The sequence below is a fragment of the Parasediminibacterium paludis genome, from assembly GCF_042651445.1.
GTDB classification, from domain to species: domain Bacteria; phylum Bacteroidota; class Bacteroidia; order Chitinophagales; family Chitinophagaceae; genus Parasediminibacterium; species Parasediminibacterium paludis.
Genome location: NZ_JBHSDC010000012.1, coordinates 1 through 115,343 on the forward strand (window position 1 = coordinate 1; position 115,343 = coordinate 115,343).

The 115,343-nt window shown below is 37.1% G+C and carries 110 protein-coding genes (1 of these 110 running past the window's edge); 43 read left to right on the plus strand and 67 right to left on the minus strand.

From position 1 onward, the window contains the following. Positions 1 to 262: 262 nt before the first annotated feature. Both ACFOW1_RS06790 and ACFOW1_RS06795 read right to left on the minus strand, forming a co-directional pair. Complete coding sequence (locus ACFOW1_RS06790) at positions 263 to 1,213, minus strand: NAD-dependent epimerase/dehydratase family protein (RefSeq protein WP_379013121.1); 951 nt, start codon at positions 1,211 to 1,213, stop codon at positions 263 to 265. A gap of 91 nt (positions 1,214 to 1,304) precedes the next feature. Further along, positions 1,305 to 2,279, minus strand: a complete 975-nt coding sequence (locus ACFOW1_RS06795; RefSeq protein ID WP_379013122.1) for an MBL fold metallo-hydrolase — start codon at positions 2,277 to 2,279, stop codon at positions 1,305 to 1,307. A gap of 127 nt (positions 2,280 to 2,406) precedes the next feature. Between ACFOW1_RS06795 and kdsA the strand changes: the two genes are divergently transcribed. Next, positions 2,407 to 3,231: a 3-deoxy-8-phosphooctulonate synthase gene (gene kdsA / locus ACFOW1_RS06800; RefSeq protein WP_379013124.1), complete on the plus strand. Its 825-nt coding sequence runs from the start codon at positions 2,407 to 2,409 to the stop codon at positions 3,229 to 3,231. 54 nt (positions 3,232 to 3,285) lie between these two features. On the opposite strand, the gene map is transcribed toward kdsA, so the two are convergent. The 23 genes from map to rpsJ all read right to left on the minus strand — a co-directional run bounded on the left by map (position 3,286) and on the right by rpsJ (position 15,828). Beyond that, the gene (gene map, locus ACFOW1_RS06805) at positions 3,286 to 4,116 is read right to left on the minus strand and encodes a type I methionyl aminopeptidase (protein WP_379013126.1); all 831 of its coding nucleotides are present in this window, start codon (positions 4,114 to 4,116) and stop codon (positions 3,286 to 3,288) included. Between the two features lie 123 nt (positions 4,117 to 4,239). Continuing rightward, complete coding sequence (gene secY, locus ACFOW1_RS06810; RefSeq protein ID WP_379013127.1) at positions 4,240 to 5,595, minus strand: preprotein translocase subunit SecY; 1,356 nt, start codon at positions 5,593 to 5,595, stop codon at positions 4,240 to 4,242. Positions 5,596 to 5,677: 82 nt separating this feature from the next. Next, positions 5,678 to 6,127 (minus strand): 50S ribosomal protein L15, encoded by a 450-nt coding sequence (gene rplO, locus ACFOW1_RS06815; protein WP_379013129.1) that lies wholly within the window; start codon positions 6,125 to 6,127, stop codon positions 5,678 to 5,680. Positions 6,128 to 6,176: 49 nt separating this feature from the next. Next, the gene (gene rpmD, locus ACFOW1_RS06820; protein ID WP_379013130.1) at positions 6,177 to 6,359 is read right to left on the minus strand and encodes a 50S ribosomal protein L30; all 183 of its coding nucleotides are present in this window, start codon (positions 6,357 to 6,359) and stop codon (positions 6,177 to 6,179) included. Positions 6,360 to 6,430: 71 nt separating this feature from the next. Next, positions 6,431 to 6,952, minus strand: a complete 522-nt coding sequence (gene rpsE, locus ACFOW1_RS06825; protein WP_379013131.1) for a 30S ribosomal protein S5 — start codon at positions 6,950 to 6,952, stop codon at positions 6,431 to 6,433. Between the two features lie 30 nt (positions 6,953 to 6,982). Further along, positions 6,983 to 7,336, minus strand: coding sequence for a 50S ribosomal protein L18 (gene rplR / locus ACFOW1_RS06830; protein ID WP_379013133.1), 354 nt, complete (start codon positions 7,334 to 7,336; stop codon positions 6,983 to 6,985). A gap of 49 nt (positions 7,337 to 7,385) precedes the next feature. Further along, positions 7,386 to 7,940 carry a 50S ribosomal protein L6 gene (rplF, locus tag ACFOW1_RS06835; protein WP_379013135.1) on the minus strand — a complete coding sequence of 185 codons (555 nt, stop codon included), beginning with the start codon at positions 7,938 to 7,940 and terminating at the stop codon, positions 7,386 to 7,388. A gap of 78 nt (positions 7,941 to 8,018) precedes the next feature. After that, entirely contained in the window at positions 8,019 to 8,417 is a 399-nt protein-coding gene (gene rpsH / locus ACFOW1_RS06840) for a 30S ribosomal protein S8 (RefSeq protein WP_379013136.1), read from the minus strand. A gap of 64 nt (positions 8,418 to 8,481) precedes the next feature. Further along, positions 8,482 to 8,751: a 30S ribosomal protein S14 gene (rpsN, locus tag ACFOW1_RS06845; RefSeq protein WP_379013137.1), complete on the minus strand. Its 270-nt coding sequence runs from the start codon at positions 8,749 to 8,751 to the stop codon at positions 8,482 to 8,484. A gap of 6 nt (positions 8,752 to 8,757) precedes the next feature. After that, entirely contained in the window at positions 8,758 to 9,330 is a 573-nt protein-coding gene (gene rplE / locus ACFOW1_RS06850) for a 50S ribosomal protein L5 (RefSeq protein WP_379013138.1), read from the minus strand. Then, on the minus strand, positions 9,330 to 9,668 hold the full coding sequence (rplX, locus tag ACFOW1_RS06855) for a 50S ribosomal protein L24 (RefSeq protein WP_379013139.1): 339 nt from the start codon (positions 9,666 to 9,668) through the stop codon (positions 9,330 to 9,332). Before rplX ends, rplE begins: the two co-directional genes overlap by 1 nt. Positions 9,669 to 9,784: 116 nt before the next feature. After that, on the minus strand, positions 9,785 to 10,153 hold the full coding sequence (rplN, locus tag ACFOW1_RS06860) for a 50S ribosomal protein L14 (protein WP_379013141.1): 369 nt from the start codon (positions 10,151 to 10,153) through the stop codon (positions 9,785 to 9,787). A gap of 100 nt (positions 10,154 to 10,253) precedes the next feature. Next, on the minus strand, positions 10,254 to 10,520 hold the full coding sequence (gene rpsQ / locus ACFOW1_RS06865; RefSeq protein WP_379013142.1) for a 30S ribosomal protein S17: 267 nt from the start codon (positions 10,518 to 10,520) through the stop codon (positions 10,254 to 10,256). A gap of 13 nt (positions 10,521 to 10,533) precedes the next feature. Further along, complete coding sequence (rpmC, locus tag ACFOW1_RS06870) at positions 10,534 to 10,740, minus strand: 50S ribosomal protein L29 (RefSeq protein WP_379013144.1); 207 nt, start codon at positions 10,738 to 10,740, stop codon at positions 10,534 to 10,536. Positions 10,741 to 10,759: 19 nt separating this feature from the next. Beyond that, positions 10,760 to 11,179: a 50S ribosomal protein L16 gene (gene rplP / locus ACFOW1_RS06875; RefSeq protein WP_379013145.1), complete on the minus strand. Its 420-nt coding sequence runs from the start codon at positions 11,177 to 11,179 to the stop codon at positions 10,760 to 10,762. A gap of 45 nt (positions 11,180 to 11,224) precedes the next feature. Continuing rightward, positions 11,225 to 12,019, minus strand: a complete 795-nt coding sequence (rpsC, locus tag ACFOW1_RS06880; RefSeq protein ID WP_379013146.1) for a 30S ribosomal protein S3 — start codon at positions 12,017 to 12,019, stop codon at positions 11,225 to 11,227. A gap of 13 nt (positions 12,020 to 12,032) precedes the next feature. Continuing rightward, complete coding sequence (rplV, locus tag ACFOW1_RS06885) at positions 12,033 to 12,377, minus strand: 50S ribosomal protein L22 (protein ID WP_379013147.1); 345 nt, start codon at positions 12,375 to 12,377, stop codon at positions 12,033 to 12,035. A gap of 50 nt (positions 12,378 to 12,427) precedes the next feature. After that, positions 12,428 to 12,697: a 30S ribosomal protein S19 gene (gene rpsS, locus ACFOW1_RS06890; protein ID WP_379013148.1), complete on the minus strand. Its 270-nt coding sequence runs from the start codon at positions 12,695 to 12,697 to the stop codon at positions 12,428 to 12,430. A gap of 56 nt (positions 12,698 to 12,753) precedes the next feature. After that, a complete protein-coding gene (gene rplB, locus ACFOW1_RS06895) occupies positions 12,754 to 13,593 on the minus strand; it encodes a 50S ribosomal protein L2 (protein ID WP_379013150.1) in 840 nt (279 codons plus the stop codon). A 46-nt stretch (positions 13,594 to 13,639) separates the two neighbouring features. Continuing rightward, a complete protein-coding gene (gene rplW, locus ACFOW1_RS06900) occupies positions 13,640 to 13,939 on the minus strand; it encodes a 50S ribosomal protein L23 (protein ID WP_379013151.1) in 300 nt (99 codons plus the stop codon). A gap of 25 nt (positions 13,940 to 13,964) precedes the next feature. Continuing rightward, on the minus strand, positions 13,965 to 14,603 hold the full coding sequence (gene rplD, locus ACFOW1_RS06905; protein WP_379013152.1) for a 50S ribosomal protein L4: 639 nt from the start codon (positions 14,601 to 14,603) through the stop codon (positions 13,965 to 13,967). A gap of 22 nt (positions 14,604 to 14,625) precedes the next feature. Beyond that, positions 14,626 to 15,243: a 50S ribosomal protein L3 gene (gene rplC, locus ACFOW1_RS06910; RefSeq protein WP_379013154.1), complete on the minus strand. Its 618-nt coding sequence runs from the start codon at positions 15,241 to 15,243 to the stop codon at positions 14,626 to 14,628. 279 nt (positions 15,244 to 15,522) lie between these two features. After that, positions 15,523 to 15,828, minus strand: coding sequence for a 30S ribosomal protein S10 (gene rpsJ / locus ACFOW1_RS06915; protein WP_026770720.1), 306 nt, complete (start codon positions 15,826 to 15,828; stop codon positions 15,523 to 15,525). Between the two features lie 166 nt (positions 15,829 to 15,994). Here rpsJ and ACFOW1_RS06920 point away from each other — a divergent pair, with 166 nt between their 5' ends. The 13 genes from ACFOW1_RS06920 to ACFOW1_RS06980 all read left to right on the plus strand — a co-directional run bounded on the left by ACFOW1_RS06920 (position 15,995) and on the right by ACFOW1_RS06980 (position 30,503). Further along, the gene (locus ACFOW1_RS06920; protein WP_379013156.1) at positions 15,995 to 17,005 is read left to right on the plus strand and encodes a glycoside hydrolase family 5 protein; all 1,011 of its coding nucleotides are present in this window, start codon (positions 15,995 to 15,997) and stop codon (positions 17,003 to 17,005) included. A 148-nt stretch (positions 17,006 to 17,153) separates the two neighbouring features. After that, positions 17,154 to 18,656, plus strand: a complete 1,503-nt coding sequence (locus ACFOW1_RS06925; RefSeq protein WP_379013158.1) for a tetratricopeptide repeat protein — start codon at positions 17,154 to 17,156, stop codon at positions 18,654 to 18,656. 234 nt (positions 18,657 to 18,890) lie between these two features. Next, entirely contained in the window at positions 18,891 to 19,577 is a 687-nt protein-coding gene (locus ACFOW1_RS06930; protein WP_379013159.1) for a hypothetical protein, read from the plus strand. After that, positions 19,567 to 20,337 carry a DUF3307 domain-containing protein gene (locus ACFOW1_RS06935; RefSeq protein WP_379013161.1) on the plus strand — a complete coding sequence of 257 codons (771 nt, stop codon included), beginning with the start codon at positions 19,567 to 19,569 and terminating at the stop codon, positions 20,335 to 20,337. Before ACFOW1_RS06930 ends, ACFOW1_RS06935 begins: the two co-directional genes overlap by 11 nt. A 170-nt stretch (positions 20,338 to 20,507) precedes the next feature. Next, complete coding sequence (gene hsdR / locus ACFOW1_RS06940; RefSeq protein WP_379013162.1) at positions 20,508 to 22,880, plus strand: EcoAI/FtnUII family type I restriction enzme subunit R; 2,373 nt, start codon at positions 20,508 to 20,510, stop codon at positions 22,878 to 22,880. Positions 22,881 to 22,903: 23 nt separating this feature from the next. Beyond that, on the plus strand, positions 22,904 to 23,683 hold the full coding sequence (locus tag ACFOW1_RS06945; protein ID WP_379013163.1) for a Fic family protein: 780 nt from the start codon (positions 22,904 to 22,906) through the stop codon (positions 23,681 to 23,683). 13 nt (positions 23,684 to 23,696) lie between these two features. After that, entirely contained in the window at positions 23,697 to 25,166 is a 1,470-nt protein-coding gene (locus ACFOW1_RS06950) for a class I SAM-dependent DNA methyltransferase (protein ID WP_379013165.1), read from the plus strand. Positions 25,167 to 25,169: 3 nt separating this feature from the next. Further along, a complete protein-coding gene (locus ACFOW1_RS06955; RefSeq protein WP_379013167.1) occupies positions 25,170 to 26,696 on the plus strand; it encodes a restriction endonuclease subunit S in 1,527 nt (508 codons plus the stop codon). Between the two features lie 773 nt (positions 26,697 to 27,469). After that, the gene (locus ACFOW1_RS06960) at positions 27,470 to 27,694 is read left to right on the plus strand and encodes a DUF2188 domain-containing protein (protein ID WP_379013168.1); all 225 of its coding nucleotides are present in this window, start codon (positions 27,470 to 27,472) and stop codon (positions 27,692 to 27,694) included. A gap of 191 nt (positions 27,695 to 27,885) precedes the next feature. Next, positions 27,886 to 28,800, plus strand: coding sequence for a hypothetical protein (locus ACFOW1_RS06965; protein ID WP_379013169.1), 915 nt, complete (start codon positions 27,886 to 27,888; stop codon positions 28,798 to 28,800). Between the two features lie 628 nt (positions 28,801 to 29,428). Next, positions 29,429 to 29,731: a hypothetical protein gene (locus ACFOW1_RS06970; protein ID WP_379013170.1), complete on the plus strand. Its 303-nt coding sequence runs from the start codon at positions 29,429 to 29,431 to the stop codon at positions 29,729 to 29,731. Further along, the gene (locus tag ACFOW1_RS06975; RefSeq protein WP_379013172.1) at positions 29,731 to 29,832 is read left to right on the plus strand and encodes an ATP-binding protein; all 102 of its coding nucleotides are present in this window, start codon (positions 29,731 to 29,733) and stop codon (positions 29,830 to 29,832) included. Before ACFOW1_RS06970 ends, ACFOW1_RS06975 begins: the two co-directional genes overlap by 1 nt. 2 nt (positions 29,833 to 29,834) lie before the next feature. Then, positions 29,835 to 30,503, plus strand: a complete 669-nt coding sequence (locus ACFOW1_RS06980) for a hypothetical protein (protein WP_379013174.1) — start codon at positions 29,835 to 29,837, stop codon at positions 30,501 to 30,503. A 500-nt stretch (positions 30,504 to 31,003) separates the two neighbouring features. Here the strand turns inward: ACFOW1_RS06980 and ACFOW1_RS06985 are convergent, their stop codons facing one another. The 10 genes from ACFOW1_RS06985 to ACFOW1_RS07030 all read right to left on the minus strand — a co-directional run bounded on the left by ACFOW1_RS06985 (position 31,004) and on the right by ACFOW1_RS07030 (position 46,235). Continuing rightward, the gene (locus tag ACFOW1_RS06985) at positions 31,004 to 32,104 is read right to left on the minus strand and encodes an efflux RND transporter periplasmic adaptor subunit (RefSeq protein ID WP_379013175.1); all 1,101 of its coding nucleotides are present in this window, start codon (positions 32,102 to 32,104) and stop codon (positions 31,004 to 31,006) included. A gap of 29 nt (positions 32,105 to 32,133) precedes the next feature. Further along, a complete protein-coding gene (locus ACFOW1_RS06990; RefSeq protein ID WP_379013176.1) occupies positions 32,134 to 35,268 on the minus strand; it encodes an efflux RND transporter permease subunit in 3,135 nt (1,044 codons plus the stop codon). Positions 35,269 to 35,275: 7 nt separating this feature from the next. Next, the gene (locus ACFOW1_RS06995; RefSeq protein ID WP_379013178.1) at positions 35,276 to 36,640 is read right to left on the minus strand and encodes a TolC family protein; all 1,365 of its coding nucleotides are present in this window, start codon (positions 36,638 to 36,640) and stop codon (positions 35,276 to 35,278) included. A gap of 126 nt (positions 36,641 to 36,766) precedes the next feature. Further along, positions 36,767 to 37,585 (minus strand): AraC family transcriptional regulator, encoded by an 819-nt coding sequence (locus ACFOW1_RS07000; RefSeq protein ID WP_379013180.1) that lies wholly within the window; start codon positions 37,583 to 37,585, stop codon positions 36,767 to 36,769. 195 nt (positions 37,586 to 37,780) lie between these two features. Further along, complete coding sequence (locus ACFOW1_RS07005; protein ID WP_379013181.1) at positions 37,781 to 39,085, minus strand: carbohydrate porin; 1,305 nt, start codon at positions 39,083 to 39,085, stop codon at positions 37,781 to 37,783. Between the two features lie 270 nt (positions 39,086 to 39,355). Continuing rightward, positions 39,356 to 40,147 carry a hypothetical protein gene (locus ACFOW1_RS07010; protein WP_379013182.1) on the minus strand — a complete coding sequence of 264 codons (792 nt, stop codon included), beginning with the start codon at positions 40,145 to 40,147 and terminating at the stop codon, positions 39,356 to 39,358. Between the two features lie 37 nt (positions 40,148 to 40,184). Further along, positions 40,185 to 42,902, minus strand: a complete 2,718-nt coding sequence (gene mgtA, locus ACFOW1_RS07015; RefSeq protein WP_379013184.1) for a magnesium-translocating P-type ATPase — start codon at positions 42,900 to 42,902, stop codon at positions 40,185 to 40,187. Positions 42,903 to 43,078: 176 nt separating this feature from the next. Further along, complete coding sequence (locus ACFOW1_RS07020; protein WP_379013185.1) at positions 43,079 to 43,792, minus strand: MgtC/SapB family protein; 714 nt, start codon at positions 43,790 to 43,792, stop codon at positions 43,079 to 43,081. Positions 43,793 to 44,181: 389 nt separating this feature from the next. After that, positions 44,182 to 45,549 (minus strand): sensor histidine kinase, encoded by a 1,368-nt coding sequence (locus ACFOW1_RS07025; RefSeq protein WP_379013186.1) that lies wholly within the window; start codon positions 45,547 to 45,549, stop codon positions 44,182 to 44,184. Continuing rightward, positions 45,540 to 46,235, minus strand: a complete 696-nt coding sequence (locus ACFOW1_RS07030) for a response regulator transcription factor (RefSeq protein WP_379013188.1) — start codon at positions 46,233 to 46,235, stop codon at positions 45,540 to 45,542. Before ACFOW1_RS07030 ends, ACFOW1_RS07025 begins: the two co-directional genes overlap by 10 nt. Before the next feature lie 537 nt (positions 46,236 to 46,772). Here ACFOW1_RS07030 and ACFOW1_RS07035 point away from each other — a divergent pair. The 9 genes from ACFOW1_RS07035 (at position 46,773) to ACFOW1_RS07075 (ending at position 58,093) form a co-directional block, all read left to right on the plus strand. Continuing rightward, complete coding sequence (locus ACFOW1_RS07035) at positions 46,773 to 49,103, plus strand: S8 family serine peptidase (RefSeq protein WP_379013189.1); 2,331 nt, start codon at positions 46,773 to 46,775, stop codon at positions 49,101 to 49,103. Between the two features lie 71 nt (positions 49,104 to 49,174). Then, positions 49,175 to 50,146, plus strand: a complete 972-nt coding sequence (locus ACFOW1_RS07040; protein ID WP_379013191.1) for a Gfo/Idh/MocA family protein — start codon at positions 49,175 to 49,177, stop codon at positions 50,144 to 50,146. Between the two features lie 375 nt (positions 50,147 to 50,521). After that, positions 50,522 to 51,025 (plus strand): GNAT family N-acetyltransferase, encoded by a 504-nt coding sequence (locus tag ACFOW1_RS07045; protein ID WP_379013192.1) that lies wholly within the window; start codon positions 50,522 to 50,524, stop codon positions 51,023 to 51,025. A 129-nt stretch (positions 51,026 to 51,154) separates the two neighbouring features. After that, a complete protein-coding gene (locus ACFOW1_RS07050; protein ID WP_379013193.1) occupies positions 51,155 to 51,397 on the plus strand; it encodes a PqqD family protein in 243 nt (80 codons plus the stop codon). Between the two features lie 31 nt (positions 51,398 to 51,428). Further along, positions 51,429 to 52,481, plus strand: a complete 1,053-nt coding sequence (locus tag ACFOW1_RS07055; RefSeq protein WP_379013195.1) for an ATP-grasp domain-containing protein — start codon at positions 51,429 to 51,431, stop codon at positions 52,479 to 52,481. A gap of 172 nt (positions 52,482 to 52,653) precedes the next feature. Further along, positions 52,654 to 54,012, plus strand: a complete 1,359-nt coding sequence (locus ACFOW1_RS07060) for a hypothetical protein (RefSeq protein WP_379013196.1) — start codon at positions 52,654 to 52,656, stop codon at positions 54,010 to 54,012. A gap of 105 nt (positions 54,013 to 54,117) precedes the next feature. Beyond that, positions 54,118 to 56,295: an urea transporter gene (locus ACFOW1_RS07065; protein WP_379013197.1), complete on the plus strand. Its 2,178-nt coding sequence runs from the start codon at positions 54,118 to 54,120 to the stop codon at positions 56,293 to 56,295. Continuing rightward, positions 56,283 to 57,482, plus strand: a complete 1,200-nt coding sequence (locus tag ACFOW1_RS07070) for a tetratricopeptide repeat protein (RefSeq protein WP_379013198.1) — start codon at positions 56,283 to 56,285, stop codon at positions 57,480 to 57,482. The genes ACFOW1_RS07065 and ACFOW1_RS07070 overlap by 13 nt, the downstream gene beginning before the upstream one ends. After that, positions 57,470 to 58,093: a tetratricopeptide repeat protein gene (locus ACFOW1_RS07075; protein ID WP_379013199.1), complete on the plus strand. Its 624-nt coding sequence runs from the start codon at positions 57,470 to 57,472 to the stop codon at positions 58,091 to 58,093. Before ACFOW1_RS07070 ends, ACFOW1_RS07075 begins: the two co-directional genes overlap by 13 nt. A gap of 171 nt (positions 58,094 to 58,264) precedes the next feature. Here ACFOW1_RS07075 and katG read toward each other — a convergent pair whose 3' ends face one another. Then, entirely contained in the window at positions 58,265 to 60,493 is a 2,229-nt protein-coding gene (katG, locus tag ACFOW1_RS07080) for a catalase/peroxidase HPI (RefSeq protein WP_379013201.1), read from the minus strand. Positions 60,494 to 60,905: 412 nt separating this feature from the next. Further along, on the minus strand, positions 60,906 to 61,394 hold the full coding sequence (locus ACFOW1_RS07085) for a hypothetical protein (protein ID WP_379013203.1): 489 nt from the start codon (positions 61,392 to 61,394) through the stop codon (positions 60,906 to 60,908). Between the two features lie 127 nt (positions 61,395 to 61,521). Here ACFOW1_RS07085 and pdeM point away from each other — a divergent pair, with 127 nt between their 5' ends. After that, the gene (pdeM, locus tag ACFOW1_RS07090; protein WP_379013205.1) at positions 61,522 to 62,253 is read left to right on the plus strand and encodes a ligase-associated DNA damage response endonuclease PdeM; all 732 of its coding nucleotides are present in this window, start codon (positions 61,522 to 61,524) and stop codon (positions 62,251 to 62,253) included. Then, a complete protein-coding gene (locus ACFOW1_RS07095; protein WP_379013206.1) occupies positions 62,253 to 63,155 on the plus strand; it encodes a histone deacetylase family protein in 903 nt (300 codons plus the stop codon). The genes pdeM and ACFOW1_RS07095 overlap by 1 nt, the downstream gene beginning before the upstream one ends. 1 nt (position 63,156) lies before the next feature. Here ACFOW1_RS07095 and ACFOW1_RS07100 read toward each other — a convergent pair whose 3' ends face one another. The 3 genes from ACFOW1_RS07100 to ACFOW1_RS07110 form a co-directional block, all read right to left on the minus strand. Next, on the minus strand, positions 63,157 to 63,963 hold the full coding sequence (locus tag ACFOW1_RS07100; protein ID WP_379013207.1) for an alpha/beta hydrolase: 807 nt from the start codon (positions 63,961 to 63,963) through the stop codon (positions 63,157 to 63,159). Between the two features lie 93 nt (positions 63,964 to 64,056). Then, entirely contained in the window at positions 64,057 to 65,400 is a 1,344-nt protein-coding gene (locus ACFOW1_RS07105) for an OmpA family protein (protein WP_379013209.1), read from the minus strand. Between the two features lie 47 nt (positions 65,401 to 65,447). Continuing rightward, on the minus strand, positions 65,448 to 65,897 hold the full coding sequence (locus tag ACFOW1_RS07110) for a septal ring lytic transglycosylase RlpA family protein (protein ID WP_379013210.1): 450 nt from the start codon (positions 65,895 to 65,897) through the stop codon (positions 65,448 to 65,450). 39 nt (positions 65,898 to 65,936) lie between these two features. Between ACFOW1_RS07110 and ACFOW1_RS07115 the strand changes: the two genes are divergently transcribed. Beyond that, positions 65,937 to 66,659: a M15 family metallopeptidase gene (locus ACFOW1_RS07115; RefSeq protein WP_379013211.1), complete on the plus strand. Its 723-nt coding sequence runs from the start codon at positions 65,937 to 65,939 to the stop codon at positions 66,657 to 66,659. Between the two features lie 35 nt (positions 66,660 to 66,694). On the opposite strand, the gene ACFOW1_RS07120 is transcribed toward ACFOW1_RS07115, so the two are convergent. The 9 genes from ACFOW1_RS07120 to ACFOW1_RS07160 form a co-directional block, all read right to left on the minus strand. Beyond that, entirely contained in the window at positions 66,695 to 66,994 is a 300-nt protein-coding gene (locus tag ACFOW1_RS07120; RefSeq protein WP_379013212.1) for a thiamine-binding protein, read from the minus strand. A 28-nt stretch (positions 66,995 to 67,022) separates the two neighbouring features. Beyond that, positions 67,023 to 68,339 carry a chorismate synthase gene (locus ACFOW1_RS07125; protein ID WP_379013213.1) on the minus strand — a complete coding sequence of 439 codons (1,317 nt, stop codon included), beginning with the start codon at positions 68,337 to 68,339 and terminating at the stop codon, positions 67,023 to 67,025. 18 nt (positions 68,340 to 68,357) lie between these two features. Beyond that, a complete protein-coding gene (gene aroA, locus ACFOW1_RS07130) occupies positions 68,358 to 69,650 on the minus strand; it encodes a 3-phosphoshikimate 1-carboxyvinyltransferase (RefSeq protein ID WP_379013214.1) in 1,293 nt (430 codons plus the stop codon). Between the two features lie 12 nt (positions 69,651 to 69,662). Then, positions 69,663 to 70,682, minus strand: coding sequence for a 3-dehydroquinate synthase (gene aroB, locus ACFOW1_RS07135; protein WP_379013215.1), 1,020 nt, complete (start codon positions 70,680 to 70,682; stop codon positions 69,663 to 69,665). Positions 70,683 to 71,088: 406 nt separating this feature from the next. Next, positions 71,089 to 72,183, minus strand: a complete 1,095-nt coding sequence (locus ACFOW1_RS07140) for a chorismate mutase (RefSeq protein ID WP_379013216.1) — start codon at positions 72,181 to 72,183, stop codon at positions 71,089 to 71,091. A gap of 83 nt (positions 72,184 to 72,266) precedes the next feature. Then, positions 72,267 to 73,970, minus strand: a complete 1,704-nt coding sequence (locus ACFOW1_RS07145) for a DEAD/DEAH box helicase (RefSeq protein ID WP_379013217.1) — start codon at positions 73,968 to 73,970, stop codon at positions 72,267 to 72,269. A 153-nt stretch (positions 73,971 to 74,123) separates the two neighbouring features. Then, positions 74,124 to 75,005: a prephenate dehydrogenase gene (locus ACFOW1_RS07150; protein ID WP_379013219.1), complete on the minus strand. Its 882-nt coding sequence runs from the start codon at positions 75,003 to 75,005 to the stop codon at positions 74,124 to 74,126. Positions 75,006 to 75,020: 15 nt separating this feature from the next. Then, positions 75,021 to 76,226, minus strand: coding sequence for a pyridoxal phosphate-dependent aminotransferase (locus tag ACFOW1_RS07155; RefSeq protein ID WP_379013221.1), 1,206 nt, complete (start codon positions 76,224 to 76,226; stop codon positions 75,021 to 75,023). A gap of 50 nt (positions 76,227 to 76,276) precedes the next feature. Then, positions 76,277 to 77,107 (minus strand): prephenate dehydratase, encoded by an 831-nt coding sequence (locus ACFOW1_RS07160; protein WP_379013222.1) that lies wholly within the window; start codon positions 77,105 to 77,107, stop codon positions 76,277 to 76,279. Between the two features lie 534 nt (positions 77,108 to 77,641). Here ACFOW1_RS07160 and ACFOW1_RS07165 point away from each other — a divergent pair. Beyond that, positions 77,642 to 79,150, plus strand: coding sequence for a Do family serine endopeptidase (locus tag ACFOW1_RS07165; protein WP_379013223.1), 1,509 nt, complete (start codon positions 77,642 to 77,644; stop codon positions 79,148 to 79,150). Positions 79,151 to 79,240: 90 nt separating this feature from the next. On the opposite strand, the gene ACFOW1_RS07170 is transcribed toward ACFOW1_RS07165, so the two are convergent. The 3 genes from ACFOW1_RS07170 to ACFOW1_RS07180 all read right to left on the minus strand — a co-directional run bounded on the left by ACFOW1_RS07170 (position 79,241) and on the right by ACFOW1_RS07180 (position 83,557). After that, positions 79,241 to 81,358, minus strand: a complete 2,118-nt coding sequence (locus ACFOW1_RS07170; protein WP_379013224.1) for a glycoside hydrolase family 97 protein — start codon at positions 81,356 to 81,358, stop codon at positions 79,241 to 79,243. Positions 81,359 to 81,440: 82 nt separating this feature from the next. Further along, the gene (gene metK, locus ACFOW1_RS07175; RefSeq protein ID WP_379013225.1) at positions 81,441 to 82,694 is read right to left on the minus strand and encodes a methionine adenosyltransferase; all 1,254 of its coding nucleotides are present in this window, start codon (positions 82,692 to 82,694) and stop codon (positions 81,441 to 81,443) included. 50 nt (positions 82,695 to 82,744) lie between these two features. Further along, on the minus strand, positions 82,745 to 83,557 hold the full coding sequence (locus ACFOW1_RS07180) for a glycogen/starch synthase (RefSeq protein ID WP_379013226.1): 813 nt from the start codon (positions 83,555 to 83,557) through the stop codon (positions 82,745 to 82,747). Between the two features lie 107 nt (positions 83,558 to 83,664). Here ACFOW1_RS07180 and panC point away from each other — a divergent pair, with 107 nt between their 5' ends. The 7 genes from panC (at position 83,665) to ACFOW1_RS07215 (ending at position 89,730) form a co-directional block, all read left to right on the plus strand. Continuing rightward, on the plus strand, positions 83,665 to 84,522 hold the full coding sequence (gene panC / locus ACFOW1_RS07185) for a pantoate--beta-alanine ligase (RefSeq protein ID WP_379013227.1): 858 nt from the start codon (positions 83,665 to 83,667) through the stop codon (positions 84,520 to 84,522). A 67-nt stretch (positions 84,523 to 84,589) separates the two neighbouring features. Continuing rightward, positions 84,590 to 84,934: an aspartate 1-decarboxylase gene (panD, locus tag ACFOW1_RS07190; protein WP_379013229.1), complete on the plus strand. Its 345-nt coding sequence runs from the start codon at positions 84,590 to 84,592 to the stop codon at positions 84,932 to 84,934. 50 nt (positions 84,935 to 84,984) lie between these two features. Next, the gene (locus ACFOW1_RS07195; RefSeq protein WP_379013230.1) at positions 84,985 to 86,013 is read left to right on the plus strand and encodes a lysylphosphatidylglycerol synthase transmembrane domain-containing protein; all 1,029 of its coding nucleotides are present in this window, start codon (positions 84,985 to 84,987) and stop codon (positions 86,011 to 86,013) included. A 45-nt stretch (positions 86,014 to 86,058) separates the two neighbouring features. Then, positions 86,059 to 86,553 carry a D-glycero-beta-D-manno-heptose 1-phosphate adenylyltransferase gene (gene rfaE2 / locus ACFOW1_RS07200; protein WP_379013232.1) on the plus strand — a complete coding sequence of 165 codons (495 nt, stop codon included), beginning with the start codon at positions 86,059 to 86,061 and terminating at the stop codon, positions 86,551 to 86,553. A gap of 22 nt (positions 86,554 to 86,575) precedes the next feature. Continuing rightward, complete coding sequence (locus ACFOW1_RS07205; RefSeq protein ID WP_379013233.1) at positions 86,576 to 87,769, plus strand: anhydro-N-acetylmuramic acid kinase; 1,194 nt, start codon at positions 86,576 to 86,578, stop codon at positions 87,767 to 87,769. Positions 87,770 to 88,027: 258 nt separating this feature from the next. Next, the gene (locus tag ACFOW1_RS07210; protein WP_379013234.1) at positions 88,028 to 88,954 is read left to right on the plus strand and encodes a DMT family transporter; all 927 of its coding nucleotides are present in this window, start codon (positions 88,028 to 88,030) and stop codon (positions 88,952 to 88,954) included. Beyond that, complete coding sequence (locus ACFOW1_RS07215) at positions 88,954 to 89,730, plus strand: sulfite exporter TauE/SafE family protein (protein ID WP_379013236.1); 777 nt, start codon at positions 88,954 to 88,956, stop codon at positions 89,728 to 89,730. The genes ACFOW1_RS07210 and ACFOW1_RS07215 overlap by 1 nt, the downstream gene beginning before the upstream one ends. A gap of 4 nt (positions 89,731 to 89,734) precedes the next feature. Here ACFOW1_RS07215 and ACFOW1_RS07220 read toward each other — a convergent pair whose 3' ends face one another. From ACFOW1_RS07220 to ACFOW1_RS07240, 5 genes are all read right to left on the minus strand, one after another. Then, positions 89,735 to 90,547 carry an oxidoreductase gene (locus tag ACFOW1_RS07220; RefSeq protein ID WP_379013237.1) on the minus strand — a complete coding sequence of 271 codons (813 nt, stop codon included), beginning with the start codon at positions 90,545 to 90,547 and terminating at the stop codon, positions 89,735 to 89,737. A 667-nt stretch (positions 90,548 to 91,214) separates the two neighbouring features. Then, the gene (locus ACFOW1_RS07225; protein ID WP_379013239.1) at positions 91,215 to 91,469 is read right to left on the minus strand and encodes a hypothetical protein; all 255 of its coding nucleotides are present in this window, start codon (positions 91,467 to 91,469) and stop codon (positions 91,215 to 91,217) included. A gap of 204 nt (positions 91,470 to 91,673) precedes the next feature. After that, entirely contained in the window at positions 91,674 to 91,949 is a 276-nt protein-coding gene (locus ACFOW1_RS07230; RefSeq protein ID WP_379013240.1) for a hypothetical protein, read from the minus strand. Between the two features lie 6 nt (positions 91,950 to 91,955). Next, positions 91,956 to 93,002 (minus strand): LIC11966 family surface protein, encoded by a 1,047-nt coding sequence (locus tag ACFOW1_RS07235; protein WP_379013241.1) that lies wholly within the window; start codon positions 93,000 to 93,002, stop codon positions 91,956 to 91,958. Between the two features lie 66 nt (positions 93,003 to 93,068). Next, positions 93,069 to 94,058 (minus strand): zinc dependent phospholipase C family protein, encoded by a 990-nt coding sequence (locus ACFOW1_RS07240; protein ID WP_379013243.1) that lies wholly within the window; start codon positions 94,056 to 94,058, stop codon positions 93,069 to 93,071. Positions 94,059 to 94,230: 172 nt separating this feature from the next. Here ACFOW1_RS07240 and ACFOW1_RS07245 point away from each other — a divergent pair, with 172 nt between their 5' ends. Both ACFOW1_RS07245 and ACFOW1_RS07250 read left to right on the plus strand, forming a co-directional pair. Next, on the plus strand, positions 94,231 to 95,169 hold the full coding sequence (locus ACFOW1_RS07245; RefSeq protein ID WP_379013245.1) for an ABC transporter ATP-binding protein: 939 nt from the start codon (positions 94,231 to 94,233) through the stop codon (positions 95,167 to 95,169). 30 nt (positions 95,170 to 95,199) lie between these two features. Then, the gene (locus tag ACFOW1_RS07250; RefSeq protein ID WP_379013247.1) at positions 95,200 to 96,516 is read left to right on the plus strand and encodes an ABC transporter permease; all 1,317 of its coding nucleotides are present in this window, start codon (positions 95,200 to 95,202) and stop codon (positions 96,514 to 96,516) included. A 106-nt stretch (positions 96,517 to 96,622) separates the two neighbouring features. Here the strand turns inward: ACFOW1_RS07250 and ACFOW1_RS07255 are convergent, their stop codons facing one another. The 3 genes from ACFOW1_RS07255 to ACFOW1_RS07265 form a co-directional block, all read right to left on the minus strand. Next, positions 96,623 to 96,973 (minus strand): HesB/IscA family protein, encoded by a 351-nt coding sequence (locus ACFOW1_RS07255; protein ID WP_379013248.1) that lies wholly within the window; start codon positions 96,971 to 96,973, stop codon positions 96,623 to 96,625. 99 nt (positions 96,974 to 97,072) lie between these two features. Next, positions 97,073 to 97,492, minus strand: a complete 420-nt coding sequence (iscU, locus tag ACFOW1_RS07260) for a Fe-S cluster assembly scaffold IscU (protein WP_379013249.1) — start codon at positions 97,490 to 97,492, stop codon at positions 97,073 to 97,075. A 118-nt stretch (positions 97,493 to 97,610) separates the two neighbouring features. Then, positions 97,611 to 98,825 (minus strand): IscS subfamily cysteine desulfurase, encoded by a 1,215-nt coding sequence (locus tag ACFOW1_RS07265; protein ID WP_379013250.1) that lies wholly within the window; start codon positions 98,823 to 98,825, stop codon positions 97,611 to 97,613. Positions 98,826 to 99,021: 196 nt separating this feature from the next. Between ACFOW1_RS07265 and mce the strand changes: the two genes are divergently transcribed. Further along, entirely contained in the window at positions 99,022 to 99,444 is a 423-nt protein-coding gene (mce, locus tag ACFOW1_RS07270) for a methylmalonyl-CoA epimerase (RefSeq protein ID WP_379013251.1), read from the plus strand. A 542-nt stretch (positions 99,445 to 99,986) separates the two neighbouring features. Here the strand turns inward: mce and ACFOW1_RS07275 are convergent. Continuing rightward, on the minus strand, positions 99,987 to 101,129 hold the full coding sequence (locus ACFOW1_RS07275) for a DEAD/DEAH box helicase (RefSeq protein ID WP_379013253.1): 1,143 nt from the start codon (positions 101,127 to 101,129) through the stop codon (positions 99,987 to 99,989). Positions 101,130 to 101,243: 114 nt separating this feature from the next. On the opposite strand from ACFOW1_RS07275, the gene ACFOW1_RS07280 reads away from it, so the two are divergent. Beyond that, complete coding sequence (locus ACFOW1_RS07280; protein ID WP_379013255.1) at positions 101,244 to 101,708, plus strand: Mpo1 family 2-hydroxy fatty acid dioxygenase; 465 nt, start codon at positions 101,244 to 101,246, stop codon at positions 101,706 to 101,708. A gap of 135 nt (positions 101,709 to 101,843) precedes the next feature. On the opposite strand, the gene prfA is transcribed toward ACFOW1_RS07280, so the two are convergent. Both prfA and ACFOW1_RS07290 read right to left on the minus strand, forming a co-directional pair. After that, the gene (gene prfA, locus ACFOW1_RS07285) at positions 101,844 to 102,905 is read right to left on the minus strand and encodes a peptide chain release factor 1 (protein ID WP_379013257.1); all 1,062 of its coding nucleotides are present in this window, start codon (positions 102,903 to 102,905) and stop codon (positions 101,844 to 101,846) included. A 200-nt stretch (positions 102,906 to 103,105) separates the two neighbouring features. After that, complete coding sequence (locus ACFOW1_RS07290; protein WP_379013259.1) at positions 103,106 to 103,744, minus strand: MBL fold metallo-hydrolase; 639 nt, start codon at positions 103,742 to 103,744, stop codon at positions 103,106 to 103,108. 316 nt (positions 103,745 to 104,060) lie between these two features. Here ACFOW1_RS07290 and ACFOW1_RS07295 point away from each other — a divergent pair, with 316 nt between their 5' ends. Together ACFOW1_RS07295 and ACFOW1_RS07300 are read left to right on the plus strand one after the other, a co-directional pair. Further along, positions 104,061 to 107,426, plus strand: coding sequence for a hypothetical protein (locus ACFOW1_RS07295; protein WP_379013260.1), 3,366 nt, complete (start codon positions 104,061 to 104,063; stop codon positions 107,424 to 107,426). 58 nt (positions 107,427 to 107,484) lie between these two features. Then, positions 107,485 to 107,874, plus strand: a complete 390-nt coding sequence (locus ACFOW1_RS07300) for an RNA-binding S4 domain-containing protein (RefSeq protein WP_379013261.1) — start codon at positions 107,485 to 107,487, stop codon at positions 107,872 to 107,874. A gap of 97 nt (positions 107,875 to 107,971) precedes the next feature. On the opposite strand, the gene ACFOW1_RS07305 is transcribed toward ACFOW1_RS07300, so the two are convergent. Next, on the minus strand, positions 107,972 to 108,913 hold the full coding sequence (locus ACFOW1_RS07305; protein WP_379013263.1) for a hypothetical protein: 942 nt from the start codon (positions 108,911 to 108,913) through the stop codon (positions 107,972 to 107,974). 93 nt (positions 108,914 to 109,006) lie between these two features. On the opposite strand from ACFOW1_RS07305, the gene trmD reads away from it, so the two are divergent. Then, positions 109,007 to 109,681, plus strand: coding sequence for a tRNA (guanosine(37)-N1)-methyltransferase TrmD (gene trmD, locus ACFOW1_RS07310; RefSeq protein ID WP_379013265.1), 675 nt, complete (start codon positions 109,007 to 109,009; stop codon positions 109,679 to 109,681). Positions 109,682 to 109,876: 195 nt separating this feature from the next. Beyond that, complete coding sequence (gene purH / locus ACFOW1_RS07315) at positions 109,877 to 111,397, plus strand: bifunctional phosphoribosylaminoimidazolecarboxamide formyltransferase/IMP cyclohydrolase (protein WP_379013267.1); 1,521 nt, start codon at positions 109,877 to 109,879, stop codon at positions 111,395 to 111,397. A 94-nt stretch (positions 111,398 to 111,491) separates the two neighbouring features. On the opposite strand, the gene ACFOW1_RS07320 is transcribed toward purH, so the two are convergent. From ACFOW1_RS07320 to ACFOW1_RS07330, 3 genes are read right to left on the minus strand one after another with little or no spacing between them, the layout of a single operon-like run. After that, positions 111,492 to 112,793, minus strand: a complete 1,302-nt coding sequence (locus ACFOW1_RS07320) for a polysaccharide deacetylase family protein (protein WP_379013268.1) — start codon at positions 112,791 to 112,793, stop codon at positions 111,492 to 111,494. Beyond that, the gene (locus tag ACFOW1_RS07325; protein ID WP_379013269.1) at positions 112,793 to 113,344 is read right to left on the minus strand and encodes a Uma2 family endonuclease; all 552 of its coding nucleotides are present in this window, start codon (positions 113,342 to 113,344) and stop codon (positions 112,793 to 112,795) included. Before ACFOW1_RS07325 ends, ACFOW1_RS07320 begins: the two co-directional genes overlap by 1 nt. A gap of 37 nt (positions 113,345 to 113,381) precedes the next feature. Further along, positions 113,382 to 114,764, minus strand: a complete 1,383-nt coding sequence (locus tag ACFOW1_RS07330; RefSeq protein ID WP_379013271.1) for a LutB/LldF family L-lactate oxidation iron-sulfur protein — start codon at positions 114,762 to 114,764, stop codon at positions 113,382 to 113,384. Positions 114,765 to 114,983: 219 nt separating this feature from the next. Here ACFOW1_RS07330 and rlmN point away from each other — a divergent pair, with 219 nt between their 5' ends. Further along, positions 114,984 to 115,343 carry the 5' portion of a 23S rRNA (adenine(2503)-C(2))-methyltransferase RlmN gene (gene rlmN / locus ACFOW1_RS07335; protein ID WP_379013272.1) on the plus strand. 681 nt of this gene lie beyond the right edge of the window, so 360 of the gene's 1,041 nt are visible here — the first part of the coding sequence; the start codon lies at positions 114,984 to 114,986; its stop codon lies beyond the right edge, outside the window.

The following is a 115,343-nucleotide window of genomic DNA, read 5'->3' on the forward strand; positions in this document are numbered from 1 at the left end:
CACATATTATCTCAACTCCTAAAGAACTTCTCACCTTTTATCCAAGCGGGGTGCAAATATAGAACGCTTTTGCAAACCAACAAATGTATTTGCGCTTTTATTGAAAAAAAAGTTACCCGATAATTAACCAATATAGCTGAGAGTATTGCTACGAGTACATTCTAAGCTTTGATAAAAGTTGAAGATAGTTCTACAGTTGCAGTGTGCGACGCCTATGCAGTACAATAGTATTACTACAGATTGTAACATTAAAGAACGAACATTAAAGCGACAGTTTTAGATTATCTAGCATTTCTATAGTTAATTTTTGCAAATTAAAAGCTGGCTGCCAGCCCCAATCATTTCTTGCAACGGTATCATCGATGCTCTGAGGCCAACTGTCTGCTATATTTTGTCTGCTATCAGGCTTGTAGCTGATGGTAAAGTCTGGAATATGTGTTTGTATTTCGGCAGCAATTTCTTTAGGTGAAAAACTTACGCCGGCAACATTGTAGGATGTACGTACTGAAATGTTATCTGCTGGTGCTTCCATTAAATTAATGGTTGCATTGATGGCGTCGGTCATATACATCATTGGCAGGTAGGTATTTTCGCTAAGGAAGCATTGGTAAGTTTTGTTTTCGATGGCTTCGTTAAAAATTTCTACAGCATAATCGGTAGTGCCGCCACCTGGTGCTGACTTATAACTTATAAGGCCCGGATAACGCAAGCTACGCACATCGAGACCAAAGCGCTGGTAATAATAATTACACCAAAATTCGCCAGCATACTTACTGATGCCGTACACCGTTATAGGCTCTATAACAGTTTGTTGTGGGCAGTTTTGCTTAGGACTTGTAGGACCAAAAACAGCGATAGAAGAGGGCCAATACACCTTTTTAAGGTTTTCTTCTCTAGCAATATCTAATACATTAAGCAATCCCTGCATATTAAGATTCCACGCTAGTGTCGGATTTTTTTCGCCCGTGGCCGAAAGTATGGCTGCTAAAAGATAAATCTGTGTGATGTTTTGACGGATGACTTGCACATGTAGCATCTCTTTATTCATCACATCAATACTTACATACGGGCCCGTGCCTTTTAGGAGTTCGTTCTCTTCACGCAAATCACTAGCAATAACATTGTTATTACCATAAATTTTTCGTAGTGCCAAGGTTAGTTCTACACCTATTTGACCACTTGCGCCAATCACCAATATTTTATCTTTTGCCATTGTGAAATGTTTCGTTTAGTAATTTACAAAGATGTTCGATGTTATTGTTACAAAAAAGAGAAATTGATGAGAGGAAGAGGTGTAATCATTATTACATCCCAATTACTAAACCTTGATCAGCAGCTTTGAAACCCTTTAGCAATAAGTCTTGACGCTCTTTTGATTTTGAATTTAATAATGGATTGGTATGGTTGAAATGAATAAAATAAATTTTAGCCTTATCCTTCTGTGGTAAGTTACTAAACAAAGCCAAACTTTCGGCAACAAAAGGATGTGGAATCTCTTTCATGTCTCTATCAGGCAATTCACCATTGGCGTAAAACGTACCATCAATTAAGGCAATATCTACTTTCGCGATTTCGGCAATAATACTTTTGTCGCATTTTTCCCATTTATCTATATCTGGAATAAACAATACTTTTTTGCGGCTAGTAGCAATAACAAAACCCACTGTTTCAGAGTATTCATCGCGGTGCGGTACTAATATTGGTGTAACAGATATAGAAGCAGTAAGAGCAATGGTTTCATCAGCTTGCATTTTTTGTAAATGAATATTATTGAGCGCTACTAACTGGCTCCAAGGACCGTTATTTTGTAAATACGTTTGCAACCTTGGCATGGTAAATACTGAAATATTTTTTGCACCCAAAGCTTCTCTGCCCAATTGCATTAGCCCTGTATAATGACCAATATGTGCATGGGTTATAAAAATACCAGCAGGCTGAAAACTTGTTGATTTAGTGGTATAATGTTGTACAAATTGCAATTCCTCAGAGATATCTGGTGTTGCTTCAAACAGCCAATATTGATTGGTTGTATTATCTACCAAAGCAAGACTAGTAACTAGTTTTTTTGTTTGTTGATGCTGCCAATAAGCTTTGCAACAATCTTTGGTACAGCCTATTTGTGGATAACCGGCATCTTGTACATTACCTAATACAACTAGAAAAATAGCTGGGCTATTGTTGGGAGTTTTTATGTTTTGTGCCAATGTTTTGTAAGTAATCATAATACTTACAAAAACAAAAAAATGGCATAACCTAAAGCGCTTTAAAGAAATAATCATGGTAATAAACTAATGATGCTAAAATACACTGGCAATACAATGAAAAGCCTTGGTGTGTTTTGTAAAATAATACCAAACAAATGCATTTGCCTAATTTCGCACCATTCTACATTTAAAAATACTAAGAATGATACCATCTTATTTGTCTAATTTATTTGAAAAACAATCATACAATCCTGATAACTTTTTTTTAATAGCAGGCCCATGTGTGGTAGAGGGTGAAGAATTGGTAATGGAAATAGCGGATAAAGTGTCTAAAATTTGCCGTAGGCTAGAAATACCTTATGTATTTAAAGCGAGTTATCGTAAAGCCAACCGCACAAATGCAGCCTCATTCACAGGTTTGGGCGATAGCGTTGGCCTTGATTTGATAAAGAAAGTAGGCGATACTTTTCAATTGCCAACCACTTCTGATATCCATGCCCATGAAGAAGCTGCCGAAGCTGCGAAATACATAGATATTTTACAAATACCTGCCTTTTTATGCAGACAAACGGACTTATTGATCGCTGCTGCTGAAACTGGCAAAATAGTAAACGTGAAAAAAGGGCAATTTTTAAATGGCCCTTCTATGAAGTTTGCGGTTGAAAAAATTCAAAAAGCTGGTAACAACAAAGTGATGCTTACAGAAAGAGGCAACTTTTTTGGTTACCAAGATTTGGTAGTTGACTATAGAAACATCCCTTGGATGAGCGAACATGGGGTGCCCGTAATCATGGATTGTACACACAGTTTACAACAACCTAATCAAACAAGTGGCGTTACTGGTGGTAATCCTAATTTGATTACAACCATTGCCAAAGCTGCTATTGCAACAGGTGCAGATGGTTTATTTATAGAAACACATCCCAACCCGGCTGTAGCCCTAAGTGATGGTGCCAATATGTTGCACTTGAGTAAACTAGAAAATCTGCTAGAACAATTAGTAAGAGTCAGAAAAGCAGTTATCTAATATGTGCCTGCTTTACTAACAAAGGACTTTCTGTAACAGAAAGTCCTTTGTTCCTTAAAATGATATAACAGCTGAAGGTGTTAAATTTGGATTAGCTTGCTCAGCGGCTTCAATAATAGTATAATCCGATAATATAAGTGCTTTGCCACGTTTCACACACACATCATGTTCAAAATGGACTGATGGCAAACCATCTTTTGTTTTAACTGTCCAGCCATCACTATCGGTGAACACATCTTTTTTACCCATATTAATCATTGGCTCTATTGCCAGTACTAAATTTTCTTTCAATTTCATACCAGTGCCACGCATACCGAAGTTTGGTACATTGGGATCTTCGTGTAAGTTTTTGCCAAGCCCATGCCCTACAAGCTCTCTTACCACACCATATTTGTGTTTTCTTTCAGTATGTTCTTGGATGGCAAAAGCAATGTCACCAATACGGTTATTAACAATAGCTTTTTCAATGCCTTTATAGAGACTTTCTTTGGTAATATTTACTAGTTTCATTGTGTCTGCACTTGCTTCGCCTATAACAAAAGTATAAGCATGATCACCATGCCAACCATTTAAAATAACGCCCATATCGATAGACACAATATCGCCATCCTTTAATGCAATATCATTAGGAAAACCATGAACCACTACATCGTTAACACTTGCACAAATATGATGTGGGTAGCCTCTGTAATTGTAAAATGAAGGAATAGCGCTATTATCTTTTACAAACTCTGCACATAGCTTATCAATTTGCAAAGTGGTAACGCCCGGCTTTAACATTTTAGCTACTTCAGTAAGTGTTTTACTCACCAATGTAGCGGCCTTTTTCATAAACTCTACTTCTGCCTCTGTTTTATAATACACCAAATTTTTAGAAAAACTCATTATATATCGCTTGAAATGATTTATAAAAACGCAGCTAATTTTAAAAAAGTAAAAAATGCGCCAAAATAAAAACCTGTCAGGATAGCCCAACAGGTTTAATACTATTTAAATAAAATATAAAAATTAGATAGTTGTTGTAGGCATACTGCTAGAAACTTGTCTACCTTGTACACGACCACTACTCATTAAACCATCATATTGACGCATCAATAAATATGTTTCAATTTGTTGTAAGGTATCTAATACCACACCTACCATGATTAGCAAACTCGTACCACCGAAAAAGGTACTAAAGCCCTGTGTTACACCTAAACGTTGTGCAAAGCCTGGTAAAATACCTACTGCTGCTAAGAAAATAGCACCTGGTAAGGTAATTTTATCCATAATCGCACCAATATAATCTGCAGTTGGTTCCCCTGGTTTTACACCAGGAACAAAACCATTATTACGTTTTAAATCTTCAGCAATTTGTTTAGGATTAAAGATTAATGCCGTGTATAAGAAGGTAAAACCAATTACCATTACTGAGTAAATAATCATGTACCAAACATTACTATGATCACTGAATATTTTCACTAAGCCTTTAGCTGAATCAAGATTAGTAAAAGACACCAAAGTTGGTAAAAACATAATCGCTTGCGCAAAAATGATTGGCATAACACCAGCACTATTCACTTTCACTGGTAAAAATTGTCTTGCACCACCAAATTGGCGATTACCAATAATTTGTTTGGCATAATTAACTGGTATTTTACGAACCCCTTGTACTAGGATAATTAATCCCATGATAATGGCTACTAAGATGGCAACCTCTATCAAGAAAATCAATAAACCACCGCCAGCTTTTTCACTCTTTGCAGTAAACTCTTGCAAAACCGATTGTGGTAAACGAGCCAAGATACCAACCATGATAATGATAGAAGTACCGTTACCTAAACCTTTATCTTGTATTTTTTCACCTAACCACATTACAAATAAAGTACCAGCAGTTAACGTGATTATTGTAGAAACAGTGAAGAAACTAGCATAAGCAGGAATCAAAGCTTCTGCATAACCCGGACTTTTCAAATAAGCAATATAGGCACCTGCTTGAAACATGGTTACAATGATGGTTAGATACCTTGTCCACTGATTGATTTTCTTACGTCCACTTTCACCTTCCTTTTGAACTTTTTGTAATTGAGGTACCAAAATAGTCATCAACTGCATAAAAATAGAAGCTGAGATATATGGCATAATACCAAGCGCCAATATAGAGGCTTGAGAAAAACCACCACCAGCAAAAGTATCAAACAGACTAAGTAAGCCATTACTCTTAGAATTTGCCTTAGCAGCTTCTAACAAAGTAGGATCAATGCCTGGCAATACAATGTGATTACCTAAACGGTAAACGAATACAAAAGCTAAGGTTACGATGATTTTACTACGCAGTTCCTCAATCGTCCAAATGTTTTTAAGCGTGTCTATGAATTTTTTCACGTTAGTTCTTGAGTTAAAAGTTAATTCCCTAAAACCAAAAAAGACGCATCGTTGATGGATGCGTCTGGCAAATTACGTTAAATTACTTTACAATTTCAACGCTGCCACCAGCAGCCTCAATGGCCTCCTTAGCTTTGGCACTTAATGCGTTTACTTTAAAAGTAAGATTTGATTTTAATTCACCTGTACCCAAAATTTTAACTTTGTCAGTTTTACCAATCAAACCGTTGATATACAACTGTTCAACAGAAAATTCAGGGAAGGCATATTTTTCTTGTAATGTTTCAATTTGACCTAAATTGAAAACTACAAATTCAATTTTATTATTGTTTTTGAAACCGCGCTTGGGGATACGACGTTGAATCGGCATCTGACCACCTTCAAAGGCATTTTTACGTTGGTAACCAGCACGTTGTTGGCTACCTTTATTACCTTGTGTTGAAGTACCACCCTTACCACTTGCCTCACCACGACCAATTCTCTTTTCTTTATGTACTGAACCTTCTGCAGGTTTTAGCGTATGTAATTTCATAATAACTGATTTTGTACTTACGGGGTATCACCCCTCGCTTGTTATATAATTATGCTAATTCTTCAACCTTAACTAGGTGGCTAACTTTATTAACCATACCTAATATTTGAGGAGTAGCTTCTACTTCTTTAGTAGCATTAATTTTTCTAAGGCCTAGAGCAATTAGTGTTTGCTTTTGGCGCTCAGATCTATCGATACCGCTTTTAACCTGTGTGATTTTAATCTTTGCCATAACCTTAGTTATTTGGTCGGTTGTCAAATATAGGATAGTTACTACACTAAACCAATTTGCGCTTGACTTATTTATCCGTTAAATACTTTACTTAATTTGATACCACGTGTTTTTGATACTTGCACTGGTTCACGTAATAATTTCAATGCTTCGATGGTTGCTTTAACCACATTATGCGGATTAGCTGACCCTAAACTCTTAGCAAGAACGTCAGTAATACCTGCACTTTCTAAAACGGCACGCATACTACCACCCGCAATTACACCCGCACCATGCGCAGCTGGTTTAATTAAAACCTTAGCAGCACCAGATTTTGCCAATTGTTCGTGAGGGATTGTACCATGCATAACAGGTACTTTCACCAAATTTTTCTTTGCATCATCAATACCTTTAGCAATTGCTTCTTGTACTTCTTTTGCCTTACCTAAACCCTGGCCAACCACACCATTGTCGTTACCAACAACTACAAGCGCAGAGAAACTGAAAGTACGACCACCTTTTGTTGTTTTAACAACACGGTTGATAGCAACTACCTTTTCTTTTAGTTCCACATCAGCACCTGCTTTTATTTTAGAATCAAGTATTTTAGACATTTATCTAAATATTATTTGTTATAATAGAAATTAAAATTGTAAACCTCCTTCTCTAGCACCGTCCGCTACAGCTTTGATACGACCATGATAAAGATTACCACCTCTATCAAATACGCAAGCAGCTATACCTAATTCTTTTGCTTTTAGGGCAATTGAAGCACCAACAAGTTTAGACTTTTCAGTCTTATTAACTTTTTGTGCCACAATATCCTTTTCTCTTGAAGAAGATGCAGCCAATGTTACAGCTTTCTCATCATCAATCAGTTGTGCATAGATTTCAGCATTACTTCTGAATACAGACAAACGTGGCTTTAAAGCCGTACCAGACACCTTTTTACGAATACGGAATCTGATTTTTTGTCTTTGTTCTAATTTAGTGTTCATTGTCTTCTATTTACATCCTCCGATTCTGCCGGAAGTTTATTAGTTATAATTATTTACCAGCTGCTTTACCCGCTTTTCTTCTTAATACTTCACCCACATATTTAACACCCTTACCTTTATATGGCTCTGGCTTACGTAAGCTTCTCAATTTAGCAGCAACTTGACCAATTAATTGTTTATCGCTACCTTCTAAAGATATAATGGGGTTTTTACCTTTTTCAGTAACAGTGTTTACTTTCAACTCTTTAGGCACTTCAAAAATGATATTGTGAGAATACCCAAGCGCTAAGTCTAATGTATTACCAGCGTTAGAAGCTTTGTAACCAACACCCACAAGTTCAAGATCTTTTTTGAAACCTTCAGTGACACCAATAACAAGATTATGCACTAAAGAACGGTACAAACCATGCATAGCACGGTGACGAATTTGATCTGTAGGACGTGTAATGATTAATTCATTACCTACAACCTCAGCCTTAATATCTCTGTCTAATGTTTCAGACAAAGTGGCTTTAGGGCCTTTAACTGTAACCACATTGTCCTTTCCCACTGTGATGGTAACACCATTTGGAATGGCTACCGGTTTTTTACCTATACGAGACATAGTCGTTTTAAATTAAGTATTAGAAAATAGTTCGTGTTCAGCCCCGACTAAAAGGCTTATATTATCGAACAAATACAATTAGCTGATATAACAAAGTACTTCACCACCAACATTCAAGGCTTTCGCTTGCTTATCGGTAATCACACCTTTTGATGTACTAATAATAGCAACCCCTAATCCGTTGATTACTCTTTTAATCTCAGCAGGTTTAGCATATTGACGCAAACCCGGGCGACTAACTCTTTCTAAAGAGCGGATAGCTGCTTGTTTGGTTGTAGGATCATATTTCAAGGCAATTTTGATTAAACCTTGCTTTGAATCATCCTCAAACTTGTATTTTAAAATGTAACCTTGCTCATATAAAATTTCAGTCAAACGCTTCTTTAGGTTAGAAGCTGGAATTTCAACTATTCTATGACCAGCCATTTGAGCATTACGAATCCTTGTTAAAAAGTCTGCTATAGGATCAGTTACCATGTTTATATAAATTAAATCTTGTTGTAAAAAATATTTGCTTAGTTCCCTAAAGGGCTTGAGCAGATTACCAACTCGCTTTCTTAACGCCAGGTATCAAACCGTTTAAAGCCATATCACGGAAGATCACACGTGAAATACCAAAGTATCTCATATAACCTTTAGGACGACCTGTCAATTGGCAACGGTTTTTTAATCTTACAGGTGAAGCGTTTTTTGGTAGTAAATCTAATGCTGCATAATCACCAGCTTCTTTTAAAGCGGCGCGTTTTTCAGCAAATTTCGCTACTATCTTTTCGCGTTTTCTTTGTCTGGCTTTTATTGACTCTTTTGCCATATTATTTTAGTTGTCTTTTTTAATATTTTTAAACGGCATACCCAATTCTTTTAGTAACTCGTAAGCTTCTTCGTTAGTAGTAGCTGTGGTTACAAAAGTGATATCTAAACCAGTAATTTTATTTACTTTATCAATATCAATTTCAGGGAAAATGATTTGTTCAGTTACACCTAATGTATAGTTACCTCTACCGTCAAAAGCTTTATCGCTAATACCTTTGAAATCACGCACACGTGGTAAAGCAACAGAAACTAATCTGTCTAAGAATTCATACATTTTCTCACCACGTAAGGTTACTCTAGCACCAATTGGCATACCTCTACGTAATTTGAAATTAGAGATATCTTTTTTAGAATATGTAGGAACAGATTTCTGACCAGTGATAGTGTTAAGTTCTTCTACAGCGATGTCCACTAATTTTTTATCAGTAACAGCACCGTTAACACCACGGTTAACACAAATTTTTTGCAACTTAGGAGCTTGCATTACAGTTTTGTAATCAAACTTCTTCATCAAAGCAGGAATAACTTCTTTAGTATATTTATCTGCTAATCTCGGAGTATATTTTACTGTGCTCATTATTTAATTACCTCCCCTGATTTTTTAGCTATACGAACTAATTTACCGTTTTCTCTTGTGCGTGTTACTTTAGTAGCAGAACCAGTTTTAGCATCCCACAACATCACATTTGAAATGCTGATAGAAGCTTCTACTTTTACAATGCCACCTTTCGTGTTTTGAGCCGTAGGCTTAGTATGTTTAGTAGCAATAGCAACACCTTCAACAACCACTCTACCTTTATCTACTATCACTTCTAAAACCTTGCGAGGCTTTTTCAAATCTTTATCATCACCAGCAATGACAACTACGTTGTCGCCTTTCTTGATGTTAAATTTGGGTTTAAATCTTGTACTCATTTTTATTACCCTTTTGTCTTTTCTGCCATTGACAGATAAATATTTTTGTTATCAGCTAAGAATCTATGCGCTACGATCGTTGCGTCGCACATTGGAACTGTTCATCTTCGGTTCTACTAAAGAACCTCTGGTGCCAGAGAAATAATTTTCATGTAACCTTTATCACGCAGTTCACGTGCAACTGGGCCAAAGATACGTGTACCACGAGGATCATCAGCATTGTTTAACAATACCACCGCATTGTCATCAAAACGGATATAAGAACCATCTTTTCTACGTAACTTATTTTTTGTACGAACGATAACTGCTTTTGACACAGTACCCTTTTTAATGCCACCTGCAGGTATCGCTGCCTTTACGGTAACAACAATTTTATCGCCAATTTTAGCATAGTCTTGACCACTATTACCAAGTACTTTAATACAAAGTACCTCTTTGGCACCACTATTATCAGCTACATTTAATCTACTTTCTTGCTGGATCATTTTCTTAAGCTTTTCACCGCTAGCACTTGCTATTGGTTATTAACACAATTTATATTCAGAGGCTAAGGCTAAATCAATCAGCACGTAGCTTGATAAAATATTATTTCGCTTTCTCAATTACTTCCACAAGTCTCCAACGCTTAGTTTTACTAAGTGGACGAGTTTCCATAATTTTTACAACGTCACCAATTGTACACTCATTTTTTTCGTCATGAGCGTGGAATTTGGTAGTTTTCTTTACGAACTTACCATAAATAGGGTGTTTCACTTTTCTTTCAACTGCAACAGTGATGGTTTTAGTCATCTTATTGCTGGTAACTGTACCAACCCTTGTTTTACGCAAATTTCTTACAACCGTAGTCTCCATGTTATCTGGTTTATTAAGCCAAAGCTCTTTTTGTTAATTCCGTTTTTAGACGGGCAATATCTCTTCTCAAACCACGAATGCTTACTGGATTTTCAAGAGGAGAAATTGCATGCGCAAATTCTAATTTCTTTAAACGTAAGCTATCTTCTTGAATGCGTGCTTTTAAATCAGCCTCACTCAGGTTTCTTAGTTCTTTATTAAATTCTACTTTCTTAACCATTATCATTAGGTTTTTAAAATTAAGCTTGCAAATCTCTTCTTACGACAAATTTGGTAGCTATTGGTAATTTTTGTGCTGCTAAACCCATTGCTTCTTTAGCAATAGCTTCGGTTACACCGTCGCACTCGAATATGATACGACCTGGTTCTACTACAGCAGCCCAATATTCTGGATTACCTTTACCTTTACCCATACGCACCTCTGCAGGCTTGTTTGTGATAATTTTATCAGGGAAAACACGTATCCAAACATTTCCTTCTCTCTTCATCGCACGTGTCATACTTTGACGGGCAGCTTCAATCTGACGACTGGTTAACCAAATTGGTTCTAATGCTTTAAGTGCAAAAGATCCAAAGGCGATATAAGTACCACGTTTAGCAACTTCACGAATGCGTCCCTTTTGTTGCTTCCTATGTTTGCTTCTTTTCGGCTGTAACATTTATTTCAATTTGAAAATTCGATAATTGATTGACTAATTGGAAAATTAGTTTCTTCTTGGACCACGGTTTTCACCACCTCTTCTATCACCACCACCTTGACGACCACCTTCTCTTCTATCACCACCTTGTCTTCTGTCACCGCCACGATCTTCTCTGCGCTCGCTCATATCATTCTTGCCTCCTACAAAGTTCGGGTTAAGTTCTCTTTTACCTAAAACCTCACCTTTACAGATCCAAACTTTGATACCAATTTTACCATAAACAGTTTGGGCGAAAACACTTGCATAATCGATATCCATACGGAAAGTATGCAATGGTGTACGACCTTGTTTAATCTCTTCGGAACGTGCAATTTCAGCACCGCCTAAACGGCCACTTACTCTTACTTTAATACCTTCTGCACCCATGCGTAAAGTAGAGGCAATAGCCATCTTGATAGCACGTTTGAAGTTGATACGATTTTCGATCTGACGAGCAATTGTATCACCTACAATTGTAGCATCTAATTCCGGGCGACGAATCTCTAAGATATTGATTTGAACATCATCTTTCTTAGTCAATTTCTTCAATTCTTCTTTAATGCGATCTACTTCGCCACCACCTTTACCGATGATGATACCTGGCTTACTTGTATGGATTGTAACAATTAGTTTACCTAAAGTACGCTCAATAACAATTCTAGCGATACCACCTTTACTGATACGAGCAGTTAAGTAAGTACGAATTTTATTATCTTCAACTAATTTAACTGAGTAATCTTTCTTGTTGGCATACCAGTTACTTTCCCATCCACGGATGATACCTAACCTGTTACCAATCGGATTTGCTTTCTGACCCATATTATGGTTTCAATTAATTTTTTGAATCTACAATTATTGTTACATGGTTGCTACGCTTGCGGATTTTATAACCACGACCTTGTGGTGCTGGACGCATACGTTTGATAACGCGACCACCATCTACAAAAATCGTTTTTAAAATCAGATTACTGTCAGCTGCACTTGTACCATTATTCTTTTGCTCCCAGTTGCTGATAGCACTCTTTAACAATTTTGCTAAAGGCACTGCATTGTGCTGAGGGTGAAATTCTAATATAGCCAAGGCTTTTTCCACTTCCATACCACGAACCACATCAGCTAACAAACGCATCTTACGTGGGCCTGTGGGATAGTTATTTAATTTAGCTATTGCTTCCATTTTATTTTGATTTGAAATTTGAGACTTTCTATCTCAAATTAGAAACTAATTTATTTTTTTGAACCAGCGTGACCTCTAAAGTTTCTTGTTGGTGAAAACTCGCCTAATTTATGACCTACCATGAACTCGGTTACATAAACTGGAATGAATTTGTTGCCATTATGAACTGCGAAAGTGTGGCCTACGAAATCTGGAGTAATAGTGCTTCTACGGCTCCAAGTTTTAATTACGCCTTTCTTTCCTTTGCCTTCATTTATGTTCAATACTTTTACCTCTAGGTTAGCATCTACATAAGGACCTTTTTTAATCGAACGACCCATATTTGTGTATTTATTTGTTTATTCTCTTGTATTACAAGATATTTTAACAATGAAAATTACTTACTTAATTTCTTACCGTCTCTACGTTGGATGATTAATTTATCACTACCCTTACCTCTTGTTCTAGTTTTCTCACCTTTAGCGTATTTACCAGTTCTGCTACGTGGGTGACCACCAGAAGCTCTACCTTCACCACCACCCATCGGGTGATCAACTGGGTTCATCGCAACACCTCTTGTTCTTGGCGTTCTACCTTTCCAGCGGTTTACACCAGCTTTACCAGCTTGTTCCAAGCTATGATCACTATTAGAAACAACACCAATAGTCGCGTAACAGTTAATCAATAATTTTCTTAACTCGCCACTAGGCATTTTAATAACCGCGTATTTTTCTTCCTTATTGGCTAACTGAGCAGAAGTACCTGCACTTCTTACCAATTTACCACCTTGACCTGGCTGCATTTCAATGTTGTGAATCATAGTACCTAAAGGCATATTCTTCATTGGTAATGCATTACCAATTTCTGGTGCAGAATCGTTACCAGAAATCACTTTTGCACCTACTTGCAAACCTTGCGGCGCCAATATGTATCTTTTCTCACCATCAGCATAATGCAATAAGGCAATAAATGCAGTACGATTTGGATCGTATTCAATAGTAGCTACTGTTGCTTCAACATCAAACTTATTACGTTTGAAATCTATAATACGATAATGTTTTTTGTGACCACCACCAATGTATCTCATTGAACGGCGACCTTGTGCATTACGACCACCTGATTTTTTTACAGGCTCTAACAAACTCTTCTCAGGTTTATTAGTAGTGATTTCAGCATAAGCATTACCAATTCTCCAGCGCGTACCGGCGGTCATTGGTTTGTATTTCTTTAATGCCATTTTCTTAAAACTTTTATTACGAACTTATCAGCTTCGTTTACTATAATTAAATGTTTGCGTATAAATCTATTGTCTCACCTTCAGCAACAGTTACAAAAGCTTTCTTGTAAGAAGGTTTTACACCTTGTACAAGACCAGTTTTGGTTTGGCGGCTTTTATTTTTACCAGGCACTACCGATGTGTTTACATCTGTTACAGTTACACCGTAAAAAGTTTCAACTGCTGTTTTAATTTCCAATTTGTTAGCCTTACGGTTTACTTTAAAAGCATATCTGCGCAACGAATCTTGCTGAGCGTTTGCTTTTTCAGTTAAAATAGGCTTTATCAATACATCTGTAAGTATCATTGTATAAATATTGAAACGTTTTCGATTAAGCTTCTGCAGCTACTTCATTGTCTACAAAAATGTTTGCTGTACTTTCAGTAATTACTAATACATCAGCATTCATAATTTCGTAAGTATTGATATCTGCTAATAAAGTACTTGTAACATTTGGTACGTTACGAGTGCTTAAATAAACATTATCATTATATTCAGGAAGAACGATGATAGATTTTTTGTCAGCAACATTTAAACCTTTCAATACGTCAACCAATTGTTTTGTTTTTGGTGTTTCCATCGCTAAATCTTCTACTACCAAGATAGCAGCATCTTTCGCTTTGTAGCTAAGTGCCGAGATTTTCGCTAGGTCTTTCACTTTACGATTCAATTTGAAATCGTATTTGTGTGGTTTTGGACCAAAAATAGTACCACCACCTTTGTACAAAGGGTTACGAATATTACCCTTACGAGCACCACCCGTACCTTTTTGTTTGTGAAGTTTACGGCTTGCACCTTGTACTTCTGCACGCGTTTTAACTTTGTGCGTACCTGCACGACGAGCAGCTAAATATTGCTTTACAGCTAAATAAATAACGTGATCGTTTGGTTCAACACCAAATACTTCATCTGGTAATTCAACCGTTCTGCCGGTTTTTTGTCCTTGTATATTTAAAACATCTACTTGCATTGTTTTTCAAAATTAAAAGTGATTACTTCTGGATTAAAACGATTGAGCCGTTGTGGCCAGGAACTGAACCACTAATAAGAATGTAATTTTTCTCAGCGAAAATCTTTACAACTTTCAAGCCTTTCATTTTAACTCTGTCTCCACCCATGCGGCCAGCCATTCTCATACCTTTAAATACACGTGAAGGATAAGAAGAACCACCTACAGAACCTGGCGCTCTTGAGCGGTCATGCTGACCGTGCGTTGCTTCACCAACACCAGAGAAACCATGACGTTTTACAACACCTTGGAAACCTTTACCTTTTGTAGTGCCTACAACTTCTACTTCGTCACCTTCTGAGAAGATGTCTAAAGTGATTGTTTCGCCCAGATTTTTTTCTATTGAGTAATTGCGAAATTCTTTTACAAATTTCTTAGGAGCAGTTTGTGCTTTTGCGTAGTGATTAAGCTCGGCTTTTGTAGTGTGTTTCTCTTTCTTGTCGCCTAGAGCTAGTTGAAGTGCAGTATAACCGTCGTTATCTACAGTTTTTACCTGTGTAACGGTGTTTGGTGCCGCTTCTATGATGGTACAGGCAATTTGCTTGCCGTCTGTACCAAAGATGCTTGTCATCCCGATTTTTTTACCAATAATACCTTTCATCGTGTTTGCGGTTTATGCCCCGCTTCGGTATATAGGACATTCTGGTGATGAAACCAAAATTCAATCCCTGTTTGCTATCGACCTTTTCCAGTGTTTTCAAATCGCTTTAGCGAATAAGAAGAGGAAGTACCGACAGTAAACAAACCTCGAAGGGCCTGTTTATATGTTAATCCAATCTTTTTAGATTAGAATTGTATCTTACTCAGAGCTCTTTTTTTCTTGTTACAGAATTGAGAGATGAAACATTTTTTAAGAACTAGTTTCCTTTTCAGGAATTTGTTAAGCTTTAATCTCAACTTCAACACCAGAAGGCAAATCCAATTTACTCAAAGCATCTACAGTTCTAGAAGAAGATGTGTAAATGTCTAATAAGCGCTTGTGAGTAGCCAACTGAAACTGCTCGCGGCTTTTTTTGTTTACGTGTGGTGAACGTAACACAGTAAAAATCCTTTTGTGTGTAGGCAAAGGAATTGGACCTGTTACAACAGCACCTGTACTGCGAACTGTTTTCACGATTTTCTCAGCAGATTTATCTACTAAGTTGTGATCGTATGATTGTAATTTAATTCTGATTCTTTGAGACATAGCCTAAATCCCATTATTTCGATTTGGGGTTGCAAAAGTAAGGGGATATTTTCAACACACAAACAATATTGTGAATTATTTTTTCTAAAATTGAAAAAAAGTCTGTTTTTCCACAAAATTGGGGTAAAACAGTCGTATTCTTCCATTGTTTTCGTTTATTTACTTTATGAAAAATTGCTTCCTATCTATCCTATTTGCAATCCTTGCTTTTGTCGCTACTTCCAAAACCGCTGCCCAAAGCCTTCCCTTTAAATTAGGTATTAATCTTTGTGGTGCCGAGTTTGGGTTTCAAAATTTACCAGGCACCATTAATAAAGATTATGTATATCCTTCCGAAAGCGATATCCAATATTTTGCAAAAAAAGGCTTTAAAGTGGTTGCCCTCCCTTTTAGATGGGAAAGAATTCAACATGAACTAAATGGTGAACTAGACGATAATGAACTGTCTGAAATGAAAAATTTTCTGGTAAAATGTAGCCGATACAACTTACAAGTATCGCTTACCATGCAAAATTTTGCTAGCTATACCAAAGGCGATAAAACACTTACGCTTGGCTCTTCTAAGTTAAAATTTGACTATTATAAAGATGTATGGAAAAAAATTGCGACTGCTTTAAGTAGCTATAACGTATATGGCTATGATATTATGAATGAACCAAGAAATATTTTTGGCAAAAACTGGTTTAAAGCGGCGCAACACGCTATTGATGGTATTAGAGAAGTAGATAACAACGCATATATCATTATAGATGGCGAAAACAGTTCGTTTAGTTACGACTGGAAATACGATAACAACAAGTTGAGAAAGCTCAACGACCCAGTCGATAAAATTGTATTTGATGCACACTGCTATTTCGATTACAACCATTCTGGCAATTACGATGGTAAACTTGAGCGTAAAATAACACCAACGATGGGCGTTGAAAAAGTAAAACCATTTGTCGATTGGCTGAAGAAATATAATAAAAAAGGTATTATTGGCGAGTTTGGCGTACCGGGCAACGATAACAGGTGGCTAGAAGTAATGGATAATTTCCTAGCCTTTATTTACCAAAATGGGATTCCTGCCAATTATTGGGCTGCGGGCGCTTGGTGGAACGATTACCCACTGTCAGTTCACCCGCAAAATGGCTACGATAAACCACAAATGGCTATATTAGAAAAATATTTGCACTAATAGTATTATTACTTTTTAGTAGCAATACTAAATAGAAGGTGTACGACGTTTTTATACAACTCCATAATGCATTTTAATCCTTTAATCATCTTATTAAGCTAGTAACTACATGAAGAGGCTAATTGTCTATTGTTTTTTCTGTATTACAATGCCACATATATATGGGCAAAATAGCAATACCATTACACAGAAAGACCATCGCTTAGACAAACATTATAAACCTACTAGCCTTGAGGAAGCCCACGCTATTTGCCTACTAAAAGCAAAAAATGGTGATGCGAAAGCCATGTATGATGCAGGCGTACATTACCGCTTTGGTATGGGTACTGCGATAGATTTAACCCGTGCATTTGAGTTTATACTTCGCGCAGCCGATAATGGCAACCAAGATGCGTTGTACATGCTTGGTGAAATGTATAAAGATGGCATTGGCATTAAACAAGATTATACCACCGCTTTTGCTATCTTCTCAAAAAAAGCGTTGCGTAGCGATTATCGCGCTAATGCAACACTTGCCTATATGCTGTACAAAGGCTTGGGTTGCAAACAAAACTATGCAGCTGCTTACAATTTATTTGTAACCGAAGCAGAAAATGGTAATACCAGCTGTATGTATTATGTAGGTTTATGCTTAAAAAATGGCTACGGTACAACTCAAAATATAAAAGAAGCGAACAAATGGCTTAAAAAAAGTGCCGACAAAGGCGATAAACAAAGCATCAGTGAGCTTGCAGAGAAAGAACCTGAAAACAAATGGCCTGCTACACATTACGATAAAAATTCGTTCATTAAAAGTTATAACAAGTACCAAACCATTGAACATCGTTTAAATCTAGATAGTCTAGATAGTATTGATGGTAACTATAGCGGTATATTATATAAATACGATTGGAGTGGTAACTACGTTATTGAGCAAAACGCTGTAAAACTGAACCTCGCACACACAGAAGCTGGCCTACAAGGCACTTTACAAGAAGATGGTGAAACATTTGCTCTAAAAGCAACAATTGGTGCCGATGGCTTACGATTTACCAATAGCATTTATAGAAAAATAGATAGATACAGTGGGGGTAAGCCTGAAGAATGGGAAATTACGGGTGCACAGTTGCAGCGCATACAAGAGCGAGATAGTATCTATATAGTAGGTAATATATCCATGTATTCTAACGATAGACGTGAACCAAGTAAGCCTTATTTGCTAAAAATAACGTATGCAATACCAAAAGACACCAGTAAACAGGTAGTAGATACTGGTAAACTAGCCAAACAACCTCAAATTACGCCCACGCAAGCCAACTTCACCAAACGACCAACAGAGAAAGTGGCGAGATATACGGTACAAGGCGATTCGGTAGAAATACGCTTATTTGATGATGGTGTAATAGATGGCGATGAAGTGAGCATCATATATAATAACGAGAAAATTGCGAGTAAGGTGGCTTTAAAAGCATCACCATACATTATTAAAATACCAATAATTAAGGGGCAAATAAATCGATTTACCATATTTGCCGACAATCTTGGTAAAATTCCACCAGCCACCGCTTTTTTAAGAATTGTGTACGATAAAAAAGAAGCCGCCCTATATATAAGCTCCGATTTTAGTAAAAGCGATAGTATAGAATTTGTAAGTAGCAGTGATCATTTGTAATCAAAGCCTACCAAAACCAATCAGTTTTTTGGTAATCTTATATTTTTAAAAATACATCTGACTTAAAAATTAAACTCTTTTTAGGCATTAACACAAATAGTCCTCGCTCTTTACCTCTTGCCTTCTTCATAATCCCCCATGCTTATAATACCCAATTATAAGTTTTCAAGGTTATAATGCTACATTATAAGTTTCAAGGCTTATATTTGCACTTATAACAATACCTTTACCACTATGTACGGCATTATTACTGGAGATATTATTAACTCAAGACGCATAGATGCAAAGGCGAGAGAATACTTGTACGCAGCGCTTCAACAGTTTTTAAAAACCTTGCAGGTAGAAGGTTGGCTGAAAAAAGTAGAGCAAACGGGTGGCGATAGCTTTCAGTGTGAAGTGGTAGATGTAAAGCAGGTGCTGCGCATCGCTTTAATGATTAAATGTTTTGTAAAAGCCAATACCATTACTGCTCCTAGTAGCAAGCAAGCCGATGCAACAAAAAAGACACTGCCTGCCACCGCTAATGCAGGTGTAAGAATAGCTGCAAGTATTGGTGGGGTAGATTTTATGAAAAAGAAACTATCCGCCTCAGATGGTGAAGCTTTTATACTAGCAAGCGAGGCTTTGGCTACCCTAAAAACCACTTATAGCGAGCTTGCGTTACTTACGAGCCAACCTTTGCTAAATGCTAGCCTTGCATCCACCATTGTACTATTAGATGCGCTTGCGCAAAAATACTTTGGCCGACAGGCTGCCGTCATTCTACAAAAACTACAATTTAAGAAAGAAGAAGAGGTAGCCACTATCATGGGTATTAGCCAGCCGGGTGTAAACCAAGCGGCTAAAAGTGCCCAATGGTATGCTGTAGAAATTGCCTTAAAATATATTGAAGACCAAATAACCCTTGCTTATGCCTGTTAAACAATGGTTTACTCAAGCCGATGGCACACTACTACTATGGCTATTGCTAGCCCATATAGTTACAGACTTTATACTACAAACCGATGCGATGGTAAAAAGCAAACAAGCACAGCAGGCCAAAGCCCCTTTGCTATACCTGCATGGTGCTATTGCTGCGCTTACGCTATGGCTAGCAAGTGGCTTGCTACTACCATGGTGGCTAGCCCTACTAGCAGGGGTGCTACACCTAGTGGTAGATTATCTAAAAATTCAGCTAGATAAGCACCGCAGCTTTGCCGCTTTTATTATAGATCAGCTAGTGCATATAGCCGTTGTGATATGCTTATGGCTCTACCTTATACATAAGTGGCCCCTGCTGTTCACGGTATTGCAGCAGCTAGCGCTTGACTATACTACCGTGCTTGTACTACTCGGTTATGTGTTTGTAATATGGCCTAGTGCCATTATTGTACGCCTGGCCATTAAAGCCCTATTGCCCAATAGACTATTACCACCTACTAACAACAACCTGATAGCCACCGTAACCGACGATGCCGAAAAAGCAGGTAGGTATATTGGTATATTCGAGCGTTGCATGATTTTTAGTCTAGTACTGCTGAACCAATATGGGGCTATTGGCTTTTTAATAGCGAGTAAAGCACTAATACGCATGAACAGTAAAAAGCAAACCGAGTATGTATTGCTTGGCAGCTTGCTTAGCTATGCTTTGGCAATAGGTACGGGCTTGTGTATTCATTGGGTGAGGAGCGTAGCCCCCTAACCCCCTTAGGGAGGAAGTTGTAACTAAAGGAGTAAATAAGGTTTTCGAAAAGGGTATACAAGGTATGAGACAAATCAATTTTCCCAATACGATAGCTTAACGGATAAAAGTATTTCACATATCTTCATTGCCTCTTATTTCAATAGTATTCGTTTACAGTCTAGCTACTTATGAATAAAAAACTGTTATCAGAACGAGACATCTGCACTAAGTTTATTACGCCTGCTCTTGAAAGTGCTGGTTGGGATAAGCAATTGCAAATACTTGAGGAGGTTTCTTTTACTGATGGCAAAATATATGTACGAGGTAAAATAACTGCTAGGGGTGCCAAAAAAAGAGCAGATTATATTCTCTACTACAAGCCCAATATTCCTATTGCTATTATTGAGGCTAAAGACAATAATCATTCTGTAAGAGCGGGTATACAACAAGGTTTAGACTATGATAGAATACTAGATATACCTTGTGTATTTAGTAGCAATGGCGATGGCTTTTTATTTCACGACAGAACAGCTAGCGATAGCAATATTGAAACCGAAATAGCCTTAGACGAATTTCCCTCACCTGAACGACTTTGGGAAATTTATAAGAAGTACAAAAGTATTGCGACACCTGAAGCAGAGAAGATTGCTGCACAAGCTTATTTTTTTGACGGCACTAATCGCAAACCTAGGTACTACCAACAAATTGCCGTTAATAGAACAGTAGAAGCCATTGCCAATGGGCAGAACCGCATTTTATTGGTGATGGCTACTGGTACAGGTAAAACCTATACTGCCTTTCAAATTATACATAGACTTTGGAAAAGTGGCGCTAAAAAGCGCATTCTTTTTCTTGCAGATAGAAATGCCTTAATAGACCAAACAAGGCGTGGTGACTTTAAGTATTTTAAAGATAAAATGACGGTAGTAAAGCATCGCCAAATTGATAAAAGCTTTGAAATTTATTTGGCCTTGTACCAAGGACTTTCGGGTGCAGATGAAGCAGCTAATGCTTATAAGCAGTTTACTAAAGACTTCTTCGACTTAATTGTGATAGATGAGTGCCACCGTGGTAGTGCAAAAGACGATAGCAATTGGCGAGAGATTTTGAAATATTTTAGCAATGCTACGCATATTGGTTTAACGGCTACACCTAAAGAAACCAACGAAGCAAGCAATACCGAATATTTTGGTGAACCTGTTTATACCTATTCATTACGCCAAGGTATTGATGATGGTTTCTTAGCCCCATATCGAGTTATTAGAATAGCCCTAAACATTGATGCAGAAGGTTGGCGACCTGAACAGGGCAAAACAGATAAAAAAGGTAACGAAGTAGAAGACCGCATCTACAACCGTAAAGACTTTGATAAAAACCTTGTAATTGATGAAAGAACAGACACTGTTGCGCTAAAGCTTACAGAGTTTTTAAAAGGCTACGACCGCTTTGCCAAAACCATTGTGTTTTGTGTAGATATTGACCATGCAGAAAGAATGCGTACCGCTCTAGCCAAGCTAAATGCAGATGTAGTTGCAGAGAATTACAAGTACATCATGCAAATAAAAGGCGATAATGATGAGGGCAAAAGAGAACTAGACAACTTTATTAATCCCGAAGAAAAATACCCTGTAATTGCTACCACAAGCGAGTTAATGACCACAGGTGTAGATGCGCAAACTTGTAAGGTTATAGTGTTAGATTCTAACATTAATTCCATGACCAAGTTTAAGCAAATTATAGGGCGTGGTACACGCATTAATGAGGAATACGATAAACGCTACTTTACCATTCTTGACTTTAGAAATGCCACCGATTTATTTGCTGACCCTGCTTTTGATGGTGACCCAATAAGAATTAAACCTGTATCTGAAGATACCGACCTGACAAATATTATTGAAGAGGAAGAAAACGAACAAAACGAACCCATTATTGATATAGAAACAGGTGAGGAAATAATTTTAGACCCACCACTTACGCCACCCACTATACCGCCAGGTGGTCCATTTACGCCACCACCACCTCGTGAAAAAGTGTATGTAAATGGTGTAGATGTATCGGTTTTAATTAGCCGAGAATTACATTTCGATAATCAAGGCAGACCCATAACCACTAGTTTAAAAGACCATACCAAAGCCATCATAAAAGGCCAGTACGCTTCTTTATCAGTGTTTTTAAATAAATGGCAAAGCACTGATAGAAAAGAAGCCATTATTGCTGAACTAGCCGAACAAGGCATTTTGGTAGAGGCGTTGTACGAGGCAGTAGATAAGCAGGTAGATTTGTTTGATTTAATTTGCCACATTGCTTACGACCAGCCACCGCTTACCCGAAAAGAAAGAGCCGACAATGTAAAAAAACGCAACTACTTTACTAAGTATGGCGAACAAGCAAAGCAAGTGCTTGAAGCCTTGCTAGACAAATACGCAGATGAGGGCATTGAGAATATTGAGAACATTAAAATATTAACGGTGCCACCATTAAACGAATTTGGTTCTGCCACAGAAATTATCAAATCATTTGGTAGCCGTGAGGCTTATAATAATGCCATAAAAGAATTATAAAACGAATTGTATAATATTGCTTAATGGAAATTATTGAAGAAGCATATTTAAGTAATTATAAAAATCAGTTGCAGGTCAATTGTAATGAAGCTTTGAAAAGTGTTGGTGAAATTGAGCTATCACCAAAGACCTTTACTTTCTACACATCGGTTGCAGTGATTGCTTCATCAAGAATTGAAGGTGAACAAATGGAACTTGACAGTTATGTAAAACACAAAGTGCAACACATTGACTATCTTCCTGAATTAGTAGAAAAAACAAACGACCTATACCTCGCCTATTTATTTGCAAAAGATAATACACTATCAGAAGCTAATTTTATTCATACCCATCAATTGCTAACCAAACATTTATTACCTGAAAAAGACAGGGGTGTTTACAGGAAAAATGAAATGCTGGTGATGGAACACAAAACAGGGAGAATACAATTTGAAGCAGCACCTTTTGCAATTGTAACAACCGAAATGGATAAACTTTGGATGGATATTAATAACCTGTTGCTACAAAATTTATCTGTTGAAGAAGTATTTTACTATGCATCGTTTATTCACTTGGTATTTGTATGCATTCATCCTTTTAATGATGGCAATGGAAGGGCTGCCAGGCTATTGGAGAAGTGGTTTTTAGCTCAAAAATTGGGCGAAATAGCTTGGTATTTTCAATCGGAGAAGTATTACTATCACAACGTAAATAGTTATTATAAAAACTTGAATAGATTGGGTGTGTTTTATGAGCAATTGGATTATGGAAAAGCAGACGCCTTTTTGCTAATGCTACCCAATGCTATTAACTATGAAGGATAAATAAAAACAGTACATGAGCAACATATCTGGCATCATCAAATCAATCAGAGATATTTTTCGGAAAGACCCCGGCCTTAATGGCGATGCACAACGCATAGAGCAATTGGGGTGGATGATTTTTTTAAAACTTTTCGACGATAAAGACCAAGAAAAAGAACTTTTAAACGAAGCCTATAAATCACCCATACCTGCACATTTACAATGGCGTAATTGGGCTGCTAATGATGAAGGCATTACAGGCGATGAACTAATTGGCTTTATTAACAACCAACTGTTTCCTGAACTTAAAAACCTACAAGTAACTGCCGATAACAAACTAGGCGTTACCATTAGGCAAATATTTGATGGCACCAACAACTACATGAAAAGTGGTACTACTTTTCGTCAAGCCATTAATAAGCTGAACGAAATAGACTTTAACAGTAGCAAGGAGCACCACATTTTCAATGCCATATATGAGGATATTTTACAAGGGCTTGCCACTAAAAAAGATACAGGTGAGTTTTACACCCCAAGGGCTGTTACACAATTTATTATTGATATGGTAAACCCAAAATTGGGCGAAACCATTATAGACCCTGCCTGTGGCACAGCGGGCTTTTTGGTATGTGCCATTGAGCATTTAAAAAAGCAGGTAAACAATGTGGCAGACCGTCAAACCCTGCAACAAACCATTAAAGGTACAGAGCTAAAACCCCTGCCTTTTATGCTGAGTGTGGTAAACCTAATTACCCACGATATTGAAGTACCACAAATAGACAACAACGATGCCCTTAGCCGAGAACTTACCTCGTACAAAAAAGCAGATAAAGTAGATATTATTGTGGCCAACCCGCCTTTTGGTGGTGTGGTAGGCGATGGTATGGAAACCAATTTTCCACTCAACTACCGCACTAAAGAAAGTGCCGATTTGTTTTTAATACTCTTTATACAATTGCTAAACGATGGTGGCCGTGCAGGTATTGTATTGCCTGATGGTAGCTTAACAGGTGAAGGTGTAAAAGCCCGTGTACGGGAAAAGCTATTAACCGATTGCAATGTGCATACCATAGTACGCTTACCCCAAAGTGTATTTGCACCCTATGCTACGGTAAATACCAACCTCATTTTCTTCGAGAAAAAAACAAGCCAATCCTTTCATCCTGAAAATCAAGGTTCAGACAAAAAATACGCTACCCAACACATTTGGTATTACGAACACACGTTACCAGAAGGGGCAAAAGCCTACAACAAAACCAAGCCTATACGCATAGAAGAGTTTGAACCACTAAAACAATGGTGGCACAACCGTGCCGAAAGCGAAGTAGCTTGGAAAGTGCCGATAGCAACTATTGTAGAATGTGGCTTTGATTTGGATATTAAGAACCCGAATAAAGTGATGGAAGAAGTGGTGTATGATAAAAATAAAATCATTTCAAATTTAAAAATCTCGTTTAGTAAGTGTCAGAGTTTGCTCGAAGAGTTAAATGTTTCAACTAATTAATTAATGGCAAAAGAAACATCGTCAACAATCTTCAAAAATTTGGTTAGCAGTCCAATCGGACTTATTGCAGAGTTCATTGTAAGTAAGCATGCAGATAAGTATGGTTATGAACCTTTACGAAAGTATTTCTTAGAAATACAAACAGGTAAAACCCCACCAATGAGTAATTCCGATTATTATTCATCGAATGATATTGAGTGGATAAAACCATCAGACATTGGTTTTGAAAAATATATTACCGCATCAGATTGGGTTTCAAATAAAGCGGAAAAAGAAAATAAGGCGACCATTTACAAGCCAAATACTATTCTAATTATCTGTATTGGAGGTGGAATAGGCAGATTAGGTATAGTCGATAAAAAATGTTCTTCTAATCAACAGATTACCGGTATTCTTTTTAAAGAAAACGTCTTGCCTGAATTTGCTTATTATTTCTTTTTATCTCGTTACAAAATTTTTGAAGAAAACTCGTCAAAGTCAACTTTACCTATTATCAACCAAAAAGGATTAGGAAATCTTGACTTTACTTGTCCAGATATTAAAGTACAAATAGAAACTGTACGGTATTTAGATTATTGTAAACAATGCTTAGATACATTAACGTACCCCACTGATTTTAATTTTTATTTAACTAACGACATATTAGAGTTCTCAAATAAAGCATTCAAAGCATATTATACTCAGAAAACTTTACTTTTTGAATATAAAAGCCAACTCACCCAAATAGAAAACCTCAACCAAGCCATTTTACAAGAAGCGGTGCAAGGCAAGTTAGTACCGCAAAACCCTACCGATGAACCTGCAACTGAATTGCTACAACGCATAAAAGCAGAGAAAGAAAAACTAGGCAAAAAAGAAAAGCCATTACCACCTATTAAACCCGAAGAAATACCTTTTGACATTCCTAAAAGTTGGGTGTGGTGTAATTTTGGTGTATTGGCAGAACTATTAAATGGTGATCGAGGCAAAAATTATCCTAATCGAGAAGAATATGTAAAGGATGGGATTCCTTGGATAAATACAGGACATATTGAAGCTGATGGAACTTTGACAACAGAGGAGATGTATTTCATTACAGAGGATAAATACAATTCTCTCAGGGGAGGTAAGATCCAAAAAGATGATTTGGTGTATTGTTTGCGTGGTGCAACTTTTGGCAAAGTAGCATTTGTTAAACCATACATAAAAGGTGCTATTGCATCTTCCTTAATGATAATTCGATTATCTGAACTTGTTGAAAAAAGATACATCTATTACTACTTAAAAAGCAAACTTGCATACAATCAATTAAGGAGATTCAACAATGGTTCTGCACAACCTAATTTAGCAGCAAATGATGTTCGCTTTTATTATTTCCCCCTTCCACCACTATCAGAACAAAAACGCATTGTAGCCGAAATGGAACAACAACTAGCCAAAACCAAACAACTCAAAGCACATATCATCGCCAACCAACAAGCCACTGAGCAATTGCTAAAAGCATTGTTGCATCAGGCGTTTGAGGTGGGGGAAAGGAGGAAGCGTAATTAATCTGATACTAGCTTGTCAATCTTATTGTTCCTAGCTAAATTTTTAACTTATTTAAGCAACTTCAATCTACAGCGCAAGTTATTATAATTCGTCAAGAATTGTTATAAACCCCATGTGTAAAACTATTAACAGCCAAAATGTTTTTATTTCAAATTTTTCATTTCATATTCGCTACCCTCTGTTAGAAAAGCACCTTTCAGAGTAGTAAGGACGGTATTTAAGGCATGCCATTAGATTAATATGACAAAAATGCATAAAGAACTATTTTCGAGTTTCAAATACTAATAATAAACTCAAAAAAGTTCAATTTGCTTAAAAAAGACATTAAGAGTGAATTGTAAAGGCTAAATTATACTGACATATAAACATGTTACTAAAAGCCAATGCGCCTTATTTTAGTAGATGTTGCACAAAATATTAGTGATTTTTGCTAAAAATATTGACAAAAGAGAATTGTTCAGTAATTTTATCAAAGTTTAGTAAAATTCCGTATTTAGGAATAATATTTGGTTAGAGAAACTTTAAAGCAAATAGGGCTTCAACCGTCGGAAAGTTGAAGCCCAAGTTGGAAAGAGCAAGTTAAGCACTCAATCCAGAGTATGTTTTTTATTCGGCGGCGAAAGTAAGTGTTTGTGTTTTATAAACACCTACCCAAGCCTTAAAAATTTTTAAGCCCTCTCACATTACTCATGCTTGTTCGCTTACCGGAAAAACAACCCTACTTCGAGAAAAGATTGGGGCGAACATTTTATTGACTCATAAAAAAAGTTAAAGTGAGCAAGAAAAATCAGCATGTAGTACCCCATGGAAATTCATGGGCGGTAAAGGGTGCAAGAAACGAAAAAGCAACTAAAGTAGTTCCTACCCAACAAGAAGCCATAGTTATTGCAACAACTATCGCAAAAAATCAGCAATCAGAGTTACTAATCCATGGCAGAAATGGGCAAATCCGTGAACGTAATAGTTACGGCAATGACCCTTACCCGCCTAGCAACTAAGTAACCAATTAGTGGGCAATTTTCTTCGTCTGATTTCAGGCGAAGAAAATTTATGCCTCAAACTGCCGAATACTAGAGTTACTTAAGTATTAAGTACTTAGTAAAAATATTTAATCAAGCAAGTAAATTAAAAATTAAAATGGCCAGAAATGAGAAAGCTTATTTGTGGTCGATAACAAATTATTAGAGTCATGAATAGAGTAAATAACCCAGCAAAATATTTGCAAAACGTTTTACAAGAAGGTATGAAGTATTACATAGGATTTGGTAAAGACCAGTTAACTAAAGTAGGAAAAGAAAATAGCGCTATTGTTAATTTATTATCTAATAAAGCGAAATCAGCTATAGTTTCTGGAAAAAGTGGTGCATTGAAGGAAAATACTTTGGGTAAGTACATAAGAAAGCAACCTGAGCATAAAATATCTGTATGGAAACATATTGAATATTATAGCCACCATTTTGGTAGACAAATTATGTATGACAGAGAGTTCAATATTTGGGATAAGGAATTGTTGTATAAGTATGATATGCAGTTAAGTATTGCCAAAACACCCCAAGGTGAAACAATATTCTATTTTCCTCAATTGGTCATGGAAAACAATGAGAATCATTTTTTTAAGGCAGGTGCAGCTATGAATATGGCGATTCAATTGGGCGGCTACTTCTTATTCTATGATATGGCGTTTGAGCCAATCATACCTGTTACTATTGTTAAGGATAAAAGTATTTTACCTTCTGGATTTAATGGTTCTGTAGCTGAAAAGCTAGATGTTATAGAACAAGCAATGAATGAAGACAATGATCCCAAAGATTTGCACGGTAATAGTTATCGATTTGCACTCTTAAAAGAATTTGCACCTGATGATGTTACAATGGGTATTGGCGGATTTAATGATTATTTGATGTTCGAGTATCGTGACAGAAACTTGATGGTTTTAGAAAATCTGAGGAGCGGTAATGCTACTTTTCTATTCGATTTGTCAAAGTTCGATAAAGAAAAAAGTTTAGACAAGCAAACAGCAAAACAAGACCAATCATTTCTTGAAAGAATTATCCATGAAAATATGGATGATTGGAGTAATAAAATGGGGAAATATTTTAAATAAGCTGAAAACTATATCAATTATGACATAAACATTTACTATATAATCATGGCAAAGTAGTTTTAAACTACGTTGCCATGATTATTGTCATTATTCCCACCCACCTCCAAACCTATAAGGTGTAGCAAAACCTGATAGGATAGCCAAGCTGCCAAGTACAAGTTGCCCTTAAAAACTAGTGTGCGAGCCCCCCCTAACCCCTAAAAAGGGGGGAATATTAGCCGTATTGCCTTCCTTCCCCTGCTTCGTGCTATTTGCCTCACCCATTGAGCCCTTTGCGGTAAAATTCCCCTCTCCTAGAGGGGCTAGGGGTGTTCCCTCTCGCTTCAATAACTCACTTTCTTAGGTTTTCCCGTCATTGCGAGGCACGAAGCAATCTGCACGCTATCAACTAACATCTAACATCCGTAATCTTTCTTCTGCCTCATCCCTACTGCCTGCCCACTCGTTCTCGTCTTCCTGCCTCCTTGCCTTTTCCCTCTTTGCCTTACTTGGGGGATTGAAGGGCTTCTTCGTTAATAGTGAGTTTTATAAAAATGTTAAATAAGCATAAATAGATATGAATATTTTGCACAAAATTGTGAGCAAAAGCAATTTTCAAGAAAATAGGTAGTACATTAGCAAAAGCAATATGGCACTTACTACCACATATAAACGTACATATGGCCGTACCAAAAAACAGGGTACGCAACATGCGCTGCTTACTACTACAGGTAAAAGAGTAATGCCCAAGTTACTTGGCAAAGATATTATTGCCCTAAAAAACATACGTAGGGCAGGCGAAAAAGCGGCATTAAGAGCTAGAAAAACTATGGGCTACACCATAACCCAAAGTGGGAATTGGATTGTTAAAACAGATTCCAAAGGAAATATTGTACAACGAATAGTACAAATAGAAAGAGCAGGTACACCTAAAGTAATACTACTAGATTAATGGCACCAAGGTTAAGGGTATTTGCTGGACCGAATGGTTCTGGAAAAAGTACTATTATTGATGCCGTAAACAGGCAAAATCACCCAAAGGAAGTCCATTAAATTTGGGTATCTACATCAATGCCGATGACATAGCGGTAGCATTACGCCAGCGGACATTCAGTTTCAAAAAATACAACATTAGCTGCGATTTAAATCAGTTGGTAGTGTTTGCAAATGATTCGAGGCTAATTAATACAACATTTACTGAATCATTATTTATTGATGCATTTACGCTATTAGATGACCAACTAATACTAACAAATAAGGCCGCATTGGATGCAGTAGCTCAAATTATCGCAAGATTTCTTCGTACTAAAATGCTAGAAAAGCGGATAACGTTTTCGTTTGAAACAGTATTCTCACATCCATCCAATATTGACATTATGAAAGAAGCGGTAGATGCAGGATATAAGGTATATTTATATATGGTATGTACAGAATCGCCTGAAATTAATAAGTACCGTGTGTCTTATCGGGTAACACAAAATGGGCATAATGTACCACCTAATAAAATAGAAGAGCGTTATTATAGATCGCTAGATTTAATGTTTCCTGCGGCACAGCTTTGTTATCAAGCTTATTTTTTCGATAATTCAAAAGAGGATAGCCCGTTTAACTTATTTGCCCAATTTAAAAAGGTAAATGGTAAAAAGGAATGGGATAAAATTGATAAATCAGATGTTCCTCATTGGTTTATTAAATACTATTCTGATAAAGTAGAGAAGAAGTAATATAAACATATTTCGCTTCGGATTTATCATCTCCTCCCTTTTAACTTAGCTTACATTCACCCCATCCTTTTAATTAGCATTATTCCCACCCCAAACCTATAAGACATAGCAAAACCTCATAAGATAGCCGAGCTGCCTTGTACAAGTAGCCCTTAAAACCTAGGGTTCAAGCAACCACCACCCTTAACCCCTCCAAAGGCGGGCAATAGTAGTCGCATGGTGATAGCCGCTAATGCATTACCGTTTTACAAGTGTTGTAGCAGGTATTAAACAGAAAATATCGCTAATACATTAGAAGATGGATTAACAGAGCTGTTGAAATATACTTTGAGTAGAAAAAAATGTCATTTTCAAATTTAATTTGTTTGTTATTTGCGCTCTCTGTGTTTTTTATAATCTGGCTTCTATTGCAATTAACATCCGAACAAGCATATCGGTACTTATAAAGCTGCCTACCTATTCTAGCACAATACAATATATAAAAATAGTATGTATTAAATCTATTTTTTAATTTTAACAATTAGGTTGGTACCCGCTTTAATTTCATCTGTTGCTTTCAAAAGCAAGGTATCACCAGCTTCTAGGTTACCAAATATTTCTATTTTATCACCAGTATTTAAGCCACTTCTTGCATCAACCCATTCGGCTTTACCATCATTTAAACGAATTACAAATTTCTTCTCTAAGGTGGTGGCAATGGCCGACGGCGCTACCACAAATGAAGCGCCCGATCTGCCCAATTTCATCGTTGCATTGGCATACATGCCAGACTTTAATGCTTGCTGGTCGTTTTTATAAATAAACTCCCAAATTTCTGTTCTGTTGTCTTTAGTAATCGCACCTGCTTTGCGACTTAGTTTGGCATAATATTTTTTGTCAGGTTGCGCATCTACCGTAAAACTAATAACAGACGAATCGGGTGTCGCTGTGCTATAGGCTTCTTGTACGGGCACTTTTAACCGTAGCGAAGCTGTATTTTCGATAACTAATATGGGTTTATTATTGGCTGTACCTACCAATGTTCCTACATCTGCATTACGCTGGGTGATGGTGCCGTTGAAAGGCGCTTTGATTATTAAATATGCTTTTAATTCTGCATAAGCACTCAGTTTTGCATTGGCTGCATCGTATGCTGCTTTATCGGCCAACATCTGATGCCTATTTTTTTCTAATTCGCTTGTGGCTATTGTACCAGTAACTTTTGCTGCATTATCTACTCGCGTAAATGCATCTAAACTAGCTATGTATTTTGAATTGGCAAATTGTACATCAGCACTTGCTTGTGCATAGTTAGCTAACATTTCGGGGGCTTCGATAATTGCCAATACTTGCCCTTGTTGCACTTTGTCGCCAATATCTACTTTTATGCTTTTAAGATAGCCGCTTACTTTGGCAAAAATTTCAGCACGTTCAAGTGGGGTTAATTCTGCTGGAAAACTAAGCTGTTTACTAATTGGTTGCTTTTGCAAAATAAATGCACCCAATGTGTCTTGCGTTGATGCTTTGGTTACTTGCGTTTTCTCTTTTTGATGACAAGACACCAGTAAAAAATTGGTGACAATAACTATGATAACAATTAATGGCAGTGATAAATTTTTCATTATGTATGTATATAAAATGAGTTGTACTATTAATTAAGATCGAAAAATTTACTATTTACATCATTGGGATCTAACGATAGATGCTGGTATGCTTTTTTTCCTTGCAGTTGTTTATAGATAAGTGGCAGAAACAATAGTGTACTTATTGTTGAAAATACTAAGCCGCCAATTACCGCAATACCCAAAGGAGCAGTTTGACTACTACCCTCGCCAAATCCTATAGCCATTGGTACCATGCCTACAATCATGGCTAGGCTGGTCATTAAAATAGGTCTTATCCGATTACTCGCAGCCATCGCATAGGCCAAATGGTTGTTTTGTTTTTGATATTGTTGGGCGTTTGTAATGAATAAAATCGCATTCGCTATAGCCACACCCACAGCCATAATCATACCCATATAAGATTCTATATTTAATGTCTTGCCTGTGATATAAAGTAATAATAATGAGCCTGCAACTACCGCAGGTATTACCGACAATATGGTAAACGATAAACGAAACGATTGAAAACTGATGGCTAATAACATACCTATCACCACAATGGCTATAAACAACCCCAATTGTAATTCACGCATGGTTTGATCCAATAAATCGGCTTGCCCTCTCAAATTTATCTTCACGCCCTTTGGCAATTCGCCCAATGATGCTATTGCTTCGTTAACCCGCTTAATAGCTGTTCCTAAATCCTTATTATGAATATTAGCCGTAATCGTGATGTAACGTTGTTGATTAATACGGTCGTATTCACCAAGCGTATTCACTTTTTTCCAAGACGCAACATCTCTTAAAAAAACGGGATTATTGGTATTGCTAGATAATGGAATAAGTTCCAATTGTTCGGGGGCGTTCATTTTGTACTGTGGAAATTCTACCTGCACCTGATACGCGGTACCTGTGCTTTTGTCGAGCCAATAGTTGGGCTGTGTAAACCTACTTGACGAAGTAGCCGCGACAGACGATTTACTAATCTGGTCAACTGTTAAGCCAAGTTGGCCCGCTTTTACCCGGTCAATATCCACTTTGATGGTTGGATAATCGAGCGGTGTGGCTATTTGCACATCTCTTAAATAATCAATTGTTGATAATTGTTTGGTTAGGTTTTCAGCAATGGCTCTAGATTGCGCAATGTTTTTTCCAAGAACAGCAATTTCAATAGGATTGGTAGACCCTAAATTAATTACTTGTTCCACAATATCGCCAGGCTCAAAAGAAATTTTGGCATTGGGTATGGCCATAGCTACTCGTTGACGCATTGCTTCTTTAAAATCTTCTATGGCAATACCTGCATCTTGTTGAAGGTTAATTTTTATAATGGCTTCATTGGGGCCACCTGTCCATAGATGGATATAATTTACAGGAAAACTGGGCGGTTGTGTGCCTGCAAATGCAGAAGTAATATCTACCTTTCCATGACTGATGCTATCTACAATGGCTAATAAAGTTTTAGTGGCTTCTTCGGTTCTTTCTACCCTTGTACCAGTGGGTAAGCGTAAACGCACCTGTGCCTGACCTGCATCTACTTTCGGGAAAATTTCTGTGCCATTTATTAGAAACAAGCCCACTAAACAAAGTATCGATACCACAATAAAAACGGGTGATACCCATTTTGCATTAGTGGCAAATTGTTGTATCCAATTTTTATATTTACTTTTAAATGTATCTAATTGATGACTACTACCATGCGATAATTGGTTAGTTAATAGCCAGTTGGCTGCTACAGGTACAAATGTTTGTGATAAGATAAAAGATGCAATCATAGCAAAACCCACCGCCAACGATAAAGGCAAAAACATAGCGGCAGGAATGCCCGTCATAAAAAGCGCTGGTACAAATACCGCTAAAATACACAGTAGTATCAATAGCTTGGGTAAAGCAATTTCCAAACAAGCATCCACAATGGCGCGGGGCTTTGCTTTGCCCATTTCCAAATGGGTATGTATATTCTCAATGGTTACGGTGGCTTCATCTACCAGTATCCCTATTGCCAAAGCCAAACCACCTAAAGTCATGATATTAATCGTTTGACCAAATGCATTTAAACAAATAATAGCGGCTAATAGAGATAAAGGAATGGTGAGAATGACAATTAGCGCACTTCTTCTATCGCCTAAAAACAGCAAAACCATTAAGCCAGTGAGTAAAGCACCTAAACCGCCTTCAAAAACGAGACTTTTTAAAGCATTAATTACATAACCCGATTGATCGAATTCGTAAGAAACTTTAATATCATCTGGTACGGCGGCCTGCATATCGGGCAATGCTGCTTTTACTCTTTTTACAACGTCCCATGTAGAAGCGTCGGCACGCTTAGTAACTGGTATATATACCGAACGCTTACCATTAATTAAAGCATAACCGGTTGTAACATCCGATCCTAATTCTACATTACCCACATCCTTGATATACACCGATGCGCCAGCACCTAATTTCAGCGGAATATTTTCTAACTCTTTTATATTATCAACCGTTGTATTTTGCTGGGTAATAATATTTTGATCGCCTACCCTTATATTCCCTGCTGGTGTAATGGTATTAGCTTTTGCCAACGCCTGTACCACATCATCGGGGTTTAAATTATAATCACGAATTTTATCTGGGTTAATTTTAATGATAACCGTTTTTTGGTTACCACCTAAGGGTGGCGGTGCAGAAACGCCTGGTAATGTGGCAAACATCGGGCGTACTTTAAACAAAGCAAGGTCTTGTATTTCACCTAAGGTTTTGGTATCGGAGCTAAAAACCAATTGCCCAACCGGTACGCTTCCCGCGTCGAACCTAGTCACAAAAGGTGGCACAGTACCCGGTGGCATAAATGCCCTTGCTCTGTTTACATAACCCACTACTTCGCCCATTGCCTGACTCATATCTGTACCTTCCTGAAATATGATTTTGATAATGGCAGCGCCTTGTATAGATTTCGATTCTACAACTTTTACACCGGTTACATATAAAAAGTGGTACTCATAATAAGAGGTAACAAAACCTTCCATTTGCTCCGGCGATAAACCGCCATATGGCTGGGCTACATAAATAGTAGGCAGGCCCATTTTCGGGAAAATGTCAATCTTCATTTTATTGATAGCCATCACCGAAAAAAAAGCAATTGCCAAAACAGCAACGATGATGGTTACAGGTTTTTGCAAAGCACCTTTAATAATATTCATTATTGAATTAATTAACCTGATTTAAGAATAAAGAGATATCGCCTTTTACAGCAGCTTTATATAGCAATGTTTTCCAAACAGCCATATAAGCGGTTTTGTAATCGGTCTGCGCTTTTAGCAAATTATATTGCGCTTGTACCACATCTGCATAGTTTGCCAATCCTGAATTGTATCTAGACACAATAGTGGTATAAGCGAAATAGGATGACTGCACCAGTACGGGCATTGCCTTAATTGTTTTTAAGGTATAGTCCATATTTGCATTGGCAGTTTGCCACTGCTTACTAAGTTGCAGTGTTACGTCGTGCAGTTTTTCTTCATCGGCTTTTATTAGCAAATCCTGCTGCTGTAATTGTGGTTTTATTTTTAAAGATTGTAGCAAGGGCACACTTAATTGTATACCTACCCCGTAGTTGTAACGCTGCAAGCCCAAGCCATCAAGGGCTTTTACATCGCCTGTATAAGCAACGCCCGAACCTCTAGCATAAGTGGTAGCCCAAACGCCCAAGGTGGGCGAAGTGGTTTTGGCAATGGTTTTTCTTTTTGCTTTATCCAATTCAATCGACGTATTATACAGCGATAGCAAGGGATTTTTAACGGTATCGCTGATCATAATGTCTACTGGAAGTTTTGCAAAAAGCGAACTATCTGCAATCACCATATCCACATCGGTACCAGAAAGCTGTTGTAGCAAAATAATGGTTTGTGCAATACTTTTTTGAATAGTCAACCTATCAATATTTGCCTTAGCAACTTCTGCCGAAAACAAAGCAGAATCAACGCCCGCCTTTATGCCATTGGCTACTAGGGTTTTCACATTGGCTAAATTGGCTTCAGCCCTAGTCATATTCTCTTTGTACAATTTATCCAATTCTGTAAACGTCAACAGGTCTAAATAGGCGTTGGCTACTTTTATTTTGTGCTGTAAAATATCGTTGGCCAAATCTGCGCTGGCATATGTTACACCACTTTGTGCATAAGCAATCTGTGCTTCCCTTTGTCCAAAAGTGATGGGTTGCCAATTCAATAAAAGACTAGCTGCACTGCCAAACACACCACTAAAATTATTGGTTGTTGCTGGCGGACCACTTATTGGAATTAACAATTGCGGATATGCCATACCCGTAATATTGTTGTAAGTGGCATAATCTATTTGATAAGCAGCGTCTAATGAAGGTATTTTCGTGTGTGTGCTCACTTCCACCGATTTTTGAGCAGCCCCAACAGCATATTGTTTTGCTTTAAGTAAGGGGTAGTTGGTTTCGGCCATTTGCAACAGTGCCTTCAATGTAGTAGGTTGTTGGGCAGTAGCACCAAAAACCTGTATCAGCAGTAAACCCAAAAGCGCCACAAATATTTTATTAAGCTTCATTTTATTTGATAAGATTTAATATTATTTTTCTGCAAATTAATTTTTGATGGCAATAATCCCTTCGGTACAAAAGTGTTGCAATACCATACTTAAAGCATGGTACATTTGAAAATAGTTTGGTATTGTTTACTGCTTCCTAAATGCTAGCGGTGTTTGGCTAGTGTGGCGTTTAAAATACTTTACAAAATGCGAAGCATCACTAAAATCTAAGGAAGCAGCAATTTCAGACACCGTATTATTAGTATATATTAACAACCGTTTAGCTTCACTGATGATATGTTCTGCTAAAATTTCTGCAGCAGATTGGTTAGCAGCATTACGGCAGGCAGTATTAAGATTCTGAGGGGTAGCATTTAAAAGATGGGCATAATGTGCAACGCTGTTTTTGATGTCAGTTCCTTGTTCAAGCAGTTCTCGAAAAGAATGGAATAGGCCCGCTTTTATTTTCACCTTATTGATAATAGGTGTTGCGGTGTCCAAAATTTTGGCCAACAATGCCTTTAACAGCCCTTCAATAATTAGAAAATGATTGTCGTTGGCAATTTCATTTTCCTTGGTAAGGAGTTGAAACAAATAGTCTATTGTGTCGATGTCTTTTATTTGCAAACATGATAATTTGCTAAGCTTAATTAAGAGTGCCTTCAGCTCACCGTCAAAGCTCTTATCCATAAACGACTTCTTTAATATTACAACATAACCTTCTGGCTCGCTTAGGAGTTCCCAATGGTGCACCTGTTCTTTTCTTACAAAAAAAATAACAGGCGGCTCAACGGGGTATTTTTTGTAATCAATAGCATGTGTGCCGCTTCCTTTGGAGAGGTAAATAATTTCAAAATAGCTATTGTGCTTGTGCGGCTCCGTTTTTCTTACCTCTTTTTTAAACGGCGCAATTTTGATAAGTTTAGCTGTTTCGCTCTTGTCTTTTATCTGTACCGTTGATCCCATTGGAATGATTGTTTGCTAGGCATGAAAATAGGACGGAAATATTGAAAAGTATCACCAAAGTCTTAATAAAAACCTCGTAAAATAAACATTACAAAAAACGGTCTCATTCTAACGCATGCTCGCACACGTTAGAATGAGACCGTTTTCAAAACCCACCATGTAGAAGCAGTTATGTAACTATTAGCATATACTTACTTAAAACTCAATATGACCCCTCAGCGCAAATACATGTACAGGCCCTCTGTCTTTATTATAGCCAGGATTGGTTACAAACTGGTAATCGCCCGTAAGCCAAAAGGATTTTGAAAGTTTCGCACTATAATACGTTTCTACAATTGCTTCATGACCATAATTGAGCGCACCATCCCCAATAATAAAGCCATAGCCGCCTGAGGTTAAAAAGTTTCGATGATCCTTAGAAATCCCATTGATAACCGTGGCAATACCACAAATATCATCTGGCCTTTTCCATTTGCTACCTTTGATTGATAAGCCCAAGCTAAGTGTTTGGTCTATTTCGGTAAATGCCCAAGTAACATATTTGCCATCATTCCAACCTGTTCGCATAAAAAAGCCAATATCATCTATTAATGCCTGTTCTACATTAAGACCTAATCCAAATTTTTTACCGCCATACTGGTTATTTTCAACCTCGCCCTGAATAACATCTAACAAAAAAGTATTATTGGTAGCAAGCGCTTTTAAGCCATCCGCATAAGTCAACGATTTTTCATAGGTGGCACTTGCCGTAAATCGAGCGGTACCTTTTCGTTTATTGATTAAGAATTGGTGTTCAAACTCAAGGGTTTCTGAATGCGCTTTGGCATTGTATTCCATTAAATGAAAATTAGCAATACGAGGAACTGCAACGCTCGACAGGCGTAATGCCCATTTTGGTTTAATAAGTTCTACCACGACACCCATGGTATAGCCACGCGTATTTGCTGGATAATCCCAAGCACCATTGGCCCATAATGACCAATTGAGAAATTGTGACCGTGGATCTTTACTATAGATATTGTCATCATAAAAATCAGCAATAGCAAATTTACCCGCAGAAATGGTGATACGACTAGTAGGCACTAAAGTACCAACTTGGTTAATCTCGTCGGTTACTAACTCATAACTGGTATTTTTTAGCGGAATATGTTGTTGTAAATACCCTCTAGCAATAAATACTTGGGGTTGCACCTGCCCTACCCGGTAGGTTTCGCCATTAAGTGCACCAGCAACACCCTGTGCATAGCTAAGGCCATTGCCACCAGAAATTTCAGGATTCAAATAAACAGCCGCACCCTTCCATAATTTTCGCCCAAGAAATAAAGTTGTGGTTAAACTTGTTGCACCAACATCTGTAGAATCTGCTAAACTTTTATTACCACTGTATTTTGCTTTAAAGCCTGCATGGCTTTGCGAAATGGCGGTTAATTGAAAATGGTAAGACCATGGACTCGGTTTTACTGTGCTATCAGTTTGCGCCGAGCCAATCGTGATTGCCATAAAAAAGTGGAATATAGAAAATAGATATAATTTCACGTGAAAATTCTTTAAAATATAATAATGCTTTTGTTTCAGATAGTAAGTAGCTTATGCCAATATATGGGCAAGTGATGGCGGGATGCCTTGAAGGCAGATTAATACCATGATAAGTCTTTGCATTGTTACTAGTTGTATGCTTATAAAAATAAAATGTATGTATTTTCAACGGTTATCGCTACCAATTATTGGAGTACAATATGGCGAAAATATTTGATAATGTGGTGGTATTTGTTATGATTTTTTGTGATGCCAATCGATACGTCGTCCCAATATCATTTTATAGATAGACTTGTCAGTGGCATCCGTAAGACCAAAACCATAACCGAGGTTCAGCTCCCAAACTGGTGAAAAATCAACATCAAGAGATAAAAATAATTGTTGATTCTGTTGATTGGCAGGTGAGAAATTATTTAAAGGCCCCAATGAGCCATAATATTCAAGACCAGGTGAAAAAACAGATGATACGGCATAGCTAGCTTTAAAATTGGGTGAAAAAACAAAACCATCTTTTTTGTTCAACCCATGCAACGACCTATCAAAAGTTGGATTAAAAGACAAGTATAATTTATCAAATGTTTTATCGATAATAGGCCTTAATTCTACTGTCCAATCGTCTTCACTATATTGGCTTTTTTGATACCCAACTTCTGCAGAAAAACTTAGCCCAACGGGAAGATGCCAAGCTTGCGGTGCGGCAATGCGAGGGCGTATATGGCTACCCACATAGGCACTTCTTCCATTATCGCCAAGGGCATTAAACATATAGAAACCAATTTCAAAATTATCCTTGAATCCATGGGTAATTTCAAGGGTTTCGTGAACGATATGATTGGTTGGATAAACACCATTTTTAATATCTCTAGTACCAGCGCCAGTAAAATTACTATGCAGTTCAAACATGGTACTACCTTTCGTCATGGTTTGCGCACCATACACTTGAATTTCATAATTATCCTGCGCACCAGCTTGTAAAACAGATAGGCATAGCGCCATTAGAATCATACATTGTAATAGCTTTTTCATCACCATTTGTCGATTTTTTATACTAATAAATTAAGTTTTAAAGCCATTGGTTGAATTTCTTAATAAACCAATTTTTCACAAACTGTGTTAGAAAACAATAACAAGTTAAAATACCAAACAACCAAGGAAAATAACTAAGTGGTAAGGGCTGCAATTTTAAAGCACTTGCAAAAGGTGAAAAAGGAATAGCAATGCCCATTAACATGATAACGGATGTAAGCGCCACTACAGGTGTTGTAGCCCAACTTTGAATAAATGGTATTTTTTTGGTACGTATCATGTGCACGATTAATGTTTGTGATAATAACCCTTCAATAAACCAACCGCTTTGAAACAGACTTTGATGTTCAGGTGTATTGGCTTTAAAAAAATAGAACATTACAAAGAACGTCGCATAATCGAATATAGAACTAATAGGCCCTATGTACAACATAAACTTTGTAATGCCAGAAGCATCCCATTTTTTTGGCTTTTCTAAAAAATCTTCGTCCATTCTATCCCAAGGAATAGATGTTTGGGATACATCATATAGTAAATTTTGAACCAATATTTGTACGGGCAGCATTGGTAAAAAGGGCAACAATGCACTAGCGCCCAACATGCTAAACATATTACCAAAGTTGCTGCTAGCCGTCATTTTAATATACTTAATGATATTGCCAAACGTTCTACGACCATACACGACGCCTTTGCGAAGTACCATTAAATCTTTTTCCAACAAAATAATATCTGCACTTTCTTTGGCTATATCTACCGCTGTATCTACGCTTATACCTACGTCTGCATCTCTCAAAGCAGCTGCATCATTAATGCCGTCGCCCATAAAACCAACTGTATGCCCTTTGGCTTGTAACAATTTTACCACCCTAGATTTTTGAATAGGACTAAGCTTTGCCAAAATGGATACATCATCTATCTGCGCTTGCAATACTTCATCGCTCATATTTTCCAAATCACTGCCTAGCAAAATCTTATTGAAATCTATACCTACATCGCGGCATATTTTTTTGGTAACAATTTCATTATCGCCAGTTAATACCTTAACATTCACACCTAATTTTCGCAACGCTTCAATAGCGGTTTTGGCAGAAGGTTTGGCAGGATCTAAAAAGCCAATAAAACCTGTGAGAATCATGTCTTTTTCATCCTCTATAGAATACGTTAATGCCCTATCGTCAAATTCCTTAATAGCCACCAATAACACCCTTAGCCCTTCTTTGTTCAATTTTTTAGAGGTGTTCAATATTGTGTTACGAACACTTTCGTCAACTGGGATGATTTTATCAGTTTCAATATGCAGTTGTTTGTCTTCCCCAGGGTCAAAAGCTTGGTTGCATAAATTCAGCATTTCTTCTACGGCGCCTTTGCATATCAATAAATGTTTGCCATTTTTTTGTTTTAAGATAACGCTCATTCTGCGACGTTCAAAGTCAAAAGGTATCTCATCTACCTTCACAAAATGCTCATCTACTTTTAAATGCTCATGCACTTCGGCATGGTCAAGCACCGCCACATCCAATAAATTTTTAAGCCCTGTTTGGTAATAACTATTTAAATAAGCCCATTTCAATACTTCTTCATCTTCATCCCCAAAAATGTTCAAATGCCTTTCCAACACTATTTTATCCATCGTAAGTGTGCCCGTTTTATCGGTACACAAAACGTCCATGGCGCCGATATTTTGTATTGCATTAAGGCGCTTTACAATCACCTGACGTTTGCTCATACTGATGGCACCTTTTGCAAGATTGGCGGTAACAATCATGGGCAACATCTCAGGGGTTAAACCCACAGCCACGGCTATGGCAAACAGCAATGCCTCTAACCAATTGCCTTTCACCAAACCATTAATTAAAAAAATTAACGGCACCATTACCAACATGAATTTGATAAGTAAGTAACTGACTTTATTAACCCCCTTATCAAAACTTGTTTCTGCACTTTTGCCAACAATAGATTTACTCAACGAACCGAAATAGGTTTGGTTACTTGTGGTAACAACCATAGCAGTAGCAGATCCACTGATCACATTGGTACCCATAAAGCAAATATTATCCAGCTCAAGCGGCGTGACGGTATTTGCGTCTCGTATAGCAATATTTCTTTTTTCGGCAGGCATAGATTCGCCCGTAAGCATCGCCTGACTGACAAATAAATCTTTTGATTGTATGATACGACAATCCGCAGGAATCATATCGCCAGCAGATAGTAAAATAATATCACCTGGCACTAAGTGTTTAATATCAACTTCTATTTTGCTACTGCCCGATGCAGCGTCGTGCCTTAAAACCGTAGCGGTGGTTTTCACCATGCTTTTTAATTGTTCGGCTGCACGATTACTTCTAAATTCTTGAGAAAATCGTAGCAAAGAACTTACCATAACCATAATACCCACCATTAAAACGGTTTTATAATCAGCCGTGCCAGGTGCCGCAAGCCATATATCCATAATAGAAGATACAATGGCAATGATGATAAGAATACCAATAAATGGATTAATGAAAGCCTGAATCAATTGCTTAAGCCAAGATGGGGCTTTCTCGTGATGCACCTCATTTAAACCAAATATTCTTAGCTTTTCTTCTACCTGAGCCGTTGTTAAGCCTTCGGCATTAGTATCAAACATGGCAAAAAATATCTGGCTGTCATTACTACTTGCTTTTCGCAATTTAGTAGCCGCCTCGTCAACAGCCCCGTTTGAAGCTTGCGTAAATGGTAACTTATTTTTAATATTTTCTGTGATGGATTGAGACATGGTACTCATTTTTATTGTTTCTAATGTTTCTTCTTAATATTGACTTTATAAAAGCAGTATATGGATCAATATTAGCCGCTACTATTTATATAGAAATAAAAACTATATCTATAGGTCTCAAATATACAGTCATCGCTATTATCTGGAAATTAACTGTTAAAATCGCATGTCATTATTCAGATATCTGTTTGTTGCCCCACTACCTCCCAGCTTACCTTCATCACATCTTGCTCAATTGTTAGTCGGCTAGCAATGCGTTCCAATACATGATCTTGCGGTGATACACTTTTAATTTCGGCCGTAATAATAGCGTTGCCTGACTCTTCATTATCACTGCTACTTAATGAGCGGAGCAAGAGTGTATCATCGCTATTTAGATGCTGCATTAATAGTACCCTTAAATGGTTTTCTACTTTTTCTTTACATTTTATAGTAAACAGGTATTCGGTTTGGGCTGTGTCTGACTTTATAAATGGTAACCTACTTAATTGCAAACCTAAAGGACGAAGCAACAAATGAACCATCATGATAAAGGCCGAAACTATACCAGCTTGCATAAATAAACCAACTCCCGCTAAAGCGCCTACTGCAGCCGAACACCAAATAGTAGCAGCCGTATTAAGCCCAGATACACTCATGCCATCTTTCATAATAACACCTGCGCCTAAGAAGCCAATACCAGTTACTATTTGCGAGGCTACACGGCTTGGATCGCCGCTATTGCCAGTAAGCGATACAGATAATAAAATAAATGCGGCAGAACCAAGACTAACCAAGGTATTGGTACGTAGCCCTGCACTTTTTTGCCGCCATTGGCGTTCAATGCCAATGGCTGCGCCCAATGCAAAAGCAAGAAGCAGTCTAGTAGTAAAATCGAAGATGGTTAACATAGCAATTACCCTCCATAATATTTAAGTATCCTTCATTAAAAATTGTTATAATAATTTGTAGTGTGCTGTCTTAAACGTTCCTTGTATAGTTAATACAGACATGAAAATCGGTACCAATATTTGGATAAACTGTTGCCGATAGCAGTAGGTTGAGTGCGGTTAGCTTGAGCATATACTTTGGTTTTATTCCGCAACAGGCGGAATACCAATGGCATTCTGACAGAAGCGGAGATTAATAATTATTGATATGATTACTGGGGTAAGTATCCATTTGTATGGTATTAAATGATATAAACCATTAAAGTATTGCAAATTTAAAACCGCCCCAGTGAAGCGGCTGTTAGGGATGCTTTAGAATATGATTAGAAAATTATTAGAAGACAAAACCATCAGAGATGTGGCAACATAATAGTAAAAGTAGTGCCAATATGTTCGGTTGATGCAACCTCAATATTGCCTTTATGCAAGGAGATTATTTTTTGGGTAAGGAAAAGGCCGATGCCATTACCATCAACAAATTTTTTATTGCCCCCTCTGTAAAATGGTGTAAAAATATGTTGCAGCTCTGTTTGGCTAATACCAATACCCGTATCTGAAAAACTAAGCACTATTTGCTTTTCGTTGTAGGATATTTTGGCAACACTTTGGTGGTTGCTAGAAAATTTACAGCCGTTTTCTATCAGGTTAATAAAAGCTGTTTTTAATAAATATTCGTTCCCGTTCACTGAAATAAAATTATCGTTGTCTATCTCTTTATCAAAAACAATATCTACGTTGAAATTGGGTTGGTTGTGCAACACGTCATTTCTTGCATCTAACAAAACCTCGTCTAATCTGATTTGCTTAAAAGCAATTTCTGTTTGGTCGTAACTAGCTTTTGCTAAGTCCAATAAGCTATTGGACAGACGTATCAATTTTTGGGTGTCAGAAATAATATGATCGATAGACGCTTTGTATTCTGCAATGCTTCTTTCTTTTTGCAGGGTCAGTTGCATTTCGGCCAACATTGCAGTTAATGGGGTTCTTAGTTCGTGTGAGATATTCGATACAAAATGTTTTTGGGCATCGAAAGAGTTTTCGAGCCTATCTAACATTTCATTAAATGTGATAGCCAATGCCCCAATTTCGTCTTTAGGGTTACCCGGCGCTACCCTTAAATCTAAATTGGTAGCGGTAATTTTTTTTACCTTATCAATTAATAAAGAAACAGGTTGCAATGATTTTTTTGCTAAAAACCGACTACTAAAAAATATCGCGATAACGGCCAACAAAAAAGAAATCACCAATGTATTGCGAAGATTGGCCAATTTGGCAAGCCCATATCCATCTACCGCCGCAGAAGTAATCACATAATCTTTGCCATTGTGTTGGTACAAAAAGCCCACCACCTGCATATTTTTTATATAAATCGCCATTTCTTTCTCTGCCTTAATGCTATCAATCATGCCCTTTGTCTCTTTCACTTTGTCTATTTCCACGGCATCGTGGTACAACAAATGAAAAGCGGTATCATAAATAGCTACCTCTTCTTGAAACAAGGCATTAGGGGCTTTTTTATAAATCAACTGCAAAACATTTGGGGCCACTTTGGTATCAAATAAGAGATTGGCTTTGATAGCGCCTTGCTGTTTTAATCGCTTGAAATACTCTTCTTCCCTGGTTTGCGAGGAAGTGATATAAACCGTTAAAGCAAATGCCAATAATAAGGCTGCTATAAGCGACGTGAATAAAAGTGTGAGCCTTGTTCTTATTTGCATGGCTCATCTTGTTTAAAAATAAAACCAAGTCCAGGCTTGGTATGAATCAGCTTTATATCAAAATCCTTATCAATTTTTTTTCGCAAATAATTGATATAAACGTCTATAAAATTGGTTCCAGTATCAAAATGGGTATCCCAAACATGTTCAGCAATCTCGGTTCGGTTCAAAACCCTTTCTGGATTTTGAATCATAAATTCCAGCAGTTTTAACTCTTTGGGGGTTAAAGAAATCTCCTTGTTGTTACGTTTTACAATTTTGGTATGAAGGTTCAGTTCAAGGTCGGCATACTTTATAACAAAACCTTGCAAATTACTATTGCTGTTATTGCGTTTTAATAAAGCGCGGATGCGCACATGCAATTCTCTTAATTCAAAAGGCTTCACCAAATAATCATCCGCACCAGCATCAAAACCCTCCACTTTATCATCAGTAGTACCTAAAGCAGTCAACATAATGATAGGCACATTTGGCTTACGCAAGCGGATTTCTTTGCATAGGTCTAAGCCGTTGATATTGGGTAAAATAATATCGGTAATGATCATGTCGTAATGGTTAGCAAGTGCTAATTTCTTGCCCATCAAACCGTCAAAAGCAAGCGTAATGGCAAAGCCTTGTTCTTCCAAGCCTCGTTTAATGAGGTCAGCAATGCGTTGTTCATCTTCAATTAGCAAAACTTGCAACATCCATCTTGATTAATAGCACAAAAATACTAAAAGAGCGGTGGATTGTGAGGTAGGCATTTGCAAATTAGCAATTTGCGACCTTATTAACAAAGTCGCTTGTTAATAATTTAATTATTATATAATATTAATTATATTACATTCGTCAACAAGCCATAATAGTTATTTTTAGTGCCTGACAGCTATATTTCTGAGCTATACCCGAGCTATACCCGAAGTATGGATAGTGTATGGGGAGTGTATGAAATGAAGTATCTGGTTTGGTGGTATCAATTCCTATCAAACATTGAAAATTATCATTATGCTATATTCAAAAAAAGGATCAAAACCTGTTCACCTAGTTGGCAAAAGTCTTTGTAAATAGTATGCCTTCGATATATGTTACATAAAAACACGTGTCATAAACTTTTAAATGCGAATAATTCCTCATCATTTTTCAATCATATCCAAGTCAGCATTTTTATTATATTGTGGTATCTAAAACTATTAGTTTAGTGTGTTTGTTGTAAAATGTGTATTATCTTCTAACTATTACGCTGTATGATAAAGCCATTCACCATTTCGCTTCTAAGTACTTTATGCTTTAGCAATATCGCTTTGGCGCAAACAAGCACTAACCATATTCAATTAAAAAAAGATGCGACCATTGCCACCGAACAAGCACATATTAACCAAATAAAAGTAGCATCGCTTGCAAAAACCAAACATTGGGATTGGGTGATTACCTCACAAAATGGTAACAAAGCGTATTTAGTGGGTGTTACAACCAATGGGCAACCGAAATACTATGCTGCCTACAATAATACCATTGCAGCAGCTACTACAAGGGCCAGTCAATTGTGGGCGGGTGGCGCTTCTGGTTTAAACTTAAGTGGTAGTTCGGCTTTCTTAAAAAACAAATTGGCTATTTGGGACGGTGGGCAGGTAATGCCAACCCATAAAGAATTAATAGGTAGAATTACACAAAAAGATAGTACCACCCCTGTAATTGCACATGCAACACATGTAACTGGTACGCTAATGGCTAGTGGTGTAAACCCTATTGCCAAGGGTATGGCCTATAATTTACAAGGTATTATTGCCTACGACTTTTATAACGATTTAGCAGAAATAACCGCGGAAGCAGGGAATATTATTATATCTAACCACTCTTACGGTGTAATTGCTGGCTGGCTTTACAATAGTGCCCCTAGTGATGGCAGCCCAGCAAGGTGGGAGTTTTGGGGCAGACCAAACGAAAATGAAGACGTTAACTTTGGTTATTATGACGATGATACCAAATCGCTAGATGCCATTGCTTATAATGCACCTTATTATTTATATGTAAAAGCTGCGGGTAATAACAGAAACCAAAATGGCCCTCCCGTAGGTACGCCCTACTACCGATGGGACGCCAATGACAGTATGGTGGCAGCAGGTAATAGACCAGCGGGTATTAGCAGCAACGATGGCTATGATATATTACCAACCAATGCCAATGCCAAAAATATTTTAACCGTTGGTGCGGTAAATGGCATAGCCAATGGTTACACCAAGCCAAGCGATGTCGTAATGAGTAGTTTTAGCAGTTGGGGACCTACAGATGATGGTAGAATAAAACCCGACTTAGTGGCTGACGGTGTTGCTGTAACTTCTTGTGTTAATAACAACGATAGCGCTTATGCTACTTACAGTGGTACTTCAATGGCTTCGCCCAATGCGGCAGGTTCGTTATTATTATTACAAGAATATTATGCGCAATTAAAAGCTGGCACTTTTATGCGGTCGGCTACATTAAAAGGCCTAGCCATACATACTGCGGAAGAAGCTGGCGATACCACAGGTCCGGATTATAGATTTGGTTGGGGGCTATTAAACGTAGAGAAAGCAGCAGGTGTAATAAAAGAAGCTGTTACTAATAATAATACAGGCAAGCACTTACTCTATGAGAACGTGCTTACCAACGGCGGCACATTTACCAAAACCATTGTTGCCAATGGCAATGACCCATTAGTAGCTACCATTTGCTGGACAGATGTAAGCGCCAACGTAACCCCATATGCCAATGCTTTAAATGATACCACTAGTAAACTGGTGAACGACTTAGATATGCGTATTACCAAAAATGGTAGCACTTACTATCCTTGGATTTTAGACCCCGCCAACCCTGCTAAAGCAGCTACGAAAGGCGATAATAGAAGGGATAATGTAGAGCGTATTAATATTGATAGTGCTAAAGCTGGAGATACGTATACAATTACAATTACACACAAAGGCACACTTACCAATGGCTCGCAAGCTTATAGTTTGCTAGTAAGTGGGGTGGGTGGTACACCAACTAATTTGCCATTGAATCTACTAGCTTTTGAAGCAAAGCCACAAGGTAATACCGTTCTTTTAAACTGGCAAACAGCCAATGAGGTAAACACCGCCTATTTTTCTATAGAGCGCAGTATTGATGGCAGTAACTTTATTAATGCAGGAAAAGTATCTGCTAAAGGCGACGGGGGCTACAGCTTTACAGATGACTTATCAAACAGCAATCAGCAGCAAGTATCACCCATTTATTACCGCTTACAAATGGTAGATAAAGATGGGCGCTTTGCATACAGCAAAATCGTTGCAGTTAGTATAAATTCACAACAATCCGCATTAACAATATACCCCATCCCTGCCACCAACACCCTTTATGTACAACTAAATAGCACGAAAGCTACCAATAGTACCTTTCAGGTGCTCAATATGCAAGGGAAGGTATTAGTACAACAGCCTATTGCAATAAGAATTGGCACCAACACATTTTCTGTAGCTAGCAATATTTTGGCAAGGGGCAACTACATTATTAAAGTGATCGGCGAAACCGTGTACGCAAAAATGATCACGAAAGAATAGTATCATTGGACAGATAACTAATAAGAAAATATACCTTAGTGCCTCATTTATAGAAACATAAGCAAATTAATATGATTAAATGGGGTATTATAGGCTGTGGCGATGTTACTGAGGTAAAAAGTGGGCCTGCGTTTAACAAAGTCCCAAACTCAAGTTTGGTAGCAGTAATGCGCAGAGATGCAGTAAAAGCCGCAGATTATGCACAAAGACATGGTGTACCAAAATGGTATGGAGATGCCGATGAACTGATAAACGATCCAGATATTAATGCGATTTATATTGCCACACCACCACGCTACCATGAGGCTTATACCATCGCTGCATTACAAGCAGGTAAAGATGTATATGTAGAAAAACCCATGACGCTTACTAGTGCATCGGCACACAATATGCAAGCAGCGGCGATAGCAAGTGGAAAAAAGTTAACAGTGGCGCATTATAGGCGCGGCTTACAATTATTTTTACAAGTAAAAGCAGCTATAGATACCGGTGTGATTGGTGAGATACGATTTGTAAACCTTCAAATGTTACAACCTCATGAGTCTGACTTGATTACCAAAACTGCGGATAATTGGCGTGTTAATCCGGAAATCTCTGGTGGCGGTTTGTTTTTCGACCTCGCACCCCACCAAATAGATTTGATGTTGTATTTTTTTGGTAAAGCCAAAAGCTACAATGGCTTCTCAGATAATCAAGGTGGTTATTATCCTGCATCAGATATTGTTACAGGCAATATACAATTTGAAAATGGCGTACTCTTTAATGGCATTTGGTGCTTTACTGTACCACAAGAAGTAAGAAAAGATGAGGTGGAAATTATTGGGTCGAAAGGGCGTATTCGCTTCTCGGTATTTGGTACAAACTTTTACCAATTAGAAAAAGATGGGCAGACAGACACGATAACCTGTTATGTACCACCACATATACAACAACCCATGATAGAATGGGTAGTTGAGTATTTTAGTGATAAAAGAGCTAATCCTTGCTCAGCAGAGGTGGGTATAGCAGTGATGCAAATATTAGAAACCTTCGACAGGCTGTAACATAATAACGCAACACCATATATATATATAGAAAGCACAAAATTTATTGATCAAAGCTTTCCAAACATAATTTTATTCCCTGCTAAATAGAAATTCTCAAAGTTCATTGCTTTGGTACAAATGATTTTAGTCGATTAAGTGGCTATTTTGTTGGCTACAAATAAACCATTAGCCCAACTTGGCTTTCAGATTACATTACATCAATAAACCAATCGCCTCATAAAAAACTTCCTTGAACTATAAAGCCTATCTATTAACAAGCAATTCTCACCGTTTTCAAGCAATGAATAAAAAATAAAACCAAGCAAAGGTTTCTTTTTCTTTTGTCGTCTAATAGTTTTTTTAGGCTTTAACCGTCATCTCAAATTTAATTCAATGGCTGTAACTATTAGGCAGTGGGTTAGTACAGATTTACCAAACCTTGTGTTATATGCTAATAACATTAATATTTGGAATAACCTTCGTAATTATTTCCCTACACCTTATACTGAAGCTGATGCCATTGCTTGGCTAGAAAAAACGATTGATGCTTCGCCAATTGTAAACCTAGCAATAGATATAGATGGGCAAGCGATTGGTGGCATTGGTCTTATTTTAAATAGTGATGTATATGTTATGTCTGCTGAAATTGGTTATTGGCTTGGCGAGCCTTTTTGGGGACAAGGCATCGCTACCGAAGCAGTAAGACAAATGGTAGACTATACCTTTTACTACTATGATATTGTGAGATTATATGCCGAAGTTTTTGAGATAAACAAGGCATCGATGCGGGTTCTTGAAAAAAACGGCTTTTATCTAGAAGGCGTCAGACGCAAAGCTGTTTTAAAAAACGGTGTTCTGATGGACGATTATATATGGGTGAAATTGCGTCCTTGGTAGGCACACAATGCATTAACAAAATAGTAACAAGTAACACCAAAAGTTTTTCTCAATAAACACTTCTAATTAATTGTGTTTGCTAAAATAACGTTACTATAACTTTCTTAACCATTTTAAAACAAATTGTTTATGCATCTTAAAAAAAATATCGCCACTAGTGAATCTGGTTTCATCTTCAATCCGTCAACGGGTGATTCTTATTCTGCCAATCCGATTGCTGCTGAAATTTTAGGCCTCTTAAAAGAAGGTATTGCTGCCTCAAACATTAAAGCACAAATACTAGACCGTTACGATGTAACCAATGCACAGCTAGAAAAAGATTGGGACGATTTTGCTAATCAACTAAAATATGCCAATGTTTTAGAACAATAGCCAGCCTTTCACAACTCTAAACCTTATTGCCATGAATGAAACCAAACAACACCTCACGGTAGCCGTTACAGGCTTAAATGCTATTGACAGCCCTGGCCCTGGCATAGCCGTGATTAGAGCCTTGAGAGACGGTTTTCCAAAACCAATACGCATTATTGGTCTCTCTTACGAAACCATGGAACCAGGTATTTACTTGCATGATGTGGTTGATAAAACCTATCAAATTACTTACCCCGCTGCAGGCACAGAAGCATTATTAAATCGGTTAAAATACATTCATGAGAAGGAAAAAATTGATGTATTGATTCCAAATTTTGATGCCGAGTTGTACAACTTTATGAAGCTAGCGCCAACGTTAAAAAGTATGGGGATTGCCACATTTTTACCAAGTTTTGAACAGTTTGATGCAAGAGATAAAATGCATCTCCACCAATTTGGCTTAAAATATGGTCTATCTGTACCAGCCGACAAAGTCATATATGGTGTAGATGAATTATATACTTGTGCTGAATTACTTGGTTATCCTTTAGTAGTAAAAGGGAAATATTATGACGCTGTGGTTGCCTATACTATGGAACAGGCACAAAAAGCATTTTATAAATTGACTGCTAAATGGGGCTATCCAATTATTGTGCAACAATTTATCAATGGCAACGAAATAAATATTGCGGTATTGGGCGATGGCAAAGGCAATGCCACGAGCACTATTCCCATGAAAAAACTGTACATCACCGATAAGGGTAAAGCTTGGGCTGGTATTACACTAGAAGATGATACATTAATTGCTCTTGCCAAAACTTTTGTTCAAGCCACTAAATGGAAAGGCGGTTGCGAATTAGAAATAATGCGTACCCCAGAAGGTATACCCTATATCATGGAAATAAACCCACGATTTCCTGCATGGATTTATTTAACCGCGGCTGCTGGGCAAAACCAACCCGCAGCTTTAGCTAAAATGGCACTTGGCGAAGATGTACCACCTTACATAGATTATGAAGTTGGTAAAATTTTCATCCGCTATTCGTGGGATCACATTACAGATGTGAATGAATTTCAACAAATAAGTGGCTTCGGCGAGTTGTAACCACAAAGTCATAACGGCACAATGTGTCACAACGTTGTGGTTCGATTGTGTCGTAGCGTTGTAGTGGTTAAAAAAAGCTTAGCAAAGAACAGAACCTCGAAGTGTGCGACGCAACAACAGACACATAGTAGTACTAAAGCTGATAACAAAAATAACCTTTTAAAAAAATACCATGCAAAAATTAAGATACGAAAGCCCAAGTATTCAAAAAATGAATGCTGGTTTAATGAACAAATATGGCACACGCACCGAGTACGAAGCGGTAAAACATATTGATGGCGTACCCGTAAAAAGTATGATTGAACAATATGGCTCGCCAGTGTTTGTGATTAGTGAAAGAACTATTCGCAGAACCTATCAAAGTGCGGTTCGTGCATTTAAAACACGCTACCCCAAAGTGCAGTTTGCGTGGAGTTATAAAACCAATTATATCAATGCGATTTGTAAAATTTTCCACCAAGAAGGTAGCTGGGGCGAAGTAGTAAGCGGCTTTGAATACCGAAAAGCTTTGGGCAATGGTGTACCTGGTAATAAAATAATATTTAATGGCCCCGAAAAGACAGATGAAGAATTGGTACTTGCTATTAATAACGATTCATTGATTCATATTGATCATTTTGAAGAGATGTATCAATTAATTGATTTGGCTGACAAATTAAAGAAAAAACCAAGAGTTGCCATTCGTGTAAATATGGATACGGGCGTTTATCCAATGTGGGATAGATTTGGCTTTAACTATGAAAATGGGCAGGCTTGGACGGCAATGAATAAAATTGTGGCGTCGGGCAAATTGCAACTCACTGGGCTACACTGCCACATAGGAACCTTTATGCTTAGCACAGAAGCGTATGCGGTAGCCGTGAGAAAACTAGGCGATCTAGCATGGAATGCTAAAACGCAATTGAACACTGTGCTTCAATATTTAGATTTAGGTGGTGGTTTACCAACCGCAAATAATTTACGCGGTGCGTATATGCCATCGGCTGATATGATACCGAGTGTAGACGAATTTGCAGAGGCTATTACCAATGCCTTATACAATATTGGGTTTAACACCGATGAATTGCCTTTGTTAATATTAGAAAGCGGCCGTGCATTAATAGACGATGCAGGGTATTTGCTAGGTACCGTGTTGGCCAACAAACGTTTAAGCGATGGCAGAAAAGCGACCATTATGGATTTTGGGGTTAATATTTTGTTTACCGCATTTTGGTACGAGCATAAAATGAGTCCGGCACAAGATTTTACACACCACACGGAAGATATGGTATTATATGGCCCTCTTTGTATGAATATAGATATGGTAAGAAGCAGTATCAACATGCCATTGCTTAACCGTGGCGACCATGTGGTAGTACATAAAGTAGGGGCATATAATATGACACAATGGATGCAGTTTATACAAATGCGCCCAAATGTGGTATTGATAGATGAAAGCGGTAACACGCATTTAATAAGACAAGCTGAAACACTTGAGTACATTGAGCAAATGGAAATATTACCAGATTATTTAAAGGAAATTAATTTGTAACTCCCACCAAGAAGGCGCAAGGTAAAATCGTTGCACAACATTGTTCAGCACCAGGGTTTCTTAATCTCTGTGATTAATAAAAAAAATAAATTGAAAGCATCAGTAATGATATCATTTTCAAAATATATGATTAATGCCATACTAAATAGTTACGGTATGCTATTCTTTTCTAAGAATAAGATTTTTGCATTACTCATATTGGTGGTGTCGTTTTTTACACCATTTACGGGTGCTTGTGGTTTAGCAGCAGTAATTATTGCCATTCTTGCAGCATTGGCATTGGGTTTTAGCAAAGCACAAATGGAAAACGGCTTATTGACCTATAGTGTGGTATTATTTGGCCTTGGCTTTGGAACCAATTTTGAATTTGGCACTGCATTTACAGCTTTATTAATTGTGGGTGCTTTACTAACATTTTTTATAGCTACAGCATTAAATGTAATTTTAAATAAAAGAGGACTGCCTGCTTTATCCTTAGCATTTATAATTAGTACGGCTTTGTTAATTGTTGCTTCTAAAAGCTTTGGCGGCGTTGGTTTAACACATAGGCATATTTACTGGTATAACGAAATGTATGCGCTGGGTGGTAATAGACTAGTAAACGTGATTACTACGATTGAAAATTGGAATATTCCAGATTTTATAGCAGGCTTTTTTAGAAGTATGAGTGCTATATTATTTCAAGTAAATATTGCCACAGGCATTATATTATCTATTGGTTTACTAATTTATTCAAGAATAGCTTTCATATTGATGATTTTTGGATACACGGTGGCTATATTTTTTGGGGTGTTAATGGGTAGTTTTAATCAGGTTGATGTTAGCTATTACAATATGGGTACCAATTTTATGTTGGTAGCAGTAGCCTTAGGTGGCTTTTATTTAATCCCATCTATCCGTTCTTTTTTCTGGATTTTTATTTCGGTTCCTATTGCTTATTTAATGGTAATTGGGGTTGGTAGTTTGTTATTTAAAGTAGGTGTTCCTATTTTTTCATTACCATTTTGCATTACAGTGATTTTGTTTTTGTATATGCTGCAAATGCGCACCAAACCAAGTAAACTAGTACTTACACCTATTCAATATTATAGCCCCGAAACAAATTTATATCGTTATATAAATGGCAAAGAACGGCTAATGAACAATATATATCATCAGCTATCCTTACCGTTTATGGGAGAGTGGATGGTAAGCCAAGGTTATGATGGAAGTATGACCCACAAAGGCGATTGGGGTAAAGCATTAGACTTTGTTATATTAGATGATGAAATGAAAACCTTTCGCTTTCCTGGAAATTTGCCTGAACATTTTTATTGTTATAACAAACCTGTATTAGCGCCAGCAGACGGTATTGTAGAAGACATTATTGACCACATAGATGACAATGAAATAGGCGGTAATAATGCCCAACAAAATTGGGGGAACAGTATCGTTATTAAACACACAGAAGGCTTATACACCAAGCTATCACATCTAAAAAAACAGTCTTTTAAAGTTGTCAAAGGAGCGTATGTGAAAAAGGGAGAAATCGTAGCATTGGTAGGCAATTCTGGGCGTTCCCCAGAACCACATTTACACTTTCAAGTACAAGCAACACCTAATGTTGGTTCTAAAACCTTGGCCTATCCAATTAGTTATTTCACAATTAATAATCATAAAGAGATCGTATTACAAAATAACAGTGTACCTTCAGAAGGCAGTTTTGTAAGCAATGTTGTTGGTAATGCCGCATTACAACAGGCATTTAACTTTCAGCCTGGTTATATTTTAAAAGTGCAAGCGCCAAATTTTGCGGACGAAACATGGGAAGTTTGTACGAGCATTTACAATGAGACGTATTTGTATTGTGCTGCTCAACAAGCATTTGCCTATTTTATAAACAATGGCACAGCCTTCTATTTTACCAACTACTTCGGTTCTAAAAAAACGTTGCTCTATCATTTTTACAACGCAGCTTATAAAGTTTTACTGAGTTCAGAAAAACAAATAAATGTTAAAGACCATTTTCCACTAAATGTTTTTTCTGTAAATCCCATCAAATGGTTACAGGATTTACTGGCACCATTTTACATATTCATTCGTATGCGTTTTGAAAGTGAAGTAAAACAAACTGATGGCTTATTAAACGATGGCAGCATTTCCTTTACTAGTAAGCAAACCCTTGCGTTATTTGGTATAAGCAAGCACCAATCTACCGCCGTTGTACAAATTAGTAATGGGCAAATACAATCTTTTTCAATCATCAATCACCAACAAACCATCTCTGCCTTATGCAGCCAATAAAACTAGTAATATTTTGTTTTTTCATAACGCTTGCTACTCATGCAACGGCACAATCACCCTTTACCTACGAGGAAGCAAATACTAAAAGTTATGCCTTGTATGAAAAAGCTTCTTGGAAAGAACTTTTGGATTATGGAAGAGAGGCTGTGCTTAACAATCAAGATTTTACATTATTACGTTTGCGGATGGGTTATGCAGCCTTTATGTTGAACAATTTTAGTGAAGCGATTCGTCAATATGAACAAGTGCTAAAAAATGATTCGTATAATAGTACGGCGCATTATTATATATGGCTTTGCAGAAAATATTTAAACCAAACAGAATTGGCCGATGCGCAGGTTAGATATTTGTCGCCAGAAGTGATTGCTGAAGCAAAACTTAGATCATTTGCTTTTACAGATGCAAATATTGAGGCTAGTTTTAAAACCACCAACAGTTCTTTTAGAAATAATACCAATTATGAAAAAATAGAACTCAAAAACAGGTTCGGTTACAATATACATATGCAACAAGCTGGTGCATTGTTTAACCAATCTATTTTATTGGCCAATGCTTTAAGACCTGGAGCAATTCCACCGCCACCACCTTATAGAACAGCAAGCATTAATCAAAGCGAATATTATAATAAAATAACTGCCAATATGAATAGCCATTGGCAATTGAAAGCAGCTTACCATTATACCCAAACTAATACAGATAATACCATATATAATAACCAGTCAGCATTGGTAGGCATCAAATATTTCAATCATTATTTTGATATTCAAGCTGATGCCATTTTTTCGACCATTACCGATACAAGTATTAGCCAATATAATGCGCAAATAGGTATTTATCCTTTCGGAAATTTAAAACTATATGGCTTTTCTACAGCCATTATTAGAAATAGACCAAGTGGATCGGCATTTAATTTTAGGCAAGTTATAGGTGTACAAATATCAAAAAAACTTTGGTTAGAGGGTAATACAACACTTGGCACTTTTACCGACTTGCTTGAAAATGACGGCCTATACATTTACAACCAAATAGATAAAAACTTATTTAAAGCTGGATTATTTGGTTACATCCCTCTCTCTAGTCAATGCACCTTTAATATGGGCTATACATTAGAACAAAGAGTACTTTATAATACCAATAATACATTTAATCAACATTCAATCACAGGAGGTCTATCATGGAAATTTTAAAAAAACAAATTACAACCATAGCTATTATGTGTATAGCTATAACAACATTGGCACAAAACAATAATACTGCCTTACAGAAAGCTTTTAAAGACAGTTATGTACAAGAGTACAACAAGCTTTATGGCGAAGCCATTGCAAGCCTTACAAAAGTGTATGACGATAGTAATTATGAAACCAATTTGCGACTTGGCTGGTTAAGTTATATGAATAAAAATTACACCCTATCGCAAAACTATTATCAAAAAGCAGTTACCTTAAAGCCCTACGCTATAGAAGCGAAATTAGGTTTGGTGAAGCCACTATCTGCCTTAGAAAGTTGGGATAAAGTATTACAAACTTATGAAGACATCTTAAAAATAGATGCACAAAATGTAACAGCAAATTACTGGGCTGGGGTAATTTTGTATAATAGAAAAAAATACGATCAGGCTTCTAAACTGTTTGAAAAGGTTGTCAACCTTTACCCATTTGACTACGACAGTAATCATATGCTAGCGTGGACCTATTTGAATTTAGGAAAAAGTAATGATGCAAGAACATTGTTTAACAAAGCATTACTGATACAGCCCGCTGATGTATCATCGCTTGACGGGCTTGCCAAGCTAAAATAGATTAGCAAATAATGTTGTTTGAAAAGAATGAGATAATCACATTACCATAAAACATATTAAAAAAATACATACAAATTACGATTGTATTGATTAATAATACAATTCATAATTAAGGTAATAAAAAAGGTAGCTTGTAATCAAGCTACCTTTTTTATTACAAAACATCAGTCTTTATGCTAAATCGAAACGATCAAGGTTCATGACTTTCGTCCAAGCGGCTACAAAGTCTTGCACAAATTGCGGTGCACCATCTTCACAAGCATATACTTCTGCAAGTGCTCTTAACTCCGAATTAGACCCAAACACTAAATCGGCACGGGTAGCTGTCCATTTCGTTGCGCCTGTAGCTCTATCAGTACCTACAAATTCTTGTTGGTATTCATTAGTAGCTTTCCAAGTAGTGCCAAGGTCTAAAAGATTAACAAAAAAGTCGTTGGTTAATGTTTCAGGTTTATTAGTAAACACACCATGTTTAGAACCATCGAAATTGGTATTTAGTACACGCATACCACCCACTAATACCGTCATTTCTGGTGCTGTAAGCGTTAATAATTGTGCTTTATCTATTAGTAAATCTTCAGCAGCTGTATGTGTGCGGCTTTTTACATAATTTCTAAACCCATCAGCAATAGGTTCAAGTGCTGCAAAAGATTCTATATCTGTTTCTTCTTGCGAAGCATCAGTACGGCCAGACACAAATGGCACATCAATAACATGACCAGCATTTTTAGCAGCTTGTTCTACACCAGCATTTCCAGCTAATATAATTAAATCAGCCAAAGACACTGCTTTACCATCTGTTTGTGCATTATTAAATGCAGCTTGAATGTTAGTTAATACATCCAACACTTTATCTAACTGTGCAGGGTTATTTACCACCCAATATTTTTGAGGTGCCAAACGGATACGTGCACCATTGGCACCACCACGTTTATCAGACCCACGGAAAGTTGATGCAGAAGCCCAGGCTGTGCTTACCAACTGACCAACTGTTAGGCCAGAAGCTAAAATAGTTGCTTTTAAACTCGCAACGTCTGTATCGTTAATTAAAGCATGTGTAACCGCAGGTATTGGATCTTGCCAAATTAATACTTCTGAAGGCACTTCACTACCTACATATCGGCTACGAGGCCCCATATCACGGTGGGTTAGTTTAAACCAAGCACGTGCAAAAGCATCTGCAAACTGGTCTGGATTTTCGTAAAAACGTCTGGATACTTTTTCGTAAGCAGGATCTACCCTCAATGCAATATCGCTTGTCAACATGAACGGTGCATGACGTTTGGTAGCATCGTGTGCATCTGGCACAGTGCCTGCACCAGCGCCGTTTTTAGGCTGCCATTGGTGTGCACCTGCAGGGCTTTTTGTTAGCTCCCATTCAAAGCCAAATAGGTTCTCAAAATAGTTGTTGCTCCATTGCGTAGGTGTGGTAGTCCATGTACCTTCTAAGCCACTTGTAATCGTATGTGAACCATTACCTGAACCGAAAGTATTTTTCCAACCAAGACCTTGTTCTTCAATACTAGCAGCTGCCGGTTCTTTTCCTACATATTTGCTAGGATCAGCCGCACCATGCGTTTTACCAAATGTATGGCCTCCAGCTATTAAAGCTACAGTTTCTTCATCGTTCATAGCCATACGCTTAAAGGTTTCACGAATGTCTCTTGCAGATGCTAGTGGGTCAGGATTTCCGTTAGGCCCTTCAGGATTAACGTAAATTAAACCCATTTGTACAGCGGCTAAAGGATTTTCTAAATCACGGTCGCCACTATAGCGTTTATCGTCAAGCCATTCTTTTTCAGCGCCCCAATATACATCTTCTGCAGGCTCCCATACATCGGCACGGCCACCTGAAAAACCAAAGGTTTTAAAACCCATAGATTCTAGTGCGCAGTTACCTGCTAGTATCATCAAATCAGCCCAAGATAATTTTTTACCATATTTTTGCTTAATAGGCCAAAGCAGTAAACGAGCCTTATCGAGGTTGGTATTATCTGGCCAACTGTTAAGCGGTGCAAAGCGTTGCAAGCCCATGCCAGCGCCACCTCTACCATCTTGAATGCGGTATGTACCAGCACTATGCCAAGCCATACGGATAAAAAAAGGCCCATAGTGACCAAAATCTGCTGGCCACCAATCTTGCGAATTGGTCATTAAATCAAATAAATCTTGTTTCACAGCAGCAAGGTCTAAGGTTTTAAACTCAGCAGCGTAGTTAAAGGAAGATGGCATCGGATTAGACAAAGCCGAATGCTGACGTAGCACATTTAACTTTAATTGGTTAGGCCACCAATCACGATTACTAGTGCCAGTACCAGCTGTTTGCTTAGGTGCAGCACCATGTATAAATGGACATTTTGCATCGCTACTGGTAGTAGCAGTGTGTTGTTCGGTATTCATAACGGCAACTAATTTATATTGTTAACTTATGAAACAAATGTAAAAAGACTATGGCAAAAACATCTATCTATTTATTTGATAGAACGATAGTTTAAAACTATTAAAAAAAGGTATGCAAAAAGGAAACTTTACAATAATTTAATGAATAAGCCGTGGTCTCGGCCTTAAAAATTATTTTAAAAATAAAACCAAAGTCTGTGGCTATCTAATTTAGATAAAAGAAAAAAATGGGATTAAACAGAAATATGACGGATAGGAAATTTACTGGTTCGTTTCGCCTGCACACTAAATAATTATTATACGATAATAAAATAATATTTTACACAACACTCAACTTAACATACAAAAATATCGTTATCACGAAGACACTAATGTCTACTGCGATAACGATACACTTTAACATTTTTCTGTATTAGTTATTAGTAACTACTTTTTTCTTCTTTTTTCCATCAATAATGGCACCTGTACCCGCACCAGCAGCAGCACCAATTAGTCCACCAACAATAGCACCTTCCCCTTTTTTACCATCTACCATAGCACCAGTAATAGCACCAGCGCCAGCACCAATAAGTGCACCAGTTTCAGTAGCATTTAAGCCTTTTTTCTTTTTAGTAACAACAGTATTATTTTGTGATGTCGAAGCGTTGTGATCTGTAGAAGTTGCCTCAGATGGTGCTCCCATTTCAGAATTATTTTGCTGACGGGTTTGATAATTTGTATTAGACTTATTCTGATGTGTAAGAATAGTCATTGAATCGATAATTTTTTGCTTTTCAGAAAGCGCTTGTATTGAATCGATTGTTTGTTGCTTTGCTTGTTTAATAGCGGCATCTTTATTGGCATTACTGTTACAAGACGTAGCTATAATGACGATCGCTACTATTAAAATTGTTTTTGTCATAAAAGTTGTTTTGGTAAATTAATATTATAAGCATACATCGTAAAATCGTGCCAGATAATTAATTATGTAGATTTTTAATATAAATGTGATAATTATTAACAACATTCGCTACTTCTACATTCTCAAAATGGCGTATTTATTGGTCATAAAAATACTTCTCTCGTTTCTACCATTCGCACCTATTACATTTGTCATGTTAATGATGCAATTACTACCACATATTATTTATAACCAAAATTTCATACTTTCTCCAAAGCGCTGTATGTTTTGGGAGGAACAAAAAGCACTAATTGTAAGTGATTTACATATTGGAAAAACGGGGCATTTCCGTAAATATGGTATTGCTGTGCCACAAGATGTGTTTAAAGAAGACATGCAGCGATTGCTAGACCAAATCACCTTTTTCAAGGCCGAACAATTGCTGGTAGTTGGCGATATGTTTCATAGCGAAGCAAATAAAGAATTGGATTTATTTTTGCGTTGGCGCAATGATGTTCAAGCCCTGAACATCCACTTAGTAAAAGGTAACCACGACATCCTTAAAACAGACTGGTACGCAAATGCAAACATCCAAGTTCATCCTGAAGCATTAACGATTAGCAAAATACATTTTCTACACGATCTAGCAACAACTAACCAACAATTAGCAACTAGCAACTACATCATGAGTGGTCATATTCATCCTGGTGTTTTAATAAAAGGCATTAGCAAACAAAGCCTGCGCTTTCCTTGTTTCTACTTTGCTACACAGCATGCGGTGCTACCTGCTTTTAGCCGATTTACAGGACTCGCTGCTATTACACCTAAAAAAAGTGATAGCGTGTATGCAATAGTGAACCAAAGCATCATGAAAATATAATGGTTAAAATAGCCTACAACAGTATTTATGCCCATCCTTTGCCAGAAGGCCATCGTTTTCCGATGATTAAGTATGAGCTAATACCAGCGCAGTTACTACATGAAGGAAGCATTATCCAAGATAATTTGTTTAGCCCAAATATTTGCGATAGCGAAACTATTTTATTAACCCATGATGCTACCTATCTTGATAAACTGATGCAACAAACATTAACTGCATCAGAACAAAGAAAGATTGGCTTTCCGCAGTCGCCAATGCTTACAAAGCGCGAATTGATGATTACACAAGGTACTATTGACTGTTGTCATTATGCCTTTAAAAATGGGGTGGCGCTAAATGTAGCTGGTGGTACACATCATGCTTTTGCAGATAGAGGTGAAGGCTTTTGCATGCTTAATGATATGGCGGTAGCGAGTAATTATTTACTACATCATCAATTGGTAGAGAAAATACTGATAATAGATTTAGATGTGCATCAAGGCAATGGCACGGCCAAGTTATTTGAAAACAATCCAGCGGTATTTACATTTAGTATGCATGGCCAGCACAATTATCCATTTCATAAGGAAAAAAGTGATTTGGATGTCGGTCTTACTGATGGATGCGATACTGATACATATTTAAATCTGCTATACCAACATTTACCAGAGCTTATTACAACCATACAGCCAGATATTGCATTTTATCTTAGTGGTGTAGATATTTTAGAGACTGATAAATTTGGTAAATTAAAAGTAACCTTAGAAGGTTGTAGACAAAGAGATGCCTACGTTTTTAATACATTATACAAACACCAAATACCTGTTGTAGTAGCCATGGGCGGTGGTTATAGCCCTGATGTAAAAACCATTGTAGAAGCCCACTGTAACACTTATCGAGAAGCCATTTCTATTTATAGCTAAATTATATTTTATCAAAGAAGTTTCTGAAAAATAATAGTTGGTATTGAACAGCATTCGCCCAATAAGACCACTCGTGTTTGCCTGGTCTTTCTATATAATCGTGCTGTATTTTGAGTTTTAAAAGCTTATTGTGCAAAGCCACATTATCTTTATAAAAAAAGTCATCTACACCACAATCAAAAATAATAGCTAAGCCTTCTTTGGGATAATGATCTACCACACCAATCACTGAATAATTGTACCAATTATCTACCTGGTTAATGGTATCGCCAATACGTTTTACCACGTCGAATTTATTGCGACTATAATTTAAATCCACGCCACCACTCATACTACCACAAGCACCAAAGGTAGTTGCATGGCGAAAGCCTAAAAACAAACCACCGTGACCGCCCATACTTAACCCAGTAATAGCTCTTGCTTTTCTATCTTGAATGGTATTATAATGCGCATCTATGTAATTAGGCACTTCAACACCTACGAAGGTCTCGTAGCGATATGTAGAATCTATTGGGCTATCGATATACCAACTACTAAAACCACCATCGGGGCAAACAATAATCACTTGATAGGTCTCACTCATTTTTTCAATTTGTGGTACGCGTTTTATCCAACCGCTGTAATTATCACTATAGCCATGTAATAGGTAAATAGTTGGGTAATGCTTATTTTTATTGTATGAATCAGGCGTAATAACGACTGTTTTAATATTTTTTTTCATACTAGTACTGTAAATGGCTACTGTATCTACAGAAGCTTTTAATAGTGTAGCGTTTAGCAATACCATTAACACTAGCAATCGTTTCATAATATCTATTTATGGCACTAATATACGTTGATTTGCAATAAACAAAAGCGCCACTGTTATCCAGTGGCGCTTTTTGCTTCTAGTTTATATCAACTATTTTACTTCATATTTAGAGCTCATTTCAACTCTTCTATTTTCTGCTCTACCTTTCGCAGTTTTGTTATCAGCAATTGGTTTTTCAGAACCAAAGCCTGTTGCAGTTAAACGGCTAGCATCAACACCTTTTTTCACTAAGTATGCTTTGATAGCTTCTGCACGTTTTTGAGAAAGTGTCAAGTTCGTTTTAGCACTACCTGTATTATCTGTGTGACCTTCAATAGACAAAGAAGCATTTGTATGTGCATTTAAAATAGTAGCTACTTCATCTAATATTTTATTGCTTTTATCAGCTATTTTGTTACTACCAGTTGCGAAATAGATATTTTTAGCTAATTCAGCAATTTTTGCTTGAATTTCTGGGCAGCCATCGTTGCTTGCAGGGCCAGCTTCTGTTTTACATTTGTCTACTTCGTCGTTTACACCATCACCATCAGTATCAGGTATCGGGCAACCTTGGTAACGCGCAACACCAGGTACAGTAGGACATTTATCTTCTTCGTCATTGATACCATCTTTATCAGTATCTGGTATAGGACATCCACTGTATTTAGCTACGCCTGGAACGGTAGGACATTTGTCGTTCTCATCATTAATACCATCGTTATCAGTATCCGGTACAGGGCAACCATCATACTTAACAGTTCCTGGAACGGTAGGGCATTTATCTTTACTATCTACGATACCATCACCATCAGTATCTTTTTCAGCAACAACAATAGGTGCTGCTGGTGGTGCTACAACTGGCGCTGGTTTTCTATCTACAATTGGAGATGCGAATGTTAACGAGTAGTTTAAATTTTCTTTACTGTTCTCAGAAATATGAGATTTGTAAGTTGATTGTACGAAAATAAATGAGCCTTCACCCAATTTAAATTGTAAACCAACACCGCCAATACCATTAGCCATAAAATAAGTACCTCTATACATAGATGTACCCAAACCAGCAGTAATATAAGGCACTACAAAGTAGTTGTCAGTTAACAATTTAAAATTTAAATGTGCATCTAGGTCTAGTAAAAAATTACTATTAGTACCAAAAGTTTTGCCTTTGTAAATATACTCAGTAAAGGTTGCACCCAAGCTAGCCATGAAATCGATATTGTTGGTTAAACCTTGGTAATAGTTGATATTTAATCCTGGCGCCATTTCGCTAACCTTAGCGTAGGATTTATTTACCAACACATCACTCAACGATTTAGTGTTGATTAAACCAGCGGTTTTGAAATCTTTTAAATTAAAGCCAATACCTAGAGTAGGTAATTTTTTAAGGTCGGTTGTTTGGCTAAATGCAGTTATAGCAATTGCCGCAGAAACAAATAGTAGAACGATTTTCTTCATAAACTTGTTTTTATAATTGGTGCGAAAATACAGGTGTAATTTGAATTTTACAGATTTTGATATTTTTTTGTTAAAAAGGTAATAGAATCTTCAATTACGTCTACTTGCACAACTTGTACTTGTGTAATACCCTTTTCAATAAAATCTAATTTCCTTGCTGCTAGTCTACTTAAATCAATCACACGACCTCTTTTTGCCATTTTTGGATGCATTCGGTCGTTAATTCTTACTGTTACACTTTCACCATTACTGATATTAGTTACACGAACCCAAGTATTTAGCTTAAATTGATTACTAGCGGCTGTTAGTTTGTTATTAAGATATCTTTCACCAGTTGCTGTTTTAGTACCATTCAAATTTTTACTGTAAAAACTTGCCTTACCAGTAATTGGTTGGTATTTATCAACTGAATTTAGATTGAAAGCAGAGTCTAAAGTTTGACATTTTGCTGCTCCTGCAAATAAAAAAACGATTACTATTAAAAAAAATAATCTCATATTAGTGTATATTGTGAATAATAATTATGAAAAAATAACATGAAGCTGCAATACCTCATTATCATGCTAGCGAGTACTTTTTTATTAGGTAATACTAGAAGTGCAGCGCAATTAACAAATACCTTGCCAAAAAATGAGTTTGGATTAACAATCATAGATAATGGAATCGACTTTGGGGCGTCAACGGCACAAGATTCCTTAAAGCAAATGGTGGCAATAGATAACTATATCGTTCATTTAGCAACAGATTTTGTGTACGCTACCACCAAAAATTTTACGCACCAGAAATTGTATTCAAAGCCAAAAGCATACTTGCGTTTAGCCGCTGCCAAAGCATTACTAGCTGTAGCCAATTACTTGGAAATAAGAGGGTTAGGCATATTAATTTACGATGCTTACCGCCCTTATAGCGTTACTAAAACAATGTGGCAAATCGTACCTGATGATAGATATGCTGCCAATCCAGCAAAAGGTAGTGGTCATAATAGAGGCATAGCAGTAGACCTTACCTTATATGATTTACAAACAGGCTTACCATTGCCAATGCCAACAGCTTTTGATGATTTCACCGAAAAAGCACATCACAATTATATGCAATTAGATAGTGTTGTTCTAACAAATAGACAATTACTAAGAACTGCTATGGAACAACAAGGTTTTAAAGCGCTTGATACAGAATGGTGGCATTACTATCTACCAAATGCAACTTATTTCGAACTGCTAGATATTGATTTTAAGCAAATGAAAAGGCTAGCAAAATGAATTGTTTAAATACATATACCTATTGAGTTATATCTTTACTTAAACTTCTCAGTTTTTTCATCACCTGTAATATTGCCGTTACTGCGAATTTGAATTTGGCAATTTGTAATCCATTCGCTGCAACCACGGCTATATAAATACTCGTTTACATCGTGTATTATTGCCATTACATCTTCATAGTTACCTTCAACTACGGTTGCAAAAGGCCCTACTTCATGTTTTACAGTAGTAGACTGCTGAATAATAGCAATCGCTTCATCTACCCATTCGTAAGGATGTTTATCTGTAACAACCGGGATAATTTGTATGGAAGCGTTGATGATGAAATTATGCATGATGAATTTGGGATTTGAAATTTTAACACTATAAAGTGATTACTTCAACAACAGCATCTATATTAATGGCGCCGTAAACATGCGGAAAAAGCATATCTACATCCGTTGCTTGCTCGTATTTTAATTCATGAACCAATTTTGTAGGATCAATTAGCAATTTCACTAAATTAGTTTGGCCAGCAAAAAAGCGTTCTAAAGTACCAGCTACTTGTGCTTCTGTGCTGCAATGAATAAAGCCTTCACTAGCAAGTGACGCTGATTCGTAATAGCCAGTTTCTTTAGCTTTCATCCAAGCATCATTTGTAGTGATATGGTATATCGATTCCACTTTATGGGCTACGGGTTGCAGAACTCTGGGAATTCTATTAATTCTATTTTCAAGCATCATACTATCTACCAAAACGATCGCTGTACAAGCTTCTACAATTACAGGTGCTCTTAAAGCTACACACAAATCGTGTCGACCCTTAATAGAAAAATCTTCCATTTGCCCTGTTTCCCAGTTAAGGCTACGCTGCACTTTTGGTGTAGAAGATGTTGGCTTAATGGCCAATCTAAATACTAAATCGTTGCCGTTGCTAATGCCACCCACAATACCACCTGCATGGTTAGTGGTGGTTTTACCAGTCATGTTTTCAATTACATCATTATGTTCTGTACCAAACATGGCTGCCGCCGCAAAGCCGCTACCAAACTCAATACCTTTTACCGCAGGAATAGCAAACATCATGTGTGCCAATGTAGATTCTAACGAATCAAAATAAGGTTCACCCAAACCTACAGGTAAGCCCTTTACCACACATTCTACAATACCACCAACCGAATCTTTTGCATCAATGGCTTTTTGCAAACCTTGTTCTATATCTTTCAAACCGCCAACTTCTATAAGGGTAGCATTTACTGTAATTTGTTGTAATAATTTTTTGGCAATAGCACCAGCTGCTACCAAGCCCGTTGTAAGCCTTGCGCTAAAATGCCCGCCACCTCTATAATCTTCGTTACCACCAAACTTTTCGTGTGCGGTAAAATCGGCGTGGCCAGGCCTTGGAAAGCTTCTTTGTTTTTGGTAATCCTCGCTACGTGTATTGTTGTTTTCAAATAAAATAGTAATAGGAAAACCAGTGGTTTTACCATTAAATACACCGCTTTTAAAAAAAGGATAATCAGCTTCTTGCCTTGGTGTAGTGCCTTTGCCTTTACCACCTTTGCGGCGTTCTAAATCTGGCAATAAATCTTCGGCAGATAAATTCAAACCAGCAGGGCAGCCATCAATATTGATGCCCACACTTTCGCCATGGCTTTCGCCAAAAATGCTTACCCTAAATATGCGTCCAAATGAATTCATTATTCAAATTTAAAGAAGCTATACAATAGTTATCGATGCACCTAATTTTTCGAGATGCTTGTAAAAATCGGGATAAGATTTATTAATCGCTTCGGCTTCATCAATAATCACATCACCCAAAGTTCTTAAACCCGCAGTGGCACAAGCCATGGCTATACGGTGATCGTGACGTGAATGTACATGAGCCCCCTTCAAACCTTTACCACCATTAATAATCATTAAATCACCTTGCAAAACAATTTCCAAGCCCATTTTACCAAACTCATCTTGTAATGTAATGCCTCTATCACTTTCTTTATGTGCCAAACGACTAACACCTTCAATCACTGTTTTGCCTTCACAATAAGCAGCCAAAGCTACTAATGGTGGAAATAAATCAGGACAATCTGTTGCGTTAAAATGAAAGGCTTTTAAAGCAGCAGGACCAACTTCTATTTGTTTATCTTGAATAGACAAACGACAGCCAGAATCTTGCAATGCCTCTAATATTTTTTTATCTGCTTGTGTAGAAAACACATCTAAACGTTTAACGGTAATTTCACCTGCAATAGCACCTGCTACCAACAAAAATGCTGCGCCGCTCCAATCGCCTTCTACTGTGTAATTGATAGTTGACGTCTGACTTTTTTTAGGATGAATAGTGAAGCTTTCGTAGTTATTGTTAGTAATGTTATAGCCAAAATCTAGCAATACCTTCAATGACAAATCTATATAAGGCTTACTTTTTAAATTGGTTACAGTAATGGTTGCATCTTCTTTAGTAGAAGCTGCGTAAGCGAACAATAAACCTGTCAAAAATTGAGAACTTAAGCTACCATCAACCGTAATGTTTTGTGGTTGTAAAGGTCCTTGAATTTGTAGTGGTAATTTGCCGTTGTTAGAAGTGATTTGTACACCAACTTGTGGTAACACTTCATCAAAAAAATCCATTGGTCTGGTTAACAAACTGCCTTTACCGTTAATGGTAATTGGCTCATTTGATAAAGCTGCAACAGGCGTAAACATTCTAATACCTAAGCCACTTTCACCACAGTTTACTACAGCCCCCCCAAGCCCCCCCGAAGGGTGAGTTGAAGAACTTGCAACGCCTTTAGAATTTACTACCATTGTATCGTTCACAAATTCAACAGTGGCACCTAAGTCCTGAATCATTTTTATGGCCGCCTGATCATCATTTGATGTGCCTGGGTTTTGTATAATAGACTGACCAACATGCAGCAAAGCCGCAGCGCAAGCACGTTGCATAGAACTTTTAGAGGCAGGTGCGGTAATAGCGCCAGTTAATGTAGATGGTTGTATGGTTGCAATCACTGATTTAAATGATTAAAATGATTGAATGATTTGTTCTATTTCTGTTAATGGTAATTGCTTAATAACACCTTTACCTATTTTCTCCAACAGAATATAATTAATGGTTGATTTTTCTCTTTTCTTATCCATCTTTAATACTTCGATGGCTTTGGTTTTATCAAAATCCATTTGTGTTGGTAAGCCATATTTTGCCAATACTTCTACCACTGCATCTGCTTGCTTAAACTTCAATAACTGCTTAGAAATAATGCCTGCATACACCATACCTATTGCCACAGCCTGACCATGATACAATTCATATTGATTTTCTAAAGCATGACCTAATGTGTGGCCGTAGTTCAATAGTTTTCTATCGCCTTGCTCAAACTCATCTTGCTGAACCACTTTGGTTTTTAGCTTAGCATTACGTTCTACCAACTTGGCTAGTAATTCTTTATTTTTTTGAAACTTAGCTAGTGTATTTTCTTTCAGCAGCTTAAACATGGGCGCATCTTTTATGCAAGCATGTTTAATAATTTCTGCAAAACCATTGCTCCAATCAGCTTGTGGTAAAGTCTTCAATAAACTTACATCGTACAATAAAAACTTAGGCTGACGAATAATGCCAATCATATTTTTATAAATACCCACATCAATACCATTTTTACCACCAATACTTGCATCAACCATGGCTAGTAATGTGGTAGGCACAAAACCAAAGGCAATACCACGCATGTAGATACTAGCAACATAGCCCGTCATATCCGTAATAACACCACCACCAATGCCTATTAATGTTGATTTTCTATCAGTTTGTAAGGCAATTAATTGGTTAATGATACCATCGATGGTTACTTGGTTTTTATGTTTTTCGCCAGCAGGAATAACAATGGTTTTAAAGCCTTTGAATTTAGTAGCATGTAAGGCATTGATATTTTCATCGGTAATGATGATGGCATGTGTAGGGTCAACTATTTCTTTTAACTGCTTGATGGAAGCATTAAAGTAATAGTCAACAGATGCTGATGTGAATTTGAAAGTTTGCTTTTTCATTGTTTGTTTCACAAATAGTGATTGGTCGCAAAGGCACAAAAAAGACCAAAAACGCTAATATTACATACTAGTCAGTTGCGGTTTATCCGTTTCCGTGTGCGGTTGCACCATTTTCGGGTGCGGTTTGCTTGTTTTTGAATGCGGTTTTACCATTTCCATTGGCGGTTGTGCCATTTTGAAATGCGGTTTTGCCTTTTCAGGATGCGGTTCAACCATTTTCGAGTGCGGTTTTACATTTTCAGCATAGTAAATTGCCTAATAAAAGCGCTAAACGTACAAGTAGGTACTTCGTAAACGCAGTACAAACTTGCAAGGATGTTTCATTGAAAAACAGAACGCAGGTTACATAAAAAAGAAAAAAAGAAAATCCTTGAAGGTTTTGAAAACCTTCAAGGATTTGAAATTATTATGAATTCATAATCTTGTTCTGATGGTTGATACTTTCCATGTGTACTGCGTCGAAATATTTGGTTACAAACTCTTTGCTTAACCCTAGTTTATCACCTTGTTTAAAGGCGCGTTCTAAAATTTCATTCCAACGGTTGGTTTGTAAAATAGTAATATTATTATCTTTTTTATATTGACCAATTTTTTCAGCTACTTTAATACGAGCACTTAAAATTTGCATTAACTCATCATCTAATTGGTTGATTTGCTGACGGAGTTTTTCTAGATTAGCGTGTAATTCTTCAGAACTAATATCTTCTGTACGCCATTTAATGCTGCTAATCATTTCGCCCAAACGAGCTGGTGTAACTTGCTGTTTGGCATCGCTCCAAGCAGTATCAGGGTCAATATGACTTTCAATTATTAAACCATCAAAGTCTAAATCGATAGCTTTTTGTGCTACATCCATTAATGTATCACGACGCCCACAAATATGTGATGGGTCGTTAATCATCATTAACTGTGGATTGCGGCGTTTCATTTCGATTGCCAAATGCCACATTGGTGCATTGCGGTATTCGGTATTACCATAGCTACTAAAACCACGGTGAATTAAACCAATTTGCTGAATACCTGCTTTCGCCACACGCTCTACTGCACCTAACCATAATTCTAAATCCGGGTTTAGTGGGTTTTTAATTAAAACAGGCACCTCTACACCACGCAATGCGTCTGCAATTTCTTGCACGCTAAAAGGGTTAACAGTTGTACGAGCACCTAGCCAAAGAATGTCTACATCAAAGTGTAAGGCATCTTCTACTTGTTTTGCGGTTGCTACTTCTACAGCAACTGGCAAGCCAGTGGCTTTTTTAGCAGCTTGTAACCAAGGCAAACCTTTGGTACCAATACCTTCGAAACTTCCAGGACGTGTACGTGGCTTCCAAATACCTGCGCGTAACACATCTACTTTACCGGTTGCAGCTAGTTGTGTGGCTGTTGCCATTACTTGCTCTTCTGTTTCAGCGCTGCACGGACCGCTAATAATTAACGGACGTTTGTTCCATGCTGCTTGTGTAACCTCTTTCATTGTTGGGGCTGCAATTGTTGCTTCCATTTTTGTTGTTTTGTTCCTTGTAAAGACGACGCCATGTGGTCTAGAGCATTACAGGATGTGATTGTTATACGACTACGAATAGACTATCTGCTATTTGCATCGTTCATTCTAATTCTTCTGCCTTTGTAATTTTTACCATCTAAAGAACGAATCATTTGTTGCGCAGCACCATGATCAACCTCAACCCAACTATTCATATCCTTCATGTCTATTTTGCCCAACACTTCTTTTTTCAAATCGCTCATATCTAATATAAACTGTAAGAAACTGGCTTTGTAAAAACCATCTTTTGTACCTAGATTTACAAACAAACGGGCGTAGTTACCACTGCTTGCACTTTCTCTTCTATCACCACCAAATTCACGGCCACGAGGTTCTCTACGTTCTATTGCTCTACCACGCCCTTGATCCATTCCTCTATCACTACCAAACTCACGACCACGCGGTTGTCTTGCACCATCACGAATATTTAAGTCTTCTGCGTTCTCATAATATTTTAAGAAACGGTCAAACTCAACTGCTGCCATGCGTTTTAAGATTTCTTCTTTGCTGATATCAGCAAATTTTTCCATCAACATTGGCATGTAAGTATCGTAATCACCATGCGAAATATCTGTTTCTAAAATCTTATCCATTACGCCATAAAACTGCTTGCGACAAACATCTTTACCACTAGGAATTTCAACTTTTAGTACTGGTGTTTGAATTAAACGCTCGATAGATTTTAGTTTAAACACCTCACGTGCATGAACAATGCTCATACAAATACCAGTGTTACCTGCACGGCCAGTACGACCACTTCTGTGTGTATACACTTCAATATCATCAGGTAACTCGTAGTTAATGACGTGTGTAATCCCTTGTACATCAATACCTCTTGCTGCCACATCAGTAGCAATCAACAATTGCAAAGTTTTATCACGAAACTCGCCCATTACTTTATCGCGCTGAGCTTGGGTTAAATCGCCATGCAAAGCATCAATATCGTAACCTTCACGGGTTAATTTCTCTGTAATATTTTGCGCATCGGCTTTAGTACGAGTAAAAATAATACCGTAAATACCAGGATTAAAGTCAATTAAACGCTTCAAGGTTTCGTAACGATGCTGCGCTGACGTAATATAATATTGGTGATCAATACTCTTATTACCACTGTTTACCTTCCCTACCGTTACTTCAAATGGTTCTTTCATGTACTTTTTACTCACCTTTCTAATTTCTGGTGGCATTGTTGCACTAAATAACCAAGTACTTTCTCTTTTTGGCGTGTTTTGTAATATGAATTCTATATCATCTTTAAAACCCATATTTAACATTTCATCAGCCTCATCAAGCACCACATATTTTATTTGCTCAAGGTTGATTGCCTTGCGCTCAATTAAATCTATTAAACGACCAGGTGTAGCAACTACTATTTGAACACCACGTTTTAAATCACGAATTTGTAGCCCAATACTTGCGCCACCGTACACCGCAACCACAGAAACACCTCTTAAATGTTTCTTAAAACCCTCCATTTCTTTCACTATTTGCACACACAACTCACGTGTAGGGCAAACAATTAACGCTTGAGGGTAACGTTCTTCTGCATCAATAATATTTAATAACGGCAAGCCAAAAGCTGCTGTTTTTCCGGTACCGGTTTGCGCCAAACCAATAAAGTCTTTAGTGCCTGAAAGCAATACTGGTATTGCTTTTTCTTGGATTTCGGTTGGGTTCACGTACCCCAACTCTGATGTCGCCTGCACTATCCTAGCGTCTAAACCCAACTCTTCAAAAGTCATCATGTATTTTTTAAATTTGCGGCAAAGGTAACTAATATAGGTCGTTTAGCCTTTGTTAGTTTATCTGAACCAAGATTTGACAGGATTTCATTGATTTTCAAGATATTTTTTACCTTAAAATCCGTTTTAATCCATCAAAATCTATGTTACCCTACCTTACTTTAAAATTCTATTTATCTTATTGGCATTATGCATCAACTCTTCTAAAAATTCTAGATTTTCTTTCTCTAATGCACTTTTAAACTTCCGTAACTGTGTGATATGTTCATTCAGTACATCCAACACATTGTCTCTGTTTTGCATAAAAATTGGTGCCCACATGCTGGCGCTACTTTTTGCCAAACGCACCGTACTTTCAAAACCACCACCTGCAAGGGCAAAAATCGCATCATCCTCTTTTTCTTTTTCAAGCACCGTATTTGCTAAAGCAAACGAAGTGATATGAGAAATATGGCTTACATAGGCAGCATGCATATCATGAGCAGCAGCGTCCATGTAAATGATGTTCATGCCCAATGTTTTGTAAATGGTTTCTATGGCATCTACAATGTCTTTGTCGCTCTTTTCTTTTTCGCAAATCACACAAGCCCTGCCTTTAAATGCATCTCTTACCGCAGCTTCTGGGCCACTATATTCAGTACCCCACATAGGATGCGTAGCTACAAAACGGTGACGCATTGGATGATTTTGCAATGCTTCACACAAGGCCAATTTTGTAGAACCTGCATCTGCTACAAACTGCTGCTCAGTAATAGTATCCATAATGGTTTGCATTATAGGAATGGTAGTATCTACAGGTATCGCTACATAAATAAAATCGCTTTTTTTTATGGCTTCTAGCAGTGGTAACGCTTCATCGATAATGCCTAATTCGATGGCACGGTTGGCACTTTTCTCGGTACGACTAACACCAATAATATGTTTTGCTAAACCTTTATCTCGCAAAGCCAACGCAAACGAGCCACTTATTAAACCAACGCCAACAATACAAACTGTTAGCCCTTCTACCGTTTTAGCTTCCTTAGAACTATTATTCATCACAATTTTTAATTACTAATTTTTAATTCTCTTAATCGCTTCATCAAATCTTTCTACACTTCCGCATAAACTCACTCTTATATAACCATTACCAGCTGAGCCAAAAATACCGCCAGGTGTTATGAATACATTTGATTTATATAATATTTCATCACTTAATGCATAGCCATCTTTATAATTAGCTGGAATTTTTGCCCAAACAAACATACCTACTTGATTTTTTGAATAAAAACAACCCAATAAATCCAACAGCTCAAATACTTTAATTCTACGTGCTTGATAAATAGCATTTACACCATCGTACCAATCTTTACCAAGACTTAATGCTTTCGCAGCAGCTAGTTGCACTGGTAAAAACATACCGCTATCCATATTACTTTTAAAGCGTAACACCTCATCAATTCTATCTTTTGCAGCTACCAGCATCCCAACACGCCAGCCAGCCATATTCTGACTTTTACTTAATGAATTCAACTCAATCACCACATCTTTTGCACCATCTAAACTCAATAAGCTCATTGGGCTTTCGTTCAAAATAAAACTGTACGGGTTATCATGAATAATTAAAATATGATGTTGTTTGGCAAACGCAATGAGCTTATTTAGTACAGCCACATTAGGTAGCTGTCCTGTAGGCATATGCGGATAATTGACAAACAACAACTTCACTTTACGCAAATCTTGGCTTTCTAGCTGCGCAAAATCTGGTTGCCAATGATTTGCTTCAGTCAAATCATAATCTACACAAACACCCCCTGCCAACTTTACAGCACTACGATATGTGGGGTAACCAGGATTAGGTACCAAAGCAATATCGCCTTCGTTCAAATAAGTCATGCAGATGTGCATAATGCCTTCTTTACTACCAATTAGTGGCAGCACTTCTGTGTCAGCATTTACCGTAACACCATACCATGTATCATACCAATCTTTTATAGCATTTCGCAAAATAGGCGATCCTTTATAGCTTTGATAAGCATGCGTATTTGGTTTAGCAGCTTCTTCTTGCAATACTTTCACCACATCGGGATGCGGTGGTAAATCAGGGCTTCCTATACCAAGATTGATGATATTTTTTCCTTGTTTATTCAGTTCATCTATTTCTCTTAATTTCTGGGAGAAATAATATTCACCTATGCCTTCCAGCCTTTTTGATGTTGTGAAGCCCTCCGAAGAAGGGATTTGAGAAGTCGAATCTTTCAAATTGTATTCTTTACTCATGATATTATTTTTCTAGTGTTGAAGCCTAACCTTTGAGGGGTTTGGAGCGGCTATTGATTCCCATTTTTATATACACCAAATACAACTATTTTTTCAGTTAGAGCTTGCATTTTTTCAATGGCATTATGAAATTGCTCTACGTTGGTAAATTCTAAATCAGCATGAAAACTGTATTTAAAATTGGTACCAGCAATTGGCATACTTTGTAACTTGCTGAGGTTAATGTCTTCATCAGCTATAATATTTAACACTTTTGCCAAGCTACCTTTGGTATGATTGGTTTCAAAATTAATAGACGCTTTATTGGCATCTGCAATTGTAGTAACTTCTTCGGTTCGGTTCAATATTAAAAAGCGTGTATAATTACTTTTTTGCGTATGAATATTGGGCGCCACAATTTCAAGTTTAAATAAATCGGCAGCAAGTTTGCTTGCCACTGCTGCAATATGCTTGCTTTTTCGCTGATGTACGTGCTTGGCACTTAAGGCCGTATCGTCGGTTTCTACTAATTTCCAATTAAACTTATCTAGATATTCCATACACTGTTGTATGGCCATATGGTGAGAATGTACTTCATGAATATCCTCGAGTTTTACACCAGGATTTACGAGTAAATGCTGCTTAATAGGCAAATACACTTCGCCTACAATTTTGAGTTTACCACTATTTTGTAGCAAGGTATAATTGGGTAAAATACTACCTGCAATTGAGTTCTCGATAGCCATTACGCCTGCATCGCCTAGCTTTTTGTTAGACGCAATTTTTACCACTTCTCTAAAACTTGCACAAGGAATAACATTGACGTTTTTGCCAAAATATTGCTGCGCAGCCACTTGATGAAAGCTCCCTTCGTACCCTTGGATTGAAACTGATAATGCCATAGCATAAAAAATCCCAGCCTTTGAGGCCGGGATTGTATTTTAATTTGTTAATGTTCGTCGTTGTTACGCTTTTACAAATACTACCCGGCTACTTTTGGTAAAGTAGAAATAAAAAAGAAGTAAAATCGAGTATTTGCGAATAGCTTTTTCATTACAATGTAAAAGTAGCAGTAATTATTTATCTACCAAATATTTTTTAAAAACCCTAGATTTTATTTAAAGTAATCGCACTTTGATTGGAATAATTTTAAAATTAGCAAAATCAGTTGCCTTCAATATCAAGTAGTAAGCGATGATGTATCTGCACGCAGACATACAAATATGCGTTATTTATGCTTCATGTTTTTACCAAATTTTTAGTGTTATTTATGATGACAATTTTGCAAAGACTTACTACATTGCAATGTCATAAAATCATTTATCAGTAAAACATTTGTTAAATGGAATGATTAACAAACTGACTATTAAACAGGTTTGTTTATTTGCAATCATAAAGGCATCAAATTTGATTCTCAACAAAAAAAACAGAGCAAAATGAACTTTAAAAACATCTTAGCAATTGTTGCTATAAGTACAACAACCGCTGTTGCAAGCGTTTGGGGCTATGGTAAATTTGTACAAAGCCAGTATGCAGGTGTGCAAGAGGCTGGCAAAGTGCCTGTTAATTACGCAGGTTTTTTTGGCAATAATAGTCCTGCTGGGGCTGTTGATTTTACAGCAGCGGCTACTTCTGCCACACCAGCTGTTGTGCACATTAAAACGAAAATAAAAGCCAAACAAGTAAGCAATAACCAACGTCAAAGAAATCCATTTGGTGATATGTTTGGCGGGGATATGTTTGATGACTTTTTTGGTGGTCCAAGAGTACAAACCATACCCGAACAAAGAGCAAGTGGTAGTGGCGTCATTATTAGTGAAGACGGTTACATAGTAACAAATAATCATGTAGTAGATGGTGCTGATGAAATTAATATCACACTCACTAATAAAAAATCTTATAAAGCAACTGTTATTGGTACAGACGCAAGTAGCGATTTAGCAGTGCTAAAAATTGATGCAAAAGGTTTACCATATATCGTTTATGGTAATAGTGATGATGCTAAACTTGGTCAGTGGGTACTTGCAATTGGCTACCCATTGAGTTTGGATGTAACGGTAACGGCTGGTATTATTAGTGCCAAAGCAAGAAGCATAGACATTAACAGCCGCCAAAGCAAAACACCTATCGAAAGTTTTATTCAAACGGACGCCGCTGTAAATCCGGGTAATAGTGGTGGCGCATTAATAAATACTAACGGCGAATTGATTGGTATTAATTCAGCCATCGCATCACAAAACGGTTCTTATATTGGCTATTCTTATGCTATACCTGTAAATATTGTAAAGAAAATAGTAAACGACATTGTGAAGTTTGGCACCGTACAACGTGCATTTTTAGGCATTCAATACCCACAAGAAGGTATAAGCGATGAAGAAAAAGCAAAACTTGGCATTAAAGACGGTGACGGTGTGTATGTAACAGATGTGCCTGAAGGTGGTGCTGCAAAAGCTGCTGGCATAAAAAAAGGCGACTATATTACCAAGGTAAATGGTGTAATTGTAAATAGTGGCCCTGAAATGGTAGAACAAGTAGCTCGTTACAAACCGTCTGATAAAATTACCATTACTTACAAACGAGATGGTAAAGAAAACACAGTAAGCCTTACACTTAAAAATAAAGCTGGCAATACAGATATTGTAAAAATTGAAAGCGTTACTGATAAATTAGGTGCAGACTTAGAAAACCTAGATAAGAAAATTGCTGCAGCCAACGATATTGCTGGTGGTGTTTTGGTGAAGAAATTGAAAGAAGAAGGTTTGTTGAAGAAAACCAAAATGCAAGACGGTTTTGTTATTACTTCAGTAAATGATGTAGAAATTAAAAATATAGATGAGCTAAAAGCAGCTTTATCTAAAGCAGGTTCAGGCACTGTAAGATTATTAGGTATTTATCCTGGTTTTCAAGGCACTTATGCTTACCCATTAAATCTTGGTGAAGAATAATTTAATAGAAAACTTACTCAACAAAAAGGCGGTATCAAATTATTTGATACCGCCTTTTTAATGTCTGCTATTTTATAAAAATATGCTTAACTATTTACCCTTAACTTCTATAATGCTAATGGCATAGCCACCACCTGGTGCAGAAGTTAACTCAAGCTTGGTAGATTTATTTACCACTTGCTTAGTAATAGTATATGCTTGTGGATTGGTTTTGTAATGGGCATCTTTAGCATCTGCATAAATAGTAGCAGTGTAGCTTTTACCAGCTTCTAAAAAGTCTAAAGCGATAGTCGACGTTCTAGATTGCTCACCATTTACATTGCCTACAAACCATTTGTTTTTACCTTTTTCTTTTCTTGCCACGGTAATGTAACTACCCGGTTCTGCTTCTAAATATTTGCTATCATCCCAATCAATAGCTACATCTTTTATAAATTGAAACGCATCTAAAAAGCGGTTATAATTTTCTGGTAAATCAGCAGCCATTTGCAAAGGACTATACATGGTTACATACAAAGCCAATTGATTTGCCAAAGTGCTATTTACATGCGAATTGTTATTTTTACTAATCTTACTAATATCCATTTCAAAAATGCCAGGTGTGTAATCCATTGGGCCACCTAATAATCTTGTAAATGGTAACAATGTAACGTGATTAGGTTTAGAACCCCCAAATGCTTGGTATTCAGTACCTCTAGCAGACTCGTTACCTATCATATTTGGATAGGTACGCGCCAAACCTGTAGGCCTTACCGCCTCGTGTGCATTAACCATAATTTTATATGAAGCTGCTTTTTTAACTGCGTACAAATAGTGGTTATTGGCCCATTGGTTGTAATGGTTTTCGCCCGCGGGCAAAATATCACCTACATAACCGCTCTTCACAGCGTCATAGCCATTGGCTTTCATAAACTTATAAGCAGTATCCATATAACGCTCATAGTTGCGAATAGAGCCCGATGTTTCGTGGTGCATAATCATTTTTACACCTTTTTGCTTGGCATATCTAGCTATTTCTTTTACATCAAAATCTGGGTAAGGCGTAATAAAATCAAATACATGGTCTTTCGCATGACCAAACCAATCTTCCCAACCTTGGTTCCAACCTTCTACCAATACACCACCAAAACCATGTTTAGCAGCAAAATCAATGTATTCTTTTACATGCGCTGTGTTGGCAGCATGCGTACCATTTGGTTTCAATTTGGTATAATCTGTAACACCCAATTGTACAGCAGGAACTGCATTAGTATAAGACCATGAACTTCTACCAGTAATCATTTCCCACCAAACACCTACATATTTCATAGGTTTTATCCACGATGTCTCAGTTATTTTGCTTGGCTCATTTAGGTTATACGTCATTTTTGAAGCTAGAATATCGCGAGCATCATCGCTTACAATAATGGTTCGCCAGGGCGATACCGAAGGTGCTTGAATATTGCCTTTATCGCCTTTGGCATCAGGTGTTAACCACGATTCAAAAATCATTTGTTTGTCATCCAAATTCAAATGCATGCATGAATAATTTACCAAAGCGGCCTCGTGCAAATTAATATAAAGGCCATCATTGGTTTTAAGCATTAACGAGGTTTGTACACCAGTAGGCGAAAAAGATGTTTGCGACAAATTAGCAGTTCTTGCTTTTTCTTGCAAGCCACGTATTTCAGATAATTTAGAAGTGGTATAATCATACTCTTGTGTGTCGTAATCGCCAGGTATCCAAAACGCAGTATGGTCGCCAGTCATAGCAAATTGCGTTCTCTCTTCTTTTATTACAAAATATACCAAATTGTCTTGCTGCGGAAATTCGTATCTAAAACCAAGACCATCGTTAAACAATCTAAATCGAATGATGATATTGCGATTGGTTTCTTTTTGACTAAGCGTTACAGCCATTTCGTTATAATGGTTGCGAATGCTTTTTACTTCGCCCCAAACTGGTTTCCAAGTGTCATCAAAAGTTGACGTTTTAGTACCTGCGATGATAAAATCGTTAAGTAACGATTTTTTATCATTTTTCAATTCTAACCCAAGCTTACTTGGCTTAATGACTTGTTTGTTTTTATAAACCAAGCTGTAAAATGGTGTACCGTCTGGCTGTAAGCCGAAGGATAAAGTGAAGTTTTTATCTGGCGATAATAATGTTTGTGCTTGTGTAAATGCACAACAGAGCATTAGGAGCGATAAGGCTAGCAATCTTTTCATAACAATTATATTTTAAAATTAAAACCAAAAAAAGGGTGCAACTGCTTATGAGTTACACCCTTCTAGTATCATTTTCTAAGCATTATTTTATTTTAAATGCTTTTTTTACTTTTTCTACGTGGTCTAGTTTTTCCCAAGTAAATAATTCCACTTTTACTTTTAAAGTTTTACCAGAAGGTTCTTTAAACTCTTTAGTAACCACTTCATTCTTGCGACCCATATGACCATAAGCAGCTGTTTCGCTATAAATTGGGTTACGTAGTTTTAAGCGTTGCTCAATAAAGTAAGGGCGCATATCGAAGATAGCTTCTACTTTTTTAGCGATTTCGCCATCGGTTAATTTTACCTTGGCAGTACCATAAGTATTAACGTTAATAGATGTAGGCTGAGCCACACCAATCGCATAAGAAACCTGTACCAATACCTCATCGCAAAGGCCTGCAGCAACTAGATTTTTAGCAATATGACGGGTTGCATAAGCGGCGCTTCTATCTACTTTACTTGGATCTTTACCGCTGAATGCGCCACCACCATGTGCACCTTTACCGCCATACGTATCTACAATGATTTTACGACCAGTTAAACCCGTATCGCCATGTGGACCACCAATAACAAACTTACCAGTTGGGTTAATGTGGTACTTAATTTTATCGTTGAATAAATGCTTGTATTGAGGGTATTTTTTCATTACGCGAGGAACTAAAATTTCTTTCATATCCTTGGTAATCTTTGTTAGCATTTTTGCTTCTGTATCAAAGTCATCATGCTGTGTGGAAATAACAATCGCATCTATTCTGATAGGTCTGTTATTATCATCATACTCAAGCGTTACTTGGCTCTTCGCATCAGGACGGAGATATTTAATCGCTTTGTTTTCTCTACGTAAAGCAGCCAATTCTATCAATAATGTATGTGCTAAATCTAGCGCCAAAGGCATATAGTTTGCCGTTTCGTTAGTTGCATAACCAAACATCATACCTTGGTCGCCAGCGCCTTGTTCTTCTTTCTTCTTTTTATCTACACCTTGGTTAATATCAGCGCTTTGCTCGTGAATAGCGCTTAAAATACCGCAACTATTGGCTTCAAACATATATTCGCTTTTGGTATACCCAATTTTACGGATAACACCACGGGCAATTTCTTGCACATCAAGGTAGCTTTTACTTTTAACCTCACCAGCCAAAATTACTTGACCAGTCGTTACCAACGTTTCGCAAGCCACTTTAGACTCAGGATCAAACGCTAAAAAATTATCAATCAACGCATCAGATATCTGATCTGCAACCTTGTCTGGATGTCCCTCAGATACACTTTCGGAAGTAAATAAATAAGGCATGAAAATGTAATTTTTAAAATTATGATGGCAAATATAATGCTAATAATATGTTACAATGATAGGCTCTCGTACAAATCCATGTACTCAGATAAATCAGTATCTAGACCTTTAAAAGATACTATTTTTTTACCCTTAGCTTTGCCAAATTCGGTCATCAATTTAGTGTTTACCTCTTCTGAACCAAATGTAATGGCATCTGCATGCGTAGCGCCTACACGGTATAATGCTGTATTATCAAGCTCTTTAGCACTATCTAAATCTTTCTCTTTAATATTGGCATTAATCAATGCTTTCTTTATAAAGTCGGGGCTTAATTTTTCTTCAAATGTATTTTCAGCAATGGTAAATACTATTTTGCTGTTACCAAATACAGGCTCACGCTTATAGGCCGTTTTTATATAAGCTGGTACCAAACTACTCATCCAACCGCTACAGTGAACCACATCGGGTGCCCAGCCAAATTTCTTTACGGTTTCTAATGCACCTTTACAAAAAAAGATAGTTCTCAAACCATTATCATCAAACCACTCTTCGTTTTCGTCGTGAAAAATTTGTTTGCGTTTGAAGAAATCTTCGTTTTCTAAAAAATAAACCTGCAATCTTGCATTAGGCAAAGAAGCAACTTTAATTTGTAGTGGATAATCATCATTGTCAACAGAAACATTGATACCAGAAAGTCTTACAACCTCGTGTAATCGATGCCTACGTTCGTTGATAACACCAAACCTTGGCATAATGCAACGCACTTCTAAGCCAGTATCGTTACTCTTTACTGCCAGCCGATTAACCATACCAGCAAACTCTGTCAACTCTAAATAGGGCGACATCTCTGTGGCTATGAATAAAATTCTTTTCTTTGACATTGATAAGACGCTTTTTAATATTAGCCTAAAAACAAGTTTGCAAAAGTAAAGGAAATACTGCGAAAATTGGTGGTAACGCAAACTTCACTCAAATACGACAACAGCAAATGATACTTTTTAAAACGATTGACGCATTACAAAAACACTTATATAACAAAAAAAATAATGGTATTTCAATAGGTTTTGTACCCACCATGGGGGCTTTACACCAAGGGCATTTATCGCTCATTAGCATGAGCAAAACAAAATGTGCTATTACCGTGTGTAGCATCTTTGTTAATCCTACACAATTCAATGATAGCAAGGATTTTGAGAAATATCCAATCACGATTGAAAATGATATTCGCTTGCTAGAACTGGCCCAATGTGATGTATTATTTCTCCCTTCAGCAAACGAGATTTATCCAAAAGGAACAGCACTAACAACACAATACCAGCTCGGGTATTTGGAGACACTGTTAGAAGGAAAATTTAGACCCCATCATTTTCAAGGTGTTTGCCAAGTAGTGCATACATTATTAGATATTGTAACACCAGATATGCTGTTTTTGGGACAAAAAGACTATCAACAATGCATGGTAATTCAGCAACTGCTTGTGATAACTGGAATAAAAACACAACTAATGATGGCGCCTACATTAAGGGAAAATTCTGGCCTTGCCATGAGTAGCCGCAATATGCGATTAAATGATGTTGACAAAGAAAAAGCGACTGTCATTTATCAATCTTTAAAATACATTAAACAAAATTGCAATGATAAATTGCCGAGTGACCTCATTGCAACAGTTACCGAGCAGCTACTTCAAAATGGTTTTGAAAAAATAGACTATGTGGCCATTTGCAATGCGAATGATTTACAACCATTGACAAACATAAAGAGCAACCTACCTAGAGTAGCACTTATTGCAGCATTTTTAAATGGTGTGAGATTGATAGACAATTTGCTACTAGATGATGCTTCATAGAATTATAAAAACATTCGCTTAATTCGAAAAAAAACCAAGTCTCTAGAACACTACATTTGCCCCCATTATGCAAATACAAGTATTAAAATCAAAAATTCATAGAGCTACTATTACAGAAGCGAACCTTAACTATGTAGGTAGTCTCACTATTGATGAAAATTTAATGGAAGCAGCCAATCTCATTGAAAATGAGAAGATTCAAGTGGTAAATGTAAATAATGGTGAACGCATAGAAACCTATATTATAAAAGGCAAACGTGGTAGTGGCGTCATTTGTTTGAATGGCCCTGCTGCCAGAAAAGGCGCTGTAGGTGATGTAATTGTTATTATTTCATACGCATTGATGGATTTTGAAGCTGCTAAAACCTTTAAGCCTTGGGTTATTTTTCCTAAAGAAGGAAATAAGTTATAGTTACAAATGGGTTTAGTAAATTGCAAAGCGTCTTAAACTGATGGCACTGAATGAAAAAGAAAATAACTAATGCGTTAAAGTATAGCCTATTTTTAGGTATTGGCGTTTTTCTTGTGTGGTGGAGCTTGCAACAAATACCACCAGATAAATGGGATGAATTTAAATTATCGCTGCGCACCGCCAAATTTGCATTACTTATTCCTGTGTTTGTTATTTTAAGTAGTAGCCATGTTTTGCGCAGTATCCGCTGGAAAATTTTAATGCAGCCTATGGGCTACCAGCCTTCCACAGTCAATGTTTTTTTCGCAGTGATGATTGGGTATCTTACCAATCTTGCAATACCACGTTTAGGAGAAGTAATTAGATGTACATTATTAACCCGTTACGAAAAAATTCCAACCGAAAAACTAGTAGGTACCATTGTGGTTGAACGAGCATTTGATGTAATTTGCCTCATGCTATTTTTTGTAATAGCGTTTGCAAGCCAATATCAAGTGGTAGGTGAATATGGCAGAGAATTACTAATGGTTATTTTCACCAATAAAACTGGTAGTATTTCTATTACTAAAGTGGCCATTGTTGCCATTGTACTTATTGCTATTATCATTGCTATAAAAGTTTGGTTCAATCAATTTGCACATCTCAACATAGTAATTGCATTAAAAAAGATTTTGAGAGGCGTAGTAGAAGGCCTCGCAAGCATAAAAAATTTACAACAAAAAGGTAAGTTTTTATGGTGTACTGTAGGCATTTGGACTTTATATGTTGTAGGCACTTGGGTAGGTTTGCAAGCCACTCAGGGCACTGAACATTTGGGCATTGCAGTTGCCATTTCAGGTTTGGCATTTGCAAGCTTAGGTATGATTGCTACACCGGGTGGTATTGGTGCTTATGCTTTCTTTTTAGCCAAAGTACTTGAAAAAAATGATATCCCTTATCCTATTGGCTACGCAAATGGAACACTACAATGGTTTGCTCAGTTTTTATTAATCGTTATTGTTGGATTTATTTGTCTTGGGTTATTGCCTTGGTACAATAAAAAGAAAGAACTTCTAACAAATAATGAGACGCTCAAATAGTATCGGCAAAACATTTACCGCATTACCATCCTTAAATAGGAATACATGAAACAAGTAGAGGCTATTTCAAAAAAAATATATAAACTACCTGAATTAGTAGCAGTAGTGAAAGGTTGGAAAACAACAGGCAAAACCGTTGCTTTTTCCAATGGCTGCTTCGATATTTTGCACGAAGGACATATTTTTTCGCTCTCACAAGCGGCTAAAGAAGCAGATAGATTAATCATTGGGGTAAACAGCGATGCAAGTACTAAGCGCTTAAAAGGTGAAGGAAGACCCATTAACAATGAACAGAGCCGCGCCTTGTTGTTGGCTAGTCTCGCCATTGTAGATGCAGTGGTTATTTTTGAAGAAGACACCCCACTAGAACTTATTTCGGCACTTTTACCCGATGTAATAGTAAAAGGTGGCGATTACACATTAGAACAAATTGTAGGCGCAAAAGAAGTGATAGCCAATGGCGGCAGAGTGGTAATTAATAAAATCGTAGATGGTTTTTCTACCACTGGCATTATTGCTAAGATTAGAACGTTAGGTTAGGTTAGTTTATCATCCAAACACAATGAACCCAAACATTGCCTCTTTATACCAAATAGCCAATAAACCAGAGCGACTAATCATTGGCTTAATGAGTGGTACATCGCTTGATGGGCTAGATATAGCTTTGTGTAAATGTATAGGCAGTGGCCTTAACATACAGCTATCAATACTGGCATTTGAAACTTTGCCTTATGCCAATGATTTTAAAGCTGATGTAAAAACCATTTTCTCTAAAAAAACAATTGACCTAGAAAAGCTTTGCTTGCTCAATGCATATATCGGTGTATTACATGCACAAATGATAAATAGTTGCATCGCCAAATGGGGCTATGAGAACAGCCAAATTGATGCTATTGCAAGCCATGGACAAACGATTTACCACGCACCTAAAAGCTTACACGGCTTAGCTAATTATGGTAATGGTACACTACAAATTGGTGATGGCGACCATCTGGCTGTAACTACTGGTATTATTACCCTCAGCGATTTTAGACAAAAACATATTGCTGCTGGAGGCGAAGGCGCTCCGCTTGCTTTATACGGCGATTATTTGTTATTCAGCAAAGCTGGTGAAGACAGAATAATGCTAAACATAGGTGGCATTAGTAATGCTACTTTCTTACCTGGTAATTTAAATCCTGATAATATTGTTAGCACCGATATTGGGCCTGGCAACACCATGATGGATGCTTATATCCAAGCGCATTTTGAGGGTAACTATTTCGATGCAGATGCCATCATTGCCAAACTAGGCAGTGTAAATAAACCATTGCTACAAGCACTAGAAAATCATCCTTTTTTTACAACTAGTTTTCCAAAAACAACTGGGCCAGAATTATTTAATCTTCACTTCTTATACGCAGCTATGCAGCGAGCTAAGATTACAAATCTATCCCATGAAGATATAATGGCAACCCTGAACTGCTTTACCGCAAATGCAATTGTTGCGGCTATTCAACAACTTACAGCGCCTGATCAACCCATCTCTATTTTTGTAAGTGGCGGTGGTATGCACAATCCATTGTTGTTACAAAACATACAAACACAGCTGCCACAAATTACCATCCGTACTACTGAAGCCATTGGCATTAATCCTGACGCAAAAGAAGCCGTACTATTTGCCTTGCTTGCAAACGAAAGTTTATGCGGTGGTAATACTTTTTATGGCAAAAACACACCAAGTGTAAGCATGGGTAAAATTAGTTTTCCTAGGTAATATTTATTTATTGCATGGAAACCGCAGATTTCGCAGAGAAAAATCAGCACTATTTATCTATTTTATCAAATATCTGCTCTCTGATTATTGTTGTAAGAAGCTTTTACACGAAGAAAATACGCATAAGAATAAAATTCTGCAACTTATCCGATTTCTGCGATAAGCTTTATTCACTACAATTTCTTCAAAGAAGATTAAAAAATAACCCCAAATTGCAGCCACTTTAAGCAATAAGAACACTTGCAAAGTGACCAAATAATGACATTTAACAACAAAAGCAACACTATCACAGGCATCGGCTTAGCAGTTTTAGCAGCCGTAATATGGTCAGGCAATTTTATTATTGCTCGCAGCATTTCGCCCATTGTACCACCCGTAACGCTTGCATTTTTACGCTGGTTTTTTGCCACAGTCATTATTGCACCAATTGCTTGGAATAAATTTCAACAAGAAAAACAAATTATCTGGCAACACAAAGGCTATTTCATACTCACGTCCTTCATGGGATTTACTTGCTATAATGTATTTTTATACATAGCAGGACATTACACAACTGCCATAAACCTTGCATTAATCGGTTCTGTAGCTGCACCTATTTTCGCAGTGATCATTGCTAAAATTATTTTCAAAGAGCATGTTCCTTTACAGCGGGTAATTGGTTTAGCACTTTGTATTATTGGTATTATTACGTTAATAGCACAAGGCAGCCTACAACGCCTTATTACGTTTCGTTTTGCCATTGGCGATTTATGGAGTTTGTTGGGTGCGCTCACATTTGCCATTTACAATAATCTTACTAAATACAAACCCAAAGGGGTATCAGATTTAGGCTTTTTATTTACGGGTTTTACGTTTGGTACTTCTATGCTTGTACCTTTTGTGATTGCAGAACATATTATTATCCCAACTTCTATCCCTTTTAATGTAACTGTAGTGAGCAATGTGGCTTATTTAAGCATTGGCTGTTCGGTACTATCTTATCTATTTTGGAATCGTTCTATCCATCTAATTGGCCCAAGTCGTACGGTATTATTTGGCAACTTAATTCCTATTTTCAGCACCATAGAAGCGGTGGTACTACTGGGCGAGCAATTTACTAGCATTCATATTATCAGCGGCATGATTGTACTTATAGGATTGGTTATTGCTAATATTACCCCACCCAAAAAAACACTAACTAACTAATGCTTACCACCACTACCATTATTATACTCTGTTTGGTTGCTTTTTTAGCAGGTTTTGTAGATGCCATTGTAGGCGGTGGCGGCTTAATACAAACGCCCACAGCCATTTTAATGTTACCACAGTTTCCCGTAGCTACTGTTATTGGCTCATTAAAAATACCCTCATTTAGCGGTACTGCATTTGCCGCTAGGCAATACCTAAAACGACAAAAAGTAAACTGGCAACTACTAAGCATAATGATGCTTGTGGCTATGGCGGCATCGTTTGGCGGCTCACAATTATTAACCATAGTGAGCAATAGTTTTATGAAGCCCTTACTATTGGTAGTGCTAGTATTTGTTGCTATTTATACTTACAGTAAAAAAAACTTTGGCAACCAAACTGTAAAACAACATACTGCTAAGCAACAAATTTGGTATGGACTTGCCATTAGCCTAGTGATAGGCTTTTACGATGGCTTTATTGGCCCTGGTGCAGGTAGCTTTTTAGTGCTTGCTTTTGTAAGTATTCTTGGCTATGACTTTTTATTAGCCAGCACCAATGCCAAAATGGTAAACCTTGCCACCAATGCAGGCTCTATTTTATTGTTTTTACTAAAGGGCAAAATCATTTGGGCTATTGCGTTGCCAATGGCTGCAAGCAATGCTGTGGGTGGTATTATTGGTGCCAAATTTGCCATCAGCAAGGGCAATCAATTCATCCGCATGTTCTTTTTATTAGTAGTTATAGGCACTTTAATCCGCTTTGCTTGGGATGTCTTCCATTGGCATTTTTAATTAACTACCGTATATTGGCTAGCATAATAGCATCAAACCATTTATCTGGCAGAAGATATCTGAAGAACAAAATAAACTTAGCGCCGCCGCCTGTAGCGTAGCGCGTTCTAGGATTTTTTGCCATCGCAGCTTTTACAATGGTTTTAGCCACCACTATTGGTTGCGAACCAAATTTGTATGTTTTTGTAAACATAGCAACATGCTTTTTTGCCAAAACGCCATAAGCCGTATTGCCGGATACTTTTAGCAAGTGTTCGCTAGTAATACCATCCCATTCGGTAATAATGGCGCCAGGTTCTATAATCACTACGTTAATACTAAACTGCTTCAATTCCATTCGCAAACTATCACTCAACCCTTCAACAGCGTGCTTAGTGGCGTGGTACCAAGCACCATGCGGCTCGCCAAGTTTGCCCCCAATAGAAGAAATATTTACAATAGTACCACTACGTTGCGCACGCATAGTAGGCAATAGCAATTGGGTAAGCCTTGCCAAACCAAATATATTTACCTCAAACTGGTATCTCGCTTCGCTTAAAGGCACATCTTCTAACGCCCCAAACGACCCATAGCCAGCATTATTTACCAATAGATCTATCCTATTTCCCGCAGCCAATAAGATAGCTACACCACTTTCCACCGAAGCATCATCTGTAACGTCCATGGCTAATAGTTTTACACCAATAGCCTGTAAATCTTGCATTTTATCAACCCTTCGTGCTGCACCATAAACGGTATAACCAGCTTGTACCAAAAGTTTGGCAGTTTCTTTACCAATACCAGATGAAGCACCTGTAACCAAAGCTACTTTTTGCATAAATTCTCGTTTTCGCTGGTAAGGTAGACGAATGTGGTGAGGAAAAATTGTATCTAAACGCTAAATAGGCATTAAAAAATGGGTGGCTATAATTATCAGTAAATCTTTGCCCTAAAAATTCCTAGTTCATAACAATTATCAGGTCTTGCAAAACCGCCCGCCGCTTCGGCGCAAGCTTTTCTGCGACTGTAAAACCGTCCGCCGCTTCGGCGCAAGCTTTTCTGTGACTGTAAAATCACCCGCCGCATTGGCGCGAGCTTTTCTATGACTGTAAAACCGTCCGCCGCTTCGGCGCAAGCTTTTCTGAACTTGGAAAACTGCCCGCCGTTGAGGGGGCGTTTACTGTACTATTGCATATTCTTTACACGCCGCTAAACAACAGCCGCGACAAAGTTTGCACACTCTGAAGCAATATTTACAGCGGATTGTATTTGTTTAGATAATATTTACAATAGCTTTAGTAAAATAATCTTCAACCCCAATACTTCAAGTACGGTCATTTACTAATAACTATCCAGAACAAAATATACAATGAATCTTTAAATTATTTGCTTGTTTTGCAAACCGAGGACACGAAAAAGCCCCACAAAATTTGTGAGGCTAGAAACTATTTTAATTTCATTTAGGCGTAAAAAGGATGGTCAGGATGAATCATAAGTTGTTGGCTTTACGGGTGAATCAGTACATCCATATCTTCTAATGGTATAGCACCAAGTAAGGGTTCGCAATTGCCAGACGATACTATTGCCCTACAAGTAGTGGCACGATTTTTAAAACGTACTTGTACATTATCAACCACATCACATTCAATTACTCTACCATCTGCGGTTTCACCATTTCTTTTCTCTACAACAGGAAATTGCAGTTGGGCTTGTATTTCTTCGTTGATACAAAAATTATAATTACCTGTATCTACAAGCATTGTGATATTCATTTGTTTACCTCTTCTTCACCAATATAATGGCGCTTAGCGAGTATTAAATCCTCGCCATTAATTAATGTAATATCAGCATATACTAAACCCATAATTATTTTATTTGTATCGAATGAATGCAGCCAAATTACATCCATGTAGTAATAAAATTGCCTCACAAGATTGCGAGGCAATTTATCAATAACTTTTATTTTAATGCGCCACACCTTCATGCCAGCGTTCTAAAATTTCGGCTTTCAGTTGTGCCACAATATCTTCCAAGCCTTCGTACCAGTCTAAATGGGGGCTTGTTTTACCACAACCACCAGCATGGTCTATACACTCAGTGTCTTCCCACACTTTGGAACAGCTAGGGCAACGACCGCCCGTGCTAAAAGTATCCCATACATGGCCGCATGTACAGCTCCAGTAAGGCTTGCCATCAGGCTCCCATTCACATTTTGGGCAGCGTATTCTTATATCATCCATAATTTTTTATTTATAGTAAGGCATGTGGGTATCAAAAAATGCTTTTTGTGTACTTTCCCAGTTTTGCAGTACTTGTGATCTATTATTGTTGGAAGTATTAATACTTTGGTTAAAAGCATTAACGGCAGCATTAATATCTTTTACACCTTTGTTGTAAGCATCTACATCTTCTTTTTTTCTGTCAGATGGGGCTTTGGCTTCAAAGGCTTTTTTCATTTTATCAAAGTTCTCTTGCTTTAGGTAAAAGTCTAATTGCTTAGGTAGTTCTACCTCTGCATTCTTTTTATAAAACTGCAATGCTTGTTTGCAAGCTACCGCAAGAGACGGATCGCCCATAAAACTCTTCATGGTATCCATAGCTGCTAAACCTTCTGTTGCATATTTTATTAAGGCATTGCGACTTTGTTCTGCATCGTTCAGTTTTTTGGCATTCAGGGCCTCTGTAAGCTTACCATCTTGCCAGTTGCACTTAAAAAACACCAAATACATTTGATTGAAGTAATGATTAAGCTTTGAAGCAACTTCCATTTTTTGCGATAATTCACTTTTTTCGCCTTCTACTATTTGCACCTCGTATTTTGCTGCAAAATCTTTGTAAGCCTTGTCGATGTTATCGTTGGCTTCTTGCAGTTTCTCACTTGTTTTTTCTTGAAGCAGCAGATAAGCTTGCATTTCATCAAAACTTTGCTCGCTAATTTCCTCCATATTTACAATATGGGCATAATCTTCGTTAAATATTTTATAGCAAAAGTTAATATAATCAATACTTTTTTGGCGCAGCGAATTATCTCCTTTAAACAATGGTAGGCCAATTGTATTGTATTTACTCTGTGTAATACTTTCAATAGCCGCTTGACGCAATTTTTCTACTTTACGTAAACGCTTGCCGTGTGCCGCAGCGCTTACATAAGCCATATACTTTTTGTTCATTTCGCCTTGCGCATTGGTTACCGATGTCATATATGCACCTGCGCCTTCAGCCTTTTGGGCAAATAATTGTACCGAACTCACTAATAAGATTGCAGCTAGCAATACTTTTTTAAAAGAAATCATAAGCGTTTTTTTACGTATCCGAAAATAGCTGCAAAACCAATATGAGCCAATTAATTTTATAATATTTTATTCAGGTTTGTAGGCAGTGCGTGCTAGTAGCAAACTATCTTGCAACAAATGGTTACGCTTAAACGAACGGAAAGACTGTATTTTCTGTTTGTTTTCCGTTTTTGTAAGATTAACATCTAAATCGGGCTTACCTGCATCTACCCACGCTGTGTACCAAAAGTCAGCCACCATATCAGCAGATTTTATCAACTGTTGATTAATCGTTGGTTGTAAACTTTCGCCATAAGCTTTGGCAAAAGCCTCGGTATAATATTTTAAATTTCTACCGTATTTAAACACTGTTTTGTATTTTAAACTATCTGGAAATTTTTGTGACACTTCTTTCTCTTTAGCCAATACATCAGCCACTAAAGCATGTGTACTACGCAAATCAGCCCAAACAGCAGCTTCGGGATTGGCTAAATAGGTGGCTTTGTGTTTACTGTGCAAATTGTAAGTACTAAGTTCTAGTTCTGGTGTTACGCTTTCCCACAAAGCATGCAAGCCTTTTTGGTTGGTTAATTGTCCATCGTAATTGATAGAAGTGTGTAACGGCACATGTGAATCTTCGATATAATGCGCTATATCAGCGGCAAAAAACAAAATTTTACTGGTATCTTTTGCTTTAAAAGCCTCTGTTAGCTTAGCTTTCATCGCTACAATATGATAGGGCACATAACCATATTTCAACAAGGTATCTTTGGTGTATTTTTTTACAGCTTCATCCCAATTAACAGGCATTTTATAAGCGGCACTATCTCCATAAGCTTCCATATCGATAAAGTGTTTAGTAGCTTCTGTGGCATCTGTATTTCTGCGTTCATCGGGTCTTGTACAATCTTTTACCAAGCCTTTCATTGCCTGATAAAAAAATGGCTGCATTGCTTTTGGTAACTCGTAAATGGCTAATTGCGTGGTGGTATGATGCACCAAAAAACCCCAGCTACACAAACTAATAACGATAGTAGACAACGCTACTATAACAGCGCTTCTTTTTACTACTTGCATAATAATGAATATTTAGGCTGCAATGATAGGTGAAATATACAGCCATAACATTGGCAATTACATGAACGTTTCAACATCAAATTGTTAGCATGTTGACCACCCTACACAAATTAATCCATATTTAAGCTATTTAGTTTACAAGTGACTTATATTCGAGCAACAAACACTTCATATGGCTTCTATTTTAGAGCTCCACCATCTGCAAAAATTTTACGCTACACAAAAAGCTGTAAGCGACATTAGTTTTAACATCGAACAAGGCAGCATTTTTGGTTTACTAGGCCCTAATGGCGCTGGTAAAACCACCCTATTGCGCATGATTACTGGTATTTTTTATCCCGATAATGGCCATATTATGTTTGATGGTAGACGTTTTGACCCTATCAATGACATCATTAAAATTGGTTACATGCCTGAAGAAAGAGGCTTGTACAAGAAAATGAAAATTGGTGAGCAAGCGTTGTATCTAGCGCAGCTAAAAGGCTTAAGTAAAGCCGAAGCCATGGAGAAAATTAAGTTCTGGTTTAAGCGACTAGAAATGGAAAGTTGGTGGAACAAAAAAGTTGAAGACCTGAGTAAAGGCATGAGCCAAAAATTGCAATTTGTAATTACAGTATTGCATGAGCCAAAGCTGATTATTTTAGATGAACCCTTTAGCGGTCTTGACCCAGTAAATGCCAACTTAATTAAAGATGAAATTTATGGGCTTGCACAACGTGGCTGTACCATTATTTTTAGTACACACAGGATGGAACAAGTAGAAGAAATATGTGACCATATTGTGCTAGTAAACCTTGGCGAAAAAATTTTAGACGGTACTGTAGGCGATATTAAACAGCAGTTTAAAGAAAACAAATTCAGTATTAAACTGAAAGGTATTTCGGCGCCATCCAATAGCCAAGCATTTGATATTTTAGACCAGAAAGTGAATGCTTTTACCGTAAAAATTAATGAAGGTTTTAGCAGTAACGATGTATTGCAACACTTTATACAACAAGGCGTGGTAATAGAATCTTTCAACGAAATATTACCATCACTCAACGATATTTTCATTTGCTTGGTGGAAGGTACCAAATCTGTTACAAGAGCGTTTCAACCTTTAACAGAATAAAACCAGTTTAACTTTTTAATAAACTAACTTATGAATAAAACTTGGCTTGTTGCAAGACGCGAATTTTTAAGCCGTGTACAGAAAAAAACATTCCTACTTACTACCATTTTATTACCATTGGTAATATTTGGGTTTTATGGATTAATCATCTATTTCACAGTAAAATCTACCGATGATTTTAAAGTGGCGGTGGTAGATAAGGCTAATATTTTTGGTGGAAAAATTGCAGGTAAAGAAGACATTAGTTTTGTATTTGTAAAAGACGAAAGCACCGAAAGTTTAAAAATCAAAGTGGCCAAAAAGGAGTTTGATGGCTATGTTATTATTGACAGCAATTATAATGCTAGCAGTAATGATAGCTTGGTATTTGTATCGGGCAAAACAGTGGGCTTAATGACACGCTCAGATATCCAAAAGCGTATTAATAATGCACTAGAAAATCAACGTTTATTATCGTCGCTTAATATCAGTAAAAAAACATTGGATAGCTTACAAAGAGGCAATGAGATTAAATTTTCAACCCTTGATGGCAAAGCTGAAGACGATAAAAAAGCGAGTGCTAGCTTAATAGTAGGCTATATTTCTGGCTTTTTGATTTATATCATTTTATTTATTTACGGCACGATGGTTATGCGTGGTGTGATGGAAGAAAAAACCACACGTATTGCGGAGGTTATTATTAGCAGTGTAAAACCATTTCAATTGATGATGGGTAAAATTACCGGCATTGGTGCTGTTGGTTTGGTGCAGTTTCTCATTTGGATTTGCCTAACCTTATTTTTACGTGTTTTATTACCATTACTTATTCCTGGCATGGCAGAAGTAACCCAACCTGGTGCTGCACAAGCCCTTGAAACCGCCAAAAGTAGTGGTGCGTTAAATCAAATAATGTCGTCGCTTGGTGGTTTAAATATTGGCTTAATTGTAGGTTGTTTTGTGTTCTATTTCTTAGGCGGCTATTTATTGTATTCATCTTTATTTGCAGCGGTAGGTAGCGTGGTAAACGAAGACCCACAAGAAGCACAAAGCCTTTTATTACCTATTACAATGCCCATCATTTTCAGTATTGTAATTATGCAAAGTGCGGTTAATAATCCAACAGGTGGTTTAGCGGTATTTGGCAGTTTATTTCCGCTAACCTCGCCTATTGTAATGATGGCGCGTATACCATTTGGTGTACCTGGCACAGTACCATATTGGCAACTAATTCTAAGTATGGCCTTATTAGTTGGCGGCTTTTTATCTACCACCTGGTTAAGTGCTAAAATTTATCGTGTAGGTATATTAATGTATGGCAAAAAAGTTAGCTGGAAAGAAATGAGCAAGTGGGCTTTTAGAAAAAGTTAAAATACAAATTACTTGAATAAAAATGGGCTGTATCAAAATTGATACAGCCCATTCTATGATATCCAATTAAAATCTAAAAAATCTTACAAAATCTTGGTTCAGACAATTACACCGCAAAGCTCTCACCACAACCACAACTTCTACTAGCGTTAGGGTTGTTGAAATAAAAGCCTTTGCCATTTAATCCATCGCTAAAGTCTAATTCTGTATTTACTAAGTATAAGAAACTTTTTAAATCAGTTACCACTTTTACACCATTATCTTCAAACACTTGATCCATTGGCTTTTGCTCATTATCAAAGTCTAACTTATAGCTCAAACCACTACAGCCACCACCTACTACACCCACTCTTAAAAAGTAACTTGGGTCACCGTAAATGCCAGCATCTTCCATCAGCTTTATCACTTTGGCTTTTGCTTTATCACTTACATATATCGCGTTATCTGTTGCTACCATAATAATCTGCTAATTTGATAATGTGCTAGTATGCTAATTAGAAAAACTAAGAATAGTATTCATTAGCACATAAGCACATTGGCTAATTATCCAATCGGTTTAATGAACCCCTTTCTCTTCAAATACCAATGCTTCTAAACCATTTTTTACACGGTAATCATTGATAGCTGCTTTAATTGCGTCTTCTGCCAACACTGAACAGTGAATTTTTACTGGTGGAAGGTTCAATTCTTCTACCAAATCCATATTATCAATAGCCATCGCTTGGTCTACGGTTTTACCTTTTAACCACTCAGTAGCTAAAGATGAAGATGCAATAGCAGAACCACAACCAAATGTTTTGAATTTTGCATCAGTAATAACCCCAGTAGCGTCATCTACCTGAATTTGCAAGCGCATAACGTCACCACATTCTGGTGCACCTACTAAACCAGTACCAACATTTTTGCTAGCCTTGTCTAAAGTACCCACGTTTTTTGGGTTACTATAATGATCGATTACTTTTTCTGAATATGCCATGATAAAATGCCCCTATCCCCTAAAGGGGGATTCAAACCTACGAGGCAGTAGGCTTTTATATTTTTATAATTATCAATTTAAAGAACTTCTTTAACTCCTATTCAGGGGTTGGGGGCTTCTAGTGGTGTGCCCACTCAATGCTGTTTAAATCAATACCTTCTTTATACATTTCCCACAACGGACTCATCTCACGTAATTTGAGAACGGTACTGCTAATTTGCTCGATGGTGTAATCAATTTGTTCTTCGGTAGTAAATCTACCTAAGCCAAAGCGCAAGCTACTATGTGCTAAATCATCACCTAAACCTAACGCTTTTAATACGTAACTTGGCTCAAGAGAAGCACTTGTACAAGCTGAACCAGAACTTAAAGCAATGTTTTTATTAAAGCCCATCAATAAACCTTCACCTTCTACATGTTTGAAAGAAATATTTGCTACATGTGGTAAGCGATGTTCACGGTTACCATTCACATAGCTTTCTTCTATTTGTAATAAAGCATTTTCAAGTTTGTCGCGTAATTTGCTTAAACGTGCAGCGTCATCAGTCATTTCTAGTCTTGCAAGCTCGCAAGCTTTACCGAAACCTACGATACCTGGTACGTTTAAAGTACCACTACGCATACCCCGTTCGTGGCCACCACCATCCATTTGCGCAGTCACTTTTACACGTGGATTTTTACGACGTACATATAATGCACCAATACCTTTAGGGCCATACATTTTGTGTGCCGTAAATGCCATTATATCTATTCCGTCTTCAATAACATTTACAGGTATTTTACCTACAGCTTGTACGGCATCTGTAAAAAATAATACACCATGTTTTTTTGCTATGGCTGCAATTTCTTTTACGGGTTGTATCACGCCAATTTCGTTATTGGCATACATAATAGCTATTAAAATAGTAGTTGGCTTTATAGCTGCTTCCAATTCAGCAAGATCTATTAAACCATCAGGTTTTACTTGTAAGTAAGTGACTTCACCACCCGATTTCTCAACGTGTTTACACGTATCCAATACCGCTTTGTGCTCAGTGGTTGCAGTAATAATGTGATTACCTTTAGAAGCATACATTTCAAAAACACCTTTTATAGCAAGATTATCACCTTCAGTTGCACCACTTGTAAAAATAATTTCTTTAGGATCAGCTCCTACTAATTGCGCAACTTGCTCACGAGCATAGTCCACCGCTTCCTCAGCCTGCCAACCAAAAGGGTGGTTACGACTTGCTGCGTTACCAAAATGCTCTGTGAAATATGGGATCATCGCTTCTAACACACGAGGATCCATTGGTGTAGTTGCGTTATTGTCTAAATAAATAGGAAACTTCATAATTGTATCTTTAACTTACTTAACACAAAATTACTGCTTTAGGTTGTATAAATTTGGATGTGAAAATTGTGAAAACAGGTTTTTCCATTAATCGAAAGGCACAAAAGGACACTTTTCAAGTTGATTTTTGCGCCCTTTCGGGCAAATAGAACGCTATTGGTTTATTCTTTCACATCTACGAGCAAAACGCATATACATGAAACAAATAGAGCATATTGGTATCGCAGTGAATGATTTGGCAACATCTGTGCCTTTATTTGAAACATTACTACAAACCACTTGCTACAAAACAGAAATTGTACAAAGTGAACAAGTAGCTACGGCCTTTTTTGCTTGCGGCAATAGCAAAATAGAATTGTTGCAAAGTCTTAACGACGATGGCATAATAGCAAAATTTATTGCGAAGCGTGGCGAAGGCATGCATCATATTGCGTTTTTGGTAGATGATATTTATGCAGAAATCAACCGACTCAAAGCAGAAGGTTTTGCTTTTATCAATGAAGAACCAAAAATTGGTGCAGATAATAAACTCATTTGCTTTTTACGCCCAAAAGAAACCAATGGGGTTTTGATTGAATTGTGCCAAGAAAATAACAACAAACTTGATGACAAAAATTAAATGTAAAAAATAGGTGTTTTAACAAGGATTGTCTTTTTTAAAAGCAAAAGACAAGTACTTAGAACTAGCGTAGCCATTCTTAGTACCTGAGTTACTATTTTGTGAAGTGCAGTTCATCTACACGAACTGCTGTTACCATTTTGAGAACACGAGTTCCAATTTTGAGAAGTGCAGTTCATCTACACGAACTGGCGTTACCATTTTGAGAACACGAGTTCCTATTTTGAGAAGTGTAGTTCATCTACACGAACTGGCGTTACCATTTTGAGAACACGAGTTCCTATTTTGAGAAGTGCAGCATTGGTATAATAACTGAAGTTATTTGACTTCAAATCCTATACATCCCATCAATCTTACAAAATCCCAGTTCAGACAATAAAAGCCCAAACAATCTCCCACAGCCGCAGTGTGCGACGCCTATATCGATTGGCTTAGTACTAGCGATGACCCAATAAAAATATCGTGACTGCAAGGCACGAAGCAGGCTAAATACAAGATGCAGATTGCTTCCTTCGTCGCAATGACGATAAACAAAAACTCACTTAAAACCCTAGCAAATTCAAATCTTTCGCATCAATGATCTCTACTTTCTTACCCATCTTTTTCTGAATAACAGAAAAGTGATGTTGCTCTTCTTCTGATACTAACGAAATGGCGGTGCCTGCAGCACTTGCACGGCCAGTACGACCAATGCGGTGAATATAATCTTTGGGTGAACGAGGCAACTCGTAGTTAATTACAAAGGGTAAAAATTGAATATCAATACCGCGTGAGGCTAAATCTGTAGCTACTAACACATTGATTCTACCAGACTTAAAATTTGCCAAAGCATCGGTGCGAGCACCTTGACTTTTTTTGCTGTGCATAGCCGCAGCTTGCAAGCCATGGGCTTTTAGCTTTTCTACAATCGCATCGGCACGATGGATGGATGACGCAAACACCAACACTTGCTGCATTTGCTGTTGCATAATTAAGTAGCGCAACAATGGTCCTTTTCTTTCTTCGGTTACATGGTAGCATTGTTGTGTAATTAAATCGAGGTTTTGTACTGCTTCTTCAACCTGAATTTTTACAGGATTGTGCAGCAATATTTCGGTAATGGTATTGATTTCTTTGCCTAACGTCGCTGAAAACAACAGGTTTTGTCGTTTAGTTGGCAGCAATTCAAAAATGTCTGCCATTTCTTTTTTGAAACCCATGTTCAGCATTTTATCTGCTTCATCTAGGGTTAAAATATCTATTTCAGAAATGTTGAGCGCATTTAAATTGATTAAATCCAACAAACGACCTGGCGTTGCTATAAGAATTTCTACATTTTGTAAAGCCATCATTTGTACATTGATAGACACCCCACCATAAATAGCGAGTGATTTTATTTTGCGTGGCATTACTTCGGCAAAAGTGCTTACCACTTCACCTACTTGTACGGCTAATTCTCTTGTAGGCACAAGAATCAATGCCCTGATAAAACGATTTTTGGTAACTGTTTTATGCTGCAACTGTTGCAAAATAGGCAATACAAAACTCGCCGTTTTACCAGAACCAGTTTGCGCTATGCCTAACACGTCTTTTCCTTCTAATATGGCGGGTATGGCTTGCTGCTGAATAGGATAAGGCTCGGTATAACCTATTGCAGATAATTTTTTAACCAAGGTAGCATACAAACCGAGTGAAGCAAAAGACATACGAATTATTTGTGGCAAAGAACGCTAAGAATACAATGTCCAGCACGAAAGAATTTAGTCTATTGAAAATAACAACCAATTACCTACTTTTAAACAACGATAAAACTTGCCCTTATGCGAACATTACAACAATGGTTTGATGAATATGCTGTAAGCCATCAAAACCTTACCAACAAACAAATTCACCTGATATGCGTGCCTACTATTTTCTTTTCTATTGTGGGTTTATTGCAAAGTATTAATGCCTCTTGGCTACAACAATTAGTGCCTTTTTCTGCGCCAATGCTTGTTAATTGGGCAGGCGCAGTGTTAGTGCTAGCATTGCTTTTTTACATTAGACTATCTATTGCGATGGCTATAAAAATTGCCTTGTTTGCTGCTTTCTGCCTTACAGCAAATTATTACATAGGCTTACACTTGCGTTTAGTGTTCGTATCGCTTGGACTTTTTGTAGCAGCTTGGATTGGGCAATTTTATGGTCATAAAATTGAAGGCAAAAAGCCTTCGTTTTTAAATGACTTACAGTTTTTGCTAATAGGTCCGGCTTGGATTATTCATGAGTTTTTTGAGAAGAAATAGCTATTACTACGCTACTGAAAAAGCCCATCAACGCTATTCTGCCGCAGTGTGCGACGCATATGTAGATGGGCTTTGTAGTATTGATGACCAATAAAATATTTTAAGAGCAGATTGCTTCGTGCCTCGCAATGACAACTATTCAGTTGCCATTTTCTCGGCGTTTTCGGCCATTTGTAATGCCTCAATAAATTCTTCTATCTCGCCATTAATAACTGCATCTAAATTATAAGATGTTAAGTTAATGCGATGGTCTGTAACACGACCTTGTGGCCAGTTGTAGGTGCGTATTTTAGCACTTCTATCGCCTGTACTTACAAGGGTTTTACGGCGTTTTGAAATTTCATCTTCGTGTTTACGCACTTGTTCTTCGTAAAGCTTGGTACGCAACATGGTCATGGCTTTTTCGCGGTTGCCTAGCTGACTACGTTCTGTTTGGCACACAATAACCACACCTGTAGGTATGTGGGTAAGCATTACTTTGGTTTCTACTTTGTTTACGTTTTGCCCACCAGCACCACCGCTTCGTGCGGTTTCCATTTTTACATCGGCGGGGTTAAGTTCAAAGTCTATTTCTTCTGCCTCTGGCATTACCGCAACAGTTGCCGCAGACGTATGTACACGACCTTGGGTTTCGGTGTTAGGTACACGTTGTACACGGTGTACACCACTTTCAAACTTTAAAGTACCGTACACATCTTCACCAGTTACTTCTATCACTACCTCTTTATAGCCACCCACCGTGCCTTCGCTTTCGCTAGCAATAGCGGTTTTCCAGCCTTTTTTGTTGCAGTAGCGCAAGTACATACCTAGTAAATCGCCCACAAATAAGCTGGCTTCATCACCACCTGTACCTGCACGCAATTCTATCATCGCGTTTTTATCGTCTTGAGGATCTTTTGGTATTAATAATTTAGTTAATTGTTTTTCTAGCGTTTCTTTCTTTTCCTCTAGTTCTGGCAGTTCCATTTTTGCCAATTCCTTCATCTCTTCATCGCTGCTACCAAGATTTTCTTTAACGAAATCGTAATCGGCTAGCACTTTTAAATATGCTTGGTAAGGTTGTACAATTTTTTCTAATGAGCGGTATTCTTTGCTCATTTTACCAAACTCTTTTTGGTTATTAATAATTTCAGGGTTAGTAAGCGCAACACCTACCTGATCGAATCTTGCTTTAATAGCTTCTAACTTATCTAACATAACACCAATATTTTTTCGGATGGCAAAAGTAAGGGAAAGATAAGAGATGTATGCCGTAACGCAGATATGAGAGGGCTTTTGCACTAAGTCTGCAACCAATTTCATACTTGAATTAGCGCCCTCATTAAGTCTGCAACCAAATTCATGCTTGCATTAGCGCCCTCACCAAGTCTCGGACATTTTTGCATGAATCATTTTATTTATTGCAAATATGGATTGGTTAATTTTTCGTGACCAATGGTTGTAAGCCTACCATGCCCGCTGTACACTTTGGTATCATCTGGCAGTGTAAACAATTGTGTTTTAATGCTATCTATCAATTGTTGATGGCTGGCGTAGGGCAAATCAGTACGGCCAATGCTACCATTAAACAAGGCATCGCCTGCAATAACAAAGCCTTCAGCTTTTGCATACAAACTAATACTGCCTGGCGAATGGCCGGGTGTTTCTAATACTATTAATTCGTCTTCATCTAACTGAATAGTATAGTCTTGTTTTAAAAAATGCAGCGGCCCGGTGTAATTTTCAAAAGGCAAGCCCCATTTAATACCGCTTTCTGGTGCAAAAGCCAGCATTTTTTCCTCCTCGGGATGAATGTACAATTCTAAACCAAAGATTTTTGCAGCCCATTTATTACCAAACACGTGGTCTAGGTGGCAATGCGTATTAATTAATTGCACTACACTAAGGCCATGATTGGTTAAAAATGTTTGCAAAGTTTCTTGCTCGGCGGTAAAATAGCAACCGGGGTCTATTACAACGGCTTTGCCTTTATCGTTATATACCACATAGGTATTTTCTTGTACCGGATTGAAGGTAAATGAGTGAATGTGCAGCATGAGATATATGATTTGTGATTTGGGATTTATGATTAAAATGAACAAAATGATTGACTAAATAATTTAAAATCGTTTGTTGGGCATATAAACTGCTGAATACGATTATCATAATCATCATTTAATCATTAAAATCGTTCATTCAGCGATTAAATCCATTAATTTTAACATCCTATCTACTTATAAAATGTAGTTGCAAATTTGAATTAACTATTTTTACTTTTCGCAAAAATGTTGTTAAGCATTAAAAGCAAACTTTAATGAGGCAACAAACGTTTCTAAATATAACTCTAGTATTTTTAAAGCAAAGAGATTGGCTATGCAAATAATTAATAGACAGCAGGTGATGATATGGATGTTATTGTTGGTATCTACCGCAACAATGGCACAGGTGAATACAGTAACGTTTGGCAAAAACCGCATACAGTACAAAAAAATGCAGTGGAAATTTTTTCAATCGCCACACTTTAATACTTACACATCGCAAGGCGGTACAGAACTTGGCAAATTTGTAGCCCAAGTAGCTGAAGAAGAATTACCGGGCATAGAAAAATTTGAAGAATATAGCTTGCAACGCCGTACCAATATTATTGTGTACAATAGCTACGACGAGTACAAACAAAGTAATATTGGTTTGGGCATCGATTGGCAAAATGCGGGTGGCCTTACCAAGCTAGTTAACAATAAAATTGTGGTATATTTTGATGGTAACCACACCACACTCAAAAGACAAATACGAGAAGGCATAGCACGCTTGCTACTAGATAATATTTTGTTTGGTGAAGACATAGGCGAGTTTGCTAGTAACGCGGCTTTGTTAGACTTACCTGTATGGCTTACCGATGGTTATGTAGCATACGTAGCCGAGCCTTGGAGTACTTCGCTTGATGACCAACTAAAAAGCGAAATGCTGAGTGGCGATTATAATAACTTCTACCAATTTGCTTACCAAAAACCTACTTTGGCTGGCCATGCTTTGTGGCAATATATAGGGGAAAAATACAAGGTAGATAATATTACCTATTTCTTATACCTAGCTCGTATTTACAAAAATTTAAACAAGGCTTCTGAAAAAATATGTAAAAAGAAATTTAAAGAGGTGTTGGCCGAGTTTATGACTTATGAACAAGACAAATACTACAAAGATATTCGTCAGCGTAAGAATGCACCAAAAGGTGTGTTGAGCGTAACTGAAGATGTAAGCAAAAACGATTATTTCCGTTTTCAAGCCAATCCTAATAACCGCAATAATAACTATGCGGTAGTAGAATTCAAGAAAGGCATTTATAAAGTGAAATTGGTAGAAAATTTTTACCAAACAACTGTATTACTTGATAAAGGCGTAAAAACCAATCAAGGAGATATTAACCCTAATTATCCAATATTATCATGGGATACCAAAGGCCAGCGTTTATTGGTAATTTATTGGGAAGCTGGTAAAACCAAAATGTTTGTGTACGATGCCGTAGCACGTTACAAGCGCTTTAAACAAACTATTGATGATTTTGATCAAATATTAGATGCTAACTTTATGCTAGATCAAAATAGCTTGGTACTTAGCGCTGTAAAAAATGGACATTCTGATATTTATACCTACAAAATAGAAGAGCAAAAAGTTACGCAAATAACCAACGATATTTATGATGATTTAAACCCAACATTCGTATCGTTCCCAAATCGTGTAGGTATTATTTTCTCTAGCAATAGACCTGGCAATGATGCTCCAAATGCTGATACAGTGTTGCCAAGTAAATACCGCTTCAACATTTACATTGTAGATATTTTTAACAATACACCAAGCAAACAAATTTCTCAATTAACCAACAGTAAATTTGGTAATGCTAAGTTTCCGATGCAGTACAATACCAATCACTTCACGTATATTACCGATGAGAATGGCGTTGAAAACCGCTGGGCAGGTTTCTTTTCTACCCAAAGAAATGGTTTAGATACCTTGTACTATGTAGGGGATGAATTGTTAAGAAATCCTGCACCCAAAGAACTAGATAGCACTTTAACTGCTTGGCAAAAACAAGAACCAGATAGCGTTAGCTATTTTCAAGTATTTAAAGACTCTACCTACACTTTTCCTATTACCAACTACCAAAGTTCTTTGCTAGAAACCAGAATAGCTGGCAATAATGGCCAAGTAAGCGAAACAAGACGTGAGGGTGACTATAAATTTTTGTATAAGCTAAAAATAAATGAGGACGCACTTACAAGACGTAACGTAAACCCAAGGCCTACAGAATATATGAAAAGCCTAATGGGTATTAAAAAAGCAGCAGATGGAAAACCTATCAAAGGTAAACCATCACCTACAGCAACGAAAGCCACACCTATTGCCGATACCGTTAAGCCAAAGGCTTCTAAAGATTTTTTTCAAAATGATTTTGCTAATGAACCACAAGATTCTGCTACTGAAGCTTTGGTAAAACTAACTAAACAAGCACCAAAAAAGGAAAGCTATTTAAACAATACCAAACTGTTTAAATACACAATGCACTTTAGCAGCGACTATGTATTGGCAGGTGTTACCAATAATATTTTGGTAAATAGATATCAGCAATATGGGGGTGGTAATGGCCCAATACAACTGAATAACGGTACTGATTTAAACTTCACATTTAGAGCAGGTACAAGCGACTTAATGGAGGATTATAAATTTATTGGTGGTGTACGTTTTGGCAGCAACCTTAGCGATAAAGATGTGTATTTTACATTTCAAAACTATAAGCGTAGAATAGATTGGGGCTTAACGTACTATAGAAGCTATCAAAGTAATTTTTATAGTACAGGTTTTTATCCTAATGCTTTAATTACCAATTTATACCAAGCAAATTTTGCTTATCCATTAAACGAAGTAAAAAGTATTAGGGCAACTATTGGTTACAGAGTAGATAGGGGTATATTAAAATCTATTGATCAGCAATCATTACATTTCCCAGACACGGTAAATCAATATGCAGTTGCACGTTTAGAATTTGTGCATGACAATACCATTAATCCTACTCAAAATATTTGGAATGGCTTGCGTTACAAAGTGTATTTAGATGTAAACAGACCTGTTATTGGTTCAGAAACCAACCTTACTTACAACTTTGGTTTTGATGCAAGACATTACTTGAAAATTTATCGCAACTTTATTTGGGCTACTAGAGCTGCGGCAGATTTTAGCTGGGGCAATCAAAAAATTATTTACTACTTAGGTGGTGTAGATGGTTGGTTTAGTCCTAAATTTAATAACAATCCGCCAGCGCAAGACCAATCCTATGCGTTTCAATCTTTAGCCGTAAATATGCGTGGATACAATCAAAACATCGCAAACGGCAATAATGCATTTGTGATTAACAGCGAATTACGCTTACCAGTGTTTGCAACTTTGCTCAACAAACCCATCAACAATGCCTTCATTCGTAATTTTCAATTGATACAGTTTATAGATTTAGGTACTGCTTGGAATGGCAAATACAATGGTATTAAACGTCCGTCCGAATATTACCCAGGTAATCCCGTTTCGGTAAAAATTGATGCAGGTGGTTTGGGGCCATTTGCAGGTGGTTATGGCTTTGGTGCACGCAGCAATTTGCTAGGTTATTTTATGAAGATAGATGCTGGCTGGCCAATGAAAGGCGTATTTAGTGGCAGCCCTATTTGGTATTTTGCTTTAGGATTAGATTTTTAAATCTAAAGAGACATTTAAAACCTAATATATCATTTAATCATTCAAATCACTCCAATCAGTGATCAAGAAAGAGAAGCTAAGAATAGACAAATACCTCTGGTCAATCCGTTTGTTTAAAACCAGAAGTTTGGCAGCAGAAGCTTGCGAAAAAGGCAAGGTAAAACTGAATGGCGACAATGTAAAACCTGCCAAAACAGTAAACCTTAATGATGAATACGAAGTAAAAACGGAAGCTAGAAAATGGGTAATTAAAGTAACTGGTTTACTAGAAACACGTTTAGCTTATAGCGAAGCCATTAAATATTACGAAGATATTACACCGCCAGACGAATTAAATAGCATCACGTTTCAGCCCGCTGCCTTTAATACGGGCAAAAGACTTAGTAAGGTGGGCAGACCTACCAAAAAAGATAGGCGCAGTTTTGAGGAATTTATGGATGAAGATTGATAGGAACACTTAAATATGGAAAATCCTCATAGTTGTATCTAAACAATTATGAGGATTTTTATTTTTTTCTAACACAAGCATACGATTCGTTCATTTATCAATTAATCTGTGGCAAATCATTCATGGTGAAATACGTATAGTTTACTTGTAATGAAATCCGCTTTGCTTTTTCATCATACCTAGAAAACCTAATAAAATGTTTATCAGCATCGTATTGATAGCTATCTATAAAAAGCGGTTCGGCTTTTCTTCCTTGGCGCACATATCTTTTGTTGATGGTATTATCTTTATTTAAATCGTATTTAACATCATAGATTTTGCCCTCTATTTGTTCATCGTTAGGATGTGTTTTTATTTGTACTTTAAACAGTACTGAATCACTCGTATATAATATTTTATATCTAACATTACCAAACGGGTTGTCAATTTTTATGGTAGTAGAAAATGCAGTTTCGTCATAGTTTTTAACAGCATTGCTTGGCATTTTGTGTGTCGCATAATAATCGCACAAATAAAATAGTTTTATACTGTCTTCATATAGACTAATAGCCGAGGGATTATTATTTGTAATAATTTTACTATTTAAGTTAAAATTGATAGTATCTACCTCTAAAGAATCATTATGTAGTATTACCGCTTTTTTAACAATATGATTGACATATTGCATATTGTTTTTGTACTTAACACCGATAGCTGATAACTTATTGACGCTATACGATATGTGGCCATAATAAGTATTGTAATTTTCTTTTCCGAGAATAATTAACCCATCTAATCCTTCATTTCTAGCCTTTACTTGTATTGCGTTTAATAAATCTTGATAAACATTGCTACCGCTTACATCAATTACTCTTATGTTGTAGTAAGGTTGTTTGGGTTTATCGCTATTAAAAAATATATCTACATTTCGTTTATGTGGTTGTAGCGGTAAATTAATGAAGGCATTAGATGAAACCACGCTATCTGTTATACTTAAACTTTGGGCATTTGCTGCTAGTGTAGCAACTATCATTATGATTATAAATAAATACTTTTTCACAAGGAATATTTTTTCAAAATAAAACCTAAATTTTCACCAACGCATCATGCCATTATTAAAGAATTGCTAAAGTTTATTCTACATATTTGCAGTATGATAATCGATATTATTACTGTTTCGCCCGATTTATTGGTAAGCCCATTTAGTCATAGCATTATGAAACGTGCTCAAGACAAAGGCTTGCTGACTGTAAGGACACACAACTTGCGTGATTGGGCTTTAAACAAATATGGCCAAATAGACGATTACCAATATGGCGGCGGTGCGGGCATGGTAATGATGTGCGAACCCTTAGCAAATGCCATAGAACGTTTACAACAAACAACTACCTACGACGATATTATTTATATGACCCCTGACGGACCAAGGTTTAACCAACAAATGGCTAACCAATTGTCTATGAAAGCGAATTTATTAATTATTTGCGGGCATTACAAAGGCATCGATCAACGTATCAGGGATTTATATATCACCAAAGAGATATCTATAGGCGACTATGTACTAAGCGGTGGGGAATTAGCCGCAGCAGTGGTGGTGGACGCAATTGGCAGATTATTACCTGGTGTATTGAATGATGAAACGTCTGCCCTATTTGATAGCTTTCAAGATCATTTGTTAGCGCCACCGGTTTATACCAGACCAGCCGAATTTAAAGGCTTAAAAGTACCAGACATTTTATTGTCTGGCGACCCTAAAAAGGTAGAAGATTGGCGACACGAACAAAGCATCCAACGCACAAAAGCAAGGAGGCCAGATATTCTTGAATAATTTGTTACTAAAAACTGGTACAACGTTTCTGCAATACCTTATACATTTGCGGCTCAAAAATATTGCTCATCTTCTACGTAGAGATGCTGTTGTTGGCAAATAATTGGTTGCTGATTTCGAGTTATGGGTCATTAGTAACTTCAAACAGGAACCACTTTTGCTGCCTTCGTTTCTTTACGTGATATCTTCCTCAACATGCAACAAAAAATACAATCGGCATTAATTTCCGTTTTCTATAAAGACGGTTTAGCCCCATTGGCACAAGAATTACAAGCTCAAGGTATTACGATTTATTCTACCGGAGGTACACAACAATTTTTAGAAGATGCAGGCATTGCATGCGTACCAGTAGAAAGCTTAACCACCTATCCTTCTATACTTGGTGGTCGTGTTAAAACACTTCACCCAGTTGTATTTGGCGGCATTTTAGGTAAAAGAGACGATGCACAACATGTGGCAGAAATGGTGCAATACAGCATTCCTGAAATTGATTTGGTAATTGTAGATCTATACCCTTTTGAAGAAACATTAAAAAATACTACGGAAGAAACATTAATCATAGAAAAGATAGATATTGGTGGTCCAAGTATGATACGTGCTGCGGCAAAAAATCACAGAAATGTTACGGTTATTGCTGCCAAAGAAGATTATTCATTTTTACAAAATATATTGAAAGAACAAGCTGGCACTACTACACTTGAACAGCGTAAAGCTTTTGCTGCTAAAGCGTTTGAAGTAGTTATGAATTATGATATTGCCATTAGTAATTACTTTAATCCAAGTAATACGACGCTTCAAACATCTAGTACCAAACAAGTATTGCGTTATGGCGAAAACCCACACCAAACGGCTACATTTTATGGCGATCTGCAAGAAGTATTTGCGCAACTTAACGGAAAAGAATTATCGTATAATAACTTGGTAGATGTAGATGCAGCCATTCAATTAATTAAAGAATTTCCAAGTACAAGCAATGGCTTTGTATTTGGCATTATTAAGCACACCAACGTTTGTGGTATTGCTTTAAGAGATACAGTAAAAAGCAGTTGGGATGCCGCATTGGCTGGCGACCCAGAAAGCGCTTTTGGCGGCGTATTGGTAAGTAATGGTACTATAGATAAATCAACTGCTGAAGCTATTAATGAAATATTTTTTGAGGTATTGTTAGCGCCTGCATTTGATGAAGACGCATTAACGGTGCTAAAAAGTAAAAAGAACAGAATATTATTGCAGTTGAATAGTCAATGGTCGATAGTTAATAGTCAATCGAAATCACTTCTAAATGGTACTCTTACTCAAGGTACAGATGCTGGCAACTATGCTGAATGGAAAGAAGTAGGCGGTAGAGCAACCACTGCTGACGAAAGAGCGAACCTCGAATTTGCCAATATTATTTGTAAGCATTTAAAAAGTAATGCTATTGCTTTAATTAAAAACAAACAGTTGGTAGGTAAAGGTTGTGGTCAAACAAGCCGCATTGATTCTTTACGCCAATCTATTGATAAAGCGAAGCAATTTAATTTTGAGTTGAAAGGTGCTGTTCTGGCTAGTGATGCGTTTTTCCCTTTTAATGATTGTGTACAAATGGCGCACGCAGAAGGTATAGAAGCGTTTATTCAACCTGGTGGTTCTATAAGAGATAAAGACAGTATTGAATACGCAGTAACAAATAATCTTGCAATGGTAATTACTAGTTTAAGACATTTTAAACATTAATAATTGTAATTTAAAATGATATTACCGATTTAATGAAGAGTTCACTTTTTAAATAAGTGGGCTCTTCATTTTAAAATAAATCATTGCAAGTCATTTAAATCATAGATAGAAATGCTTCATACATCTTGCGCCAAGGTAGCCATTGTGGTTGCTCGGTTAAAAAGCTATTGTGCAAAATTATAATGCAATTACCGCCCACTTGTTTCACTATGTTGTAATAATCTTTAAGTTCTAACAAGGCTTCATCCGCTGAAAATTGTTGCTCGAAATAACTGTTTGCATCCATCCAACAAAAAGGATGAATGAGTAAGCTAGTCGCTTTATTTTTTTCCAAATCAAACCAAAAAAATGACGAAGCTACCGACGCTCTAAAGCCATTGATACTGCCATAACCCATTGAGTAATCGTCTGTAATACCTGCTGCAACTAGCTTTCTATAAGTTTCAGGCAATGATAAACGAATATAATGTTGTCTGCTTTTGGTACAAGCTGCATGTGTAATACGTTCAAGTGCTTGCTTTTCTTGTAACACTAAGACATCATTATCACCACTTTGCCAAGATGGATGAATACCAACCAAGTACTTGCTATAATGTTGCTGTAGTAGTTGCTGCATACCTTTCTTTTTTGGTGGTATGTTTTTATCGTAAATGCCACGCTTTGCAGCCAATAGAAAAAAATAGATAGGTTGTAATTGGTACTTTTTATGTATATCATCAAGCCACTCATAAGTATCAAAAGGATCTTTAGCAGTGCTACTATATACATTGGCGCGTTCAATTACTTTTTCGAAATCGCCACGCATTAAATCTTTAAAAAAGCCACCTATATTTTTTACAATCGATTGGTGTTGATGGGCAAAAGCAATATCAATATCATAAGTTGGGGTGAAGGCAAAACGTTGACCGTTGACCGTTGACCGTTGACCGTTTTGGGCTGTCCACAGCCTTTGCTGCAAATCTTGCAGCCAAATATTTACCAAAGGCAAGTGAAGAAATTGGTATCGATAAGCTAATGAATTGGTATGCGCGTATCTACCATAACTATCTTTTTCATGGGGTAAATATTCTTCGTAGCGAGTAATGAGATAAAATATAGCTGACCATACATCAAAACCGTGGCTATCATTTTGCGAAGCAAAAAAACAAATTTGTTCTCTACAGCTTGTTATAAGAATATCAATAGGTTCAATACTATTCTCAAATAATAAACCTTGTGGTTGTATATGATATGCCTGCGTACATATAGCCTCGCTACTGTAACTAATTTTTACTTGAGTAGATTGTATAAACAGTTCTTCATCAGTAGTTATGGTAATGGATTCGCCAATAATACTTTGTATAAAATTGGTAATGTATTCTAAGCGAGGTGAAACTAGTTCGGTATAAAGTAGCACTATTCTTGTTTATAAATATCCTTCAAAGTGAAGCTCGTATTCAATTGTGGTAGATTTACAACATCAGCCTCTTTACTGTAAGTTTCAGTCATCCATTCACCTGCTGCATTTTTAAAATAAAAAATAACCACTTGTTGCTCAGGTTCTACGCACAAATAATAGTATAAGTTTGGTATTTGTTTATATTGAATAAACTTATCGGTAAGGTCATATGTACGGGTACTTTCAGACAATACTTCCACTAATAGAATTGGTGCTTCGCTATAGTATTTATGTGGATTAGGATGACAAACCATTACGTCAGGATAAAAGAAATTACCTGAAGGATTTTTAACTTTTACCGCTTCTACACTTATCTTAAAATCTAACTCCTTTAATAATTTTATTAATAGCAAGAAAATATTCAGAGTTATCTCATTGTGTTCAAATGTTACACCACTCGTAGCAATTAGATGTCCATTTACTAATTCATTTCTTAGTTCGCATTTTTCTTCGAACAAGAAATATTCTTCCTCGCTAGCAAATGTTTTTTGAATGATGTTTAGTTTCATAATGAAAAACTTGTAAACTAAAAGTACAAAATACCTATCAATTTTTAGAGTCCATTTTTTCTTGCCAAAGTTGGTTAAATGTTTTCGGGCTAAAGTCAAGATTACTTCTATGTGTTGTCCAGCCTTTAAATACTTTATTTACCACCCAATTTTTCAGTACACCACTACCTTGGTTCATCATTTTTCTATTAAGGCTCGCCGTTTTCCAAACTTTCCACGCTATACGTTCTGCAATGCCACTATTACCTTCTACCACAGCTTCATGCCTATTTTCAAGCAGTAACTCATGTAGGTTTATTCTCACTGGACAAACCTCGGTGCAATTACCACAAAGCGACGATGCATTACTTAAGTGTTTATAATCTGTCATACCACGTAAATGCGGCGTTATCACGCTACCTATAGGGCCGCTATAAGTAGTTTCGTAGGCATGACCACCAATATTTTTGTAAACAGGACAAGCATTTAAACAAGCACCACAACGAATACAATACAAGGCTTCCCTAGCTTTGGTATTTTGCAACAAATTGGTTCTGCCATTATCTAGCAATATCACATACATGTCTTCAGGGCCATCTAATTCATTAGCTTGTTTTGGACCAGTAATTATGGTATTGTACACGGTCACTTTTTGTCCTGTACCAAATGTTGATAGCAAGGGCCAAAACATGGCTAAGTCACTCATCGATGGGATCACTTTTTCAATACCCACAATCACAATATGCGTTTTTGGCATGCTACAGCTTAGCCTTGCATTTCCTTCATTTTCAGTAATCGCAATGCCGCCAATATCGGCCACAATAAAGTTAGCGCCAGTTACACCAACTTCTGCTTGTATATATTTTTCTCTTAATTTTTGCCTAGCAACCAGTGTCAATTCTGTTGGCGTTAAATGACTTGGTGTACCCAATTTATCCGCAAACAGCTTTGCCACGTCTTCCTTACTCTTATGCATAGCAGGGGTAACTATGTGATAAGGTGGCTCACCATCAAGTTGTTGTATATACTCACCTAAATCCGTTTCTACGCTATCTATGCCTTTACTTTCAAGGTATGCGTTCAGGTGAATTTCTTCCGTTACCATGCTTTTACTTTTCACCAAAGTTTTACAGGCTTTCGCTTCGCATATATTTCCTATTTGTTCCAATGCTTGTGCTGCTGTTTCAGCCCACAACACTTTTGCACCGCGTGCAGAAATCTTTTTTTCAAATAGTTCTAGATAGGCATCTAGGTTTTCAATAGCCCGCCACTTGGTATTTTTAGCATGCTCACGTGCACTCATCACATTGGCAAATTGTTGCTTGCCTTGCGGCACCACCGCGTTATATCTACCGATATTGAAATTAATCTTTCTTCTATGCTCAATATCAGCAGCTTTAATGGTGCTTTTTGCAATAAATGATGAGGCTGTTTTTGTCATAATGTTTTATTTTGTAACCAGCTTTTGAACAATAATTAAGCTTCGTTGCGTCGCACACTTGTACGTTTAGATACATTGCGCAGCTTTTACCGCAGCGAATTTACTAATTGTACAATCATTACAATTGTAAAAGTGCGTTTGTTACAATTATTAAAGCTATTTAGCAAATCAATCATGCCAATCAACGAAATCATTTAATCAGCGGTGTATCTTTGTTCAATGTTAGCACAACAAAACATTCGTCATCTATCATTACCAGAGTTAGAAAATTATTTCACAACTATTGGTCAACCTAAATTTCGTGTGAAGCAAGTACACGAATGGCTTTGGCAAAAACACGCCCATAGTTTTGACGATATGACCAATTTAAGTAAAGACTTGCGTAACAAATTAGCAGCAGAATTTACTTTGCCCGCTTTACAAGTAGAAACAGTACAAAACAGCGAGGATGGCACCATAAAAAGTCGTTTCAAAACCAGCGATAATCATTTAATCGAAGGCGTTTTAATACCTACAGAAGCTCGTAAAACAGCTTGTGTATCATCGCAAATTGGTTGCAGTCTAAGTTGTAAGTTTTGT

Bases quoted from the DNA above. Each gene is read 5' to 3' on its own strand.
- rplR (WP_379013133.1), bottom strand. From the start codon at position 7,336: ATGAACACTAAATTAGAACAAAGACAAAAAATCAGATTCCGTATTCGT.
- ACFOW1_RS07275 (WP_379013253.1), bottom strand. From the start codon at position 101,129: ATGTCTTTTGCTTCACTCGGTTTGTATGCTACCTTGGTTAAAAAATTA.
- rplW (WP_379013151.1), bottom strand. From the start codon at position 13,939: ATGATACTTACAGATGTATTGATAAAGCCTATTTTAACTGAAAAAGCA.
- ACFOW1_RS06790 (WP_379013121.1), bottom strand. From the start codon at position 1,213: ATGGCAAAAGATAAAATATTGGTGATTGGCGCAAGTGGTCAAATAGGT.
- ACFOW1_RS07290 (WP_379013259.1), bottom strand. From the start codon at position 103,744: ATGCTGCACATTCACTCATTTACCTTCAATCCGGTACAAGAAAATACC.
- ACFOW1_RS07000 (WP_379013180.1), bottom strand. From the start codon at position 37,585: ATGGGATCAACGGTACAGATAAAAGACAAGAGCGAAACAGCTAAACTT.
- rpsS (WP_379013148.1), bottom strand. From the start codon at position 12,697: ATGGGTCGTTCGATTAAAAAAGGTCCTTATGTAGATGCTAACCTAGAG.
- metK (WP_379013225.1), bottom strand. From the start codon at position 82,694: ATGCCTTATTTATTTACTTCCGAAAGTGTATCTGAGGGACATCCAGAC.
- ACFOW1_RS07120 (WP_379013212.1), bottom strand. From the start codon at position 66,994: ATGCATAATTTCATCATCAACGCTTCCATACAAATTATCCCGGTTGTT.
- ACFOW1_RS07020 (WP_379013185.1), bottom strand. From the start codon at position 43,792: ATGTTAACCATCTTCGATTTTACTACTAGACTGCTTCTTGCTTTTGCA.
- pdeM (WP_379013205.1), top strand. From the start codon at position 61,522: ATGGCGTATTTATTGGTCATAAAAATACTTCTCTCGTTTCTACCATTC.
- trmD (WP_379013265.1), top strand. From the start codon at position 109,007: ATGATAATCGATATTATTACTGTTTCGCCCGATTTATTGGTAAGCCCA.
- rpsH (WP_379013136.1), bottom strand. From the start codon at position 8,417: ATGGTAACTGATCCTATAGCAGACTTTTTAACAAGGATTCGTAATGCT.
- rpsQ (WP_379013142.1), bottom strand. From the start codon at position 10,520: ATGGAGACTACGGTTGTAAGAAATTTGCGTAAAACAAGGGTTGGTACA.
- katG (WP_379013201.1), bottom strand. From the start codon at position 60,493: ATGAATACCGAACAACACACTGCTACTACCAGTAGCGATGCAAAATGT.
- aroB (WP_379013215.1), bottom strand. From the start codon at position 70,682: ATGAAAAAGCAAACTTTCAAATTCACATCAGCATCTGTTGACTATTAC.
- ACFOW1_RS07140 (WP_379013216.1), bottom strand. From the start codon at position 72,183: ATGGAAGCAACAATTGCAGCCCCAACAATGAAAGAGGTTACACAAGCA.
- ACFOW1_RS07265 (WP_379013250.1), bottom strand. From the start codon at position 98,825: ATGAAGTTTCCTATTTATTTAGACAATAACGCAACTACACCAATGGAT.
- kdsA (WP_379013124.1), top strand. From the start codon at position 2,407: ATGATACCATCTTATTTGTCTAATTTATTTGAAAAACAATCATACAAT.
- hsdR (WP_379013162.1), top strand. From the start codon at position 20,508: ATGAATAAAAAACTGTTATCAGAACGAGACATCTGCACTAAGTTTATT.
- ACFOW1_RS07030 (WP_379013188.1), bottom strand. From the start codon at position 46,235: ATGTTGCAAGTTTTGCTAATTGAAGATGAACAACGCATTGCTGACCTC.
- ACFOW1_RS06795 (WP_379013122.1), bottom strand. From the start codon at position 2,279: ATGATTATTTCTTTAAAGCGCTTTAGGTTATGCCATTTTTTTGTTTTT.
- ACFOW1_RS07330 (WP_379013271.1), bottom strand. From the start codon at position 114,764: ATGACAAAAACAGCCTCATCATTTATTGCAAAAAGCACCATTAAAGCT.
- ACFOW1_RS06995 (WP_379013178.1), bottom strand. From the start codon at position 36,640: ATGAAGCTTAATAAAATATTTGTGGCGCTTTTGGGTTTACTGCTGATA.
- ACFOW1_RS07025 (WP_379013186.1), bottom strand. From the start codon at position 45,549: ATGCAAATAAGAACAAGGCTCACACTTTTATTCACGTCGCTTATAGCA.
- ACFOW1_RS07125 (WP_379013213.1), bottom strand. From the start codon at position 68,339: ATGAATTCATTTGGACGCATATTTAGGGTAAGCATTTTTGGCGAAAGC.
- ACFOW1_RS07100 (WP_379013207.1), bottom strand. From the start codon at position 63,963: ATGAAACGATTGCTAGTGTTAATGGTATTGCTAAACGCTACACTATTA.
- iscU (WP_379013249.1), bottom strand. From the start codon at position 97,492: ATGGCATATTCAGAAAAAGTAATCGATCATTATAGTAACCCAAAAAAC.
- rplP (WP_379013145.1), bottom strand. From the start codon at position 11,179: ATGTTACAGCCGAAAAGAAGCAAACATAGGAAGCAACAAAAGGGACGC.
- ACFOW1_RS07010 (WP_379013182.1), bottom strand. From the start codon at position 40,147: ATGAAAAAGCTATTACAATGTATGATTCTAATGGCGCTATGCCTATCT.
- purH (WP_379013267.1), top strand. From the start codon at position 109,877: ATGCAACAAAAAATACAATCGGCATTAATTTCCGTTTTCTATAAAGAC.
- ACFOW1_RS07180 (WP_379013226.1), bottom strand. From the start codon at position 83,557: ATGTCAAAGAAAAGAATTTTATTCATAGCCACAGAGATGTCGCCCTAT.
- ACFOW1_RS07070 (WP_379013198.1), top strand. From the start codon at position 56,283: ATGCAGCCAATAAAACTAGTAATATTTTGTTTTTTCATAACGCTTGCT.
- ACFOW1_RS07055 (WP_379013195.1), top strand. From the start codon at position 51,429: ATGAATGAAACCAAACAACACCTCACGGTAGCCGTTACAGGCTTAAAT.
- ACFOW1_RS07280 (WP_379013255.1), top strand. From the start codon at position 101,244: ATGCGAACATTACAACAATGGTTTGATGAATATGCTGTAAGCCATCAA.
- ACFOW1_RS07325 (WP_379013269.1), bottom strand. From the start codon at position 113,344: ATGAAACTAAACATCATTCAAAAAACATTTGCTAGCGAGGAAGAATAT.
- rpsC (WP_379013146.1), bottom strand. From the start codon at position 12,019: ATGGGTCAGAAAGCAAATCCGATTGGTAACAGGTTAGGTATCATCCGT.
- ACFOW1_RS07165 (WP_379013223.1), top strand. From the start codon at position 77,642: ATGAACTTTAAAAACATCTTAGCAATTGTTGCTATAAGTACAACAACC.
- rpmC (WP_379013144.1), bottom strand. From the start codon at position 10,740: ATGGTTAAGAAAGTAGAATTTAATAAAGAACTAAGAAACCTGAGTGAG.
- ACFOW1_RS07160 (WP_379013222.1), bottom strand. From the start codon at position 77,107: ATGGCATTATCAGTTTCAATCCAAGGGTACGAAGGGAGCTTTCATCAA.
- rplE (WP_379013138.1), bottom strand. From the start codon at position 9,330: ATGAGCACAGTAAAATATACTCCGAGATTAGCAGATAAATATACTAAA.
- ACFOW1_RS07105 (WP_379013209.1), bottom strand. From the start codon at position 65,400: ATGAAGAAAATCGTTCTACTATTTGTTTCTGCGGCAATTGCTATAACT.
- map (WP_379013126.1), bottom strand. From the start codon at position 4,116: ATGAGTTTTTCTAAAAATTTGGTGTATTATAAAACAGAGGCAGAAGTA.
- ACFOW1_RS07295 (WP_379013260.1), top strand. From the start codon at position 104,061: ATGCAAATAATTAATAGACAGCAGGTGATGATATGGATGTTATTGTTG.
- ACFOW1_RS07245 (WP_379013245.1), top strand. From the start codon at position 94,231: ATGGCTTCTATTTTAGAGCTCCACCATCTGCAAAAATTTTACGCTACA.
- ACFOW1_RS06990 (WP_379013176.1), bottom strand. From the start codon at position 35,268: ATGAATATTATTAAAGGTGCTTTGCAAAAACCTGTAACCATCATCGTT.
- ACFOW1_RS06985 (WP_379013175.1), bottom strand. From the start codon at position 32,104: ATGAAAAATTTATCACTGCCATTAATTGTTATCATAGTTATTGTCACC.
- ACFOW1_RS07240 (WP_379013243.1), bottom strand. From the start codon at position 94,058: ATGCAAGTAGTAAAAAGAAGCGCTGTTATAGTAGCGTTGTCTACTATC.
- ACFOW1_RS07050 (WP_379013193.1), top strand. From the start codon at position 51,155: ATGCATCTTAAAAAAAATATCGCCACTAGTGAATCTGGTTTCATCTTC.
- ACFOW1_RS07115 (WP_379013211.1), top strand. From the start codon at position 65,937: ATGAAGCTGCAATACCTCATTATCATGCTAGCGAGTACTTTTTTATTA.
- panC (WP_379013227.1), top strand. From the start codon at position 83,665: ATGATACTTTTTAAAACGATTGACGCATTACAAAAACACTTATATAAC.
- ACFOW1_RS07035 (WP_379013189.1), top strand. From the start codon at position 46,773: ATGATAAAGCCATTCACCATTTCGCTTCTAAGTACTTTATGCTTTAGC.
- ACFOW1_RS06925 (WP_379013158.1), top strand. From the start codon at position 17,154: ATGCCACATATATATGGGCAAAATAGCAATACCATTACACAGAAAGAC.
- rplV (WP_379013147.1), bottom strand. From the start codon at position 12,377: ATGGAAGCAATAGCTAAATTAAATAACTATCCCACAGGCCCACGTAAG.
- ACFOW1_RS06945 (WP_379013163.1), top strand. From the start codon at position 22,904: ATGGAAATTATTGAAGAAGCATATTTAAGTAATTATAAAAATCAGTTG.
- ACFOW1_RS06950 (WP_379013165.1), top strand. From the start codon at position 23,697: ATGAGCAACATATCTGGCATCATCAAATCAATCAGAGATATTTTTCGG.
- ACFOW1_RS07110 (WP_379013210.1), bottom strand. From the start codon at position 65,897: ATGAGATTATTTTTTTTAATAGTAATCGTTTTTTTATTTGCAGGAGCA.
- mgtA (WP_379013184.1), bottom strand. From the start codon at position 42,902: ATGTCTCAATCCATCACAGAAAATATTAAAAATAAGTTACCATTTACG.
- ACFOW1_RS07040 (WP_379013191.1), top strand. From the start codon at position 49,175: ATGATTAAATGGGGTATTATAGGCTGTGGCGATGTTACTGAGGTAAAA.
- ACFOW1_RS07230 (WP_379013240.1), bottom strand. From the start codon at position 91,949: ATGGATGATATAAGAATACGCTGCCCAAAATGTGAATGGGAGCCTGAT.
- ACFOW1_RS07060 (WP_379013196.1), top strand. From the start codon at position 52,654: ATGCAAAAATTAAGATACGAAAGCCCAAGTATTCAAAAAATGAATGCT.
- rplX (WP_379013139.1), bottom strand. From the start codon at position 9,668: ATGAGTACAAGATTTAAACCCAAATTTAACATCAAGAAAGGCGACAAC.
- ACFOW1_RS06965 (WP_379013169.1), top strand. From the start codon at position 27,886: ATGAATAGAGTAAATAACCCAGCAAAATATTTGCAAAACGTTTTACAA.
- ACFOW1_RS06930 (WP_379013159.1), top strand. From the start codon at position 18,891: ATGTACGGCATTATTACTGGAGATATTATTAACTCAAGACGCATAGAT.
- rpmD (WP_379013130.1), bottom strand. From the start codon at position 6,359: ATGGCAAAGATTAAAATCACACAGGTTAAAAGCGGTATCGATAGATCT.
- rplB (WP_379013150.1), bottom strand. From the start codon at position 13,593: ATGGCATTAAAGAAATACAAACCAATGACCGCCGGTACGCGCTGGAGA.
- prfA (WP_379013257.1), bottom strand. From the start codon at position 102,905: ATGTTAGATAAGTTAGAAGCTATTAAAGCAAGATTCGATCAGGTAGGT.
- rfaE2 (WP_379013232.1), top strand. From the start codon at position 86,059: ATGAAACAAGTAGAGGCTATTTCAAAAAAAATATATAAACTACCTGAA.
- rpsJ (WP_026770720.1), bottom strand. From the start codon at position 15,828: ATGTCTCAAAGAATCAGAATTAAATTACAATCATACGATCACAACTTA.
- rplF (WP_379013135.1), bottom strand. From the start codon at position 7,940: ATGTCTCGTATAGGTAAAAAACCGGTAGCCATTCCAAATGGTGTTACC.
- ACFOW1_RS07150 (WP_379013219.1), bottom strand. From the start codon at position 75,005: ATGAATAATAGTTCTAAGGAAGCTAAAACGGTAGAAGGGCTAACAGTT.
- rplO (WP_379013129.1), bottom strand. From the start codon at position 6,127: ATGAAATTACATACGCTAAAACCTGCAGAAGGTTCAGTACATAAAGAA.
- rplD (WP_379013152.1), bottom strand. From the start codon at position 14,603: ATGCAAGTAGATGTTTTAAATATACAAGGACAAAAAACCGGCAGAACG.
- ACFOW1_RS06920 (WP_379013156.1), top strand. From the start codon at position 15,995: ATGAAAAATTGCTTCCTATCTATCCTATTTGCAATCCTTGCTTTTGTC.
- ACFOW1_RS07095 (WP_379013206.1), top strand. From the start codon at position 62,253: ATGGTTAAAATAGCCTACAACAGTATTTATGCCCATCCTTTGCCAGAA.
- rplC (WP_379013154.1), bottom strand. From the start codon at position 15,243: ATGAAAGGTATTATTGGTAAAAAAATCGGGATGACAAGCATCTTTGGT.
- ACFOW1_RS07220 (WP_379013237.1), bottom strand. From the start codon at position 90,547: ATGCAAAAAGTAGCTTTGGTTACAGGTGCTTCATCTGGTATTGGTAAA.
- ACFOW1_RS07195 (WP_379013230.1), top strand. From the start codon at position 84,985: ATGAAAAAGAAAATAACTAATGCGTTAAAGTATAGCCTATTTTTAGGT.
- ACFOW1_RS07205 (WP_379013233.1), top strand. From the start codon at position 86,576: ATGAACCCAAACATTGCCTCTTTATACCAAATAGCCAATAAACCAGAG.
- ACFOW1_RS07065 (WP_379013197.1), top strand. From the start codon at position 54,118: ATGATATCATTTTCAAAATATATGATTAATGCCATACTAAATAGTTAC.
- ACFOW1_RS07235 (WP_379013241.1), bottom strand. From the start codon at position 93,002: ATGATTTCTTTTAAAAAAGTATTGCTAGCTGCAATCTTATTAGTGAGT.
- rpsN (WP_379013137.1), bottom strand. From the start codon at position 8,751: ATGGCAAAAGAGTCAATAAAAGCCAGACAAAGAAAACGCGAAAAGATA.
- ACFOW1_RS06955 (WP_379013167.1), top strand. From the start codon at position 25,170: ATGGCAAAAGAAACATCGTCAACAATCTTCAAAAATTTGGTTAGCAGT.
- mce (WP_379013251.1), top strand. From the start codon at position 99,022: ATGAAACAAATAGAGCATATTGGTATCGCAGTGAATGATTTGGCAACA.
- panD (WP_379013229.1), top strand. From the start codon at position 84,590: ATGCAAATACAAGTATTAAAATCAAAAATTCATAGAGCTACTATTACA.
- rplN (WP_379013141.1), bottom strand. From the start codon at position 10,153: ATGATCCAGCAAGAAAGTAGATTAAATGTAGCTGATAATAGTGGTGCC.
- ACFOW1_RS07045 (WP_379013192.1), top strand. From the start codon at position 50,522: ATGGCTGTAACTATTAGGCAGTGGGTTAGTACAGATTTACCAAACCTT.
- ACFOW1_RS07075 (WP_379013199.1), top strand. From the start codon at position 57,470: ATGGAAATTTTAAAAAAACAAATTACAACCATAGCTATTATGTGTATA.
- ACFOW1_RS07225 (WP_379013239.1), bottom strand. From the start codon at position 91,469: ATGCTTGTAGATACAGGTAATTATAATTTTTGTATCAACGAAGAAATA.
- ACFOW1_RS06975 (WP_379013172.1), top strand. From the start codon at position 29,731: ATGGCACCAAGGTTAAGGGTATTTGCTGGACCGAATGGTTCTGGAAAA.
- ACFOW1_RS07255 (WP_379013248.1), bottom strand. From the start codon at position 96,973: ATGGTAGCAACAGATAACGCGATATATGTAAGTGATAAAGCAAAAGCC.
- ACFOW1_RS07155 (WP_379013221.1), bottom strand. From the start codon at position 76,226: ATGAGTAAAGAATACAATTTGAAAGATTCGACTTCTCAAATCCCTTCT.
- ACFOW1_RS07085 (WP_379013203.1), bottom strand. From the start codon at position 61,394: ATGACAAAAACAATTTTAATAGTAGCGATCGTCATTATAGCTACGTCT.
- ACFOW1_RS07005 (WP_379013181.1), bottom strand. From the start codon at position 39,085: ATGGCAATCACGATTGGCTCGGCGCAAACTGATAGCACAGTAAAACCG.
- ACFOW1_RS06935 (WP_379013161.1), top strand. From the start codon at position 19,567: ATGCCTGTTAAACAATGGTTTACTCAAGCCGATGGCACACTACTACTA.
- ACFOW1_RS07170 (WP_379013224.1), bottom strand. From the start codon at position 81,358: ATGAAAAGATTGCTAGCCTTATCGCTCCTAATGCTCTGTTGTGCATTT.
- ACFOW1_RS07145 (WP_379013217.1), bottom strand. From the start codon at position 73,970: ATGATGACTTTTGAAGAGTTGGGTTTAGACGCTAGGATAGTGCAGGCG.
- ACFOW1_RS06970 (WP_379013170.1), top strand. From the start codon at position 29,429: ATGGCACTTACTACCACATATAAACGTACATATGGCCGTACCAAAAAA.
- ACFOW1_RS07215 (WP_379013236.1), top strand. From the start codon at position 88,954: ATGCTTACCACCACTACCATTATTATACTCTGTTTGGTTGCTTTTTTA.
- ACFOW1_RS07210 (WP_379013234.1), top strand. From the start codon at position 88,028: ATGACATTTAACAACAAAAGCAACACTATCACAGGCATCGGCTTAGCA.
- rpsE (WP_379013131.1), bottom strand. From the start codon at position 6,952: ATGTCTAAAATACTTGATTCTAAAATAAAAGCAGGTGCTGATGTGGAA.
- ACFOW1_RS07250 (WP_379013247.1), top strand. From the start codon at position 95,200: ATGAATAAAACTTGGCTTGTTGCAAGACGCGAATTTTTAAGCCGTGTA.